The 115,343-nt window shown below is 62.9% G+C and carries 96 protein-coding genes and 1 tRNA gene (1 of these 97 running past the window's edge); 62 read left to right on the forward strand and 35 right to left on the reverse strand.

What is annotated here, in order from left to right:
• The coding region (locus tag BGRAMDRAFT_RS22760; protein WP_063825218.1) for an ImmA/IrrE family metallo-endopeptidase at positions 1-1,055 on the forward strand (1,055 nt) is incomplete at its 5' end.
• 84 nt (positions 1,056-1,139) lie between these two features.
• Positions 1,140-1,610 (forward strand): hypothetical protein, encoded by a 471-nt coding sequence (locus tag BGRAMDRAFT_RS22765; protein WP_044021721.1) that lies wholly within the window; start codon positions 1,140-1,142, stop codon positions 1,608-1,610.
• On the opposite strand, the gene BGRAMDRAFT_RS34635 is transcribed toward BGRAMDRAFT_RS22765, so the two are convergent.
• The 9 genes from BGRAMDRAFT_RS34635 to BGRAMDRAFT_RS22815 form a co-directional block, all read right to left on the reverse strand.
• On the reverse strand, positions 1,604-2,080 hold the full coding sequence (locus BGRAMDRAFT_RS34635; protein ID WP_006051194.1) for a hypothetical protein: 477 nt from the start codon (positions 2,078-2,080) through the stop codon (positions 1,604-1,606). The two genes, BGRAMDRAFT_RS22765 and BGRAMDRAFT_RS34635, sit on opposite strands and share 7 nt — an antisense overlap.
• A gap of 132 nt (positions 2,081-2,212) precedes the next feature.
• Positions 2,213-2,428: a hypothetical protein gene (locus tag BGRAMDRAFT_RS22775; protein WP_006051195.1), complete on the reverse strand. Its 216-nt coding sequence runs from the start codon at positions 2,426-2,428 to the stop codon at positions 2,213-2,215.
• Positions 2,425-2,922, reverse strand: a complete 498-nt coding sequence (locus BGRAMDRAFT_RS22780) for a RusA family crossover junction endodeoxyribonuclease (RefSeq protein ID WP_006051196.1) — start codon at positions 2,920-2,922, stop codon at positions 2,425-2,427. Before BGRAMDRAFT_RS22780 ends, BGRAMDRAFT_RS22775 begins: the two co-directional genes overlap by 4 nt.
• Before the next feature lie 11 nt (positions 2,923-2,933).
• Positions 2,934-3,266 carry a hypothetical protein gene (locus BGRAMDRAFT_RS22785; RefSeq protein ID WP_006051197.1) on the reverse strand — a complete coding sequence of 111 codons (333 nt, stop codon included), beginning with the start codon at positions 3,264-3,266 and terminating at the stop codon, positions 2,934-2,936.
• Positions 3,263-4,054: a hypothetical protein gene (locus BGRAMDRAFT_RS33280; RefSeq protein WP_006051198.1), complete on the reverse strand. Its 792-nt coding sequence runs from the start codon at positions 4,052-4,054 to the stop codon at positions 3,263-3,265. Before BGRAMDRAFT_RS33280 ends, BGRAMDRAFT_RS22785 begins: the two co-directional genes overlap by 4 nt.
• 3 nt (positions 4,055-4,057) lie before the next feature.
• Positions 4,058-4,996 carry a hypothetical protein gene (locus tag BGRAMDRAFT_RS33285; protein WP_052303211.1) on the reverse strand — a complete coding sequence of 313 codons (939 nt, stop codon included), beginning with the start codon at positions 4,994-4,996 and terminating at the stop codon, positions 4,058-4,060.
• Positions 4,997-5,009: 13 nt separating this feature from the next.
• The gene (locus tag BGRAMDRAFT_RS22800) at positions 5,010-5,240 is read right to left on the reverse strand and encodes a hypothetical protein (protein WP_006051200.1); all 231 of its coding nucleotides are present in this window, start codon (positions 5,238-5,240) and stop codon (positions 5,010-5,012) included.
• Positions 5,233-6,027 carry a hypothetical protein gene (locus BGRAMDRAFT_RS22805; RefSeq protein ID WP_006051201.1) on the reverse strand — a complete coding sequence of 265 codons (795 nt, stop codon included), beginning with the start codon at positions 6,025-6,027 and terminating at the stop codon, positions 5,233-5,235. The genes BGRAMDRAFT_RS22800 and BGRAMDRAFT_RS22805 overlap by 8 nt, the downstream gene beginning before the upstream one ends.
• 236 nt (positions 6,028-6,263) lie before the next feature.
• On the reverse strand, positions 6,264-6,572 hold the full coding sequence (locus tag BGRAMDRAFT_RS22815) for a YdaS family helix-turn-helix protein (RefSeq protein ID WP_006051202.1): 309 nt from the start codon (positions 6,570-6,572) through the stop codon (positions 6,264-6,266).
• Between the two features lie 508 nt (positions 6,573-7,080).
• Between BGRAMDRAFT_RS22815 and BGRAMDRAFT_RS22820 the strand changes: the two genes are divergently transcribed.
• The 8 genes from BGRAMDRAFT_RS22820 (at position 7,081) to BGRAMDRAFT_RS22850 (ending at position 11,256) form a co-directional block, all read left to right on the forward strand.
• On the forward strand, positions 7,081-7,308 hold the full coding sequence (locus BGRAMDRAFT_RS22820; protein ID WP_157140645.1) for a hypothetical protein: 228 nt from the start codon (positions 7,081-7,083) through the stop codon (positions 7,306-7,308).
• Complete coding sequence (locus BGRAMDRAFT_RS22825; protein ID WP_006051204.1) at positions 7,305-7,538, forward strand: DNA-directed RNA polymerase subunit alpha C-terminal domain-containing protein; 234 nt, start codon at positions 7,305-7,307, stop codon at positions 7,536-7,538. Before BGRAMDRAFT_RS22820 ends, BGRAMDRAFT_RS22825 begins: the two co-directional genes overlap by 4 nt.
• A gap of 102 nt (positions 7,539-7,640) precedes the next feature.
• Positions 7,641-8,627 (forward strand): YqaJ viral recombinase family nuclease, encoded by a 987-nt coding sequence (locus BGRAMDRAFT_RS22830; protein ID WP_232292339.1) that lies wholly within the window; start codon positions 7,641-7,643, stop codon positions 8,625-8,627.
• Positions 8,627-9,772, forward strand: coding sequence for a hypothetical protein (locus tag BGRAMDRAFT_RS22835; protein WP_006051207.1), 1,146 nt, complete (start codon positions 8,627-8,629; stop codon positions 9,770-9,772). The genes BGRAMDRAFT_RS22830 and BGRAMDRAFT_RS22835 overlap by 1 nt, the downstream gene beginning before the upstream one ends.
• Entirely contained in the window at positions 9,769-9,987 is a 219-nt protein-coding gene (locus BGRAMDRAFT_RS22840; RefSeq protein WP_006051208.1) for a hypothetical protein, read from the forward strand. The genes BGRAMDRAFT_RS22835 and BGRAMDRAFT_RS22840 overlap by 4 nt, the downstream gene beginning before the upstream one ends.
• A gap of 27 nt (positions 9,988-10,014) precedes the next feature.
• Positions 10,015-10,533 (forward strand): hypothetical protein, encoded by a 519-nt coding sequence (locus BGRAMDRAFT_RS22845; protein WP_006051209.1) that lies wholly within the window; start codon positions 10,015-10,017, stop codon positions 10,531-10,533.
• Complete coding sequence (locus BGRAMDRAFT_RS34645; RefSeq protein ID WP_006051210.1) at positions 10,526-10,693, forward strand: hypothetical protein; 168 nt, start codon at positions 10,526-10,528, stop codon at positions 10,691-10,693. The genes BGRAMDRAFT_RS22845 and BGRAMDRAFT_RS34645 overlap by 8 nt, the downstream gene beginning before the upstream one ends.
• Positions 10,694-10,749: 56 nt before the next feature.
• Positions 10,750-11,256: a hypothetical protein gene (locus BGRAMDRAFT_RS22850; RefSeq protein WP_157140646.1), complete on the forward strand. Its 507-nt coding sequence runs from the start codon at positions 10,750-10,752 to the stop codon at positions 11,254-11,256.
• 418 nt (positions 11,257-11,674) lie between these two features.
• Here the strand turns inward: BGRAMDRAFT_RS22850 and BGRAMDRAFT_RS22855 are convergent, their stop codons facing one another.
• The 3 genes from BGRAMDRAFT_RS22855 to BGRAMDRAFT_RS22865 form a co-directional block, all read right to left on the reverse strand.
• Positions 11,675-14,446 (reverse strand): DEAD/DEAH box helicase, encoded by a 2,772-nt coding sequence (locus BGRAMDRAFT_RS22855; RefSeq protein ID WP_006051212.1) that lies wholly within the window; start codon positions 14,444-14,446, stop codon positions 11,675-11,677.
• Complete coding sequence (locus tag BGRAMDRAFT_RS22860; RefSeq protein ID WP_006051213.1) at positions 14,443-16,428, reverse strand: site-specific DNA-methyltransferase; 1,986 nt, start codon at positions 16,426-16,428, stop codon at positions 14,443-14,445. The genes BGRAMDRAFT_RS22855 and BGRAMDRAFT_RS22860 overlap by 4 nt, the downstream gene beginning before the upstream one ends.
• A 461-nt stretch (positions 16,429-16,889) precedes the next feature.
• Entirely contained in the window at positions 16,890-17,930 is a 1,041-nt protein-coding gene (locus tag BGRAMDRAFT_RS22865; RefSeq protein ID WP_006051214.1) for an integrase, read from the reverse strand.
• A 438-nt stretch (positions 17,931-18,368) separates the two neighbouring features.
• On the opposite strand from BGRAMDRAFT_RS22865, the gene BGRAMDRAFT_RS22870 reads away from it, so the two are divergent.
• Together BGRAMDRAFT_RS22870 and BGRAMDRAFT_RS22875 are read left to right on the forward strand one after the other, a co-directional pair.
• On the forward strand, positions 18,369-19,061 hold the full coding sequence (locus BGRAMDRAFT_RS22870) for a class I SAM-dependent methyltransferase (RefSeq protein ID WP_232292340.1): 693 nt from the start codon (positions 18,369-18,371) through the stop codon (positions 19,059-19,061).
• Positions 19,062-19,400: 339 nt separating this feature from the next.
• The gene (locus tag BGRAMDRAFT_RS22875) at positions 19,401-19,808 is read left to right on the forward strand and encodes a cupin domain-containing protein (protein WP_006051216.1); all 408 of its coding nucleotides are present in this window, start codon (positions 19,401-19,403) and stop codon (positions 19,806-19,808) included.
• Positions 19,809-19,866: 58 nt separating this feature from the next.
• Here the strand turns inward: BGRAMDRAFT_RS22875 and BGRAMDRAFT_RS22880 are convergent, their stop codons facing one another.
• Positions 19,867-20,739 (reverse strand): hypothetical protein, encoded by an 873-nt coding sequence (locus tag BGRAMDRAFT_RS22880; RefSeq protein ID WP_006051217.1) that lies wholly within the window; start codon positions 20,737-20,739, stop codon positions 19,867-19,869.
• Positions 20,740-20,885: 146 nt separating this feature from the next.
• Positions 20,886-21,641, reverse strand: a complete 756-nt coding sequence (locus BGRAMDRAFT_RS22885) for an SDR family oxidoreductase (RefSeq protein WP_006051218.1) — start codon at positions 21,639-21,641, stop codon at positions 20,886-20,888.
• A gap of 502 nt (positions 21,642-22,143) precedes the next feature.
• On the opposite strand from BGRAMDRAFT_RS22885, the gene BGRAMDRAFT_RS22890 reads away from it, so the two are divergent.
• The 5 genes from BGRAMDRAFT_RS22890 to BGRAMDRAFT_RS22910 all read left to right on the forward strand — a co-directional run bounded on the left by BGRAMDRAFT_RS22890 (position 22,144) and on the right by BGRAMDRAFT_RS22910 (position 27,692).
• Entirely contained in the window at positions 22,144-23,655 is a 1,512-nt protein-coding gene (locus tag BGRAMDRAFT_RS22890) for a sugar ABC transporter ATP-binding protein (protein ID WP_006051219.1), read from the forward strand.
• 16 nt (positions 23,656-23,671) lie between these two features.
• Positions 23,672-24,697, forward strand: coding sequence for an ABC transporter permease (locus BGRAMDRAFT_RS22895; protein WP_006051220.1), 1,026 nt, complete (start codon positions 23,672-23,674; stop codon positions 24,695-24,697).
• 93 nt (positions 24,698-24,790) lie between these two features.
• On the forward strand, positions 24,791-25,732 hold the full coding sequence (locus BGRAMDRAFT_RS22900; RefSeq protein WP_006051221.1) for an ABC transporter substrate-binding protein: 942 nt from the start codon (positions 24,791-24,793) through the stop codon (positions 25,730-25,732).
• A gap of 54 nt (positions 25,733-25,786) precedes the next feature.
• Positions 25,787-27,085, forward strand: a complete 1,299-nt coding sequence (locus tag BGRAMDRAFT_RS22905) for an L-fuconate dehydratase (RefSeq protein WP_044021750.1) — start codon at positions 25,787-25,789, stop codon at positions 27,083-27,085.
• Between the two features lie 100 nt (positions 27,086-27,185).
• Positions 27,186-27,692 carry a YgjP-like metallopeptidase domain-containing protein gene (locus BGRAMDRAFT_RS22910; RefSeq protein WP_006051223.1) on the forward strand — a complete coding sequence of 169 codons (507 nt, stop codon included), beginning with the start codon at positions 27,186-27,188 and terminating at the stop codon, positions 27,690-27,692.
• A 4-nt stretch (positions 27,693-27,696) separates the two neighbouring features.
• Here the strand turns inward: BGRAMDRAFT_RS22910 and BGRAMDRAFT_RS22915 are convergent, their stop codons facing one another.
• A complete protein-coding gene (locus BGRAMDRAFT_RS22915; protein ID WP_044021751.1) occupies positions 27,697-30,045 on the reverse strand; it encodes an FdhF/YdeP family oxidoreductase in 2,349 nt (782 codons plus the stop codon).
• Positions 30,046-30,210: 165 nt separating this feature from the next.
• On the opposite strand from BGRAMDRAFT_RS22915, the gene BGRAMDRAFT_RS22920 reads away from it, so the two are divergent.
• Entirely contained in the window at positions 30,211-31,644 is a 1,434-nt protein-coding gene (locus tag BGRAMDRAFT_RS22920; protein WP_006051225.1) for an aminotransferase-like domain-containing protein, read from the forward strand.
• Between the two features lie 62 nt (positions 31,645-31,706).
• The gene (locus BGRAMDRAFT_RS22925) at positions 31,707-32,036 is read left to right on the forward strand and encodes a helix-turn-helix domain-containing protein (protein ID WP_006051226.1); all 330 of its coding nucleotides are present in this window, start codon (positions 31,707-31,709) and stop codon (positions 32,034-32,036) included.
• Positions 32,037-32,060: 24 nt separating this feature from the next.
• Here BGRAMDRAFT_RS22925 and BGRAMDRAFT_RS22930 read toward each other — a convergent pair whose 3' ends face one another.
• Positions 32,061-32,555, reverse strand: a complete 495-nt coding sequence (locus BGRAMDRAFT_RS22930; RefSeq protein WP_006051227.1) for a lysozyme inhibitor LprI family protein — start codon at positions 32,553-32,555, stop codon at positions 32,061-32,063.
• A gap of 250 nt (positions 32,556-32,805) precedes the next feature.
• Here BGRAMDRAFT_RS22930 and BGRAMDRAFT_RS22935 point away from each other — a divergent pair, with 250 nt between their 5' ends.
• The 5 genes from BGRAMDRAFT_RS22935 (at position 32,806) to BGRAMDRAFT_RS22955 (ending at position 38,727) form a co-directional block, all read left to right on the forward strand.
• Positions 32,806-35,103, forward strand: a complete 2,298-nt coding sequence (locus BGRAMDRAFT_RS22935; protein ID WP_006051228.1) for a putative bifunctional diguanylate cyclase/phosphodiesterase — start codon at positions 32,806-32,808, stop codon at positions 35,101-35,103.
• 97 nt (positions 35,104-35,200) lie between these two features.
• Positions 35,201-36,601 (forward strand): FAD-containing oxidoreductase, encoded by a 1,401-nt coding sequence (locus tag BGRAMDRAFT_RS22940; RefSeq protein ID WP_006051229.1) that lies wholly within the window; start codon positions 35,201-35,203, stop codon positions 36,599-36,601.
• Between the two features lie 183 nt (positions 36,602-36,784).
• The gene (locus BGRAMDRAFT_RS22945; RefSeq protein ID WP_006051230.1) at positions 36,785-37,360 is read left to right on the forward strand and encodes a TMEM175 family protein; all 576 of its coding nucleotides are present in this window, start codon (positions 36,785-36,787) and stop codon (positions 37,358-37,360) included.
• A gap of 2 nt (positions 37,361-37,362) precedes the next feature.
• Positions 37,363-38,154: a hypothetical protein gene (locus BGRAMDRAFT_RS22950; RefSeq protein ID WP_006051231.1), complete on the forward strand. Its 792-nt coding sequence runs from the start codon at positions 37,363-37,365 to the stop codon at positions 38,152-38,154.
• Between the two features lie 84 nt (positions 38,155-38,238).
• Positions 38,239-38,727, forward strand: coding sequence for a metallophosphoesterase family protein (locus tag BGRAMDRAFT_RS22955; RefSeq protein WP_006051232.1), 489 nt, complete (start codon positions 38,239-38,241; stop codon positions 38,725-38,727).
• A gap of 85 nt (positions 38,728-38,812) precedes the next feature.
• Here BGRAMDRAFT_RS22955 and proP read toward each other — a convergent pair whose 3' ends face one another.
• The 3 genes from proP to argA form a co-directional block, all read right to left on the reverse strand.
• Complete coding sequence (proP, locus tag BGRAMDRAFT_RS22960) at positions 38,813-40,315, reverse strand: glycine betaine/L-proline transporter ProP (RefSeq protein ID WP_006051233.1); 1,503 nt, start codon at positions 40,313-40,315, stop codon at positions 38,813-38,815.
• 790 nt (positions 40,316-41,105) lie between these two features.
• The gene (locus BGRAMDRAFT_RS22965; RefSeq protein ID WP_006051234.1) at positions 41,106-41,381 is read right to left on the reverse strand and encodes an oxidative damage protection protein; all 276 of its coding nucleotides are present in this window, start codon (positions 41,379-41,381) and stop codon (positions 41,106-41,108) included.
• A 110-nt stretch (positions 41,382-41,491) separates the two neighbouring features.
• Positions 41,492-42,880 (reverse strand): amino-acid N-acetyltransferase, encoded by a 1,389-nt coding sequence (gene argA / locus BGRAMDRAFT_RS22970; RefSeq protein ID WP_006051235.1) that lies wholly within the window; start codon positions 42,878-42,880, stop codon positions 41,492-41,494.
• Positions 42,881-42,903: 23 nt separating this feature from the next.
• Here argA and hrpA point away from each other — a divergent pair, with 23 nt between their 5' ends.
• On the forward strand, positions 42,904-47,280 hold the full coding sequence (gene hrpA / locus BGRAMDRAFT_RS22975; protein WP_006051236.1) for an ATP-dependent RNA helicase HrpA: 4,377 nt from the start codon (positions 42,904-42,906) through the stop codon (positions 47,278-47,280).
• Between the two features lie 375 nt (positions 47,281-47,655).
• Here hrpA and BGRAMDRAFT_RS22980 read toward each other — a convergent pair whose 3' ends face one another.
• Complete coding sequence (locus BGRAMDRAFT_RS22980; RefSeq protein WP_006051237.1) at positions 47,656-51,522, reverse strand: YadA-like family protein; 3,867 nt, start codon at positions 51,520-51,522, stop codon at positions 47,656-47,658.
• 498 nt (positions 51,523-52,020) lie between these two features.
• Between BGRAMDRAFT_RS22980 and BGRAMDRAFT_RS22985 the strand changes: the two genes are divergently transcribed.
• The 4 genes from BGRAMDRAFT_RS22985 to BGRAMDRAFT_RS23000 all read left to right on the forward strand — a co-directional run bounded on the left by BGRAMDRAFT_RS22985 (position 52,021) and on the right by BGRAMDRAFT_RS23000 (position 56,039).
• Positions 52,021-53,040, forward strand: coding sequence for a YVTN family beta-propeller repeat protein (locus BGRAMDRAFT_RS22985; protein ID WP_006051238.1), 1,020 nt, complete (start codon positions 52,021-52,023; stop codon positions 53,038-53,040).
• Positions 53,041-53,151: 111 nt separating this feature from the next.
• A complete protein-coding gene (locus BGRAMDRAFT_RS22990; protein ID WP_006051239.1) occupies positions 53,152-54,153 on the forward strand; it encodes a sterol desaturase family protein in 1,002 nt (333 codons plus the stop codon).
• A 194-nt stretch (positions 54,154-54,347) separates the two neighbouring features.
• Entirely contained in the window at positions 54,348-55,181 is an 834-nt protein-coding gene (locus tag BGRAMDRAFT_RS22995; RefSeq protein WP_006051240.1) for an EI24 domain-containing protein, read from the forward strand.
• Positions 55,182-55,211: 30 nt separating this feature from the next.
• Positions 55,212-56,039: a competence/damage-inducible protein A gene (locus BGRAMDRAFT_RS23000; RefSeq protein ID WP_006051241.1), complete on the forward strand. Its 828-nt coding sequence runs from the start codon at positions 55,212-55,214 to the stop codon at positions 56,037-56,039.
• 190 nt (positions 56,040-56,229) lie between these two features.
• Here BGRAMDRAFT_RS23000 and BGRAMDRAFT_RS23005 read toward each other — a convergent pair whose 3' ends face one another.
• Positions 56,230-56,694: a rhodanese-like domain-containing protein gene (locus tag BGRAMDRAFT_RS23005; RefSeq protein WP_006051242.1), complete on the reverse strand. Its 465-nt coding sequence runs from the start codon at positions 56,692-56,694 to the stop codon at positions 56,230-56,232.
• Positions 56,695-57,133: 439 nt separating this feature from the next.
• On the opposite strand from BGRAMDRAFT_RS23005, the gene glnA reads away from it, so the two are divergent.
• The 4 genes from glnA to BGRAMDRAFT_RS23025 all read left to right on the forward strand — a co-directional run bounded on the left by glnA (position 57,134) and on the right by BGRAMDRAFT_RS23025 (position 63,714).
• Positions 57,134-58,549, forward strand: coding sequence for a type I glutamate--ammonia ligase (gene glnA, locus BGRAMDRAFT_RS23010; RefSeq protein ID WP_006051243.1), 1,416 nt, complete (start codon positions 57,134-57,136; stop codon positions 58,547-58,549).
• 143 nt (positions 58,550-58,692) lie between these two features.
• On the forward strand, positions 58,693-59,835 hold the full coding sequence (gene glnL / locus BGRAMDRAFT_RS23015; protein WP_006051244.1) for a nitrogen regulation protein NR(II): 1,143 nt from the start codon (positions 58,693-58,695) through the stop codon (positions 59,833-59,835).
• 47 nt (positions 59,836-59,882) lie between these two features.
• Entirely contained in the window at positions 59,883-61,400 is a 1,518-nt protein-coding gene (gene ntrC / locus BGRAMDRAFT_RS23020; protein WP_006051245.1) for a nitrogen regulation protein NR(I), read from the forward strand.
• Positions 61,401-61,569: 169 nt separating this feature from the next.
• Positions 61,570-63,714 carry a prolyl oligopeptidase family serine peptidase gene (locus tag BGRAMDRAFT_RS23025; protein WP_006051246.1) on the forward strand — a complete coding sequence of 715 codons (2,145 nt, stop codon included), beginning with the start codon at positions 61,570-61,572 and terminating at the stop codon, positions 63,712-63,714.
• A gap of 37 nt (positions 63,715-63,751) precedes the next feature.
• Here BGRAMDRAFT_RS23025 and xth read toward each other — a convergent pair whose 3' ends face one another.
• A complete protein-coding gene (xth, locus tag BGRAMDRAFT_RS23030) occupies positions 63,752-64,528 on the reverse strand; it encodes an exodeoxyribonuclease III (protein WP_006051247.1) in 777 nt (258 codons plus the stop codon).
• A gap of 210 nt (positions 64,529-64,738) precedes the next feature.
• Between xth and BGRAMDRAFT_RS23035 the strand changes: the two genes are divergently transcribed.
• Both BGRAMDRAFT_RS23035 and BGRAMDRAFT_RS23040 read left to right on the forward strand, forming a co-directional pair.
• Positions 64,739-65,026 carry a hypothetical protein gene (locus BGRAMDRAFT_RS23035; protein ID WP_006051248.1) on the forward strand — a complete coding sequence of 96 codons (288 nt, stop codon included), beginning with the start codon at positions 64,739-64,741 and terminating at the stop codon, positions 65,024-65,026.
• A gap of 102 nt (positions 65,027-65,128) precedes the next feature.
• Positions 65,129-65,205: transfer RNA gene (locus BGRAMDRAFT_RS23040), tRNA-Met, on the forward strand.
• 69 nt (positions 65,206-65,274) lie between these two features.
• Here the strand turns inward: BGRAMDRAFT_RS23040 and BGRAMDRAFT_RS23045 are convergent.
• On the reverse strand, positions 65,275-65,973 hold the full coding sequence (locus tag BGRAMDRAFT_RS23045) for an aspartate/glutamate racemase family protein (RefSeq protein ID WP_006051249.1): 699 nt from the start codon (positions 65,971-65,973) through the stop codon (positions 65,275-65,277).
• A 201-nt stretch (positions 65,974-66,174) separates the two neighbouring features.
• On the opposite strand from BGRAMDRAFT_RS23045, the gene BGRAMDRAFT_RS23050 reads away from it, so the two are divergent.
• Positions 66,175-67,467: an amidohydrolase family protein gene (locus BGRAMDRAFT_RS23050; RefSeq protein WP_006051250.1), complete on the forward strand. Its 1,293-nt coding sequence runs from the start codon at positions 66,175-66,177 to the stop codon at positions 67,465-67,467.
• An 86-nt stretch (positions 67,468-67,553) separates the two neighbouring features.
• Here BGRAMDRAFT_RS23050 and BGRAMDRAFT_RS23055 read toward each other — a convergent pair whose 3' ends face one another.
• Complete coding sequence (locus BGRAMDRAFT_RS23055; protein ID WP_006051251.1) at positions 67,554-69,662, reverse strand: M3 family metallopeptidase; 2,109 nt, start codon at positions 69,660-69,662, stop codon at positions 67,554-67,556.
• Between the two features lie 278 nt (positions 69,663-69,940).
• On the opposite strand from BGRAMDRAFT_RS23055, the gene BGRAMDRAFT_RS23060 reads away from it, so the two are divergent.
• A complete protein-coding gene (locus BGRAMDRAFT_RS23060; RefSeq protein ID WP_006051252.1) occupies positions 69,941-71,095 on the forward strand; it encodes an acyltransferase family protein in 1,155 nt (384 codons plus the stop codon).
• Between the two features lie 208 nt (positions 71,096-71,303).
• Here the strand turns inward: BGRAMDRAFT_RS23060 and folD are convergent, their stop codons facing one another.
• From folD to fixL, 3 genes are all read right to left on the reverse strand, one after another.
• A complete protein-coding gene (gene folD, locus BGRAMDRAFT_RS23065; RefSeq protein ID WP_006051253.1) occupies positions 71,304-72,164 on the reverse strand; it encodes a bifunctional methylenetetrahydrofolate dehydrogenase/methenyltetrahydrofolate cyclohydrolase FolD in 861 nt (286 codons plus the stop codon).
• A 311-nt stretch (positions 72,165-72,475) separates the two neighbouring features.
• On the reverse strand, positions 72,476-73,120 hold the full coding sequence (gene fixJ / locus BGRAMDRAFT_RS23070) for an oxygen response regulator transcription factor FixJ (RefSeq protein ID WP_006051254.1): 645 nt from the start codon (positions 73,118-73,120) through the stop codon (positions 72,476-72,478).
• Positions 73,117-75,633 (reverse strand): oxygen sensor histidine kinase FixL, encoded by a 2,517-nt coding sequence (gene fixL, locus BGRAMDRAFT_RS23075; protein WP_006051255.1) that lies wholly within the window; start codon positions 75,631-75,633, stop codon positions 73,117-73,119. The genes fixJ and fixL overlap by 4 nt, the downstream gene beginning before the upstream one ends.
• A 275-nt stretch (positions 75,634-75,908) precedes the next feature.
• Here fixL and aceE point away from each other — a divergent pair, with 275 nt between their 5' ends.
• The 3 genes from aceE to lpdA all read left to right on the forward strand — a co-directional run bounded on the left by aceE (position 75,909) and on the right by lpdA (position 82,405).
• The gene (gene aceE, locus BGRAMDRAFT_RS23080) at positions 75,909-78,605 is read left to right on the forward strand and encodes a pyruvate dehydrogenase (acetyl-transferring), homodimeric type (RefSeq protein ID WP_006051256.1); all 2,697 of its coding nucleotides are present in this window, start codon (positions 75,909-75,911) and stop codon (positions 78,603-78,605) included.
• A gap of 95 nt (positions 78,606-78,700) precedes the next feature.
• A complete protein-coding gene (gene aceF, locus BGRAMDRAFT_RS23085) occupies positions 78,701-80,362 on the forward strand; it encodes a dihydrolipoyllysine-residue acetyltransferase (protein WP_006051257.1) in 1,662 nt (553 codons plus the stop codon).
• 252 nt (positions 80,363-80,614) lie between these two features.
• The gene (gene lpdA, locus BGRAMDRAFT_RS23090; protein WP_006051258.1) at positions 80,615-82,405 is read left to right on the forward strand and encodes a dihydrolipoyl dehydrogenase; all 1,791 of its coding nucleotides are present in this window, start codon (positions 80,615-80,617) and stop codon (positions 82,403-82,405) included.
• A gap of 357 nt (positions 82,406-82,762) precedes the next feature.
• Here the strand turns inward: lpdA and BGRAMDRAFT_RS23095 are convergent, their stop codons facing one another.
• Positions 82,763-83,335 carry a phasin family protein gene (locus tag BGRAMDRAFT_RS23095; protein ID WP_006051259.1) on the reverse strand — a complete coding sequence of 191 codons (573 nt, stop codon included), beginning with the start codon at positions 83,333-83,335 and terminating at the stop codon, positions 82,763-82,765.
• 769 nt (positions 83,336-84,104) lie between these two features.
• Between BGRAMDRAFT_RS23095 and pbpG the strand changes: the two genes are divergently transcribed.
• Positions 84,105-85,289: a D-alanyl-D-alanine endopeptidase gene (pbpG, locus tag BGRAMDRAFT_RS23100; protein WP_006051260.1), complete on the forward strand. Its 1,185-nt coding sequence runs from the start codon at positions 84,105-84,107 to the stop codon at positions 85,287-85,289.
• A 111-nt stretch (positions 85,290-85,400) separates the two neighbouring features.
• Here the strand turns inward: pbpG and BGRAMDRAFT_RS23105 are convergent, their stop codons facing one another.
• A complete protein-coding gene (locus tag BGRAMDRAFT_RS23105; protein ID WP_006051261.1) occupies positions 85,401-86,213 on the reverse strand; it encodes an IclR family transcriptional regulator in 813 nt (270 codons plus the stop codon).
• Between the two features lie 179 nt (positions 86,214-86,392).
• On the opposite strand from BGRAMDRAFT_RS23105, the gene BGRAMDRAFT_RS23110 reads away from it, so the two are divergent.
• Both BGRAMDRAFT_RS23110 and BGRAMDRAFT_RS23115 read left to right on the forward strand, forming a co-directional pair.
• Entirely contained in the window at positions 86,393-87,115 is a 723-nt protein-coding gene (locus BGRAMDRAFT_RS23110) for a (Fe-S)-binding protein (protein WP_006051262.1), read from the forward strand.
• Positions 87,116-87,133: 18 nt separating this feature from the next.
• Positions 87,134-88,549, forward strand: a complete 1,416-nt coding sequence (locus tag BGRAMDRAFT_RS23115; RefSeq protein WP_006051263.1) for a lactate utilization protein B — start codon at positions 87,134-87,136, stop codon at positions 88,547-88,549.
• 206 nt (positions 88,550-88,755) lie between these two features.
• On the opposite strand, the gene BGRAMDRAFT_RS23120 is transcribed toward BGRAMDRAFT_RS23115, so the two are convergent.
• Positions 88,756-89,280 carry a hypothetical protein gene (locus BGRAMDRAFT_RS23120; RefSeq protein WP_044021733.1) on the reverse strand — a complete coding sequence of 175 codons (525 nt, stop codon included), beginning with the start codon at positions 89,278-89,280 and terminating at the stop codon, positions 88,756-88,758.
• Between the two features lie 269 nt (positions 89,281-89,549).
• On the opposite strand from BGRAMDRAFT_RS23120, the gene BGRAMDRAFT_RS23125 reads away from it, so the two are divergent.
• From BGRAMDRAFT_RS23125 to iscX, 10 genes are all read left to right on the forward strand, one after another.
• A complete protein-coding gene (locus BGRAMDRAFT_RS23125; protein ID WP_006051265.1) occupies positions 89,550-89,789 on the forward strand; it encodes a hypothetical protein in 240 nt (79 codons plus the stop codon).
• A gap of 171 nt (positions 89,790-89,960) precedes the next feature.
• A complete protein-coding gene (locus tag BGRAMDRAFT_RS23130; protein WP_044021756.1) occupies positions 89,961-90,458 on the forward strand; it encodes a low molecular weight protein-tyrosine-phosphatase in 498 nt (165 codons plus the stop codon).
• A gap of 131 nt (positions 90,459-90,589) precedes the next feature.
• Entirely contained in the window at positions 90,590-91,120 is a 531-nt protein-coding gene (iscR, locus tag BGRAMDRAFT_RS23135) for a Fe-S cluster assembly transcriptional regulator IscR (protein ID WP_006051269.1), read from the forward strand.
• Between the two features lie 72 nt (positions 91,121-91,192).
• A complete protein-coding gene (locus tag BGRAMDRAFT_RS23140) occupies positions 91,193-92,416 on the forward strand; it encodes an IscS subfamily cysteine desulfurase (protein WP_006051270.1) in 1,224 nt (407 codons plus the stop codon).
• Positions 92,417-92,510: 94 nt separating this feature from the next.
• A complete protein-coding gene (gene iscU, locus BGRAMDRAFT_RS23145; protein WP_006051271.1) occupies positions 92,511-92,927 on the forward strand; it encodes a Fe-S cluster assembly scaffold IscU in 417 nt (138 codons plus the stop codon).
• A 144-nt stretch (positions 92,928-93,071) separates the two neighbouring features.
• Positions 93,072-93,395 (forward strand): iron-sulfur cluster assembly protein IscA, encoded by a 324-nt coding sequence (gene iscA, locus BGRAMDRAFT_RS23150; RefSeq protein WP_006051272.1) that lies wholly within the window; start codon positions 93,072-93,074, stop codon positions 93,393-93,395.
• Positions 93,396-93,535: 140 nt separating this feature from the next.
• On the forward strand, positions 93,536-94,063 hold the full coding sequence (hscB, locus tag BGRAMDRAFT_RS23155) for a Fe-S protein assembly co-chaperone HscB (protein ID WP_029967488.1): 528 nt from the start codon (positions 93,536-93,538) through the stop codon (positions 94,061-94,063).
• A gap of 123 nt (positions 94,064-94,186) precedes the next feature.
• Complete coding sequence (hscA, locus tag BGRAMDRAFT_RS23160) at positions 94,187-96,058, forward strand: Fe-S protein assembly chaperone HscA (RefSeq protein WP_006051274.1); 1,872 nt, start codon at positions 94,187-94,189, stop codon at positions 96,056-96,058.
• 155 nt (positions 96,059-96,213) lie between these two features.
• Positions 96,214-96,555 (forward strand): ISC system 2Fe-2S type ferredoxin, encoded by a 342-nt coding sequence (gene fdx / locus BGRAMDRAFT_RS23165; RefSeq protein WP_006051275.1) that lies wholly within the window; start codon positions 96,214-96,216, stop codon positions 96,553-96,555.
• Between the two features lie 15 nt (positions 96,556-96,570).
• Complete coding sequence (gene iscX, locus BGRAMDRAFT_RS23170; RefSeq protein WP_006051276.1) at positions 96,571-96,768, forward strand: Fe-S cluster assembly protein IscX; 198 nt, start codon at positions 96,571-96,573, stop codon at positions 96,766-96,768.
• A gap of 142 nt (positions 96,769-96,910) precedes the next feature.
• Here the strand turns inward: iscX and BGRAMDRAFT_RS23175 are convergent, their stop codons facing one another.
• The 5 genes from BGRAMDRAFT_RS23175 to BGRAMDRAFT_RS23200 form a co-directional block, all read right to left on the reverse strand.
• Positions 96,911-97,669 (reverse strand): glycine zipper 2TM domain-containing protein, encoded by a 759-nt coding sequence (locus BGRAMDRAFT_RS23175; RefSeq protein ID WP_006051277.1) that lies wholly within the window; start codon positions 97,667-97,669, stop codon positions 96,911-96,913.
• Positions 97,670-97,903: 234 nt separating this feature from the next.
• On the reverse strand, positions 97,904-99,430 hold the full coding sequence (gene lysS / locus BGRAMDRAFT_RS23180; RefSeq protein WP_006051278.1) for a lysine--tRNA ligase: 1,527 nt from the start codon (positions 99,428-99,430) through the stop codon (positions 97,904-97,906).
• A 117-nt stretch (positions 99,431-99,547) separates the two neighbouring features.
• Positions 99,548-100,652, reverse strand: a protein-coding gene (gene prfB / locus BGRAMDRAFT_RS23185) for a peptide chain release factor 2 (RefSeq protein WP_107706556.1) whose coding sequence is annotated in 2 segments (ribosomal slippage) — positions 99,548-100,570 and positions 100,572-100,652 — 1,104 coding nt in all. Because the reading frame shifts where the segments join, the coding sequence is not laid out codon by codon here.
• A gap of 185 nt (positions 100,653-100,837) precedes the next feature.
• The gene (recJ, locus tag BGRAMDRAFT_RS23195; RefSeq protein ID WP_006051280.1) at positions 100,838-102,544 is read right to left on the reverse strand and encodes a single-stranded-DNA-specific exonuclease RecJ; all 1,707 of its coding nucleotides are present in this window, start codon (positions 102,542-102,544) and stop codon (positions 100,838-100,840) included.
• A 61-nt stretch (positions 102,545-102,605) separates the two neighbouring features.
• Positions 102,606-103,784 (reverse strand): hypothetical protein, encoded by a 1,179-nt coding sequence (locus BGRAMDRAFT_RS23200; protein ID WP_006051281.1) that lies wholly within the window; start codon positions 103,782-103,784, stop codon positions 102,606-102,608.
• Between BGRAMDRAFT_RS23200 and BGRAMDRAFT_RS23205 the strand changes: the two genes are divergently transcribed.
• The 9 genes from BGRAMDRAFT_RS23205 to eno all read left to right on the forward strand — a co-directional run.
• Positions 103,771-104,112, forward strand: coding sequence for a hypothetical protein (locus tag BGRAMDRAFT_RS23205; protein ID WP_157140648.1), 342 nt, complete (start codon positions 103,771-103,773; stop codon positions 104,110-104,112). The genes BGRAMDRAFT_RS23200 and BGRAMDRAFT_RS23205 overlap by 14 nt on opposite strands.
• Positions 104,113-104,341: 229 nt before the next feature.
• Complete coding sequence (locus BGRAMDRAFT_RS23210) at positions 104,342-105,595, forward strand: lipoprotein-releasing ABC transporter permease subunit (protein WP_006051283.1); 1,254 nt, start codon at positions 104,342-104,344, stop codon at positions 105,593-105,595.
• Positions 105,588-106,331: a lipoprotein-releasing ABC transporter ATP-binding protein LolD gene (gene lolD / locus BGRAMDRAFT_RS23215; RefSeq protein ID WP_006051284.1), complete on the forward strand. Its 744-nt coding sequence runs from the start codon at positions 105,588-105,590 to the stop codon at positions 106,329-106,331. Before BGRAMDRAFT_RS23210 ends, lolD begins: the two co-directional genes overlap by 8 nt.
• A gap of 157 nt (positions 106,332-106,488) precedes the next feature.
• A complete protein-coding gene (locus BGRAMDRAFT_RS23220; RefSeq protein ID WP_006051285.1) occupies positions 106,489-107,277 on the forward strand; it encodes a TatD family hydrolase in 789 nt (262 codons plus the stop codon).
• Between the two features lie 135 nt (positions 107,278-107,412).
• Positions 107,413-110,460 carry a ComEC/Rec2 family competence protein gene (locus tag BGRAMDRAFT_RS23225; RefSeq protein WP_006051286.1) on the forward strand — a complete coding sequence of 1,016 codons (3,048 nt, stop codon included), beginning with the start codon at positions 107,413-107,415 and terminating at the stop codon, positions 110,458-110,460.
• Between the two features lie 251 nt (positions 110,461-110,711).
• Entirely contained in the window at positions 110,712-111,515 is an 804-nt protein-coding gene (locus tag BGRAMDRAFT_RS23230; RefSeq protein WP_006051287.1) for an alpha/beta fold hydrolase, read from the forward strand.
• Between the two features lie 121 nt (positions 111,516-111,636).
• Positions 111,637-113,310 carry a CTP synthase gene (locus BGRAMDRAFT_RS23235; RefSeq protein ID WP_006051288.1) on the forward strand — a complete coding sequence of 558 codons (1,674 nt, stop codon included), beginning with the start codon at positions 111,637-111,639 and terminating at the stop codon, positions 113,308-113,310.
• Complete coding sequence (kdsA, locus tag BGRAMDRAFT_RS23240; protein WP_006051289.1) at positions 113,307-114,161, forward strand: 3-deoxy-8-phosphooctulonate synthase; 855 nt, start codon at positions 113,307-113,309, stop codon at positions 114,159-114,161. The genes BGRAMDRAFT_RS23235 and kdsA overlap by 4 nt, the downstream gene beginning before the upstream one ends.
• Before the next feature lie 80 nt (positions 114,162-114,241).
• Positions 114,242-115,343, forward strand: partial view of a phosphopyruvate hydratase gene (eno, locus tag BGRAMDRAFT_RS23245; protein WP_006051290.1) — the 5' portion only. Its footprint extends 182 nt past the window's final position; only the first 1,102 of its 1,284 coding nucleotides appear in the window; it begins with the start codon at positions 114,242-114,244; its stop codon lies beyond the right edge, outside the window.

The raw sequence follows: 115,343 nt of genomic DNA on the forward strand, positions 1-115,343 counted from the left end.
CGCTCGCGGACGTGGGCGACGCGGTAGGAAAGTCCAAGCAATATATTCAGCGCCTCGAAGCCGGTAATGATGCGCCGACGCCTCAGCTGGAGGAGGCGCTGGCAAGTTTTCTTAATGTTGAGCCGCAATTTTTCAGTGTTGGCAGCAAACAGGCGTTGCCCGAGGATTCTTTCCATTTTCGGAAATTGATGGGCACTAAGCCTACCGACAAGCAAGCGGCTATGGCCACGGGCGAGCTTTTCCGGCGCGTTGTCGACTTCATCGACGGCGCACTCAAACTGCCTCAAGTAGATTTCCCTGAGCATGAGATCGATTCTGCAGAAGCAGCCGAGCGAGCAGCGGAAAAATGCCGAGCGCATTGGGGCCTGGGCGTCGGACCAATCGGTAATATGGTTCGTGTAGTTGAGAAAGCGGGGGCGGTTGTCACGACATTCGAAACTGCGGGACGAGGCATTGATGCCCTGTCGATCGCAGCACCAAGGCCGATTGTTGTCACAAATAACGCTTCTACGTCTGCGTGCCGGGTGAGATTCGACCACGCGCATGAGATTGGTCATTTTGTCGGTCACGTAGGACGACCGACCGGAGATAAGGCCACCGAGGCGGAAGCCAATCGCTTTGCTTCGGCGTTTTTGCTACCTCGTAGTTCGTTTGCGAAGGAGTTTCCGGCCCTGCGCGGTGGTACTCAGATCAATTGGATCGCACTTTCGGAAATGAAAATGCGGTGGCGAGTGAGCAAAGCAGCACTTCTCTATCGAGCAAGACAGTTGGGCATGCTTTCTGAAGATCTGTACAAACGTGCCTTGATAGGACATCTGTTCGCGAAAGGTGAGCGCTACGTCGAGCGTGAGGATGGACAAATCCCTCACGAGACCCCAGAGTTATTTGACAGCGCCTTAACGCTTCTGACAAATCGGCTCGGTATGTCACTCGATCAGATTGCTTCGTCGGTGAGACTGAAGAGAGCACTACTCGTGATGGTCGCGCCGCAGGCACAGACGCTCGACAAAGCGTCAGGTAGTAAAGTGCTGTCGCTACAACATTACAGAAGGTAAATTCGGTTGAGTAAGCAACGGCTGTCACGTTAAGGCAGCCCGAGCGATCCCGTTGGAAAGGCGGAACGCCACCAGAGATCTGGTATGAGAAGAACAGACATCCCCTCCGAACTTTCTGAATTGGCGTTTGAGTTCTTCTATTGGTTTTCTCGATTCGAATTTGCATTGAAGGAGTGCGGCTATCTGAAAACCAGAATAGCCGGTTCAAATGCGGAGCCTGGTTGGGCCAAATTTGTCGAGCAGTGGCAAAAGCAGTACGAAAGTTCAGATGAGGCGAGACGATTGCTCGCCAAGCCTCCTATGCGTCAAGTGGTAGGGCCCGGTGTTCAGCTTCAATGGAAGATGGTTGTACTGTCTGAGGATCTTTCGGAGCTTGACCGAGTTAGTCGGCTCTTACGGGTAGCGCGCAACAATCTTTTCCATGGCGGGAAGCACGGAAGTGAGCAATGGGACAGTCCCGAGCGCACAGAATCGTTGTTGCGGGACGGACGGGCGATTCTAAATCAGCTAGCAAACATGTCTGATCTTGGTCCAGACTATGAACGCTTCTATTGACCGCGCGACGTCAGCGCCGCAAGGTCTCCCCTAACAAGTAGTCCGTGAGATAGCAGCGGCGGTGCCAGCGTCGCTTTTGCGCGGGCGTAGTCGGCGTCCTGCGTGGCGGGCCATCGCGGATTGACCCACGCTGACGTGCCCGCGTAGAGGTTGCGCACGGCTGTTGAGACCGCAATGCGCAGCCGCACATCGAGTGCAATCACCAACGGATCGATGGCGCGCCCGACGTTTTCTCGCAGACGCATTTCGACTTCTTCGTTGAGGTCATCAATGTCCATCCATTGCCTGCTGCTCTGGAAGGCTTCACCGAATACGGCATCAGACGGATAACCACGCACAGGCTCATACCCGAGCTGCCACTCGTGCCAATCGAGTAGCAGCCGGTCAATTGCGTCCACGATCAATCTCCCTTGCGAATGTAACGGCAGCACGGTGGGCACGCAGGTAGCTGGCGGCGGGATGTGCATCATGGCTCATGCCTTGCCGGTACGCGCGCGCGATCCACGCGCGAAGGCTGTCGGGTAGCGCTCGCCAGTGCGCCTTGCAGCCCCACAGATCGTTGGCAACGACTGTGGTGCATCCCGGCCAGCGGCAGCGGTGGCTCATACCTCTGTCTCCACGTCGACGAAGTTGTCGGGCGGCGTCGATGTCGTGAGCGCGCCACGTGCGATGCGGGCGATGTTCGGCAGGCTGTTGGCCGTGGTGCTGCCGTGCGCGATATCGCTGATGAGAGCGAGTGCTTCCCGCAGGCGCTCGTTGTCGTGCGATAGACGCAGGCGTGCTGCGAGGGCGTGGTTGGTGAGGTGTTTTCGGTTCATGGTGCGAAGATCTCGAAAGGGTCGAGGGTGTTGTCGAGCGCCAGCGCCATCTGCTGCGCGTGAAACGGTTCGACGATGATGTGGGCGCGAGGGTTCGCGCGATCGATTGCGTGGACGATGATCTTGAGCCTGACCTGCCTGTCGTTGCGATAGATGCCCCGATGCGCAAGCTCCCGCACGTCGCCATGCTTCGACTTACGCGTGACGTAGCGATCCTGCATGCAGTCGAGGATCACGCTTTCGTCCAGATCGCTGCGCCCGTTCGCGTACCAGATGCGGATGCACACCCGCACCGGGCCTTCGAGACGCTGGCGGGCCTTTGGCGGGATCTGCTTGAGCATCGCGGTCTCGTAGTCCCGAGCCTTGTCGCTCTTGATGCTCATGGGTCGCGTGACCATCTCGCCAGTGCGCTTGCTGCGCACCTTGCGCGGAACGATCTCGCGGCTGTTCGCCTTCGAGGCCGGTTCACCGAGGATCGTGAATTCGATTCGCATGCCTTCGGTCCTCACAGCTCGACTTCATGCTCGGGACACGCATGGTCTGCATCGTCCGCAACCTCGATGTCCGGTCTAAGTGAGTACTGCTGGCCGAGCGCATGCGTGATCTCGATAAGGACATTCTCGGCATCGCGGATCGCGACATAGCCTGCTCGTGAGCGGCGTATGCCGTTTGCCGCGTCGACGAGTGCGTGCTGCCGGTGAAGCTCGGCTGTGATCGCATCGAACGAGGCGACAGGTTCACGCCAATGACAGGCGCAGTACCAGTGACCGGCCACTCCGATCGCGGCGATCATCGGGCAGCCGAAGGCCGCGCATAGCTCACCGGTAGCGGCGCTCACGCTGGCACCTCGTCATCGTCGCCGGGTTCGCGCTGGCGGATGCCGTGTGCGGCAGCGTATGCGTCGACCTGCTGCGCGATCTCACGCTTGCGATCGGCAGTGGCATCAGCTGCTCGCGGTGAAGCGTCCCGCTGCCCGACGAGACGGCGCTGCTGCGCGACGAGGATGCCGCCCACGAGTTCGCGCAAACGTTCGCGACTGCCCGTCTGCGCGGGACCAGGCGCATCGCGTGTTGCTTCCGGCGCTGGCAATGCTGGCACGGCAGCGCGCGCATCGTCGAGCGCAAGATAGCCCGCACGCACGGCAGCTTCAACGACCTCGATGCGCCGTTGCGGATCGTGACCGGGCGAAGCGCTCCAACGCACCGGGACATTGTGCGCACGAGCTTCGTCGACGAGGCGCATGTACGCGGCGCGAAACGCAAAGCGCGCGCCGGTCTCGTCGCTTGCAGCGAGCGCGCGAGAGATCTCCCACGCCTGCGCGATCTCGTCGGACCACACCACGGTCTCGCGTTCGTCGAGCGCTTTCAGCGCGATCGCCCATGCCTCGTCGGCCTGCGGGCGCAAGTCGCCACTCGGCTCCAGTCGCGCAAGCACGTCAGCGGGCACAGGAGCCTGACGGCTCGACCGCATGTGCGCATTGAGTGAAGCGCGCACCTGCTCGAGCGGATACGGCGCGAGAATCGCCTGCCAGAGGTCGATCGCTTCAGGCGCAGGCAGCGGGCGCAATGCGGTCGAATAGCAGACGGTGAGCAGCTTGACAAACTCGGCCTTGTCGGTCGGCTTCATGGCTCAGTGCTCCATATCGATGGTCATCGGATCGCCCGCCAGCGAGTTGCCGTCGCGTGCGAGATAGGCCGCAGCAGCAGCCTCGTTGTGGGCAGCGACACCGTTGACCAGCGTGTTGACCTTCGCGGGCGGGTTTTCATCGTTGCGGATGAAACGATCGATGTGGTCAGCGTCGCGCAGGATCAGGGCGATGCCGTTGTATGGCTGGTGCCGGTCGTTGTCGCCCATGTTGTGCGGCGTGCGGCTGCATCCACGTATGGCCTGACCAAGCTGGTGCGGTGTGTAGCCCATTGCGAGCGCGTCGCGGATCGCCTTCTCGCGTTTTTCGTCGAGCTTTGAGCGGGGTGAGTTCATGGTTTTTTGCCAGAAGGCGAAAACCCCTGCCACCACTTCGCGGTCGATGTTTGCGCGTTTTTTGCGCGAACTCGACGAAGGGGTTTTCCCCGCGAAGCGGGATCGGGATGAACCCGAAGAACCCGAGATCTCCGAAGAACCCGAGAACTCCGAGATCTCCGAAGAACCCGACTGTAATTGCTCGCCTTTGGCGAACCTTGGATTAGCCTTGGACGAACCAAGGTTCTCATTCCTTGTCTGACGGGCGTTTTCGGGAGGCTCGGGAAGATCGCTTTTCACCTCACGAGGATGCGGTCGCTGATGTTTGCGCCACTTCACGATCTGGATCAGCGGTTCGTCGTCGACCACATAACGCACGATCAGGTCGCAGCGGTCGAAAATTTCGAGGTAGCCGTTGACCTCTTCGTCGGTGAGAACCGTGTCGTACGGAAACAGGTCAACCTTGATTCGCCCGGGGCGATCCTGGAGACGACCTTCGCGATCCGCAAGCGTCCACAGACCGGCGAATGTCAGGCGAGCGATGGGAGGCAGATGGCCGAGCACCTCGTTGCGAAAGAACTCGGCCTTGATGATCCGGGCGCGTGGCATGGCAAGGTCACCCTCACTGGCGATCGCACGGCAGCGGGCGCACGACCAGCAGCCTGCGCGCCTGCGCATCGCGGTCCTCCACGACAAGATTCGCCAGCGCCTTGCGGATTGCGTCGGGATCGGCGGGGCGTGCTCCGACGAGGAACCGGCGACCACCTGCAGCGCGCAGCGCACGACACGCGGCGATCCATGCGTCGCTTTGGGGAGCCCTGATTGTGATCGTGACCTTCACGTTGTCATTCATTGCTGTCTCCGGTTGGTGGCTCTGCTGCGTCGGAGTTGTTCCGCGCGGCGGGCCACGGTTGCTGGGCTTCCGGGACCGTGTAGCGCGCGATTTCGTGAGCGGACGTCCACGCGAGCACGCGTTCGCCGCGAGCGTTATCGATCCCGGGAAGGTAAAGCTGCCGCCTGCGGCCCCTTGCACGACTGGTTGCGTGCTCAATGGAAACCTTCTGCCCTTCGCCGCGAGGTAGATTCAGCAGGCGGCGGCGGGTTGCTGCCGACAGATGCCACATACCGAGCGCGAGCCGGAGCGGCACACGCTGGTCGGCCACGGCCTGCAGCAAATCGTTGTCATGGATGCCCTGCACGCGTTGGTAGGTGCGCGTCGAGATGCCGCACGCGAGCAGCAGCGGCGCGCGTCCGCGCTGCGTGCGCAGACGATCCGCGAGTCCACGGTCGTAGCTGTCGAGCCACGCGGGCCTGCTCGTGATCAGGTTGACGAAGTGGGCCGCCATGACGGCACGCTGCGCGGTGGTCATCGGATGCTCGCGGGCCTCGTTAGTGACCAGCAACACCGGATGTTCATCGCGAACGGCGTCGAAGACGCGGCAGGGGCAGGCAAGATCGAGGCGCCTCGCCTCGCGAACGCGAGCGCGTCCGTCAAGGATCATGGCGTCGAGCAGCACGACCGGCTGCGCGATCGCATCACGCACGGCCACGCCCGCACTTGCGGGCACGAAAGCACAGAGAGGATGCTCCTTCAGCGATCCCAACTCAGTACCCTCGATAAAGAAGATATCGGAATCCACTTTCATGTCCTCATTAAACCGATTCTGATACCGGCTTCAAAGCATCTCCGGTTCCTTTCCCATACGATCGTGATATTTTTGGCCGTCCTCTTTACCGAGTAAATCGATTCTGCAAAGACCTGAAGGCACCAGAGTTAGCTCTTCGGTGCTTTTTTTCAGGATGAATGGACGCAAAAATCCCGCGCCTGTGCTAATCGCGGCAATCGAAACTTTCTAGTTAGTTTCAGGTAAAGCCTTTATGCGCTTTCCTGTTCCTGCGGCTCTCGATGCTCATTGAGGAGGAGCGCGCGCAGCACCCGCCAGCCTTCCGCGTACTCAGGGCATAACTCGTAGACCGAGACCTGCCCGTCGACCGCCGCCGCCACGAAAGGCACAGCGTCGATCGGCACCACCGTGTTACGGCTGAACCACATGTCGATCCGGCCCGAGGTGCAGGGACTGAAGAGCGAAATACGACGCGCAAGCTCCCGTCGCGATCCACAGATCTCGATCGCTTTCTGCAGCGCCAGAAGCTGCTGCGGTACGTTCACCGTCCTGCGCGCCATGTCGAAGCTCCATGCGGTCCTGCCCGACGTTCGATGAGTGTAGACCCGCCCCGATCCGATTGCCAACAGGCAACAGCGCGAGTCCTGGCGCGGCTCGGGCGCGGATTGGCCTCTTTGCCCGGCGCGACAAGGGTTTTGAACTGATCAAATTCCTGTGACAGAGGATCGGTTTGTCGCGCCAACGATTTTTAGGTGTTTTCCCGATTAGGGTTTGAGGCTTTTCGGGGCGCGGTCGGGGCGCGGTCGGGGCGCAGTTGGGGCGCAGTTGGGGCGCACCCCGGGCGCGCTTGGGGCGCGGATTGACCTCTATTCCATATCTAGCAAGGTTTTCGTGTTTCGGATTTTTGGATCACTCTCGAAGCAGTTTGGAAAACAAATTCCATTTTAAAAAATTATTAACTTCGCGGCCCGTGTCTTATCACCGTCTTGCGTCGCGAACCGGTATCGACAATTCTAAAAAAGCCAAATCCCGGTCAATCGCAAAATACAAATGAATATGGACGCGCAATTGTATTTTTCAAATATCACCGGTGCCACGTATATCGATGTGGTCACCGACGATAAGGGCGCGCCGTGCGTGATCGTGACCGGTCCAGACCACGACGCGGTGCTCGCGACCGCGCTCAACGTGAAGAACGTGCTGCCGGTCGAGCAATGCCCCGAGGTGGGCGAAGTGCTGCGCGATCTGGGCAACGGAAGCTGGTGCGCTCACGTGCGCACGCGGAGGCCGTTGTGAACGCTCCCGTCGCAGCGATCAAAAGTGACGCGCCGCTGGACCTGCTCGACCTGAACTTCCGCGTCACGAACCGTCTCGCCTCGGCGGGCATCTTCCGCGTCGGCGACCTGTGCGTGTGCAGCGCATCCGACCTCCTGAAGATGCCGGGGTTCGGAGTCAAGTCGTTGCAGGAGGTCGAGCGGTCGTTGCAGCGCGCTGGCCGCTCGTTGCGCAAGGAGGACCCGCAATGAGTTGCTATCGCTTTACAAGCCGTAGCCCGATGGCGTATCGCGCCGTGCTGCGCACGATCCCGAAAGGTCTGCGCCGTCAGTGGTGGTCGCAGCGCTGGCAGTTTGCCGAACCGCGCGTCGCAATCTCACGCCTTCACGGCGTGCGCATGGTCTGACATTGAACCCGTCAAGGAGGGCTGCAGAATGAATGCGCGTGAATCTTGGCTTGAAGAACGACGCAGAGGCGTTGGCGGCAGCGATGCGGCAGCGGCCCTCGGCCAGAGCCGTCGCAAAACGATGTTCGAGCTATTCCACGAGAAGGTCGGCAATGCAAACCTCGTGAATGCCGGTGGGCTGGACGGCATCGAGCGTATCGAGTTCGGCAAGGCGATGGAAGGCGTAATCGCAGCGATGTACTCGAAGCGCTACAGCGTGAAGCTGCGCAGACACAACCGCATCGCGCAGCACGCGACACATAAATTTATGTTGGCCTCCTATGACCGCACGATCGACGGAAAGCGAGAGGGCCTCGAGTGCAAGAACGTCGATGGCCTTGCATTCAAGTTTGGCGAATGGGGAGAAGAGCACTCCGATCAGGTGCCACTCGAGTACCTGATGCAGTGTCACCACTATCTCGCCGTGTCGGGCTATGGAGTGTGGCACCTCGCAGCCTGCGTCGGTGGGAACACGCTCAAGGTCTATCACGTCGAGCGCGACCCCGAGATGATCGACATGATCGTGGACGGCGAGGCCGAGTTCTGGAAGTTCGTCGAGCGCAACGAAGCGCCGCCGCTCGACTTCCAGCATCCGACCGCGATCGGCCTGCTGAAGAAACTATTCCCGGGCAGCGACGGCACCACCATCCATCTGCCAGCCGAGGCCGAAGCGATGCACTACGCGAAGCTCGACTTCGACGAGCAGGAAAAGCTCATGAAAGTTGGGTCCGATGCGGCGCGCGCACGCCTGCTGCACATGATGGGTCCGGCTTCGGTGGGTCTGCTGCCGAACGGCGGTGGCTATACCCGCAAGGTCATCGAGCGTAAGGCATACGAGGTCGAGGCCATGCGCTATCTCGACTTCCGGTTTTCAGCGAAGAAAGGAGCAGCGTAATGAATGAACTCGTCGAATCGCCGTTCGCGAATCGCAGCGCGGTCCCGGAGACGGCAGGCGCACGGCAGGACCAGAGTCGCGAACTCGCGGACCTTCAGGTTGTGTACACGATGGCCGAGCGCTTCCCGCGCGACGAGGTCAAGGCGATGGATCGCATCCTGCTCGCCTTCACGCGTCCGCTGCTCGCAGAAAAATCACAGTACGAGTACTCACGCGGCGGCACCGAGATTCGCGGCGCAAGCATCAAGTCGCTCGAAGCGATCGCCGCCGCGTGGGGCAACATCGATGCGGCGTGGCGCGAGCGTTCGCGCGGCGTCGATGCGCGGGGCATTCCTTACTCGGAGGTCGAGGCCGTCGCGGTCGATCTGCAGACCCGCACGCGCAAGCGCATCTCTTTCATCGTGCCGCACTGGCGCGATACCCGTCAGGGTGGCTATGTCCTCAAAGACGAAAGGGACTGCTACGAGCTATGCGCGAATCAGGCGCAGCGCCGCGTGCGTGCGTGTCTCGAAGCGGTCATTCCGAGCGACGTGGTCGAGGCCGCGATGCAGCAGGCCGATGTGACACTCAAGGCGAAGGCCGACACCAGCCCCGAGGCGATGGCAAAGATGGTGGAAGCGTTCGCACCGTTCGGCGTCACGAAGGAGCACATCGAGAAGCGCATCCAGAGGCGGCTGGACTCGATCACGCCGATGCAGGTCGTCACGTTGAAGCGCATCTACGCAAGCCTGCGCGACGAGATGAGCGAGCCGACCGAGTGGTTCGAGATGGGCGACGCGCCGTCCGCCGAGGCCGAGGGCGCACCTGCCGCCGAAGGCTCGCGCACCGCCAGCGTGAAGTCGCGCATGAAGGCCGGGACGAAAAAGAAGGACGCGCCGCCAGCCGGAGCGAAGGCGAAGCCCGGTGCCGGTGCCGCCACGGCAAGCGCCACAGCGGCCCCACGTGCCGCCGACGCCCCGACGAAAACTGACGCAGCCGTAGTCACCTATGCCGAGGTAGCCCAGGCGCTTAACGAGGCCACAAACCCTGACGACGCGAATGCCGCTGCTGACCTGATCCGGCACGTCAAGGACGCGCAGCAGCGCACCGAACTCGGTGCGCTCTATAGCTCACGTATGGCGGACCTCGACGAGGACGCGCCATGAAAACGATCGACGACCGCTGGCTCGACTTTCGCGCGGGTTGCATCGCGCCCGACTCTACGTCCACGCAGTTGCGCGAGATGCGCATCGCGTTCTACGCGGGCTTTAAGGCGATGCTCGATGCCAACATGGAACTCGCGATGCTGCCGGAGCTTGTGGCAGTCATGGTGCTGGAGCAGTTGCACATCGAGGCGCGCCAGTTCGGCGCGTCGCTCTGACCTTTGCCGTATCCACAGGAGAACCAGATGATTGCCCTCCAGAAGCACCCGGTGAAAATCCTGCACCTGAACGTGCGAAGCGAACTGCACGGCGACGAGGAAAAGACTGCCGTCGATATCAAGATCGGTTTTGATGTGCCGAACCACTATCTTGACTCGCTAGGCGACGGCCTGCGCGCAGCACTCTACGCTGCGCCCGAAGACCGCAACATGCCTGTGCCGGGTACCGATCAGGATCATCTGACGCACGTGCGTTATCCGCAACTCGGCACGCAGAAGTGGGCGGGGGAGTTCGCATCGGTCGGCCTGCACCTGCATCTGGGCAACGGGCGCGGCAAGGGTGACCTCGTGTTCAGCGAGACGAAGTTCGGCAAGCTCACGTTCGCCGCAAAGGAAGGCGGCACGTGCGCGTGCGTGGCGCGTGCGCAGGTGTTACCCACGCCCGACGAGACGGCAAAGCTCGTCGGCCTGCTCAAGCATGAGGTGCCCGCCACCGTCGACATGACGAACGCGGTCAACACCGACGAGGAAGAAGGCGATGAATGAGCCGCGCAAGCTCGGCCAGATGCCGCCGCTTGCGCGCGCGGTCGTAGGGCTTGTCGGGCTGGCGTCGGTCGGCGTGATCGTCCTCGTGATCCTCGGCTCGTTCGCCGGTATCGTTGCCATCGTGCGCTGGCTGTTTTCCATCTTTTCGGTCTGTTCGTAAGGAGTTCCATCATGCGAATCACCACAACAACGCTCGGCACACTTCGCAAGCAAGACGTGTTCGACGTCATCGGCTGGCACCTGCTGCGTCAGGGCACCCGCGCGACAGCTTTCGACGGCGTGAAGTGTCTGTACCGCGCAATGGACGGTAAGCGCTGCGCAATCGGCTGGATCATTCCCGATGAAGTCTACGAGAGGTCGCTGGAGTTCCTCGGCGTGCGCGACCTCGCAGCCCGCCTGATCGAGTCCGAGCACGCAGCATTCGCACGTGTTCTTTACCGGCACATGCCGCTGCTACGCGATCTGCAGGAGATGCACGACGCCCGTCATCCATTTGAGTGGCCCTTCGCATTGCGCGTGATCGCGCAGCGCCATCAACTGAACGTGAAGGTCGTTGCCCAGTGTGAGCGGAGTTTCGATCGCACGGGCATTGCACCGCACACGCCCATGCAGCTAGTTTCCCCCGTGGCCTTGCTCAGTCACCGCAAGGTAAAGCCCGCTTCGATCGCTGAAGACTTCAGAAACGAGGAACTCAACGAAACTCCCGAATTTTTCAGCGACTGAGGTTCACGCGAAAACTCGGCTAGCGACTAGGCACGCATGTGGAGGCCGTCATGAATGAAACAGGGGACGCAAATTCCTTGCAGCAAGTCGTTGATGCGATCGCGACGGCGGTGTGTGCGGGTATAAATCGCGCTGTCCCGCTAAACGTCAAGTTGTGGACCGTTGAACACATTGCGGAGTACCTAAATCGGACAGTCTCTCAAACACGGCAAGCGGTGATCTGTTTGCCGGATTTTCCTGCTCCTTATCGATTGCCTGTTGCAAATGGCACGAGGCGGGCGCATCCGCTTTACAGGGCGTCCGAGGTAATAGAGTGGGTCGAGAAATACCGTGACCGTGGCGCGCTACCTCGAACTCGATCTCGCAAGGGAACACAGTGCGATGGGTAGCGTCTGACGCCAATCATCACGTGCTCACACTATTCATGCATAGCTCTCCCAATCGGCCGGGTCGCAGCGAGTCTATGCAGTGCGCTTTGCATATCGTCAAAGTCCAAGACCTCACCCAAGCTGCCGTCATCGTTCACCCAACGCATGCGATCTCCGTCAGGTGTGAGAAACAGCACTTTTCCATAAAAATCCGGTGAATGTTGGGATTTGCGGGCGGCGTCTTTTGTATCGTCTTTGGTTTCCAGCAAGCGAGGCATCGGCCCATCGGCAGGATTATGTTTTACGCAGACGACAAAGTCTGGGTAGAAATAATTGTCGTGCTCGGCGCGAACTACCCGGACAGCGAACCGCTTGTTGCGCGGGTTGCGATGCCACCAAACGACATACTCCGCACTATCTAGGGCTCGCGAAAATGAATCCTCCAAGCTGTTTCCGAACCACGTGCCGTCAAAATGCCCTTGGCTAAATTCGCCGTCCGAGAGCGCATAGGTTTTATCAACCAACCATTGGCGGTCATCCATCAGCACCTCTCTCGGCACCCGCTCTCCGGCCTCCCGTGTCGGAGGTAAGACGCCGTAGATATTTTTTGCAGATAACTCCAGGCCGATGCTTTCAGGAAACAACATCACATCGGGCAATGGCTCGGCATCAATAAGCTTGGCGTGCTTCGCAATTTCACTAAACATGCCCTCCCGAAGTTCCTGCGCGCTTTTAAGAACGACCCAGTGCGCAGCATCACGCATTAGGCGAATACGCTCCGCCTCAGTTGGTTGCACGTCCAGATTTTCAACTTCATCATCAATTGCGATGCGTAACCGGCTGGCGATTGTCTCAACTATTAATACATAGTCTTCCTCCTCTGCTTGCGGTAACGCGCGCAGAGACGCCATTGCTGAGCGAGCCAATGCGCTGCGGTCGGTAAAAACTTGTATTTCCTCTGTATAGCCCTCGCCAGTCGTCAGCTCTGTATGCTTTTCGGTATCCTTGATACGATTGAATGCAGCTTTGACCGCCGTTGCACGCAGACCATCAGATATCAGGAGCCTTGATGCCACCGCGCGCGAAATTTCAGACATATCGCCTAGCTCGGGTTTCAGCTCTGTTTTCAGGCTCCGTCCTAGTTGGGACAGATTCTCCTTACGCGGATAGGCTCGTAATCCCCTCCTGCCGAACTCAGCGAAGAGATCTTCACGCGTCTTAATTTCCGTCGGACGGACACGCAGTGAGGAAGGCGGACCTGGTTGCGCAACGTCCAGAATTCCAATTGACCTATCCAACGAATTGTCTGAATCAATGTTGTTCCCGTGATGATCACCGTCACTACTGAATAGCGTCCCTTGCCCTCCCAAGCCGGCGAGAGCGGCCATCGCTAAATCTTGCGCGGTCACCTCCGGATATTCTGGAAGAGGCATATCAAATGCCACAGGCTCTTGGTCTGTAAGCCGATTGCTATACACGACCGCCCCGGAAATAGTCTGCCGAGTGGTTAGCTTTTCAGTCTGACCTTCTAACTGGCTCTTTACTTGGACGCTGGCTTTCACTGCCGACTCAAAACCGGCTTGCGCCTGCGCGTTGCCCAAATAAACAAAGGCGGTGTTGAGATCGGCTGGAATCTCCGCCGGTCTGCCGAACGCATCCCTAACTGGGCGCGCCACGCGCATCACCCGTCCGATAAACTGCATGGCGAAGTCAGCGTCGTTTACGGGCTTGGTGCTAGCCAGTACGAAGGCGCGAGGAGCATCAAAACCAGTGCCGGCAGATTGCTTGAAAATCAATACCTGTTTGCTGCTGTCGTTGGCGATCGCTGCCATCAATACGGGGTCTGGATCATCCGAAGAGTGTCGGCCAATCGCGCTGGGCGGAACACCGCAGAAACGCATAAGATCGTCCGCCGCGTCGTCCACGGTCTTGTCGCCGTTTGCAACCTGGACAAGCAGCAGGGGTGTAAGGTTGACGCCCGACGCAGCCAAAGTCTGCTTTATCTTGACGTTACGCCGCCAGCTTTGACGGAGAACGGTGCGTCGCAGATCGGTAATGTGAGCCATGGTGTTACCTAGGCTATAAACCACCGCCTCAATGTATTTCTTATTAAGCCGCGCTTGAACGACCTCGTCACGCCCCACGGCAAAACTTACCTGAGCGCTATAGCCCGCGTTAGTCAAAAATTCATTGAGGCGCTCATCTTTTGGTGTGGCCGTAGCCATCACAAGATAGTCGGCTTTGAGCCAGTGTGCGAACTTGCCGAACTCGGTGCCTTTGTCCAAGCCGATATGTGCTTCATCAACCACGAGACCAACTTGTAGCCCCTGAGCACGGGCACGCACTACAAATGCAGCAAGGGTACGGCTGTCGTCGTCTCCGTCCGCGTCGTAGCCTTTGGTACGCCACTGCGCCCGTGCCACTCCTTGTGCAGTAGATAACAGGACCATACCTCTATGAGCTTCTTGGTTGCGGCCGGCGTTTAGACTACACGGCGCCAGACTAGTAGCATTTGCAAGCAATGCATCCTCGGTCTGCTGTACCAGCGTAACAAATGGCACGAACCAGAACCACAACACGTCGCGCTCCTTGCTGACTCTTTCTAATACTTGGCTAATGACAAACGTTTTCCCAGAGCCGGTAGGTGCGCGCAGCAAACATGGCGGCGATGGCGTTCGCAACAAAGCGCGGGTCATGCCGTTGATCAATTCGCTTTGGAATCGCTCTGGCTCGACTGCAGCGCTTTGCGCCGGCATTTGGATGATCGCCATCGGCGCGACGGGCGGACGAATCATTGTCGTTGTGCTATCGATGATATTCATGCCGATGCCCCTTCTGGGACTATGTCCACTGCTTTGGTGTTGTTACTAACCTGACCTTCTAAAAGGGCGTCGGTAATGGAGTATGTATTAGCGTCGACGCCACGATCAGTCAGCAATCCCGCCAGCGCCTTGGGACGGGGGCAGTATACGGCAAGCCGAGTCACGCCGTAGGCGGACGGTAAAGCAGCAAGTGCATCGACGGTTTCGGGTTCAATTTGCGCACATAACACTGCGAGCCAGTCGCCACCTTTCGCTATCAAGTGAATTTCCGCGTCCTCTACGGAAATAGGCGCTATCGCCGCTTCACGCATACAAAGCAAGGAGACGGCGTGTTGTGCTTTGCCGTCAAAGGCAATATCCGCAGCCTCAATTTTGTCGAGTTGCAGATATGCGAATTCGCCGCCTTGGGCGACCGAGTAGCCCGGCTTGTCACGATAACCTATCATTACCCGGCGAAGACGTTCGGCACACACATCGCGGCACAAATTTTTGGCAGGTTCCTTCGTAGTCGCTTCGGTACTAGAGCACAGAATGAAACGACGTTGGCCACCGTCCTCAGCGTTGAGCTCCAGTACAGCTTGGCCGGTCGTGCCACTACCTGCGAAGAAGTCTAGGACTATGTCGCCAGGAGTTGTGGCTTGCGCTAACAAGCCTTTAATGAGCGATATCGGTTTCGGATAAGGGAACGCCTTGGACCCAAGAATATTTTTTACTTCGTCGGTGGCAACACCGCCCCGAGCGCTACGTAATACTACGGGTTCATCGTCCTCGTCTTCTTCCAATGCATCAACCTGTTCGTTCATGCCGGCGATCCAGCTACCTAGTGGGGCTAGGCGCTCCGACTCTGGTTTCGACGTCCAAAGTTCTTTGCGTGAAGGTCGGCCAGCGGCGATCGGCTTTCCAACCCAAAAGTCTAAATCGGGCAAATCTTCACGAAGTAAAGGGGTTTTTTTCTTGGGAAGAGTTGGGCCTTTTCCATTCGAGATCGCGTTTAGCAAATCTTGCTTGGTGTCGAATTGCATGACCTCGCTAGATGAGCAAGGTGGGAAATAGATTAATTTTTTTTCGATAAGTTGCTCTATGGTGTCGCTTCGCAACCCCCCGAGCGCGGCCTGTATAGCGACCTCCTCATTGTCTAGGCGTTTGCGGATCTCTTTCTCCGATGCAAACCGCCAAGTACTGTCTGGATCACAGGGATACCAGTAACCGGTTTCTGGATTCTGAATTGGATAATAGGTATTCGGACGCTCTACTAAAGTTTTGTTTGCAGTCAATGGCTGCGGCGACCAATCTCCGCGAGAATCTTTATCTGGATTTCGGAACTTATGCTTGCTCGTAGCGCGGCCGTTGAATTTAAAACCTGCGTTCGCATAGACAAGTACGTGTTCGTGCACGTGGCTGAAACGTTGGCTAAGGTCATTACCTGTATCTTTGGTCCGCCAGACCAAGCTTCCAGCTCTACGCCTCGGAAATACCTCGTCCATCAGCAGTTCCAGCCGTGAACGATTTTCGTCATTAATCGACACTAGAATTACACCATCACTGGTGAGCAGGTCGCGCGCCAGCGTCAGGCGTTGATACAAAAACTCTAACCATTGGCTGTGCCGCCAGCGGTCATTGGCACCGACAAATTTGTCGTTGTAGACCCAGTCTTTATTTCCTGTGTTGTAGGGCGGGTCGATGTAGATAACTCGAATCTTGCCCGCATGAGTAGCACGCAGCAAACGGAGGCTGTCAAAATTGTCGCCTTCGATAATTAAATTGCGGTGGTGATTGGTACCGGTAGGCGTGTGGCTAGCATCCGGAATTAATCGAGGCAGCACGACATCCGCATTAAGTGCTGCATCGCGCTCAATTGCATCAGACTCCCAATATAGTCCGAGTTTCTGCTTTGTCAGTTGTTCAATCAACAAGCGGCGTAATTGAGGGGCATTAAGGCTTTTAAGATTTTCGAGAAGATCACTCGTATTTTGCTTGGCCATTTTGATGTTTAAGGAAAACCGGTTTTAAGGCTATGCGAAGCCACAGACCATCATTGAGCGCGTTCAAATCCTGGCGAAACTCGCGGCACGACCGTGCATGCAGATTGAATTTGTGCCGCCCAAAGACAAATGCCATGTGAAACTCCCTTACAGCATCGAATGTGTTTGTATCATCAAATGATACCGGCCACAGCTGGCCACGTCTATTCTGCGTACGAACGTCCGCTGGCCAGGCGAAGAGGGCACGCCAACGGCTGTCGAACGACGGTAAGCATGTGGACTTTCGTCATCGTGGCCCCACCTCCGACGAAGCGCTTGCTATCCATGGCGCGATCGCAGTCGGATTTGATAAAGGCAGTGCGTCCAGTTTGCTTGCAGCTGCTTGTGCCAATGGCTCGGTAGGGTGGAAGAACTAGGCGAAAGACCCCCGCGAAGCGAGGGTTTGGGACGGTTACGCCGGATTACGCGCGTTTCGCTCGTAATTTGTCAGCAAGTTTTTGAACCTTCGGAGCGTAGTAAACGTTTTGAAGGATGTTGATGTCCTTGTGACCACTTACCTTGCTTAGTTCCATCACACTCAACACCTCAGACATGCGGGTCAGCGCCTCGCGGCGGGTGTCATGAAAATGTACGTCCTCGGCCCCGGCGCGAATCTTGGCCTTGCGGAAATTCCCATCAATCTGGTTCGCCGAGAGCCGGAACACCGAGTCATCAGGCTCGTCCTTGGCCTTCTCCATGGTGCGCAAGATTTCCTCCGCCCGCTCGGTGAGGGGCACGTCGCGCGGCGCACCATTTTTGGTCTTAGGGAGATGGACGTACTTCCCGTCAAAGTGGACGCAGGGCCACGCTAGGGTGCGGATCTCACCGGCGCGCATACCTGTCTCTAGCGCGAAGAGGAACGCGTACGCCACCCGTCGCGAGGTCGTGTCGGGCGGGTCACCTTCGACATGGCCCAAGGCGAGGAGCACGCGCTCGATGGCCTCCATGTCAACCCGTTGGGTGCGCGGCAGGGTGGCGGGTGGGCGTCGGACATCCGAAAGCGGGCTTTTCTCGATCCACTTCCACTCGCGACGCGCTGTGTGGAAAATGTTGGACAGCAGGTTCATCTCCCGCTCGACCGTGGAGTTGGATACGGGCGCAATCTTGCGCGCGGGGTCGCCCGAGAGGCGACGGTCGCGCCACAGACCCAGGTCGTTCGAGGTTAGGTCGACGAGCTTCTTGCGGGCGAGGTCCGGATTGTTTTCGAGAAAGAAAACGATGCGGCTCTGTTCCCATTTGACGCCGCCTTTCTTGTTCGATACGCGGACTGAATAGGTCTCGAAGGTCTCGCGCACCGTGTGCCAGTCTTCCATCCGGCCTGCTGTGGCGCCGTGAAGCTGGCGTTCGCGCTCGACGGCCCACTCCATCGCGAGCCGCTTCGTCGGGAAGGTCTTCTTCTGCCGCACGCCCTTATGCTTCACCTCGACGCGCCACTTGTTACCATGTTGTTCAAAACTTGCCATTGCAATCGCTCCAGAGTTCATGGGTCGATGCCGGGAAAGTGGGGTGAACAGCCCTGATTCGCGGACCAGATTTCGGCCCCCTGTGACTGACAGACTTGCCGGACGTTTGAAAAAATCCCAAACTGGTCCCCTTAAAGTGGTCCCCTGCCTTACCCAGTATAGGGCAGGCCATCCGGTCCCCGGCACCAGAGAACCAGGGCTTTCGGCTCGTGCGTCTGCGATTCAATTGACGCCGCCGCCACTTCAGCACTTCACCCATCTCCTCGCGGCGGATTCGCCCATACTCCTTACACAATCTTTCCTGTGTGGTAGAGTTTTCGCTGCGGTCGAAGCGATGCTCATCTGCAGCGAAGGCGATTAATTCATTAATTGAGAATCCGCGAGAGAGACTTATCGATCATGCATAACCTGAATTGGAAGAGCGAGACGGACTTCGAGATGGGTGGCTACATCTTGCGCATGAATTATGAGCACGGTGGCAGCAAATTGAAGTCGGAGCGAAATGAGTTCCTTCTCATGAAGGCAAAGAACTTCCTCGGGCACTACACATCGCTTCGTCCGGAAGAATGCCGAAAAGTGCTTGAATTAGGCGTTTATCAGGGCGGCTCCTTCGTCTTTCTGGATCAGCTTTTAAAGCCCGAAAAGATCTCGGCTCTCGAGTTATCGACTACTCCCATCCCCGCGCTCGATGAATACGTCGAGAAGAATGCCGGCCGCGCCAGGCTTTACTACGGGACGTCGCAAGACGACGTAGCTAAACTCCATCAAATCGTCGACGAAGATTTCGGCGGTGAACTGGACCTGGTGGTAGACGACGCTTCGCACTTTTACGAGCAGACGAAAACGTCGTTCAAGACGCTTTTCCCATTGGTTCGCCCTGGCGGTCTTTACATCATTGAAGATTGGAACTGGTCGTTTCAGGATGCATTTCAGGCATCCGATAATGGCTGGTTCCCCGTTCCGTCTCCGGCGAATCTGATGGTCGATCTGCTGGAAGACATGACCCGCAACCGCATGATTGCCGGGGTCGAAGTTCATCGCGAATTATGGAAGATTCGCAGATCAGACGTTAATACCGGCGAAGTCTTTGCATCGCAAGGACGCAGAGGGCGGTCGATAGGACTCTTGTGACAGCGATTCGCCGTGCCAACTGCTATTCGTTTGGCGCGGCTAAATCACAAACTCCGCACAAACCACCGCACAGAGCACCGCACAGAGCACCGCACTAACCGCCGATACGTTTCCCGCGTTGCCGGCGCCTGCTTGTGCCTGATTGGTGCCAGCCGGACAACACCGTGATCCCATCCGCGGGTCTACCGCGCCACACCACGTCGGCCTACGATGACTTCGTGGCGCTCATCGCCGCTCACGGCATCCGCCAGGCGCGAGCGTTCACCACAGCGTCCACTTCTTCCGTTCCTTGCCAACTTCGTCGCGCATGGGCAGGGCGCGCTATTTGAGAGGCACATCATGTTTTCACCAAAGAACACTGCAATCGCCATGCTCGTCGTCGCGGCTGCGCATGTCGGCGTGGCCGGTGCGGCGGCGCCCGAAGCCGTCGTGGCGCCGCTGATGGAAAAGGCGCTCGACGATTATCCCGGCAAGGAAGCGCTGATGATCACCGTGACCTATCCGCCGGGTTCCGTCGATCCCGTTCATCGGCATCATGCGCACGCCTTCGTCTATGTGCTGGAGGGATCGATTGTGATGCAGGTCAAGGGCGGCAAGGAAGTCACGCTCACGCCTGGGCAGACCTTCTACGAAGGGCCGAACGATGTCCATACCGTCGGGCGCAACGCGAGCCAGACGCAACCGGCGAAGTTCATCGTGCTTCTTCTGAAGGACAAGGGCGCGCCTGTTCTGGTGCCGGAGAAGTAAGCGCGTTCGTCATACGTCGATAGTCCAAATGTGCGAATCTGCGCAAACCGCTTCAGATTCACAGCGCACCAGCCAGCCACAGCGCGACGTTGACCGAATAGCGGTGAACGTCGCGCAACGCCTGCGGCTCGCTCTGCATCGTGTTTCCAGGAGGCTCGCTCACAAAGCTCGGGCAACCGAGTCGTGCATCCCAGTTGTAGTCCGCAAAATGATGAAAGGTACTTTGCGCGACTGCCGGACCTCCGCGGACCGAAGGTTCGAATGCGACTGCAAGATTGAAACTCTTGCCCGTTGCTTTGCTCTTGCCTCGTGCGATCACTCGGGCGGGTTCGTCCTCAGGAGCCTCGACGGCGCCTTCATGCGGATGTGCCGGCAGGAACCGGATTGCGCCGCCGGGAGAATCGGGGTCCGCCAACACGGGATGTGTGGGGCCCACGATCGTGATTTCCTGGAAGTCTCCGTTTCTGCCCGAGTGAAAATTGGGCCACGAGATGTGGGTCGAGAACGGGTCGTCGGCCACATGTCGCGATGGGTCGGGGTGCCGATTGCGCGTGTGAAAATGGTGCGCCTTGCCCACTCCGCCTAACGTGCACAGTGAACTGCCCACATCCATGTGATCCCTGGTGACCAGCAGGCCGCGGCCCGCGCGTCGGAATCGCGTGATTCCCTCGGAATCTTCCGAGGTTAGACCGTCGCCTTCGTCAACGGCAAACAACCACAACTCGTCGAACTCGCTCTCATCGAGACGCGAAAGAATCGGGTCCGGCTCCCCGAGCCGCTCGCGGTCGCGAGCAACGACATTGAAGGCCACGCGCCCTTCGGGATCTCGATACGTCCGCAGCAATTCCGCGAGGCGGCTGAATCGCGCAATCGACCAGTCGTTGCTGCTGGGCAGGATGGTCGTTTGAAGCAGGATCTGGATGGTACGCATGATGGTGAATGAGTATGTCGGGACGAGGCGACCAATCGTAGCGCGGAACTGGCCGCCAGGTAGGCGTTAGATGAAGGCGGCTCTGAAATGCGTGCGCCCGGGCGAGAGCCGCCCGGGCAGGATTCGACGCGCACGCCAGTAATGTTTCAGGCTCCGGCCTGCGAGTGACGCAGCCATTCGTCCAGGCCGATGCGGCCCAAGCGCGCGTCGCCCAACGGCACCAGCGACTGGTCGTCGACCAGGCCGCCGAAATATCGGGCCTCCGGGTCTCTCACGACCTCGCGCGGATCGCCGGCGGCCTTCAGATAGCGGGCGATGATTTCGTTGAACGGCGCTTTTTCCGGGCCGGCAATCTCGACGATGCCGTTGCGCGGCGCCGCAAGCGCCACGTCGGCCACGATCGCGGCAACGTCGTCAGCCGCGATGGGCTGAAACAGGCCGGGCGACACCCTGATGACGTTTCCATCCGCACCCGACTCGGCGATGCCGCCGAGGAACTCCAGGAACTGCGTCGAGCGGATCACGGTGTAGGGGATGCCGGATTTCACGATCAGCTTTTCCTGCGCGACCTTGGCGCGGAAATAGCCGTTCTCCGGCGTCCGCTCGATTCCGACGATGGAGAGCGCGACATGATGCTGGACGCCCGCCGCTGCCTCAGCCGCAAGAAGATTGCGGGTGGAAACCTCGAAGAACTCCAGCACGGCCTTGTCTTCGAACGACGGTGAATTGGCGAGGTCGATCACCACCTGCGCGCCGGCCACCGCTTCGTTGAGTCCGTCTCCGGTGATGCTGTTGATACCGCTTCTGGGCGACGCAGCGACGACCTCGTGGCCGTTCTCGCGCAGAATGGCGACAGCCTTCGAGCCGATCAGGCCGGTGCCTCCGATCACGACGATTTTCATGATTGCTGTCCTTTATCGATCACTCGACACCCCATTCGGGTTCGAATGCAGTTGAGGAAAGATCAGGGACGGTTCGCTGCCCTGAGCACGCGCTACGCTCGTTGAATCACACCACGATCATAGGCGGGCCCTGCCTGCTGCGGTAGGCATGCATGGAGACACATGGCGTTGCCGGCCGGGCACCAATCAGGGAACGGATCGGCATGGGATCACGACCGAACGAAACCTGTAGAAGCGGTGTTTGCGGAGGCAGGCTTGTCTGAAAATCCCAAACTCTGCACAAACGACCCCCGTAACCACTCCAGACACTCGGGAATGCCTGCACTTGAGCCGCTGCCTTCGCGCGTCGTAGAATCGTCGCACATCGGTTTGGGGGTCCAGCAATGTGCCTGGCTTCTCGTTGCGATTTAAGACGAACCACCGCGCGCCGTCCGGCGCTTTCGCGCTCCGCCTGCCGGGTTGAGGCGAGCGTTTGCCGTGCAGCCGTCGTCGGCGTCGCGCCATGACCCCGCTGATTTCCGTCAAAAAGCTCAGCAAGAGCTTTCCCGGCGTGCGGGCGCTTCACGACGTCCAGTTCGAACTGATGGCGGGCGAAGTCCACGCGCTGATGGGCGAGAACGGCGCCGGCAAATCGACGCTGATGAAAATCCTCGCCGGCGTGTACACGCGCGATTCCGGCGAAATCCTGGTTGGCGGCGAGCCGGCCGAATTCCTGAGCCCGCGCGACGCGCAAGCCGCGGGCGTCGGCATCATTCATCAGGAACTCCAACTGATGAATCACCTCACGGTCGCGCAGAACATCTTCATCGGCCGTGAGCCGCGCGGGCGGCTCGGCCTCTTTCTCGACGAAGACAAACTCAACATCGCGGCGCGCGAGATCCTGTCGCGCATGCATGTGAATCTCGATCCGCGCGCGATGGTCGGCGAGCTGACCGTGGCGAGCCAGCAGATGGTGGAGATCGCCAAGGCGTTGTCGTTCGACTCGCGCGTGCTCATCATGGACGAGCCCACGTCCGCGCTCAACGACGCCGAAATCGCCGAGCTGTTTCGCATCATCCGCGAACTGAAAGGGCGGGGCGTCGGCATCGTCTACATCTCGCACAAGATGGACGAACTGAAGCAGATCGCCGACCGCGTCACCGTGCTGCGCGACGGCGAATATGTGGCCACCGTCGACGCCACGAACACCACCGTCGAGGCGATCATCGGCATGATGGTCGGGCGCACCTTGAGCGCCGCAGCGCCCGCCGCGCGCGATGCGGCGCAAGGCGAGACCGCGCTCGAAGTCAGGCATCTGAATGCCGGGCCGCTCGTGCGCGATGTGAGCTTCACGTTGCGCCAGGGCGAGATACTCGGCTTTGCCGGTTTGATGGGCGCGGGCCGCACCGAGGTCGCGCGCGCGGTGTTCGGCGCGGACCCCGTCGAGTCCGGCGAAATCTTCGTGAAGGGCGCGAAAGCGTCGATTAAAAATCCAAGCGATGCGGTCGCGCACGGCATCGGCTATCTCTCCGAAGACCGCAAGCGCTTCGGGCTTGCAACGGGCATGGACGTCGAGTCGAACATCGTCATGTCGAACCTGCGCAATTTCCTGTCCCTCAACTTCTTTTTGCGCCGCGCGCGGATGCGCCGCCGCGCGAGTCATTTCATCAATCTGCTGGCGATCCGCACGCCCTCGGCGAGTCAGGAAGTGCGGCTCCTGTCCGGCGGCAACCAGCAGAAGATCGTCATCGCCAAGTGGCTGGAGCGCGACTGCGACGTGCTGTTCTTCGACGAACCCACGCGCGGCATCGATGTCGGCGCAAAAAGCGAGATCTACAAACTGCTGCGCAAGCTAGCGGACGAGGGCAAGGCGATCGTGATGATTTCGTCGGAGCTGCCGGAGATTCTGCGCATGAGCGACCGCATCGTCGTGATGTGCGAGGGCCGCATTACCGGCGAACTCAGCGCGAAAGAAGCGACGCAGGAGCGCATCATGCATCTGGCCACGCAGCGCCAAACCCTGAAAGCGGCGTGAGCCGCGAGAGGACGCTATGACAGTGCAATCCGATTCCTCCGCGCTCACCGGCGCGCGGCGCCTGAGCGGCCTGAAGGCCCGCATCTTCTCGCCGACGGCGTTGCAAAAGATGCTCGCCTTCGCGAGCCTCATTCTGCTGCTGGTGTTCTTCAGCTTCGCGTCGCCGGCATTCATGCAGATGGACAACATCCTCGGCATTCTGCAGGCGACGGCGGTCAACGGCGTGCTCGCCATTGCGTCGACCTTCGTCATCATCACGGGCGGCATCGATCTGTCGGTCGGCACGTTGATGACCTTCACGGCCGTAATTTGCGGCGTCTTTCTCACGTATTGGCATCTGCCGATGTGGCTCGGCGTGCTCGCGGCCATCGGCACGGGCGCGATCTGCGGGACGATCTCCGGCACGCTCACCGCGAAGATGAAAATCCCGCCGTTCATCGCGACGCTCGGCATGATGCTGCTGCTCAAGGGACTGTCGCTCGTGGTGTCGGCGGACAAGCCGATCTATTTCACCGACACCGAAAACTTCTACATGATTTCGCAGGACTCGCTGATCGGCTATTTCGTGCCGAGCCTGCCGATTCCGAACGCGGTGCTGATCCTCTTCTTCCTCGCGATCGCCAGCTCGATCACGCTCAATCGCACGGCGCTTGGCCGCTACACGTTCGCGCTCGGCAGCAACGAAGAGGCGGTGCGGCTGTCAGGCGTGAACGTCGACCGCTGGAAGATCGCCATTTATGGCCTTGGCGGCGCGATTTGCGGCATCGCGGGTCTGCTCATCGCGTCGCGTCTAAACTCGGCGCAGCCGGCGCTCGGCCAGGGCTACGAGCTCGAAGCGATCGCGGCGGTGGTGATCGGCGGCACGTCCCTGTCGGGCGGCTCGGGGACGATACTCGGCACCATCATCGGCGCATTCATCATGAGCGTGCTGACCAATGGCTTGCGCATCATGTCGGTCGCTCAGGAATGGCAGATCGTGGTGACGGGCCTCATCATCATTCTCGCGGTCTACGCCGACATCCTGCGGCGCAGAAAACGCTGAACTCGCGCCGGACAATATCAACAAGGGAGGCGCGATAACGCTTCCCCGACGACTGTAGAAGAAGAAGGTCCACACCTTAGGAGGAGAGAGTCCATGTTGAATCGGAAAGCATTCGGCGTCGTGGTCGGCTTGAGCGCGCTCATCGGCGGGGCGAATCTCGCTCATGCCGACGACGTTTATATCCCGCTCATTTCGAAGGGTTTCCAGCATCAGTTCTGGCAGGCCGTCAAAGCCGGCGCGGAGCAGGGCGCGAAGGAACACAAGGTCAGAATCACGTTCGAAGGCCCGGAAACCGAGGCGATGGTCGACAAGCAGATCGACATGCTGTCGGCCGCGCTCGCGAAAAAACCGCAAGCCATCGGCATTGCCGCGCTCGATAGCAAGGCGGCCATTCCGCTCCTGAGACGCGCGCAGTCGGCGAAGATTCCGGTGATCGCATTCGACTCCGGCGTGGACAGCGACATCCCGCTCACGACCTGCTCGACCGACAATCTCGCCGCCGCCGCGCTCGCCGCCGACAAGATGGCCGACGCCATCGGCAATGCGGGCGATGTCGGCGTGATCGTGCACGATCAGACGAGCCGCACGGGCATCGACCGGCGCGACGGCTTCGTGAACCAGATGAAGAGCAAGCATCCGAACGTGAAGATCGTGTCCGTGCAATACGGCGGCGGCGACCACCTGAAGTCCGCGGAAATCGCCAAGGCGATGATTCAGGCGAACCCGAACCTGAAGGGCATTTTCGGCGCGAACGAAGGCTCCGCGGAAGGCGCGGCAATCGGCGTCAAGGAGTCGGGCAAGAAGCTCGTGCTGATCGGCTACGACTCGGGCAAGGAGCAGAAGGACGACATCAACTCAGGGCTGATGGCGGGCGCGATCACGCAGAACCCGATCGGCATCGGCAAATGCGTGGTGGATTCCGCGGTCAAGGCGCTCAAAGGCGAAAAGCTGCCGAAGAAAGTCGACACCGGCTTTTACTGGTACGACAAGAGCAACATGAACGATCCAAAGATCGCGGCGGTGCTCTACGATTGATCGTCGCCCGAATGCAGCCGTCGAGGAGCGTGTGACATGACCACCAGCACCACGATCACTACCATCACCCGGCTGTCGGTGCGGGACATTCGCTTTCCGACCTCGCGCTCGCTCGACGGCTCCGACGCAATGAACGCCGCGCCCGATTATTCGGCCACTTACGTGACGCTCGAAACGGACGCGCCGCAAGCGCTCGTGGGTCATGGCCTGACGTTCACGATCGGGCGCGGCAATGAAATCTGCGTGAGGGCGGTGGAGGCGCTCGCGCCGCTCGTCGTCGGTAAAACGCTCGAGGACATTGCCGCGAACATGGGCGCGTTCTGGCGCGCACTGACGTCGGACAGCCAGTTGCGCTGGATCGGTCCGGACAAGGGCGCGATCCATCTGGCCACCGCGGCGGTCGTCAATGCCGTGTGGGACCTGTGGGCGAAAGCGGAAGGCAAGCCGGTGTGGAAGCTGCTCGTCGACATGAGCCCCGAAGAACTCGTGCGCTGTCTCGACTTTCGCTATGTGACCGACGTCATCACGCCGCACGAAGCGATCGCGATGCTGCATCGTCACGCGGCGACCAAGGCCGTGCGCGAGAAGGAAATGCTCGCGCAAGGCTACCCGGCTTACACGACCTCGGCGGGCTGGCTCGGCTACGACGACGACAAGATTCGCCGCCTCGCGCGCGAAGGCGTCGCGCAGGGCTGGACGCATTTCAAGCAGAAGGTCGGCGGCAATCTGGATGAAGACATGCGCCGCGCCCGCATTTTGCGCGAGGAAATCGGCCCCGGCCGCAAGCTGATGATGGACGCGAACCAGGTGTGGGACGTCGATGAAGCCATTGCCAACATGCGGCATCTCGCGCAATTCGATCCGTGGTGGATCGAGGAGCCGACGAGCCCCGACGACATTCTCGGTCACGCGGCGATTCGCGCGCGGCTCGCACCGATCGGCGTGGCGACCGGCGAGCACTGTCATAACCGCGTGATGTTCAAGCAGTTGCTGCAGGCGCATGCGATCGACTTTTGCCAGGTCGACAGTTGCCGGCTGGGCGGTCTGAACGAAGTGATCGTCGTGCTGCTGATGGCGGCGAAGTTCGGCGTGCCGGTGTGTCCGCACGCGGGCGGCGTCGGTTTATGCGAGTACGTCCAGCATATTTCGCTGTTCGACTATATTTGCGTGTCGGCGTCGCTGGAGAACCGCGTGCTCGAATACGTGGATCATTTGCACGAGCATTTCGTCGATCCTGTCGTGATCCGCAACGGCCGTTATATGCCGCCGCAGCGTCCGGGCTACAGCATCGAGATTCACGCGGACTCGCTCGATCAGCATGATTTTCCTGGCGGCGCCGCCTGGCGCATCTGATGCACGCGAGGCAAGCGAAGAGACGGCCGTGTAAACTCGCCGTTTAGCGACCTGCTTGCGAAGTATTCGACACGCAGGCCGCCCACGCCAGGCCACGACCATGCATCATCATTTGAAATACCTGAGCGGCTATCCGCCCGCGCTGCTCGACAAAGTCAACAAGCTCATCGCCGACGATCAACTGGGCGCATACCTCGCTGCCCGTTATCCGAACACGCACGACGTGCAAACCGACCGCGCGCTCTACACGTATTGCGCGGAATTGAAGCGCGAGCATCTGCGCAGCGCGGAGCAGATCGACAAGGTCACGTACGACAGCAAGCTCGACGTGATGCGCCACGCGTTGGGCCTGCACACGAGCATCTCGCGTGTGCAGGGCGGCAAGCTGAAGGCGAAGAAGGAAATCCGCATCGCGTCGTTATTCAAAAACGCGGCGCCGGAGTTTCTGAAGATGATCGTGGTGCACGAACTCGCGCATCTGAAGGAAAGCGATCACAACAAGGCGTTTTACCGCCTCTGCGAGTTCATGCAGCCGGGCTACCATCAGTTCGAATTCGATCTGCGGCTTCACCTCACGCATCGCGCGTTGGCGAAGGCGCAGACCTGATGCGTCAGGCCGCGACGGCCTCGAGCGCCGACGCCTTCAACAACACGGGAATCGACTTCGAAGTCGGCGTGCCCGCGCCGTCCGCAACCGACGACAGCGGCACGAGCGGATTCGTCTCCGGATAATAAGCGCCGAGGCAGCCGCGCGGAATGTCGTATTCGACCAGCAAAAAGCCATCCGCGTGACGCTCGATGCCGTCGGCCCACACGCTCGTGATGTCCACGCGCTGTCCGGCCGCGAAACCCAGCATCGCGATGTCGTCCTTGTTGGCGAACAGCACGCGCCGCTGTCCGTATACGCCGCGATAACGGTCGTCGAGCCCGTAAATCGTCGTGTTGTACTGATCGTGCGAACGCGTCGTCATCAGCGTCATCAGGCGCTCGCCATGCTGCTCGCGCGCGCGATGAATCGGCGTGTCGAGCGCGATGGCATGCACGAGGAACTGCGCCTTGCCGCTCGGCGTTTTCCAGATCCGTTCACGCGATGCGACGCCGAGATGGAAGCCGCCCGGACGCTTCAGACGCTCGTTGTAATCGTCAAAGCCGTCGATCACTTTCGCGATGCCGTCGCGAATCAGCGCGTAGTCCGCGGCATGCGCGAGCCAGTCGACCTTGTGGCTGCCGATCGTCGCGTGCGCCATGCGCGCGACGATCGCGATTTCGGAGAGCAGATTTTCTGAAGCCGGCTTATTCATGCCGTACGAGATGTGCACCATGCTCATCGAATCCTCGACGCTCACGCCTTGCGCGACGCCGTTCTGCAAGTCGATCTCGGTGCGGCCGAGCGTCGGCAGAATCAGCGCATCGCGGCCATGCACGAGATGGCTGCGGTTCAGCTTCGTCGTGATGTGCACGGTGAGATCGCACGAACGCATCGCTTCCCACGTGCGCGGCGTGTCCGGCGTCGCAATCGAGAAGTTGCCGCCGAGCCCGATAAACACCTTCACCTTGCGATCGAGCATCGCCTGAATCGTGTTCACGACGTCGAGCCCATGCTCGCGCGGCGGCTCGAAACCGTACACCTCGCCGAGCCGGTCGAGAAACGCCTGCGTGGGCTTTTCCTCGATGCCGACAGTGCGGTCGCCCTGCACGTTCGAATGGCCGCGCACCGGGCAGAGCCCCGCGCCGCGCCGGCCGATATTGCCGCGCATCATCATCAGGTTCGACAGCAGTTGCACTGTCGCCACCGAATTCTTGTGCTGCGTGAGACCCATGCCCCACGTCGAAATCACTGCGCGGCCTTTCGCATAGATGTCGGCGAGCTTCAGCACATCTTCGTAAGGCACGCCCGATTCGGCGACGATGGTGTCCCAGCGCTCGGCGCGCAGGTCTTGTGCGAACGCCTCGAAGCCGACCGTGTGTTCGGCGAGGAACGCAACGTCGAGCACGCGAGCCAGACCGGACGCCTGCGCTTCGTCATCGAGTTCGATCACGCGCTTGGCCACGCCCTTGATGAGCGCGAAGTCGCCGCCGACCTTCGGGCGGATAAACACCGAGCTGATTTTCGTGCTGCCCATCGTCAGCATTTCCACCGGATGCTGCGGGCTCGCGAAACGCTCCAGCCCGCGCTCCTTCAGCGGATTGATCGACACGATGGTCGCGCCGCGCTTTGCGCACTCGCGCAGTTCGCCGAGCATCCGCGGATGGTTGGTCGCCGGGTTCTGGCCGAAGATCAGCAGCGTGTCCGCGTGTTCGAAGTCGTCGAGCGTGACCGTGCCTTTGCCGATGCCGACCGTGTGCGGCAAGCCGCGGCTCGTCGCTTCGTGGCACATGTTCGAGCAGTCGGGGAAATTGTTGGTGCCGTACATGCGCACGAACAACTGGTAGAGAAACGCAGCTTCGTTGCTTGCGCGGCCCGACGTGTAGAACGCGGCCTGGTCCGGATCGTCAAGGCGCTTCAGATGGCTCGCGATCAGATCGAATGCTTCGTCCCAGCCGATCGGCACGTAGCGGTCGCTCATCGCGTCGTAGACGAGCGGGTCGGTCAGGCGGCCGTGCTGTTCGAGCTCGAAGTCGGACTGCGTCATGAGTTCGGCGACCGTATGCTCCGTGAAGAACGCGGGCGTCACGCGCTTGCTGGTCGCCTCGGCGGCGACCGCCTTCACGCCGTTCTCGCAGAACTCGAACGTGGACGCATGCTCGCGGTCGGGCCACGCGCAGCCGGGGCAGTCGAAGCCGTCCGGCTGATTCTGCTTGAGCAGCGTGCGGTAATTGCCGCCCGTGACCTTTTCCTTGATCAGGTTGATGGCGACGTACTTGAGCGCGCCCCAGCCGGCCGCCGGGTGCGTGTACGGCTCGATGCGGGCGCCGCTGGTGTCGGCGCCTGATTTATTGCGGATGTCGGTGTTCTTCATGATGTTGCCGCGCGTGGTCTTGTCATGGCTTTTCGGCCGATGTTCCAAGACTACTGTGTTCCAATCGCAGTGCAGCATACAGAAAAACAAAAAGGGAAGGGATACAGTTCTTGCGTTTTGTCATAGACTGGCGCGCGAGATATCCGTTTTCCTTGAGCCACGTCCTTGAAACTCTACGAAAAGCTCGCCGACGAAATCACCCAGTCCGTGCGCCGCGGCGTCTTCGCGGCGGGCGAGCGGATTCCGTCCGTGCGGCAGGCGAGCCAGCAGCATGGCGTGAGCATCAAGACGGTGCTGCATGCGTATGCGTTGCTGGAAAGCCGGGGCATCGTCGAAACGCGTCCGCAGTCCGGTTATTTCGTGCGCGAAGCGGCGCTGAATGCGTTCCGCCCCGAGACGCGGCGCGGGGACAGCAAAGCCGCGCCGCCCGTTGCCCCGGTTGCCGCCGAGGTCGACGTGAGCCGTCTCGTGCTCTCCACGCTGCGCAGCATCCGCGCGCACGACGCCGTGCCGTTCGGCTCACCATATCCCGACCCGTCGCTGTTTCCGTGGCGGCGCATCAATCAGTATGCGAACGCGATTGCGCGCCGTCAGGCGAGCTGGAATCTGATCGACGATCTGCCGCCCGGCAACCCCGAACTGATCCGGCAGATTGCGCGCCGTTATGCCGAGAACGGCATGCCCGTCGATCCCGGCGAGATCGTCATCACGCTCGGCGCCACCGAGGCAATCAACCTCAGCCTGCAGGCGATCGCCAAACCGGGCGACACGGTGGCCGTCGAATCGCCGACTTACTACGCGATGCTGCACGCCATCGAGCGGCTCGGCATGCGCGCGATCGAGGTGGCGACGCATCCCGTCGACGGCATCGACATCGACGCGCTCGCGCAGGTGATCGCAAGACAGAAGATCGCCGCCTGCATGGTGATGCCGAACTTCCAGAATCCGCTCGGTTTTCAGATGCCGGACGCGCGCAAGCGGCAACTCGTCGAACTGCTCGCCGCGCACCAGATTCCGGTCATCGAAAACGATGTGTATCAGGAGCTGTATTTCGGCGAGTCGCGGCCGTCCACATTGAAGAGCTTCGACACGCAGGGGCTCGTGCTGCATTGCGCGTCGTTCTCTAAAAGCCTGACGGCGTCGTACCGGATAGGCTGGGCGCTGCCGGGCCGTTATCGCGCGCAGGTCGAGAAGCTCAAGTTTCTGAATACGCTGACGACACCTTCGGTGCCGCAGGTCGCCGTCGCCGATTATTTGCGGCAGGACGGCTACGACCGGCATCTGCGGCATGTGCGCAAGGTTTATCGGCAGCAGGCGAGCATCATGAGCGCGATGGTGCAGCGGTTCTTTCCGGCGGGCACGCGCATCTCCGCGCCGCAAGGCGGCTATGTGCTGTGGGTGGAGTTGCCCGAGCGCGTCGATTCGATGAAGCTGTATCGGGCGGCGCTCGCGCGCGGCATCACGGTCGGGCCCGGCATGATGTTTTCGACGCGCAACGATTTTCGCCATTTCATCCGGCTCAACTACAGCTATCCGTGGACGGCTGACAGCGAGGCGGCGTTAAAGACACTCGGCGAACTGATCACGCAGATGACGTGAAGCGCCGGCATCGCTCGCACGAAAAGCAAGGCGGCCGGCGGATAAAACACAAGGAGACATGAATGGACGAAGAGGGAATCGATCCGGTGCTGCTCGCCGTGCTCGCGCAGCTTTGGCGCGCGCAAAGTGAACGGCCCGCGCGGCAGACGCCGGGCGGCTCGTGGTCGCTCGCGAGGCTGTCGAAGCAGGCGAACGTGCCGATGAGCGCGCTGCGGCGGCAGTTGACGGCGCTCGTTGACAGCGGCCTCGTGGAGACGATGTTCGATGAGGAGGGCGCCGGCACTGCGCGTCTTACGGAGACCGGCCGCGAGTTGTGCGCGGAGCTGTTCGGCGAGAGCGGAGCCGCGGAAGATGCCGCGCCTGATCCAGACACGCCGCCGAGCCTTCACTGAAGCGACGCACGGCGCAGCGCATGACTACGTTCGTCCCAACATCGCGACGCCGCAGAACCAGTCGCCGCCATGCGGCGTCTGGTGGTTCCACTGGCTGCCGTTCTGCTTGATGACGCTCGCGCACTGCTCGCCGATCACGATGCCGGGATGCGCGGCCGTGCATTGAAGCATCGTGGGATCGACGCTCGAAGCACCCATCCGCACACTCGCAATCACCTGCTCCAGTTCGCCGATACGCGCCGCGTACCACGTCCCCAAACACTCGGCGTCGCGGCAATTCGCCTCGCGCCACGCCCACTTGCTGTCGCTGTCGGCGATGAAGCCGCGCCGGTCGCTCACCGTGCGCCGCGCTTTCCAGTAGAGTCGGCCCAACGTATCGTCGAGGCGCGACAGCGCGGGATCGTTGCAGATGATCTTTTCGGCGAGCGAGCGTCCCTTGCTGCAATCGAAGCTCGCGGCTTGAGCGGACGGATGCGCGATCAGCAGCGCGGCGATCAGAAGAGGGCGGACGATTTTCATGACGGTTCACGCGATGCAGGGTTTCTCATGCAACGGATGATCGTCCGATCGCGCGTCATGCGGACGCCGGAAAAAGCAGCGGTTAGCGCAAGTGATTACCAGATATTGCCTTGCGCGACGCGTGCGGCGCCGCGATAGTGGAAGACACGGCAAATCGAAGCGCCACCTGCGGAAATCCTGTGCATTCGACGGGTATACCCTGGTGCGCTGCTTACACAATCTTGCCGATGTTGGGTAGGGGGGCGCATATATGAACCGCGAAGCGACATCACGCATGGAGGCAGGAGCGACGCCCGATAGTTGCCGATACCGGCCGGATCTGGCCGAAGAGGTGCTGGCGTCGGAGCGCAGCGTATTGCGGCTCATCACCCGCAATACGCCATTGCCGGAATTACTGGACGAGGTGTGTCACCGCGCGGAAGCGCTGCTCGGTTCGGGCGCGGCATGCTCGATCCTGTTGCTCGACGAAGACGGCCTGCATGTGCGGATGGGCGGCGCGCCGTCGCTGCCCGCGCACTTCAGCGCGGCAATCGACGGTGTCGCGATCGGCCCGTGCGCGGGCTCGTGCGGCACGGCCATGTACGAGCGGCGGCTCGTGGTCGTCGAGGACATTGAGACGGACCCGCTGTGGGCGGACTTCCGCGCGCTCGCGTTGCCGCTCGGCCTGCGTGCGTGCTGGTCGGTGCCGTTCGAAAACGACGCGGGCGCCGTGCTCGGCGCGTTCGCCGTCTATCATCGCGAGCCGCGCCGGCCGACCGCTCAGGAAGAGACGATGCTGCGCGACATCGGCCGCAGCGTCGGGCTCGCCGTGCATCAGGACGCGATGGCGCAACGTCTCGCGAACAGCGAGGAGCATCACCGGCTCGTCGTCGATCATCTGATCGAAGGCATCGTCGTGCAGTCGCGCGAGGGCGTCGTGCTCGCCTGCAATCCGAGCGCGCAGCGCATGCTGCGCACCGGGCCGCAAATCGTCGGGCGCAGCATTCGCACGGTGATGGTGCGCGGCTTTCACGAGGACGGCTCGCCCGTGAAGGAAGATGAGCGGCCCACCAGCCAGGTGCTCGCGACCGGCAAGCCGATGCTCGGCGTCACGCTCGCCGTCGAACTGGTGAGCGGCGAAGTCATCTGGATCACCGAGAACGTGGTGCCGATCCTGAAGCCGGGCCAAAGCAAGCCCGACTCCGTGCTGATTTCCTTCACCGATATTGGCCCCGTGCGCGAGGCGCAGCGCCAGCTCAAATTCCTCGCGACCCGCGATTCGCTCACCGGCCTCTACAACCGCGCGTATCTGACCGAGCGGATGAACAGCCTGTTCGCGCCTGGTGCGCCGAACGGCAGCGGCGAATTCGCGAACGTCGCGGTGCTGTTCGTCGATCTCGACGGTTTCAAGAAGGTCAACGACACGGCCGGTCACGAGGCCGGCGACGCGTTGCTGAAGAGCGTCGCGCAGCGGCTCGCCGGCTGCGTCGGCCCCGACGACACGCTCGCGCGCGTGGGCGGCGACGAGTTCGTGATCGTGGTCGGCGCGAGCGATTGCAGCGACCGGCTGATCGCGCTCGCCCGTCATATCCTCGACGAAATCGCGGTGCCGTTCGCGGTGGCGGACAACGAGTACTACCTGGGCGCGTCGATTGGCATCAGCCGCTTTCCCGAAGACGGCCAGGATGCGCCGACGCTGATGCGCAACGCCGACTCGGCCATGTATCACGCGAAGCAGCGCGGCCGCAACAATTTCCAGTTCTTCACCGCCGAGCTCAATCAGCAACTGCAGCGCCGCTTTGTGATCGAGCAGTCGCTGCGGCGCGCGCTCGCCGGCGGCGAACTGAGCCTCGTGTATCAGCCGATCGTCGATAGCCACGCGGGCCGCACCATCGGCGCCGAGGCGCTCCTGCGCTGGTACAACAGCGAGCTCGGCAACGTGTCGCCTGCCGAGTTCATTCCAGTCGCGGAAGACGCGGGCCTGATCGCCGAGATCGGCGAATGGGTGCTCGCGCACGCGTGCGAGCAGGCCGCGCGCTGGCGGCGCACGCTCGCGCCCGACCTGATCGTCGCGGTGAACCTGTCGCCGCGCCAGTTCAACGACGGCCTCGTCGAGCGGATCAGGCGCTGTCTCGACCAGTCCGGGCTCGACCCGGCGGCGCTCGAACTCGAAATCACCGAGCGGCTTCTGATGAGCGACAGCGACACCGTGCTGCCGATGTTGCAGACACTGAGCGCGACGGGCGTGCGTATTTCCGTCGACGATTTCGGCACCGGCTATTCGTCGCTGTCGTATCTGAAGCGCTTTCCGCTGCATAACCTGAAGATCGACCGGTCGTTCGTCGCGGGCTTGCCGGATCATCGCGATTCGATTGCGATCACGCAGGCGGTGGTGGCGATGGCGCATTCGCTCGGCATGAACGTCACCGCGGAAGGCGTGGAAACGCCCGAGCAGGCGGCGTTTCTGCGCTCGATCGATTGCGACAAGCAGCAGGGCTATCTGTACAGCCGGCCGGTCGGCGCGAGCGCTTATGCGCGGGCGTTGGCGGATGCGTATGCGGCGACGTGAGAGGTGACAAGCGCGGCGACATGAGCGGTGACATGAGCGCGGCGGCGACTGGGCGTAAGATGCAACGACCCGCACGCGAGCCGCAAGGAGAGTCGTCATGGCACAGCACTTCGACGCAGTTGTGATCGGCACCGGACAAGGCGGCCCGCCGCTTGCCGTGCGTCTTGCCGAAAGCGGCCGGCGCACGGCGGTTATCGAACGCGCGGCGTTCGGCGGGACGTGCGTGAACGTCGGCTGCACGCCGACCAAGGCTTATGTGGCGAGCGCGCGCGCGGCGCACGTCGCGCGCCACGCGGCTCGGCTCGGCGTGCTGGTGAGCGGTTCGGTCAACGTCGATCTGTCGGCGGTGAAGGCGCGCAAGGACAAGATCATCGGGCAGTCGCGCGACGGCGTCGAACAATGGCTGCGCGGCACCGAGAATGTGACGGTCTTCAACGGCCATGCGCGCTTCACGGGCGCGCATACGGTTTCCGTCAGCGGACCGGACGGCGCGCTGCTGCATGAAATCAGCGCCGACGAAATTTTCCTCAATACCGGCACGCGCGCGGTCGTGCCGCGGCTCGAAGGCATCGAGCGAATCCGCTATTACACCAACTCCAGTCTGCTCGAGCTTACCGAGCTGCCGAGCCGGCTCGTGATCGTCGGCGGCAGTTATATCGCGCTCGAATTCGCGCAGGTGTTTCGCCGCTTCGGCAGTGAAGTGATCGTGCTGGTGCGCGGCGAGCGCGTGCTCACGCGCGAGGACGCCGATCTTGCCGAGTCCGTGCAGCAGGTGCTGGCCCGCGAAGGCGTCGAGTTCCGCTTCGGCGTGCAGCCTTCGCGCGTCGAGCCGCATCCGCATCGCGAGAACGAAGTGTGCATCGGCTTCGAGCAGAACGTGCCGGCGCTTGAGGCGTCGCATCTGCTGTTCGCGACCGGCCGCGAACCGAATACCGACGACCTCGGGCTCGCCGCCGCCGGCATCGAGACCGACCGGCACGGCACGATTCCCGTCGACGGCCAACTGCGCACCAACGTGCCGGGTGTGTGGGCGATCGGCGACATCAACGGACGCGGCGCATTCACGCATACGTCCTACGACGATTACCAGATCGTCGCGGCCAATCTGCTCGACGGCGGCGCGCGCACGGTGGACACGCGCATCATGGCGTATGCGGTATTCGTCGATCCGCCGCTTGCGCGCGTCGGGCTTTCCGAGGACGACGTGCGCAAGAGCGGCCGCGACGCGCTGATCGCGACGATGCCGATGTCGCGCGTCGGCCGCGCGCGCGAACGCGGCGAAACCGACGGCTTCATGAAGGTGCTCGTCGACGCGCGCAGCAAGCAGATTCTCGGCGCGGCGATCCACGGCATAGAAGGCGACGAGGCGATCCATACGTTCATCGACATCATGACGGCGGGCGCGCCGTATCCGACCTTGCAATACGCGATGCATATCCATCCGACCATCAGCGAATTGATCCCTACGCTGCTCGACGGTCTGAAGCCTTTGAAATAGCTCGGCTCGAAAGAGGCGGATTGCAAGAGGCGGATCGCAAGACGTGGATCGACAACGCGTTGCGGCATCGCGGATAATCGCGAGCGGCGCGGGCCGTGCGTGCGATGTATGCGCGGTCCGCATTCAGCCTGCATTGAACCCGCATTCAACCGCATTCAACCGCATTCACTCGAGGAACCGCCGATGGGCAAGGGACGCGTCGAAGCCTTCAGCGATGGCGTGATCGCCATCATCATCACGATCATGGTGCTGGAAATCAAAGTACCGGAAGGCTTCGACCTCGCCGCGCTGCGGCCGCTCCTGCCGGTGTTCTGCGCCTATGTGCTGAGCTTCATTTACGTCGGCATCTACTGGAACAATCATCACCATCTGTTCCATGCCGTGACGAAGGTCAGCGGCGGCGTGCTGTGGGCCAATCTGCATCTGCTGTTCTGGCTGTCGCTGCTGCCCGCGGTCACGCATTGGGTCGGCGAGAACCATCTCGCTTCGTGGCCGACCGCGCTATACGGCGTTGTGCTGTTCATGTCGGCGATCGCCTATTTCATTCTGACGCGCTTGCTCATCCGTCAGCACGGCCTCGACTCGGCGCTTGCGAAGGCGGTCGGCAACGACTTCAAGGGCAGGGTGTCGGTCGCGATCTATCTGGCGGGCATCGTGACGGCGTTCGTTGAGCCGTTGATTTCGGCGGCGCTTTATACGCTCGCTGCCGCGTGGTGGCTCGTGCCGGATCGGCGGATTGAACACGTTCTGGAAGGGTGAGGGTGCTGGCGCTCAAGCTTGCGCTCGTGCCGGCGTTCCTCGCCGCGCTGACGATGGCGGCGCGCTTGTGGGGGCCGTCGGTGGCGGGCTGGCTCGCGGGCCTGCCGGTCGTCGCCGGACCGATCGTGCTGCTGCTTGCGCTCGCGCGAGGGCAGGCGTCGGTGGCGTCGATTGCGGCGATCGCCGCGTCGGAAGCCTTCAACTTTGCGTATGCGTGGAGTTGCCGCCGTTTCTCGTGGCCGCTTGCGTTGGTCGCGGGCATGAGCGGGTGGTTCGTGGCGGCGTTGTTGTTGACGCGACTGCCCGCGTCGCTCGCGTGGGCTGTCGCCGTGGCTTGCGTGGCGGTCGCGGTTTCGCAATGCGGCTTGCCGCGCGCGACGGGGCAGGTGCCGGCCACGCGCGCCGGCTTCGGCGAGCTCGTACTGCGCATGGTCGCGGGCGCGCTGTTGACGCTTGCGGTGACGAGCCTTGCAGCGTCGATGGGCGCGACGTGGAGCGGCTTGCTTTCCGTGTTTCCGTTGCTTGGGATGGTGCTCGCCGTGTCGGCGCAGCGCGAGCATGGACCTGATTTTGTCGCGTTGCTGATGCGCGGCATGGTGGTCGGGCGCGGCTCGTTCGCCGCATTCTTCGCTGTGACCGCGGTGCTGCTGCCGCGCTATGGCGTGTGGTTGAGCTTCGCGTGTGCGTCGGCGGTGTGCATCGTCGTGCACGGCGCGACGCGGCGCATGCTGGATGCGAGGCGGCCCGCGCAAGAGGTGTCGCGTGAAGCTTCGTTGCGGCAGCCAGTGGATTGATTGCGCGCGCGCCGGCGAGTTACCGTCTGCGCGCGCATCGTTTGCGGTTTGCGAACCAGCCCGGGCTTCACGGATACTGTCGTCATGACTTCAGCCACACCCCATCCACCGCCAGCCCGCATCGGCCTCATCTCCGACACGCATAACCTCGTGCGGCCCGAGGCGCTCGCGTATCTCGCGGGTTGCGACGCGATCATCCACGCCGGCGACATCTGCAACGAAGCGGTGCTCGACGCGCTCGCGCAAATCGCACCGCTCACCGTGGTGCGCGGCAATAACGACGTCGGCGAGTGGGCCGCATCGCTGCCGACGCATGCGACGCTCGCCGTGCAGCAGGTCACGATCCTCGTCGTGCACGATATCGCCGACGTGCCGGCCGATCCGCGTAAAGAAGCTATCGGCGTGGTCGTGACCGGACACTCTCATAAGCCGTCGATCAGCGAGCGCGACGGGGTGCTGTTCGTCAATCCCGGCAGCGCAGGCCCGCGGCGATTCAAGCTGCCGGTGTCGGCCGGCATCCTCACAATCGAAGGCGCGCGGGCCGAGGCACGTGTGGATCCGCTGCTGAAATGAAAACGGGCCGGCAAAATGCCGGCCCGTCCTGTACTACTTGCACTACTTGCGATGCTCTCAACAAGCGCCGCAGTTCGCCCTTAAATCACGCACGCGCCGTAGCGGTCGCGGCGTAGCCTTCGTCCATCTCTTCCGCTTCGCGTTCGCCGCGCAGCACGGCGTGCGCTTCCGCGCGCGTCGCCACGCACGGGCCCGAGCCGAGCAGCGGCTTGCGTGCCGTTTCGCGCAGCGCGACAACCGACACGATGCCGATCAGCGACGCGCCCATCAGGTAGTACGCGGGCATCATCAGATTGCCGGTGCGGTCGACGAGCCATGCGGTCACGAGCGGCGTCGTACCGCCGAACAGCGACACCGAGACATTGAAGCCGATGGCGAGCGCGCCATAACGGATCTTCGTCGGGAACAGCGCCGGCAGCGCCGACGGCATCACGCCCGTAAAGCACGACAGCAGCACACCGAGAATCATCAGCCCGCTGAACACCGGCAGCAGCGTGCCCATGCGGATCAGGAGCAGCGCCGGAATCGACAGCGCGAAGAGACCCACGCAGCCGAACAGCATGACCGGCTTGCGGCCGATCGCATCCGACAGACGGCCGGCAGCGAGCGTCGCCGGCATCATCAGCACCATCACGAGCAGCACGATGAAGAGACCATGCGACTCATTGAAGTGCAGCGTGGCCGACAGATAGCTCGGCAGATACGAGAGCGCCATGTAGTCGGTGACGTTGAAGATCAGCACGAGGCCGACGCACAACAGCAGCGGCTTCCATTGCTGCACGAGCAGATTGCCCAGCGACTGCTTTGGCAGCGCCTTGTCTTCGGCTTCGCGTTGCTCGGCCTGCTTCTTGAACGCGGGCGTTTCCTCGAGCTTCATGCGGATGTAAAGACCCACGAGCCCGAGCGGACCGGCGATCAGGAACGCCACACGCCAGCCCCACGACAGCAGCGCCTCGTTCGACAGCGTCGCGGTCAGCACGGCGACCGTGCCCGCGCCGAGCACGTAGCCGATCAGCGTGCCGAACTCGAGGAAGCTGCCCATGAAGCCGCGGCGCTTGTCCGTCGAAAATTCGGCGATGAAGGTCGCCGCGCCGCCGTATTCGCCGCCCGTCGAAAAGCCTTGCACGAGACGCGCGACGAGCAGCAAGGCCGGCGCGAGAATGCCGATCGACCCGTAGCTCGGAATCAGCCCGATCGCGAAGGTGCCGAGCGCCATCATGATCATGGTCATTGCCAACACGCGTTGACGGCCGATGCGGTCGCCGAGCGGACCGAACACCATGCCGCCGACGGGCCGCACGAGAAACGCCGCGGCAAACGTGCCGAAGGTCGCGATCAACTGGGCGGACGGGCTCGACGACGGGAAGAACACTTTGCCGAGCGTCACAGCGATGTAGCTGTAGACGCCGAAATCGAACCATTCCATTGCGTTGCCGAGCGCCATGGCGCCGACGGCACGCTTGAGGAGAGACTTGTCGACGACGGTGATGTCGTCGAGAGAGAGGCGTTGTTCTTGTTTGTGGTGTCGCCAGAAGCCGTTGCTGGAAGCGGTCAAGGTAAAAACTCCGATGACTGCGACGAAACTCATGATGCGTTCCGCCACGGTTGCTGGAAAGTGCAGTTTCGCAAACGGGGCAAGGCCTCTTCGCCGCGACGGCGAAAGAGCGGGCGCGCGTAAAAAGAAACGCGACGCGCAGCCAGGGCCGCAAAAGCAGCAAACGCCCGTGCCTCGCGAGCCTGGTCGCGAAAAAACACTCGTCTAGATTGTGCTGACTATTGCGCCTGCCTGGCCGTGAAGGGGGCAAGCGCATGAGGACGCGGGTGGCTGAAGCCGGACCGCACGCCACTGGAAGGCTTGAAACGAAAAAGGCCGGTGCTTTATTCGCCGCCTGGTTTGCCTCTGGGGATGACCTCAGAGCAGCTTCAGGGCAATCTCAAACGACGATACGACCGACAAGCCTTCTTGTATAAAAACTGTTCCATCGCGATGGACACGCGCAGTGCAAGCACTTGGTGTCGCAAGGTCAGAGAACGCGAATGAAGGTGAATTGCTGTTGGAACGATGCACATGTTAGCACGATGACAGAGGATCGTGCAAACCCGGTTTTGGCCGGGAGCCTTGGCGCAGGCGCGCAATCCCTTGCCCGGTGGGGATTCCGGCGATCGCAGCGGTCTCCAGAAGGGGCTTAAAACGGCTCGAAAATGTACCGTTTGGGGAGTTTTGGGGGTGGCGCGCCGATGGTTTCGGCGCGAGTTCCAATGCGAAAAAAATCCGCGCACGATGGCGCGGATTTCGTCGCTGCGGTTACCGCTGCGAGAGGACCCTGATGCTGATAGAGAAACTCAGCGCTCAGCGTTCACCCGCGCTCAACCCGCGTTCACTCGCTCGCCGGCGGCACATAACCCTGCGCCGTATCCGCGCCTTCGCCGAAGAAGAACTTCTCGGTTTGCTTCATCAGATACTGGCGCGCGCGCGGATCGGCCATATTCAGACGATTCTCGTTGATCAGCATGGTTTGCTGCTTCAACCAGGCTTGCCACGCCTCCTTCGAAATGCTTTCGTAGATCCGCTTGCCGAGTTCGCCCGGCAGCGGCGGGAAATCGAGGCCTTCGGCTTCCTTGCCGAGCTTCGCGCATTGAACCATACGAGTCATGCTGTGCTTCTCCTGTGTCGACGGGAGTCGGGTGCTTGAGCCCTTACTCCGGTCCCATGAAAAAGGGGTTAGTGAATTCGATTGAACGGGCAGTCGCTGCTGGCGACCGCTCAGAGCTGTTTCATCAGCACGAGCGATTTGCGCTGCCAGTTGTACAGCCGGCGACGGTCTTCGGGCAGGTCGTCGACCGTGACCTTGACGAAGCCGCGCTTGAGGAACCAGTGTTCGGTGCGCGTGGTGAGCACGAAGATGCGCGTGAGGCCGCGCGCCCGCGCGCGCTGCTCGATACGCTTGAGCAGGCGCTCGCCGTCGCCGGTGCCTTGCGCTTCGGGCGCCACCGTCAGACACGCCATTTCGCCGATGCGTTCCTGCGTGTACGGATACAGCGCCGCGCAGCCGAACAGCACGCCGTCGTGCTCGATGACCGAGAAATGGTCGATGTCGCGTTCGATCTGATGCCGCCCGCGCCGCACCAGCGTGCCGTCCGATTCGAGCGGCTCGATCAGCGCGAGAATGCCGCCGACGTCGTCCGGTGTCGCTTCGCGCAGGCTTTCGAGATTCTCGTACGAGATCATTGTGCCGACGCCGTCGTGCAGGAACAGTTCGAGCAGCAGGCTGCCGTCGAGCGCGTAAGGGATGATGTGCGCCCGCGCCACGCCGCCGCGGCATGCACGGATCGAGTGCTTCAGATAGAAGCCCGCGTCGCCGGTGACTTCGCCGCTTTCGTGCAGCTTGTAGGCGTCGTCGAGCGACAGTTCGCGGATCAGTTCGGTGCCGTCTTCGCCCGCTTGCATGAGGCCGGGCGTTTCGGTGAGGAACACGATCTTGTCCGCGCGCAACGCGATGGCGGCGGCCGAGGCGACGTCTTCCATGGCGAGATTGAAGGCCTCGCCGGTCGGCGAAAAACCGAGCGGCGACAGCAGCACGAGCTTGCGGCTCGCGAGCGAATGGCGGATTGAATCGGCGTCGATCTTGCGCACCACGCCGGTGTGCGCGAAGTCCACGCCGTCCAGAATGCCGACCGGCCGCGCGGTCACGAAGTTGCCCGACACGACGCTGATGTGCGCATGCGCCATCGGCGTATTCGGCAAGCCCTGGCTGATGGCCGCCTCGATGTCCAGACGCACTTCGCCGGCGGCTTCTTTCGCGGATTCGAGCGCGCGCGCGTCGGTAATGCGCATGCCGTGCGAAAACTCCGACTCGACGCCGTGCAGGCTCATCTGCTCCTCGACTTGCGGACGCGAGCCGTGCACCAGAACGATCTGGATGCCCATGGCCTGCAACAGCGCGATGTCCGACACGAGCGCATTCAGGAGCCCCTGATGCACCACTTCGCCGCCGAAACCGACGACGAACGTCTTGTTCCGGAACGCGTGGATATAAGGGGCGACTGAGCGCATCCAGTCGACGAATTGCGCGTGCTGTGCAAGCTGTTCCGTTGCTCCGTCGGGGGCCGGAACGCTCGCGGGCGCGGGGACGAGGTCGGTTTGGGAATTCATGCCCGGGATTATAATGCGCCCCCATGTCGAATGTACCCAAAAGTCCCGCCGCGGCGAACGAGAATGCGGCGCCGGCCGCCGATCAAACGAAGGCCGGCGACGCGAAGCGCCGCGCCGACCAGGACGCGAACCGCGGCAAGCCGGACGTGCCCCGCAAGGCGCGCGAGCCGAATCGTGCCGTGGCTGGCGGCGAGGCGTCCGCGAAGGAAAAAAGTCGCGCCGAGCAAGCGGAGCATGCTGAGTCTCGCGGATCGCGTGGGTCTGGCGAAGCAGGCGAGCCGCGTGAAGCACGTGAACCGCGTGCGCCACGCCAGCCGCAAGAACCGCGTGGGCCGCGCCCGCCACGTGAGCCGCAGCAGCAGCGCGCGCCACGTCAGCCGCAGGAAGCCCGTCCGCCGCGTCCGCCACGCGAGCCGCGTGTCGTCCAGCCGAACCCGATTCCGCCGATCACCTTCCCCGAAGCGCTGCCGGTATCCGCCCGCCGCGATGAAATCGCGAAGGCCATCGCCGAAAACCAGGTGGTGATCGTGTCCGGCGAGACCGGGTCGGGCAAGACCACGCAGTTGCCGAAAATCTGCCTCGCGCTCGGGCGCGGTCTCGGCGCGGGCGGCGCCGGTCTGATCGGCCACACGCAGCCGCGCCGCATCGCCGCTTCGGCGACGGGCCGGCGCATCGCCGAGGAACTCGGCACGCCGTTCGGCGAAGTGGTCGGCTACAAGGTGCGCTTCACCGACAATCTGTCGCCGGGTGCATCCGTCAAGCTGATGACGGACGGCATTCTGCTCGCCGAGACGCAGACCGATCCGCTGCTGAAGGCGTACGACACGCTGATCATCGACGAGGCGCACGAGCGCAGCCTGAACATCGATTTCCTGCTCGGCTACCTGAAGGAAATTCTGGCGAAGCGTGCCGATCTGAAGCTGATCGTGACGTCGGCGACGATCGATGCCGACCGCTTCGCGCGCCACTTCGGCAGCGAAGAGAAGCCCGCGCCGGTGATCGAAGTGAGCGGGCGGCTGTATCCGGTCGAAGTGCGCTACCGTCCGGTCGCGGAAGAAAGCCCGGCGATCAAGGCGGCGCAGGGCACGTCGGGCTCGTCCGGTTCGTCTGGTTCGTCTGGTGCGTCGCGCGGCGACCGTCCGAAAAGCCCGCGCGAATCCGGCAAGGAGCGCGACCGCGATCTGATGGAAGCGATCGTCGATGCCGTCGACGAACTGTGCCGCGAAGGCCCTGGCGACGTGCTCGTCTTCCTGCCGGGCGAGCGCGAAATTCGCGATGCCGCCGAGGCGCTGCGCAAGCACCATCCGCCGCATACGGAAATCCTGCCGCTGTTCGCGCGCCTTTCCGCCGCCGAGCAGGAGCGCGTGTTCCGCACCTCGAACGCGCGCCGCATCGTGCTCGCGACGAACGTCGCGGAAACCTCGCTGACGGTGCCGGGCATTCGCTACGTGGTCGACACGGGCCTCGCGCGCGTGAAGCGCTATTCGTATCGGAACAAGGTCGAGCAGTTGCAGGTCGAGGCGATCTCGCAGGCCGCCGCGAATCAGCGGGCGGGGCGTTGCGGGCGGGTGGCCGACGGCATCTGCATTCGTCTTTACGACGAGAGCGATTATCAGAGCCGCGTGCGCTTTACCGATCCGGAGATTTTGCGCTCGTCGCTGGCGTCGGTGATTCTGCGCATGAAGTCGCTGCATCTGACCGCGATCGAGACGTTTCCGTTTATCGAGCCGCCGCCTGGCCGCGCGATCGCCGACGGCTATCAACTGCTGAACGAACTCGGGGCCGTCGACGACGACAATCAGCTCACGCCGCTCGGCCGCGAACTCGCGCGTCTGCCGCTGGACCCGCGCGTCGGCCGGATGATTCTCGCCGCGCGCGATCAGCAGTCGCTCAAGGAAGTGCTGATCATTGCAAGCGCCTTGTCGGTGCAGGACCCGCGCGACCGTCCGATCGAGGCGCAGGAGCAGGCCGACCAGGCGCATCGCCGTTTTGCCGACGAGCGCTCGGAATTCCTGCAGTGGCTGAAAATCTGGAACTGGTTCGACGAAGCCATCGCGCACAAGAAGTCGAACAAGCAGTTGCACGAGGAATGCCGGAAGAACTTTCTGTCGCAATTGCGTCTGCGGGAATGGCGCGACGTGCATTCTCAATTGCTGACGGTCGTGCGCGAACACGGCTGGCGTCTGAACGAAGCCGAGGCGACGTTCGAGCAGATCCATCTTGCGCTGTTGACGGGTCTGCTCGGCAACATCGGTCTGAAAGCCGACGACGAGCCGTATTACCTCGGCGCGCGCGGCATCAAGTTTTATCTGTGGCCGGGCTCGGCGCTCGTGAAGAAGGCGGGCAAGTGGGTGATGGCCGCGGAACTGGTCGAGACGAGCCGTCTGTACGCGCGCTGCATCGCGAGGATCGAGCCCGAGTGGATCGAGAAAATTGGCGCGCATCTGCTGAAGAAATCGCTGTCCGAGCCGCATTGGGAGAAGCGCGCGGCGCAGGTGTCGGCCTTCGAGCGCGCGGTTTTGTACGGGCTGCCGATCTATCACCGGCGCCGCGTGAGCTTCGGCAAGCAGGACCCCGCGCGGGCGCGCGAGCTGTTTATCCGCGGCGCGCTTGTCGAAGGCGAATTCGACACGAAGCTCGGATTTTTCGCGCACAACCGTAAGCTGCTCGCCGACATCGAACAACTGGAACACAAGTCGCGTCGCCAGGACGTGCTCGTCGACGATGAGCTGATTTTCGCGTTCTACGATGAGGCGCTGCCGAAGGGCATTTACACGGGCGCGGCGTTCGAGCGCTGGTATCGCGACGAGGTGAAAAAGAGCGGCCAGGCGGAGGACAAGCTGCGTCTGCTGTATCTGTCGCGCGACGATCTGATGCGCCACGAAGCCGCGGGCGTGACGACCGATCTGTTCCCGAAACGGATGACGATGGCTGGCGTCGACATGGCGCTCAGCTATCACTTCGAGCCGGGTTCGCCGCGCGACGGCGTCACGCTCGCCGTGCCGCTTTTCGCGCTGAATCAGGTCGACGCGCGGCGCTGCGAGTGGCTCGTGCCCGGCATGCTGAAGGAGAAGACGCATCTTCTGCTGAAGTCATTGCCGCAGAAGTTGCGGCGCCACTGCGTGCCGCTGCCGGAATACGCGGCTGGTTTCGTCGAGCGGCACGCCGCGCCGCGTTTTGCCGCGGGCGGCTTGCTCGAAGCGCTGATCGCCGATGTGCGCGAGCAAAAGCAGGTCGCGCTGAAGCAGGCGGATTTCAAGCTCGAAACCTTGCCGCCGCATCTGTTCATGAACTTCAAGGTTGTCGACGAGCACGGGCGGCAACTCGCGATGGGCCGCAACCTGTCGCAATTGCGCGCGGAACTGGGCGGGCAGGCGCAGCAGCATTTCCAGAAGATTGCGTCGAGCGCGGCGGGCGCAGCGCTCGCGGATGTTGCGGGCACGCGCGGCCAGGCGGCGGCACCTGCACCGGCCGGTGCGGCGTCGCGCAGCAAGGGCACGGCGGCGCCGGGGCCGCAGACTGCGACGCAAGGCGCCGGCGGCACGGCGTTGTACGAAAACCTGACGACGTGGAATTTCGGCAAGCTGCCCGAGTTGCTCGAAATTCGCCGCGGCGGACAGACGCTTTTCGGCTATCCGGCTTTAGTGGATCGCGGTACGCATTGTGATGTCGAAGTGTTCGATTCCCCCGATGAGGCGGCGCGGATTCATCGCGCGGGTCTGCGTCGGCTATTCGCTTTGCAGTTGAAGGAACCGATCAAGTATCTCGAGAAAAATCTGCCGGGCTTGCGCGAAATGGCGATGCAGTTCATGACGCGCGGCACGCAGGAAGAGCTGCGCGATCAGTTGATCGACACCGCGCTCGATCGTGCGTGCCTGCAAGATCCGTTGCCGGACGACGACGTCAGCTTCCATACGCGCCGCGATGAAGGGCGTAGCCGGCTCACGTTGCTGGCTCAGGAGATCGCGCGGCTGGTCGGGCAGATTCTCGGCGAATACGCGAGCGTGCTGAAAAAGCTCGTGCAGGCGAAGTCGTTCACGGCGGCGTACGCCGATATGCAGCATCAGCTGGACGCGCTGATCGGCAAGCGGTTCGTGGTGGATACGCCGTATTCGCAATTGACGCATTTCCCGCGCTATTTGAAGGGCATTGCGCTGCGAATCGACAAGCTGAAAGCGGACCCCGCGCGCGATGCACGGCAGTTCGCCGAATTCCAGCCGTTGTTGCAGAACTATCAGCGCGCGGTCGCGCAGCGCGGCGGCGTGCTGGATGCGCGTCTTGCCGAATTCCGCTGGCTGCTGGAGGAATTGCGCGTTTCGCTGTTCGCGCAGGAGTTGCGCACGCCGATGCCTGTGTCGGTCAAGCGGCTTTATAAGGTTTGGGATTCGATGCAGCGGTGAGGTGGGGCGGCGGTTCTTGAGTTTCCGGAGCGCGATGATTTTCCGGGGCGCGAGGTTTGTGCCGTCGTTCGCATGAGCCGTGAGTGGCTGTGAGCAGGCGTCTTCTTGTAGTGCGATAGTGCGAGCGTTTGGCTCGCCACTGCGTTTTTGCCTCGTTCTTGTGTGCGGGGTGACGGGCCGCTGCAACGCGAACTCTCTCGCTTTCACGTCTTCTTCGATGCCGAAAAAGGCGCGTGATGCTTTCCTTGTAGGAGCGCATCACGCGCAAACGTGCCCAAGCCGGAGCTGGGCTTGGGGCTACCTGCACACTACGTTTGCTTCACCAGGCGTCGTGGGTTTCGGACGGCCGTGCTCCGGTTCCACGACGCCCGTTTTTCACCAGTGCATGCCTGCACCCAGCGACGCGCCGAACTGCCCGCGCGAGTCCGTACTGCCTTGCAGCTTGTAGACCCACTTGCCGGTCTCGGACAACTGCGACACGCCGATGGCCAGCGCCGACTGGCCGCCATACGTGCCACCGGCCATCGCGACCATGCCGTGGCCAGGCAGCACAGCCTGGGGCAAACCGGCCATTGCCAGCGCCGATGCCGTGCCGCCATACGAATCGCGTCGGGCCGAGCGGATCTGGTCGTCGGTGTAGTTGTGCGCCTCGCCGACCGCGCCGCTCACGCTTTGCTGCAACTGGTTGACGTTGACCGCGTCCGTACCTTGCACGCCGGCTGCGACATTGGTGATCTGCCGCTCCTGACCGCCCGCGCCGACCGATACCGTATTCGCCCGATTGGCGACCGAGCCTTGGCCCAGCGCGACCGAGTTGTCCGCCTTTGCTGCGGCGGCCGCACCGAGTGCCGTCGAGTTGTTGCCGCTCGCGACCGAGTTCGCGCCGATTGCACTCGCGTTGTTGCCGCTTGCCACCGAATTCGCGCCGATTGCGCTCGCGTTCGTGCCAGTGGCCTGTGCGTTGGCGCCGCCTGCGACCGAATGCACGCCCGATGAAATGGCGCCCTCGGTGTCGCGATTGCCTTCGCCGCTGAAGAACGGGTTCGCCGCATTGACGACGGCGTTGTTGACGGCACCGCTGATCGCTGCATCGAGTTGCCCGACATTCACGGCGTCGGAAGCGGCGACGCCATCGGCCACGTTGTGGACGATCGTGCCGCCGCTCGCGGACTCGCCGCCGAGCGTGACGCTGCTTTTGTTCACGCTGCCGTCGGCGTTGCGGTCGTACGTCACGGCGCCGTCCAGCTTCGCGGCGGTCGCGGCACCCTGGTCGCTCACGGCTTTCAACTGCGCGACGTTGACGGCGTCGGTGTCCGCGCTGCCGGCCGCGACGTTCGTAAGCTGGCGTTCGTTGCCCGCAGAGCCAACGGAGACGGTGTTGGCGCGATCGGCGAGCGAGCCTTGGCCCAATGCGACCGAGTTCGGTGCGAGCGCGCGTGCCTGATAACCGATGGCCGTGGCGTTGTCGCTTGCCGCGTTTGCCTGGTAGCCGAGGGCAGTGGAGCCGTCGTTGGTCGCGCTGGCGAAGCCGCCGACGGCGGTACTGAATTTGCCCTGGGCCTGGGCGCTCGTGCCGGCGGCGAAGCTTGCTTCGCCGGTTGCCAGCGCGGAGCTGCCGATCGCGACAGCGTTCGCGCCGGTAGCCGATGCGTCGTCTAAGCCATCGTTAAGGCCGTTGCCGTTGGCCTTGAAGTAGCGTGAGGCGCTTGCACTGACGGCTTGCAACTGGCTCACGTTGACGGCGTCGGTTGCCTCGGTTCCGGCGGCGACGTTGGTGACCTGGCGTTCGTTGCCCGCAGAGCCCACGGATACCGTGTTGGCGCGATCGGCGAGCGAGCCCTGGCCGAGTGCCACCGAGTTCGTCGCGAGTGCGCTTGCCTGATAACCGACGGCCGTGGCGTTGTCGCTTGCCGCGTTGGCCTGGTAGCCGAGGGCAGTGGAGCCGTCGTTGGTCGCGCTGGCGAAGCCGCCGACGGCGGTACTGAATTTGCCCTGGGCCTGGGCGCTCGTGCCGGCGGCGAAGCTTGCTTCTCCCGCGGCCAGCGCCGAGCTGCCGATCGCGACAGCGTTCGCGCCGGTAGCCGAGGCGTCGTCTAAGCCATCGTTAAGGCCGTTGCCGTTGGCCTTGAAGTAGCGCGAGGCGCTTGCACTGACGGCTTGCAGCTGGCTCAGGTTGACTGCATCGGTCGGGTCCGCACCAGCCGCGACGTGAGTCAGGCGGCGCTCGTTATCTTGAGAGCCAACCGATACCTCGCCTTTTGCACTCATACCAGCGATCGTTGCCGGATCGGCGCCTGCGGGGACATAGCCGGGCTTCGTGAGATCCGCGCCCGTCGTTGACTGAGCTCCCAGCGCAACGCTGTTGTCGGTCGAAGCAGTAGCGCCATAGCCAATCGCGACCGAATTCAAGCCCGTTGTCGAGGCGGCGTAGCCGAGGGCTGCCGAGTTGTCGCCTGCTGCGATTGCTGACGGACCGCCGGCAAACGCGTTGTTGCTTGACGCGGTCGCTGCGTAGCCGAGCGCAACCGAATTCAGAGCGCTGGTGCTTGCCGCATAGCCCAAGGCCGTGGAGTTGTCGCCCGCTGCGATTGCTGACGGACCGCCGGCAAACGCGTTGTTACTGGTCGCCGTGGCTGCATAGCCGAGCGCAACGGAATTCGAGGCGCTCGTGCTTGCCGCATAGCCGAGGGCCGTCGAGTTATCGCCGGTAGCCATTGCCGAGGCGCCGCCAGCAAACGCGTTGTTGCTTGACGCAGTCGCTGCATAGCCAAGTGCAACAGAATTCAAGGCGCTGGTGCTTGCGGCATAGCCCAAGGCCGTGGAGTTGTCGCCCGCTGCGATTGCTGACGGACCGCCGGCGAACGCGTTGTTACTGGTCGCCGTGGCTGCATAGCCGAGCGCAACAGAATTCGAGGCGCTGGTGCTTGCCGCATAGCCGAGTGCCGTGGAGTTATCGCCCGTTGCGATTGCTGACGGTCCGCCAGCAAACGCGTTGTTACTTGTCGCGGTCGCTGCATAACCGAGCGCAACGGAATTCGAAGCGCTCGTGCTTGCTGCATAGCCGAGCGCAACGGAATTCGGGGCGCTGCTGCTCGCCGCATAGCCAAGCGCCGTTGAGTTATCGCCCGTTGCGATTGCTGACGGGCCGCCTGCGAACGCGTTGTTATTCGACGCAGTCGCTGCATAACCGAGCGCAACCGAATTCAGAGCACTGGCGCTTGCCGCATAGCCAAGGGCCGTCGAGTTATCGCCGGTAGCCATTGCTGAGGCACCGCCTGCAAACGCGTTGTTATTCGACGCCGTGGCTGCATAACCGAGCGCAACCGAATTCAATGCGCTGCTGCTTGCCGCATAGCCAAGCGCCGTTGAGTTATCTCCCGCTGCGATTGCTGACGCACCGCCTGCAAACGCGTTGTTCTTCGATGCCGTGGCTGCATAGCCGAGCGCAACCGAATTCAGAGCGCTGGTGCTTGCCGCGTAGCCGAGGGCCGTGGAGTTATCGCCCCCAGCCGTTGCTAACGGACCGCCGGCAAACGCATTGTTCCCAGACGCCCTGGCAGCCACGCCCAGCGCGACAGCGCCGGCCGCCCCAGCGGTTGCGCCGTAGCCAACCGCGGTCGACACTGTCGCATTTGCCTGCGCAGCGCTGCCTAGAGCGGTACTGCCATCTTTGTCCGCGACGGCTCCAGTACCGGCTGCAACCGAGTCCCTGCCGTTGGCTTGCGAATAAAACCCGGTCGCCACCGAGCGCACACCTGCAGCCACTGAAGCCGTTCCTACGGCCGTGGAGCCGTCGCCGGATGCCGTGGCGACAAGGCCCATCGCGATCGAGAGGTCGCCGCTTGCCATAGCGCCCATGCCGAGAGCCATGGAGTTCCCGCCAGAAGCGATTGCATTTGCACCCACGGCAATAGCATTGACCTGCAAGGCTTTCGCATTTACACCAACTGCGACCGAGCCGTCTCCCGCTGCATTAGCGCCAACTCCCGCCTCGATCGCATTGACGCCCGCCGCCATGGCATTCGCCGCACCCAACACCGCAGCCGCCGCCAGCACTGCCTGCACGACGACTTTCCTGCGCGACGAACCGCGCTTCGTCTTCGCCTTCGACGTCTCGGGCGCCGCTACCCACGTTGCCGTCGTTTCACACCAGATTGATTGATAGCTTTTATTCACTTGGAAAAACTCCGCGCTGTTATTTTCGTGGACGGAGTGGGTGCGATAATCGGAAATGGGTCTCATCGCCCATTATGAGGCGCACAAAAGCCGGCTATGGATAGCCGGATTTATATTGGTTGCCGTTCATCAAGGTCGCTATTTTAAGTTGATTATCAACGACCGACCATCCGCGCTCACTCTTGCGTCCTTTGGAATGGCTTGGACGATGAGCCTGCGGGATTCTCCGGCTGTGCGTGATCGGCGCAAATAAGCAAAATCCGAATTACGCGGAATTAATTTTCACGCTCTTAGTTTGCGTCTTTATCTCGCTGGCTATTTAATCGACAACGAGATATTTCTCTATTGGTATTAAATTGTTTCGTGATTATTGAGTGTATTCTCACGACAACATTTTCTAATTAGGACGACACCTTTCGATCTTGCAGATCATGTTTATCGGCGATGCGCTTCTGGCGCGCTCATCCGGCCCTCGATTTTCCCCGCTCTGCAACCCCGATCTGCGTCAACCGCAGGCCACGGCAAACGTTCTACAATGATGGTCGTTCTCCGAAGTGAGTTTTCATGCGTAAATTTTTTCTTCCTGGCGTGACAGCCACGTTCGCCGCAGGCTTCGCTCTCGCCGCCGCGGCAGGCTTTTTTTCTCCCGCAGCCCGCGCCAACAACGTCATCGTGCTGAATTCCGCCGAAGCCACGCTGAGCCTCATCGACGAGACTACCCGCCAGGTTATCGGCACCGTGCCCACGGGCAAGGAACCGCATCATCTGATGGTGACGCCGGATAATTCCTCGCTGATCGTCGCCAATTCGGTATCGAACAATCTGATGTTCGTCGACCCGAAGACAGGGCAGGTCCAGCGCTGGGTCGAAAATATCGAAGATCCGTATCAGATCGGCTTCTCGCCTGACCGCAAATGGCTCGTCACGACGGGGCTGCGTCTCGACCGTCTCGACATCTATCACTACGACGGTCAGAAGAACCAGATGGCGCTCGCGTCGCGTCTGCCGCTCGCGGTCATGCCGAGCCACATGGCGTTCACGAACGACAGCAAGACGGTCTTCGTCACGCTGCAGGTGTCCGGCGAACTCGCCGCCATCGACCTGGCCACGCAAACGGTCAAGTGGAAGATGAAAGTCGGCAAGGTGCCGGCGGGCCTGTGGATGACGCCGGGCGAAAAGTATCTGCTGGTCGGCATGACCGGCGCGGATTACGTGGCCGTGGTCGACTGGCACACGCAGAAGATCGTCAAGACGATCCATACCGGCAACGGCGCGCACAACTTCCGCTCGCTGGCGGACGGCAAGCACGTCGCGGTGTCGAACCGCGTCGCGAGCACGATCAGCATCATCGACGAAGACTCGCTCACCAACGTCGGCGACATCACCGGTCTGATGCCCGGGCCCGACGACATGGAACTTTCCGCCGACAAGCGCTATCTCTGGGTAACGTTCCGCTTCGCGAAGCACGTCGGCATCATCGATCTGAGCACGCGCAAGCTGATCCAGACGATCGCCGTCGGCCGCTCGCCGCACGGCATCTATTTCTTTAATCGCGCGCCGGTCACAGCGCCCAACGGCGCGTGATAATGGAGCGAGCCATGCCGCGCCACGCCGCACGCGAGGCACGATACGCCCAGTACGCAGCGCAATACCCACGATAGCGAGCGGCAAACACAGAAGTAACCGACCAGCACCATGTTCCATCTGATCTTCTCTTCGCTCGACAACTTCGTCTCCGCCGCGCAGACGTTGCTGTACGTCAACGTGGTGCAGCCGCTGCTGTTCCACTTCGATCTGATGGACTACGACGAAGACACCTACGACAGCCTTTACTGGGTGATCGTGGGCGTCCTCGAGGTGCTGGCCATGTATGCGATCCTGCGGCCGCTCGAGGCGCTGCGTCCGGTCGAGCAGTGGGACAACCGCAAGGCAGTGCGCGTCGACGTGATCTACACGTGGATCGCGAAGCTCGGCATCCTGAACCTGTTTTTCTTCTTCGCGCTGCAGCCGTTTTTCGACAATGTGCAGGCGTGGCTGCGCCTGCATAACATCTCCAATATCGAGTTCGACAACCTGTGGCCGGGCGTGACGACGCAGCCGCTCGTCACGTTCGTGATGTACCTGCTCGCGCTCGATTTCGCCGGTTACTGGTATCACCGCTGGCAACATCGCATCGGCGTGTGGTGGGAGCTGCACGCGGTGCACCACAGCCAGCAGCAAATGTCGCTGTGGGCCGACGACCGCAACCATCTGCTCGACGACCTGCTGCAAGCATCGTTCTTCGCGGTCATCGCGCTCGTGATCGGCGTGCCGCCGTCGCAGTTCGTCGTGCTGGTCGCGATTACCAATCTTGCGCAGAGCGTGCAGCACGCGAATATCCGCCTGCATTTCGGCTGGCTGGGCGAGCGGCTGCTGGTGAGCCCGACGTTTCATCGGCGCCATCATGCGATCGGTTACGGTCACGAGGGCCTGAAGTACGGCTGCAACTTCGGCGTGCTGTTTCCGTGGTGGGACATGCTGTTTCGTAGCGTGTCGTGGAGCCGCGAGATGGAGCCGACCGGCATCAGCGACCAGTTGCAGGGTCGCGCGTACGGCGAAGGCTTCTGGGCGCAGCACTGGCTCGCTTTCGTGCGCATCGGCCGGCGTCTGAGCGCACGGCGCGGCAATCGGGACGAGGGCGGCGCCACCGCGGTCTGAGCCTGACTGACTTCGTTCTTCAATCGTCCTCCATTCGTTCTTCAATCGTCCTCCATTCGTTGTCCATCCACCGCCGGTCTCCCCGGCGGCCCGTCGCGTGGTTTATGCTGTCCACGTTTGCGCGCACGGTCTACGTTCAGTGACCGCCGCGCCGCTCCATCATTTCACCGTTGCACTCACCGGCACTGGCTCGCATGAATGACCTTTTGCGCTCGTTCGGGCGCGCGCTCGCAAGCGCGCTCCACCCGCGCATGCTCTGGCTGACCTTCATGCCGTTCGTCGCGGCGACGGTCGGCTGGGGCGTGATCCTGTGGTTTAGCTGGCAGACGCTGATCGGCGCGACCCGCGGCTGGCTCGAAGGCTGGTCGTTCACCGTCACGCTTTACCATCTGTTCGACTCGCTCGGCTTTTCCGGGCTGCACGCGGCCATCGCGCCGTTCCTGGTTGTAGCGATGACGATCCCGCTCATCGTCGTCACCGTACTGCTGCTGATCGCCACGCTGTCGATGCCGGCCGTCATCCGCTTCCTGTCGACGCGCCAGTTTCCCGGCCTGGAAATGCGCCGCGGCGGAACGTGGTACGGCAGCCTTGGCCAGGCGCTCTGGACGACGCTGGTATGTCTCGTGCTGCTGATCGTGACGCTGCCGCTGTGGCTCGTGCCGCCGTTTTTCGCGCTGATTCCGCCGCTGCTGTGGGGCTGGCTGACCTACCGCGTGATGACGTACGACGCGCTCGCACTGCACGCCACGCGCGATGAGCGGCGTGCGCTCGTGCGGCGTTTCCGCTTGCCGCTGCTTTTGATCGGCGTTGCGAGCGGTCTGATGGGGTCGCTGCCGACGCTGCTGTGGGCGTCGTCCGTGTGGCTTCTGGTGCTGTTTCCGGTCATCACCGCGGTGACGATCTGGATTTACGCGTTCATCCTCGTGTTTTCGGCGCTGTGGTTCGGCTACTACTGTCTGCGGGCGCTGCAACGCATGCGCGCGGACGAGGCCGGCGGCGTGCGGCACGCGGCCCCGGTTCCTTATTGATCAACGAACGAGATAACCAAAGAGGCGGCAATGGCATTTGGCGTCATCATCATCGGCGATGAAATCCTGTCGGGCAGACGCGTCGACAAGCATTTGCCGAAAGTCATCGAACTGCTCGGCGCGCGCGGCTTGTCGCTTGGCTGGGCGGAGTACATCGGCGACGACCCGCAGCGCATCACGGCCACGCTGCGGCGTACTTTCGACTCGGGCGACATCGTGTTTTCGACGGGCGGCATCGGCGCGACGCCGGACGATCACACGCGTCAATGCGCGGCGGCCGCGCTCGGCGTGCCGCTGCAACTGCATCCGGAAGCGCAGAAGCTGATTCAGGAGCGCATCCGCGACATGTACCCGGCAACGGCCGCGACGCCGCTCGACCTGAACTCGCCGGAGAATCTGCATCGGCTGAATATGGGCACGTATCCGCAAGGCGCGGCGATCATTCCGAACGGCTACAACAAGATTCCGGGCTTCTCGATCCGCGAGCACTACTTCGTGCCGGGCTTTCCGGTCATGGCCTGGCCGATGATCGAATGGGTGTTGGACACGCACTACGCGCATCTGCATCACGCGATGCCGCACGCGGAAAAATCGCTGCTCGTGTTCGAGTTGCCCGAGTCGCGTTTAACGCCGCTGATGGAGAAGATCGAGCGCGATTTCCCCGGCGTGCGCGTGTTCAGTCTGCCGAGCGTGGGCGACGCCGAGCGTGGCGGCGTCTATGCGCGCCATCACATCGATCTCGGCGTGAAGGGCGAGCCGGAAGCGGTGGCGGCGGCGTTCGTCAAGCTACGCGAGGGCGTGCATCTGCTTGGCGGCGATATTGTCGAGCACGAGGCGGCGGGAAAGCCTCGTGCGTGATGTCTGCCTTGTTGACGCGCGATTCAACGGTGAGGCGTGCGCGAGTGGCCGGCTAATAGCGGCGATAGTAGCGGGCTAGCGGTCGGTTCGCGACCGGCTGGCTCCCGACCGGCGGTTCACAGGCCCGCAGCTCTGTACCGGACGCTTTACTCCCCGCTTCAATACGCCGCCCCAGCGCCCTCACGCACCCTCACGCGCCAATCCACGGCAAGCCGCGGAAGCACCAGCCCGACACCGTCTTGCGATGTCCCTGGCCGTCCTTGTCGCCTTCGAAGCCTTCCAGCAGGTCATAAGCCTTCGTGAAGCCCGCCTGCGCCGCGGCGATCGCCGCGAGCTTGGAGCGCGCGGCGCTGCGGCACAAAAACAGCACCGGCGTATCGGGCGACGCCACGTCGCTCAATTGATGCAGGAATTCCTGATTCGGCACGGCGCCCGGATAGCGCGTCCATTCGACGTGCGCATACTGTCCGTCGCCGATCACGGGCCGGCCGACCCAGTCGAGTTCGGCGCGCGTGCGCACATCGACGAGACGCGCGCCCGTGTCGAGCTGCAGCAGTTCGAACGCCTCGGCCGGCGACAGCGCGCCGGCGTAAGGCAACTGGCTTTCGGTGCGGCGTTTGTCCGCCTGCGCATACAACTGTTCGAGGGTAGTCATGCGTTGGTCTCCTTGATCAAGTGACCATTCTAGCGCGGCGCTTTGGGCCCGCGCGGGCGCTGGACGACCTGCAATCCGAGGCGACGCGCACGCTGCAACCGCTCGCCCTTAAATGGTGCAAAATGCCGCATATGCACCAAACTCGTTCCGCGACAGCGGCCACTCCGCACCCGCGCCTCATTTTGGTGCTAACGAAAACCATCGAATTTTAGGGCTGCATATCCCCCGGTGCGCGAATTCCCCGCCGACGCGCGCACTGTCAGCACGCGCGCCGTCTTGGCGCATACATGGCACAGTTGCTGCTTTAGTCAGGCCGATCGATCAGCAACGGCTAATTTTCACATTCGCTCTTCACAATTGAGGGTGGACGCGCCGGGACGGGTCAGCTAGATTGGGCGGCGGCTGAAATCCGCCGAATTCGTTAATCAGGAGATAGGTTATGAGTAAATCCGTGGCCGACGTCGTTCAACTCGTCAAAGACGAAGACGTCAAGTTTGTCGACTTCCGTTTCACCGACACGCGCGGCAAAGAGCAACACGTTTCGGTGCCGGTGTCGGCATTCGATGAAGACAAGTTCGAAAGCGGCCATGCGTTTGACGGTTCGTCGATTGCCGGTTGGAAGGGCATCGAAGCATCGGACATGTTGCTGGTCCCGGACGCAAACACCGCCTTCATCGACCCGTTCTATGAAGAGTCCACGCTCGTTCTGACTTGCGACGTCGTCGAACCGGCTGACGGCAAGGGCTACGAACGCGACCCGCGTTCGCTGGCAAAGCGCGCCGAAGCCTATCTGAAGAGCTCGGGTCTCGGCGACACGGCATTCTTCGGTCCGGAACCGGAATTCTTCATTTTCGACTCGGTCCGGTGGAACACGGACCAGTCGGGCTGCTTCGTCAAGATCGGTTCGGAAGAAGCACCGTGGTCGTCGTCGAAGGAATTCGAAGGCGGCAACACCGGCCACCGTCCGGGCACGAAGGGCGGCTATTTCCCGGTCGCTCCGGTCGACACGTTCCAGGACATCCGCTCGGAAATGTGTCTGCTGCTCGAACAGATCGGCATTCCGGTCGAAGTGCACCACCACGAAGTCGCGGGCCAGGGCCAGAATGAAATCGGCACCAAGTTCTCGACGCTCGTGCAACGCGCCGACTGGCTGCAGCAGATGAAGTACATCATCCAGAACGTCGCGCACACGTACGGCAAGACGGCTACGTTCATGCCGAAGCCGATCGTCGGCGATAACGGTTCGGGCATGCACGTTCACCAGTCGATCTGGAAGGACGGCCAGAACCTGTTCGCGGGCAACGGCTACGCAGGTCTGTCGGAATTCGCGCTGTTCTACATCGGCGGCATCATCAAGCATGCTCGCGCGCTGAACGCGATCACGAACCCGTCGACGAACTCGTACAAGCGTCTCGTGCCGCACTTCGAAGCACCGGTCAAGCTGGCTTACTCGGCGCGCAACCGTTCGGCATCGATCCGTATTCCGCACGTGTCGAACCCGAAGGGCCGCCGTATCGAAACGCGTTTCCCGGACCCGATGGCGAATCCGTACCTGTGCTTCTCCGCGCTGATGATGGCGGGTCTGGACGGCGTGCAGAACAAGATTCATCCGGGCGAAGCCGCCGACAAGAACCTGTACGACCTGCCGCCGGAAGAGGATGCAAAGATCCCGACCGTGTGTGCCGGCCTCGACCAGGCTCTGGACGCGCTCGACGGCGACCGCGAGTTCCTGACGCGCGGCGGCGTGTTCACGGATTCGATGCTCGACGCGTACATCGAACTGAAGACGAACGAGTTGCAACGTTATCGTCAGTCGGTGCACCCGATCGAATTCGAAATGTACTACTCGCTGTAAGCGGCAATGGCGCTTCGCCCGTCGAATGGCGAAGCGCTTTGTCCGACGCTCGCGATCGGTCACGAAGGGACGGCGGCGCCGTCCCTTTTTCATTCGACCGGACGCAGCGGTTTGCCACCATCTCCTATCGGCCAGACTGCAAGATGGTTCTAAAGAATCTGATCAAGGCGAGAAAAGGGCACGTCGACACGCTGTCCGACGACGCACAGCTCGTCGCGTCCGGACTGTTGCCGGGCTTCGAGGCGTTGCCCACCGTCGTGCTGATACTCGAGAAGCGCACGCTGCGTGTCGCGTTTGCGAACCCGTCGGCGGAGTCGATGCTCGAGCTTTCGCGCCGGCAACTCACGCAGATGGCGTGGCCGGACATCTTCTCGAATGCCGACGAACTCGTCGCCACCATCACGTCGATCGCCGCTCACCGTTTTCACGCGACGCATCTCGATGCCGTGCTCGAGCGGCCCGCTCACGAGCCGCTGCATGTCCACGCGATCGTCGGCTTTCTGGAAAGCGCGCAAGACTACGTGCTGCTCGAACTGTTCGAGAACGAGCGGCATTTGCGCAGCGACCGCGAGGAGCGCATCAACGACCTCACGGCCGTCAACAAACAGTTGATCCGCAATCTCGCGCACGAAATCAAGAATCCGCTCGGCGGGATTCGCGGCGCGGCGCAACTGCTCGAATTCGAACTGGGCGAGCGTCAGCGCGACGAGTTGCGCGAGTACACGCAGGTCATCATCAAGGAATCGGACCGGCTGCAAACGCTGGTCGACCGCTTGCTCGAGCCGCACCGGCATCCGCATATTGTCGGCGACGTGAATATTCACGAAGTGTGCGAGCGCGTGCGTCAGGTGATTCTCGCGGAGTTTCCGCGCGGCCTCACGATCGAGCGCGATTACGACGTCAGCGTGCCGGACCTGCGCGGCGACAAGGAGCAACTGATCCAGGCGCTTCTGAACATCGTGCGCAATGCGGCAGAGGCATTGCGCGAACGCATCTCGCAAGGCGACGCGCGCATCGAATTGCGCACGCGCATTGCACGCAAGATCACGGTGTCGAAACGCTTATGTAAGCTGGCACTGGACTTGCATATCATCGACAACGGCCCCGGCATTCCCGAGGACATTCGTGACCGCATCTTCTATCCGCTCGTATCGGGGCGCGAGGACGGCAGCGGTCTCGGTCTGACGCTCGCGCAGACGTTCGTGCAACAACACGACGGTCTGATCGAAGTGGAAAGCCGGCCCGGCCACACCGAGTTTCAGATTCTGCTGCCGCTCGACTACTGACACGCCTTCGCACATCGCAGGCATCTCAAGACTTCTGACAGACCTATATGAAGCCGATCTGGATAGTAGACGACGATCAATCGATTCGCTGGGTGCTTGAAAAAGCGCTCGCTCGCGAAAACTTCGCGACGCGCAGCTTCGCGAACGTGCGCGAGGCGTCGGCGGCGCTCGATCACGAAAGCCCGCAGGTGCTGGTGTCCGACATCCGGATGCCGGGCGGCTCGGGCCTCGAATTGCTGCAAACCGTGCGTGACAAGGTGCCGGGCTTGCCGGTCATCATCATGACGGCGTTCTCCGATCTGGACAGCGCGGTCGCCGCGTTCCAGGGCGGCGCGTTCGAATATCTCGCGAAGCCGTTCGACATCGACAAAGCGGTCGAGCTGATCCGCCGCGCGGTGGACGAGAGCATGCGCGGCGAACAGACGTGGGACGACCGCGTTGCCGATGCACCCGAAATGCTCGGCCAGGCGCCCGCGATGCAGGACATGTTTCGCGCGATCGGCCGTTTGTCCCATTCGGCGGCAACCGTGCTCATTACCGGCGAATCGGGCACCGGAAAGGAACTGGTCGCGCGTGCGTTGCACCGGCATAGCCCACGCGCGAACGGTCCCTTCATTGCGCTGAACACCGCGGCGATTCCAAAAGATCTATTGGAATCCGAACTATTCGGCCATGAGCGCGGCGCCTTCACTGGCGCGCAGGCAATGCGCCAGGGCCGCTTCGAGCAGGCGGAAAACGGCACGCTGTTTCTCGATGAAATCGGCGATATGCCGTTCGATTTGCAGACGCGTCTGTTGCGTGTGCTCTCCGATGGCCAGTTCTATCGGGTCGGCGGCCACAATCCGCTGCGCGCCAACGTGCGCGTGATCGCGGCGACGCACCAGAATCTGGAATCGCGCGTACGTCAGGGGCTTTTCCGCGAGGACTTGTATCACCGGCTCAACGTGATTCGCCTGCGTTTGCCCGCGTTGCGCGAGCGCAGCGAAGACATTCCGCTGCTCACCCGGCATTTTCTGCAGAAGAGCGCGCGCGATCTGGGCGTCGAGCCGAAGCGCGTATCGGAAGAGGCGCTCGCTTATCTGGCTTCGCTGCCGTTTCCGGGCAATGTGCGGCAGTTGGAGAATCTCGCTAACTGGCTCACGGTGATGGCGCCCGCGCAGACCATCGAGATCAAGGACTTGCCGCCGGATCTCGGTCCCGCGCAGGCCGGCGCGACGGATCTTACGACGGGCGGGGGCGGCAGTCCGATCGGTAGCGCGGACGCGAGCCTCGCGGCCACGGCGCCGATCAATGGCGGAAGCGTGGCGGCGCATGCGGGCATGCCGGGCGGCCTGCCGGTTGCCACGGTCAGCGCATGGGAAGGCGGCTTGCGCACGGAAGTCGCGCGCTTGCTGCGCGAGAATTCCGCGGACGTGATGGACGAACTCGCACGCCGTTTCGAAGCGGCGGTGATTCGCGAGGCGCTCGACTTCACGCGCGGTCGCAAGGTCGAGGCGGCGGAGCGTCTCGGTATCGGACGCAATACGATTACGCGCAAGATTCAGGAGCTCAATCTCGAGCCTTGATTCGATGACCGCACGGCATGTGTGAAGGCGGCGGGCGGCGGCATGGATATCGCGTCCGGCCGCCGCTTGCGCCTTTATCCGAACATCCAGACATTGAACCGCCGCGCAAACACCGCCGCTTCTCGCGCGGCAAGGCATAATCAACGCTGTTTTTATCCGACAGCTCACGATGCCTCCTGCCTCTTCCGCTAGTTCTCCCTGGCCGTTTTCCACCGATCCGTTCCTGTGGCTCGAAGCGCTCGACGACCCCGAAGCACTCGCGTGGGTCGACGAGCAGAACGCCCGCACCCGCGCCGCGTGGTGCAGCGGTGAGCGACTCGACACGCTCACACAATGGCTCGCCGATGCGTATCTGCCGCGCGAACGCCCCGTCATTCCCACTCGATGGAAAGAGTGGGCGTACGACCTGTGGCAGGACGACCGCAATCCCAAAGGGCTGTGGCGGCGCACCACGTGGGCGGCGTGGCGCGGCGGTAAGCCTGAGTGGCAGAACCTGATCGACTTCGACGCGCTAGGCGAAGCCGAAGGCACGCCGTGGGTCTGCGTCGAGTTCGACATTCTTTACCCGGATGGCGATCGCGCGTTGATCACCATGTCGCCAGGCGGGTCGGACGCGGTCGTGGTGCGCGAGTTCGACATCGACGCGCGACGCCTGGTCGACGACGGTTTTGTGATCGCGAAGGCGGGCAAGCATGCGGCGTCGTGGATCGACCGCGATACGCTTTACGTCGGCTGGGACAATGGGAGCGAGAGCCTGACGCGCTCCGGCTATCCGCGCGAAGCGCGGCGCTGGACGCGTGGCACGGCGCTCGCCGACGCGCCCGTGGTGTTCGAGGGCGCGTATGACGACATCGGCGTGCAAGCGCACTACGATCCGGTGGAAAAGCGTCACACGGTCGTGAGCAGCGTCGATTTCTTCGACTCGCACAGGTACTACCTCGACGCGGCGAACGGCGTCCCGCTTGCCGCCGATGCGTGGCGTCGTTACGACGTGCCCTCGCATGTCGCGGTGGGCGGCTGGAACGGCTGGCTGCTGCTCGAGCCGCGCCTCGACTGGCATTACGATGAGGTGATGTATCCGGGCGGCGCGCTGCTGGCGATCCGTGAAGACGCGTTCCTGCGCGGCGAGCGCGAGGTCACGCCGTTGTTCATCCCGACTTCGCAGACGTCCGCCTGCGAATGGACGCACACGCGCAACCAGCTCATCGTGTCGTATCTGGAAGACGTGCAGAACAAGACCTTGCTGTTCACGCCGATGCAATCCGCCGATCACACATGGCAGTGGCAACAGCGTGTCTTCCCGTCGCACGGCGAGGGGCAAGCCGACGTCTCGCCGGTGGAGTCGACGTTGAACGACGAAGTGTTCGTCGATACCGACGACTATCTGCAGCCGCCCGCGTACTGGCTCGCCGATCTTGCGCGCGACGATCTCACCGCGTGGGAGTTGGTCCACCGCTGGCCGACGCAGTTCGACGCGACGCGCTATGTGGTGACGCGCGGCGACGCCGTTTCCGCGGACGGCACGCGCGTGCCGTACACGGTGATCGGACCGCGCGACGTGCAAGCTGCCGCCGAGCGCATGGATCATGCGGATCACGCGGAACAGCATGCCACGCGGCCGTGTCTGCTCACCGGCTATGGCGGCTTCGCGATTCCGTTATTGCCGAGCTATCTCGCGGGGCAGGGCATCGGTTGGCTCGAGCGCGGCGGCGTGTACGTGGTCGCGCACATTCGCGGCGGCGGCGAGTTCGGCACGCCCTGGCACACGGCGGCGCAGACCGAGCATCGGCAACGCGCTTTCGACGATTTCATCGCGGTGGCCGAAGCGCTCGTCGCAAGCGGCGTGACGAGCGCCGCGCAACTCGGCATCCAGGGCGGCAGCAACGGCGGCCTGCTGGTCGCGGCGTGCATGGTGCAGCGCCCGGAACTGTTCGGCGCTGTGGTCTGCGAAGTGCCGCTGCTCGACATGAGCCGCTATCACCTGCTGCATGCCGGCGCGTCGTGGATCGACGAATACGGCGATCCCGACGATCCCGCCGATGCGCGCGTGCTCGCCGCCTACTCGCCGTATCACCGCGTGACGGCGGGCGTGAAGTATCCGCCGGTGATGTTCACGACGTCGACCGCCGACGACCGCGTGCATCCCGGCCATGCCCGCAAGATGGCGGCGCGCATGCAGGCGCTTGGTGTGGATAACGTGTGGTATCGCGAGAATACGGAGGGCGGTCACGGCGGCTCCGACGAACTGGAGCAGGCCGAGCACGACGCGATGGTGTTCGAGTTTTTGTGGGGAACGCTGGGGGTTTCGGCTTGAGCGTGTGTGCGAATGCGAATGCGTCGGGGCGCCTCTGTCAACCTAGTTGCGCAACGACCGGCGCGTGGTCCGACGGCTGGTCCCATTTGCGCGGCACCTTGTCGACCTCGCACGAAGCGCACGTTTCGGCCAGCGCCTTCGACAGCAGAATATGGTCGATGCGCAGACCCGCGTTGCGGCGGAAAGCCATCATCCGGTAGTCCCACCACGAATAGATTTTTTCCGGCTGCTCGAACTGACGGAATGCATCGACGAGACCGAGTTCGATCAGCCGTACGAACTCCGCGCGTTCTTCCGGCGACACCAGGTTTTGACCTTCCCAAGCCTTCGGATCGTGCACGTCGCGGTCGTCGGGTGCGATGTTGTAATCGCCGAGCAGCGCGAGCTTCGGATACAGCGCCATCTCGCTTTTGACCCAGTCGTGCAGCGCGGCAAGCCAGCGCAGCTTGTACGCGAACTTGTCGGTACCGGGCGCCTGGCCGTTCGGAAAATAGGCGGAAATAATGCGCACGCCCTCGACGGTCGCCGCGACCACGCGCTGCTGCAAGTCATCAAAGCCCGGAATGTTTCGCACGACGCTCGCTTCGTCGACGTTGAGCCCCGCGCGCACCAGAATGCCGACGCCGTTGTACGTCTTCTGGCCCGCGAACCAGCTCCGGTAGCCTTTCTCTTCGAGTTCCGCGCGCGGAAACTTTTCGTCGGGCAGCTTCAGTTCCTGAAGGCACAGTACGTCGGTGCCGCTGGTTTCGAGCCAGTCGATCACGTGCTGCTGGCGGACTTTGAGTGAGTTGACGTTCCAGGTGGCGATTTTCACGGGAGATTCTCAAGCTGAATGGCGCAGGAGCCGTAGCTTACCAGCGCCCGCGCGAAGGCGACGATTTTCGCGGCGCTCGCACCCGTACTCACGCCCACACCGCGCGGCGCGCGTCGAAAATAAAAAGCCGATGCGTGCCGTGCGCAGCGTATAGTGGGGTGATATTCACAATTCGACTCACTCAGGCACCGGCGTGCACCGGAGGGCATCATGGCTCAGGCTTATCCAGATCTTTATAAGGACTTCGAAGTGCATCCGCTGGTTTTCTCGCGGGCGTTCGACAAATTCGACGGTCACAAGCGGCATGCGGAAGGCTACGACGTCGCGGTGCGCGTCTGCCGTCCGGGTGCCATTAGCGGTTCGAAGGCGAGCCGTGTGTTTCGTCTCGTGCTGCCCGCCACGTTCTCCGACTTCGGCGTCGCAAAACGCAGCGCGAGTCAGTACGGCGCGGATATTATCGACGGCAAGATCGAGGGCGCGACGGTTCAGGATCTGTGATTCGCGCTGCGGATTTTTGCGCGTCGAATTGCATGCCGACACCGTTAGTCGAAGCAATAGTTTGACGTTTTGCCGACGCCCCTATATACTCTTTTTCTCTGACGCGGGGTGGAGCAGTCTGGCAGCTCGTCGGGCTCATAACCCGAAGGTCGTAGGTTCAAATCCTACCCCCGCAACCAGGCATATGAAGCCCGCTGGCGCAAGCCACGCGGGCTTTTTCATTTGCTGTCAGTCATCCGCAATCGCCTTCATTCGCCCCCAATCGCCCACTCCACCGCCGCTTGCGCATGCAACGCCGTCGTATCGAACACGGGCAGCACGGAATCTTCCGCCTTGATCAGCAACGTGATCTCGGTGCAGCCGAGAATCACCGCCTGCGCGCCGCGCGCGGCCAGCGATTCGATCACACCTTGATATATCGCGCGCGACTCGCTCTTCACGTTGCCGTGACACAGCTCGTCGTAGATGATGCGGTGCACGTCCGCGCGTTGCGCTTCTTCCGGCACCAGCGTTTCAAGGCCGTAGCGCTCGCGCAGCCGTCCCGTGTAAAAGGCCTGCTCCATCGTATAGCGCGTGCCGAGTAAACCGACTCGTTCGACGCCCGCCGCGCGCAGTGCGTTGCCGGTCGGATCGGCGATATGCAGGAACGGCACATGAATGGCGCGCTCGATCGACTCATACACGCGATGCATCGTGTTGGTCGCAAGCATCACGAGCCCGGCGCCGCCGCGTTCGAGTTGACGCGCCGCATCGGCCATCTGTTCGCCGAGCGCGTGCCAGTCGCCCGCGCGCTGATTCGCTTCGATGGGCGCGAAGTCCACTGTCAGCATCAGGCTGCGCGCGTTGTGATGACCGCCGAGGCGCGCCTTCGCGTGACGGTTGAGCAGCCTGTAATACTCGGCGGAAGATTCCCAACTCATGCCGCCGATCACACCTATCGTCTTCATCCGCACGCTCCTCAATGAACAACGCCATAACGTGAACCGAGTATAGGTGCGCCGTGCCGCGGGTTGCCGGTACGGATTGCTCGCCGTCGGCCGGTACGGGGATCCCAATTTAAGCGCGTACAAAACCGGCGCGGCCTTTCTGACGCCGATAGAATCGTCATGAATCACGACGCGAACGCCGACACAAAAAAGGAGCGAGATATGGACCTGATCATCCGCCGCGCGATGCTGCCGCCACGCGTCGCGCCGCAAGCGAAGCACGCGGTCGACATCGGCATCGAAGCGGGGCGCATCGTCGCGGTCGAAGCGAATCTGGCCGCCGTCGCGCGCGACGAAATCGACGCGGCCGGCTCGCTCGTCACGCCGCCTTTCGTCGATCCGCATTTCCATATGGACGCAACGCTGTCCTATGGTTTGCCGCGCGTGAACGCGTCGGGCACGCTGCTCGAAGGCATCGCGCTGTGGGGCGAACTCAAGCCGCATCTCATGCAGGAGGCGCTGATCGAACGCGCGATGCAGTACTGCGACTGGGCGGTCGCGCGCGGGCTGCTGGCGATCCGCAGTCACGTCGATGTGTGCGATCCGCGCCTGCTCGCCGTCGAGGCGCTCGTCGAAGTAAAGCGCCGTGTCGCGCCGTATCTGGACCTGCAACTCGTGGCGTTTCCGCAAGACGGCGTGCTGCGGAGTGCCGGCGCTTTCGAAAACCTCAAGCGGTCGATTGCAATGGGCGTCGACGTGGTCGGCGGCATTCCGCATTTCGAACGCACGATGGCCGACGGCGCGCAATCCGTGCGCATGTTGTGCGAGTACGCGGCCAAGCAGGGCTTGCGAGTGGACATGCACTGCGACGAATCGGACGATCCGATGTCGCGCCACATCGAAACGCTCGCCGCCGAAACGCAGCGCCTCGGCTTGCATGGGCGCGTCACCGGTTCGCATCTCACGTCGATGCATTCGATGGACAACTACTACGTGAGCAAGCTGTTGCCGCTGATGCGCGAGTCGGGTGTATCGGCGATTGCCAATCCGCTCATCAACATCACGTTGCAGGGACGCAGCGACACGTACCCGAAGCGGCGCGGCATGACGCGCGTGCCGGAGATGATGGCGGCGGGCATCAACGTCGCGTTCGGGCACGATTGCGTGATGGACCCGTGGTATAGCCTCGGCTCGGGCGACATGCTCGAAGTCGCGCACATGGGCTTGCACGTCGCGCAGATGACGGGCGTCGAAGGCATGCACGCGTGCTTCGACGCGGTCACGGTGAACGGCGCGCGCATTCTCGGTCTGGAAGACTACGGTGTCGCGCCGGGCTGCGCCGCCAACCTCGTGCTGCTCGACGCGCGCGATCCGGTGGAAGCGATCCGCCTGCGCGCGGCGCGGCTGGCGGTGATCAGCCGCGGCAAGGTGGTGAGCCGCGCACCGGCGGCGCGCGCGGCGCTGTCGCTCGAAGGACGGCCTTCGGAAGTGGATTTCAAGCTGCATCGCGACTGACCTGACCGCCGTACGCAGCCAGCAAAAAAGCCGGTGTCCGCATTGTGCGGAACACCGGCTTCTCATCGCATCACGACACCATCCATTCAGTGCGCGGCGGCAGGCGTCATGCCGTTATGCCGCAGCAGCGCGTCGATGTTCGGCTCGCGTCCGCGGAACGCCTTGAACGACTCCATCGCCGGGCGGCTGCCGCCCACTTCGAGAATCTCCTTGCGATAGCGCATGCCGGTTGCCTGATCGAGCACACTGCCGCTCGCCGATTGCGCGGCTTCCTCGAATGCCGCATACGCGTCGGCGGACAGCACCTCGGCCCACTTGTAGCTGTAGTAGCCCGCCGCATAACCGCCCGCGAATACGTGGCTGAACGTGTTCGGCCAACGCGAGAAGGGCGCTTGCGGCACGACATGAAAACGCTCGTTGATCTCGCTCGCGAGTTGCGTCGCGTTCTTCGTGCCGGTTGCGTCGAAGCCGGTATGCAACTGCATATCGAACATCGAGAACACGATCTGCCGCAACGTGCCGAGCCCGCTCTGGAAATTCTTCGCGGCAAGCATCTTGTCGAACAGTTCGCGCGGCAGCGGCTGCGCCGTTTCGACGTGCGAGGTCATGTCGGAGAGCACGTCCCACTCCCAGCAGAAGTTCTCCATGAATTGCGACGGCAGTTCGACCGCATCCCACTCGACGCCGTTGATGCCGGACACGCCGAGTTCATCGACGCGCGTCAGCATGTGATGCAGCCCATGCCCGAACTCGTGGAAGAGCGTGATGACTTCGTCGTGCGTGAAGCATGCAGGCTTGCCGCCGACCGGCGCCGAAAAGTTGCAGGTCAGATACGCGACCGGCGTTTGCACGCCGCCGTGCGTATGCTTGTGACGGCCGCGCGCGTCGTCCATCCAGGCGCCGCCGCGTTTGCCTTCGCGTGCGTACAGGTCGAGGTAGAACTGCGCGACGAGGCCGCCGTCCTGGTTCTCGACGCGGAAAAAACGCACGTCCGGATGCCACACAGCGGCTTCGTCGCGGCGGATACGCACGCCGAACAAAGTCTCGGTGACTTTAAAAAGGCCCTTGAAAACAGCGTCTTCCGGGAAATACTGCTTCACTTCGTTCTCAGAAAACGAATAGCGCTTCTGACGCAGGCGCTCGGCGGCAAACGTCATGTCCCACGGTTGCAGGTCGCTCAGGCCGAGTTCATTCGCCGCGAATTCGCGCAGTTCCTTCCAGTCCTGCTCCGCATGCGGACGCGCGCGCGTGGCGAGGTCCTCGAGGAAAGTCATGACCTGTTCCGGCGATTCCGCCATTTTCGGCGCGAGCGAGACCTCGGCGAAATTGTTGTAGCCGAGCATGTGCGCTTCTTCCGCGCGCAGTTTCAACTGCTCGGCGAGCACCGACGTGTTGTCCCACTCGGGCTTGCCGTTGCCGTATTGCGGACCGAGTTCGGACGCGCGCGTCACATACGCGCGGTACATCGCCTCGCGCATCGGACGGTTTTCCGAGTACTGCATGACCGGGAAGTACGACGGGAAATGCAGCGTGAATTTGTAGCCGGTCTTGCCGTCGCGCTCAGCCGCTTCTTTCGCGGCTTCGATCACGTCTTCGGGCAGACCGGCGAGTGCCGCTTCGTTGCCGGCTTCGACGACATACGCATAAGCGTTCGTGGCATCGAGCACATGATCGGAAAACGCCTTCGAGAGCGCCGCCTGCTTCTCCTGCAATTCGGCGAAATGCGGCTTCTGGTCCTCGGGCAATTCGGCGCCGGACAGACGGAAATCGCGCAGCGCGTTGCTGAGAATCTTCTGGCGCTCACTGCTGAGCGCGGCGAATTCGTCGCTTGCGTTCAGCGTCTTGTACTTCTCGTACAGCGCAAGATTCTGCCCGACGCTCGACCAGAACTCGGTCACGCGCGGCAGGTTTTCGCCATACACGGCACGCAGTTCGGGCGTATCGGCAACAGCGTTCAGATGACCGACGACGCTCCATGCGCGCGACAGCGGTTCGGTCGCGCGCTCGACGGGCTCGACGACATCGGCCCACGAAGCGGGTGTAACCGGCAAAGCGGCGCGCTCGACTGCGGCCGCTGCATCGGCGAGCAGCACATCGAGCGCGGGCGTGACGTGTTCGGGGCGGATTTCGCCAAAGCGCGGCAGGTCGGAGAAATCGAGGAGCGGGTTGTCGTGATTCGAGACGGTAGTGGACATGAGGCTTCCTGTCTGACGCGGGTGAACGGTTGATGACTAACGGTTACTTTAACCGGTGCTGGGCGGCGTGCGCGCGGCGGCGCCCCATCGCACCTGACATCCATAGTATTGGGGCAGGCATACAAATTACCAGATGTCGCGGCGCGCGGCGCTTCTGTGCGAAAGCGAACTGTGTCAAACGGCGCCGCGCCGCATGCTGATGCGTCCGTCGCTTGACTGCGGAGTGGCGGCTCAGCACTTCAGTTGACGCTTTCCGACGCTTTCCCCAAGAGGTATCGATGCACCCGCTTTCGCACGCTCTATCGCGCAACGGCAACAATTTCGACCTGGTGCGGCTTGTCGCCGCCGTGGCCGTCGTGTATGGCCATTCGTATCTGCTGCAGGCGCCGGACGGCTCGAGCGACTGGGTCCACAACGCGCTCGGTTTCGACGGCTTCGGCGCGCTCGGCGTCTATGCGTTCTTCCTGTTGAGCGGCATGCTCGTGACCGCGAGCTTCGACCGTCAACGCTCGGTGCCGCGCTTTGCGGTGCTGCGCATCGCGCGGCTGTGGCCGGCAGTGGCGCTCGGCTCGCTGGTGACGGTGTTCATCGTCGGGCCGTTGTTCACGACGCTGCCGCTGCGCGAGTATTTCAGCTCCGGCATGACGTGGGCGAACCTCGACAACTTTTCCACCATCGTGATGAACACCGGCTGGGCGCTGCCCGGCGTGTTCGAACACAACCGCTTTCCCGTCGACGTCAGCAGTCCGCTATGGACGCTTCCGCTGCAAGTGCGCTGCTATCTGATCGTGCTCGCGGCGGGCATGCTCGGTCTGCTGTCGAGCCCGCGCGGCGCATTGCTCGCGGCGGCGCTCGGCATTGCCGCCTTCGTGCTGCGCGTGCATTTGCCGCCGCATCTGACGCCGCATTCGCTGCCGCTCGTGCAGATCGGCTTGCGCGACTTCAGCGACACGCCCGGCGGCTATTCGTTCTGGCCGGAGCCGTTCTTCATGCTCGGCGTGCTGCTGTATGGCTTGCGCGAGCGGATCGACATTCACGGTCTGATGACGCTCGCGTTGACGATGGTTTTTCTGGTGTTTCGCGATACGGCGGGCGCGCAGCCGTTGTTCTATCTGGCTTTTGTGTATGGCGTGCTGTGGGTCGGCACGACGCCGCTGTTGCGGCGCTTCGTGCCGCGCCATGACTACTCGTACGGCATCTATCTGTATGGCTTCATGGTGCAGCAATGCGTGGCGAATATCGCGCCGCAATTGAGTCATGTGACGGCGGTGCTGATCGCCGCGCCGTTTATCGTGCTGTGCGCCGCGCTGTCGTGGCACTGCGTCGAGAGGCCGGTGCTGATGTGGTGCCGCGCTCGCCTCGCGCGCCCGCGTGCGGTGGGTGCCGACGCGCGGCCGGCGAGCGAGCGGGGCGCGCGCGAAACCGTGCGCTGACGGTCATGCAGCAAGCGTTGGATTCGAAGGGTGATGGAGTGAGACTGAGGTGCGAGGAGAAGCAGGGCGGGGACGCAGACGAGCGTGAGTCATAACGAGTCGGACAAAACCTCGACTCACGCCGATATGAAAGCAGCAGTCAAACCGGGGTTGCGTAGCGAGTTGAAAGCGCGGGGCTGGCAGTTGCCCAGCGCTTTCCTTTTTACCTTCAGGCCTTCTTCGCTGCCTCGCGCTCCGCGGCTTCAATCGTATTCACGAGCAGCATCGTGATGGTCATCGGACCGACGCCGCCCGGCACCGGCGTGATGTAGCCGGCCACTTCCTTGACGCCCGCGAAATCGACGTCGCCGCACAGCTTGCCGGCCTCGTCGCGATTCATGCCGACGTCGATCACCGCCGCGCCCGGCTTCACCATGTCGGCGGTAACGAGGTTGCGCAGGCCGGTGGCCGCGACCACGATGTCGGCGTTGCGCGTGTGCGCGGCGAGATCGCGCGTCTTGCTGTGGCAGATCGTGACCGTCGCGCCCGCTTCGAGCAGCAGCAGCGCCATCGGCTTGCCGACGATGTTCGAGCGGCCGATCACCACCGCGTTCGCGCCTTGCAGCGGAATCTCATAGGCGGCGAGCATCTTCATCACGCCGTACGGCGTGCACGGACGGAACAACGGCTTGCCGGTCAGCAACGCGCCCGCGTTGGCGACGTGAAAGCCGTCCACGTCCTTCTCCGGCGCGATCGCCTCGATCACCTTGTGGCTGTCGATATGCGGCGGCAGCGGCAGTTGCACGAGAATGCCGTGGATCAGCGGGTCGCGATTGAGTTCGTCGATACGCTCGAGCAGTTCGGCTTCCGACAGATCCGCCGGATAACGGTCGAGCGACGAGCCCAGACCATTGTCGTGGCACGCCTTCACCTTGTTGCGCACGTAGACTTCGCTGGCCGGATTGTCGCCGACGAGCACGACAGCGAGCCCCGGCTGATGGCCGCGGGCGGTCAGCGCGGCGGCGCGTGCGGCGACGTCGGCGCGCAGTGTCTTGGAGAGGGCGAGGCCGTCGATCAGTTTGGCAGTCATGGTCGGTCGAGAGGGGCAGTATGGAAAGCGGAGCAGCGCGTGCCGCGCGCGATGGCGTTTTTCAGCAGCAACGGGTCGGCACATGAAAAGCGCGCGAGGCTAATCGGAGATAGGCGTCGCTGCAAAGTCCGTCATTATACCGGCGTGCGCGCGGGCAAGCCGACGACGTCCGCGTTGCCGGACGGCTCGCGCCGAGGCGAGCAGACAGAAGAGATAGCGGGGAGGAGCCGGACTGGACAGTCCGGCTGATGACGAAGGCCACACGGCGCGCCGCGGCAACTGCCGGACGCGCCGCGGGTGCTTGCCAGTATTTATTGCGCCGGTTGCGGTTTGTTCGACAGCGCGAGTCGCAGCAGATCGGCGACCGTGTTGACGTTGAGCTTTTCCATGATGTTCGCGCGATGCGCTTCGACCGTCTTGATGCTGATGCCGAGGTCGTCGGCGATCTGCTTGTTCAGGCGGCCCGCGATGATGCGCTCCAGCACCTGATGCTCGCGCGCGGTCAGTTTGCCGAGCCGCTCGGCGGCCGCGCGCTGCTGCTGCACGCTGGTGCTTTCGCTGCGCGCCTTGTCGAGCATGCGCTCGACCAGCTTGCGCAGCTCGGCTTCGTCGAACGGCTTTTCGATGAAGTCCATCGCGCCTTTTTTCATCGTGGACACGGCCATCGGCACATCGCCATGGCCCGTCACGAAGATGATCGGCAGCGACGCGTTGTCGGCGATCAGGCGTTCCTGCAGTTCCAGTCCGCTCATGCCGGACATCCGCACATCGAGAATCAGGCAGGCAATCTGGCCCGGATGCTGATGCGGCTGCCATGCGTCGATAAACTGCTCGGCGCTGGAGAAGCACTGCACGCGGTAGCCGTTCGCCTCCAGCAGCCAGCGCAGCGAATCTCGCACGGCCTCGTCGTCGTCGACGACAAAGACAGTTTCCTGTGTGGTGACTGGGCTGTTCATAGCTCTCCCGTAACGGTTTGTGGTGTCGGCGCCTCTGACCCGCCGTTGCTCGGGCCGTCAGGCTCTCCAATAGGCAGACTGCAATGGAACGTGGCGCCTGTGATGTGGCCGTCTGACTCGACGTTGTTGACCACCCACAGACGACCGCGGTGCGATTCGATAATCGAACGGCAAATGTTCAGCCCCATGCCCATGCCGTCGGACTTGGTGCTGTAAAACGGTTCGAACAGCCGCTCGGCGGTTGCTTCGTCGACGCCCGGGCCCTGATCGACGACGCTGATGTTGACAAAGCCGCCCTCCAGCCGCACGACGACGCGGATCACCGGATCGACCGCGTTGGGCCGCGCTTCCGCCATCGCCTCGGCGCCGTTCTTCAGCAGGTTGACCAGCACCTGCTCGATCAGCACGGGGTCGACGTAAATGACGGGCAGCCGCGAGCGCATGTCGGTGACGATGCGAATGCGCCGCTTGCGCACTTCGATTTCGGCGAGACCCACGGCGTCCGCGACGATGTCCGCGACGCGCGTCGCCTGGCGCTTCGGCTCGCTGCGTTTCACGAACTCGCGAATGCGCTTGATGATCATGCCGGCGCGCACTGCCTGCTGTGCGGTTTTTTCGAGCACGGGCAGCAGATTGTCAGGCGTCGTCCGACCGGATTTAACCAGCGCAACGGTTCCGGAGCAATAGTTATTGATGGCGGCGAGCGGCTGATTCAGTTCGTGTGCGAGCGACGACGCCATTTCGCCCATCGTCATCAGACGGCTCGTGAACTGCAGCTTTTCGTCCTGCTGGCGCGACAGTTCCTGCGCCTGCTTGCGCGTGGTGATGTCGGTTGCGATCTGCATCTGCGCGAGGTGGCCGTCCACCCACTGGATGTACTGACGGCGCACTTCGAACCACTTCTGGATGCTTTGCACGTAGATTTCCTGCGCGTCGGCCGTGCTTTCGGTCAACGCCGCGGCGGGCAGTCCCGCGTATGTGTCCACCATATCGATCGAATCCGACGACGCCTGTGCGCTATCGAACCCGCCGCCCGCCAATTCCAGATGACCGTCCGGGCGGATGCCGAACAGATGCCGGTAGTAGCGGTTGGCGAACAGCAGTTCGGCTTCGTCGGCGGCGAGCACGGACACGGCCGCGTCGAGACTTTCGAGCACGGTGGTGAAGCGCTCATGCGCGGCGGCGAGTTCCTCGCGCGCGCGCTTCGGCTCGGTGATGTCGGTCATCGACGACATCCAGCCGGTCTGGCGGCCCGAGCTGTCGATCAGCGGTGATACATACAGACGCGCGTGGAACGTGGAGCCGTCCTTGCGGCGCACCCGCAATTCGAATCCCGACGACGGCGCCTTGCCGCGCAGCGTCATGTCGAGCTGGCGCTGCATTTCCGGATAGGCGTCGCGCGGCCAGTAGGCGAACGGCGCCGTCTTGCCGACGAGGTCGCTTTCGTCCCAGCCGGTCATGCGGCAAAACGCGGGATTAACGTGCGTGATGCGGCCGTGCATGTCGAGCACGCGCATGCCGATGAGCACGGAGTTTTCCATCGCGCGGCGGAAGAACGCTTCGGCGTAGAGCGCCTGCTGCGCCTCGAAGCGCTGCCGCGTGTGCTTCCACAAGCTCCACAAACTCCACAACACGAAGCACGACAAACCGGCCACCAGCCACACGAGCGTGTTGTTGGTGAAGTTCGTCATCTGCGGGAACGCGTACACGCGCACCGAGACGCCCTGGCCCGGCGGATCGAGCGGCAGATCGTAGAACATGTCGCGCGGCAAACGCGGACGCGTGGACGTGGTGGTCAGCTCGCGGTTGTTCGCGTCGACGATCGAAATCTTGTACTTCGCCGACAGCTCGGGCGGAATATCGTGCTTAAGAATGCCTTCGACCGAAAACACCGCGGCGATCGAGCCGAGAAATTCGCGGTCGCGAAAGACCGGCGTTTGCAGTGTGATGTAGCCGTTGCCGAGGTCGTCGTAGATGAGCGGCGAATACACCTGGCGGCGCGTGCTGCGCGCCTCGGCGAACGCGGCTTTGACCGCTTCGTCCATTTGCGTGTCGTTCGGCTTGGCGAGACGCTGGCCGAACACGGGCAGCGCGGTATTGGGCCAGCGCGGCTGCTGCTGGCTCGTGTACCAGTTCATGTAGAGGATTTCGGGATGCCCCTGCATGATGTCCGTGGTAGACACCTGGAACGACTGGGGATCGGCGTGGCCCGCGGCGAGGTCGCGCGCGAGCGCCTGGATCTGTTCCTGCGCGCCGGTCATGGACAGGCGAATCTGCTGCTGGGCCCACGCGACGTTGCGGTAAAGCGTGTCTTCCTGCTGCTGCTGCTCGCGCCGGTTCAGGCTCCACAGAATCAGGCTCATGACGACCAGGAACACCAGGATCGACAGGAGCGGCGTCAGCAAATAGGAATTGGACCACCAGGGCCCATGGTGCCAGCGGGAGGACGGCGACGAATCCGCCGGCGAACCAGCGTTGCGCGCCGATCGAGCGAAAAGCCGTTCGGTCAACATGCGTGGCATTGTAGCGCAGCGCGTAGCTAGCAAATCACGCAAAAAATCACTGAAAGTGCCGTTATTCGGCGCACACTAGCCGACGTATCCGGGGAAAGGCAGTCAAATCAGGTTGCGCTGCAACAATTTTCCGCATTATGAGAGCCGATCTCGTAATTCGAAAATTTTGTTGCGTGGACGTCGGGACCCTTATTACAATCGGCCGAAGCTGCCGCGGCCGTGCTTCGTCCGCGTCGTCTGTTCAAAGAGCGTTCCTCTATATCCAGGAGACGAGCATGTCCGCTGTACCCGACGAAGTCATGAAATATGTCGCCGCTGAAAAAGACGACGATCCCCAGGAAACCGGCGAATGGCTGGAAGCGCTGGATGGCGTGATTTCTGCTGTTGGCCCCGACCGTGCGCACTACCTGATCGAGAAACAGATCGAATTCGCCCGCGTGCATGGCGAACATCTGCCGTTCTCCGCTAACACCCCGTACATCAACACGATTCCCGTCGCGCGCCAGGCGAAGATTCCCGGCGACCAGGACATCGAACACCGCATCCGCTCGTACACGCGCTGGAACGCCATCGCGATGGTGCTGCGCGCGGGCAAGGACACCAACGTCGGCGGCCATATCGCGTCGTTCGCGTCGGCGGCCACGCTGTATGACGTCGGCTTCAACCACTTCTGGCACGCGCCGTCGCCCGAACATGGTGGCGACCTCGTATTCGTGCAGGGTCACTCGTCGCCGGGTGTTTACTCGCGCGCGTTCCTGCTTGGCCGCCTGACCGAGCAGCAGCTCGACAACTTCCGCCAGGAAGTGGGCGGCGAGGGCATCTCGTCATATCCGCATCCGTGGCTGATGCCGGATTTCTGGCAATTCCCGACCGTCTCGATGGGCCTCGGCCCGATCATGGCGATCTATCAGGCGCGCTTCATGAAGTACATGCAGGCGCGCGGCATCGCGAAGACCGACGGCCGCAAGGTCTGGGCTTTCCTCGGCGACGGCGAAACGGACGAGCCGGAATCGCTCGGCGCGATCGGCATGGCCGGCCGCGAGCGGCTCGACAACCTCGTGTTCGTGATCAACTGCAACCTGCAGCGCCTCGACGGTCCGGTGCGCGGCAACGGCAAGATCATCCAGGAACTGGAAAGCGAATTCCGCGGCGCGGGCTGGAACGTCATCAAGGTCGTGTGGGGCAGCCGCTGGGATGCGCTGTTCCAGCGCGACAAGTCGGGCGCGCTGATGCGCCGCATGATGGAAGTCGTCGACGGCGAATATCAGACGTACAAGTCGGAGTCGGGCGCGTTCGTTCGCGAGCACTTCTTCAATACGCCGGAACTGAAGGCGCTGGTCGCCGACTGGTCGGATGAAGACGTGTGGAACCTGAACCGCGGCGGCCACGATCCGCACAAGATCTACGCCGCGTTCCACGAAGCCACGCAGACCAAGGGCCAGCCGACCGTCATCCTCGCGAAGACGATCAAGGGCTACGGCATGGGCGAAGCCGGCCAGGCGATGAACATCACCCACCAGCAGAAGAAGATGCAGGTGGAGCAGCTGAAGAAATTCCGCGACCAGTTCCGTCTGCCGATCTCCGACGAAGACCTCGTCAACGTGCCGTACCTCAAGTTCGAAGAAGGTTCGAAGGAACTCGAGTACATGCGCGCTCGCCGCCAGGAACTCGGCGGCTATCTGCCGGCGCGCCGTCAGAAGGCCGAGTCGCTGCCGGTGCCGGAACTTGCGGCATTCGAGCCGCTCCTGAAGGGCACGGGCGAAGGCCGCGAAATTTCCACGACGATGGCGTTCGTGCGGATTCTCAACATCCTGCTGAAGGACAAGGCGCTCGGCAAACGCATCGTGCCGATCGTCCCGGACGAGTCGCGTACGTTCGGCATGGAAGGTCTGTTCCGTCAGATCGGCATCTGGAATCAGGACGGCCAGAAGTACATTCCGGAAGATTCCGACCAGCTCATGTTCTACCGCGAGTCGGAAACCGGTCAGATCCTGCAGGAAGGCATCAACGAAGCCGGCGGCATGTCCGACTGGATCGCAGCCGCGACGTCGTACTCGACGCACGGCGAGATCATGATCCCGTTCTACATCTTCTACTCGATGTTCGGCTTCCAGCGCATCGGCGATCTGGCATGGGCCGCGGGCGACATGCGCTCGCGCGGCTTCCTGCTGGGCGGCACGGCGGGCCGCACGACGCTGAACGGCGAAGGTCTGCAACACGAAGACGGCCACTCGCTGCTGTGGGCCGCGTCGGTGCCGAACTGCATCAGCTATGACCCGACGTTCGGTTACGAACTCGCGGTCATCATGCAGGACGGCCTGCGCCGCATGGTCGCGGAGCAGGAAGACGTGTACTACTACATCACGGTGATGAACGAGAACTACGAGCACCCGGCGATTCCGCAGGGCGAGCATGTAGCGGCCGACATCATCAAGGGCATGTACGCGTTCCGCAAAGCCGACGCTGACAAGAAAGCGCCGCGTGTTCAACTGATGGGCGCGGGCACGATCTTCAACGAAGTGATCGCCGCCGCCGACCTGCTGAAGAACGACTGGGGCGTCGCCGCCGATCTGTGGAGCGTGCCGAGCTTCACGGAACTCGCTCGCGAAGGTCACGAAGTGCAGCGCTGGAACATGCTGCATCCGACGGAAGAAAAGAAGCTCTCGCACGTCGAGAAGCTGCTGAAGGGCGCGCCTGGTCCGGTCATTGCCTCGACCGATTACGTTCGCGCGCTGACCGAGCAGATTCGCGCGTTCGTGCCGCAGAAGTTCGTCGTGCTGGGCACGGACGGCTATGGCCGTTCGGACACGCGCGAGAAGCTGCGCCACTTCTTCGAAGTCGACCGCTACTGGGTCACGGTTGCCGCGTTGAATGCACTGGCAGACGAGGGCACGATCGAACGCAAGGTCGTCGCCGAGGCGCTCAAGAAGTACAACCTTGATCCCGCCAAACCCAACCCGATGACCGTCTAAGGCATCATTCCCCGTGTGCCACGGCGTGCGCGCCCGCCACTGACCGGTTCCGACCGGCAGCGGCAGTCGCGTGCGCGGCCCAGGAGACACTAACAATGAGTCAAGCGATCGAAGTCAAGGTGCCGGACATCGGCGATTACAAGGACATTCCTGTGATCGAGGTGCTGGTCAAGGCGGGTGATACCGTCGAGAAAGAGCAATCGCTCGTTACGCTGGAGTCCGACAAGGCGACGATGGATGTGCCGAGTTCGGCGGCCGGCGTCGTCAAGGAAGTGAAGGTCAAGGTCGGCGACAACGTGTCGGAAGGTTCGCTGATCGTAGTGCTGGATGGCGCTGAAGGCGGCGCGGCTGCGGCTGCTCCGGCGGCTGCGCCTGCACCCGCACCTGCGGCTACTCCCGCGCCTGCACCGGCTGCGGCTCCGGCCGCTGCACCGGCTGCAAGCGGCGGCGGTCTGCAGGAAGTCAAAGTGCCGGATATCGGCGACTACAAAGACATTCCCGTGATCGAAGTCGCGGTGAAGGTCGGCGATCGCGTCGAGAAAGAGCAGTCGCTGGTCACGCTGGAATCCGACAAGGCGACGATGGACGTGCCGAGTTCCGCGGCCGGCGTCGTCAAGGAAGTGAAGGTCAAGGTCGGCGATACCGTGTCGGAAGGCTCGGTGATCGTCGTCGTGGAAGCCGAAGGCGGCGCTGCGGCGCCCGCGCCGGCTCCTGCGGCCAAGCCGCAAGCCGAGAAGCCGTCGGATGCGCCTGCCGCGCCGTCGCCCGCACCGGCCGCTCCGTCCGCACTCGCACAAGCGCCTTCGATCCCGGCCGGCGAGGGCGGTTCGCGCCGCGCGAGCCACGCTTCGCCGTCGGTGCGCAAGTTCGCGCGCGAACTCGGCGTCGACGTGACGCAGGTTCAGGGCACAGGTCCGAAGGGCCGCATTACGCAAGCCGACGTCACCGCGTTCATCAAGGGCGTGATGACGGGCCAGCGTGCGGCGCCGGCCGGCGCAGCCGCGCCCGCAGCCGGCGGCGGCGAGCTGAATCTGCTGCCGTGGCCGAAGGTCGACTTCTCGAAGTTCGGCCCGTTCGAAGCGAAGCCGCTGTCGCGCATCAAGAAGATTTCGGGCGCGAACCTGCATCGCAACTGGGTCATGATTCCGCACGTCACGAACAACGACGAAGCGGACATCACCGAACTCGAAGCGCTGCGCGTGCAGTTGAACAAGGAAAACGAAAAGGCCGGCGTGAAGATCACGATGCTGGCGTTCGTCATCAAGGCCGTTGTGTCGGCGTTGAAGAAATTCCCGACGTTCAACGCGAGCCTCGACGGCGACAACCTCGTGTTCAAGCAGTACTACCACGTGGGTTTTGCCGCCGATACGCCGAACGGTCTCGTCGTTCCGGTGATTCGCGATGCGGACAAGAAGGGTCTCGTCGAGATCGCGAAGGAAATGACCGATCTTTCCAAGGCCGCGCGTGAAGGCAAGCTCAAGCCGGATCAGATGCAAGGCGGTTGCTTCTCGATTTCGTCGCTGGGCGGGATCGGCGGCACTAACTTCACGCCGATTATCAATGCGCCTGAAGTCGCTATTCTTGGGCTGTCGCGTGGCGCGATGAAGCCGGTGTGGGACGGCAAGCAGTTTGTGCCGCGTCTCATGCTGCCGCTGTCGTTGTCTTATGACCATCGGGTGATCGACGGGGCTGAGGCTGCGCGCTTCAATGCGTATCTTGGGGCGATTCTTGCCGATTTTCGGCGTGTGATTCTTTGATGTGGTGTTGCGCGGGGCGCTGGTTTTTTCTGTGATCTCCGCGTTTTTTGTAGAACCTGTTTTCTTAGTGGTCTATTGGCGCTGCCCCTGTGCGGGGCGGCACCTACTTTTCTTTGTCTTCCAAAGAAAAGTAGGCAAAAGAAAGGCGCGTCCTTCGGCGGACTGCAAAGGGTGATTCTGTTTGGCGCGCTGCCAGTTTTTTGGCCCTGGGGCTGGTTCTTCTCATCACCATCAACAAGACTAGGGGACACTATGAGTCTCGTCGAAGTAAAAGTGCCGGATATCGGTGACTTCAAGGACGTCGATGTCATCGAAGTCAATATCAAACCGGGCGATGCGATCGAAAAAGAACAGTCGCTGCTGACGCTCGAGTCCGATAAGGCATCCATGGAAGTGCCGAGCGATACCGCCGGCATCGTCAAGGAAATCCGTATCAAAGCCGGCGATAAAGTCTCGCAAGGCACCGTCATCGCGCTCGTCGAAACGTCCGGCGAAGCAGCGCCCGCTAAAGAAACACCGAAGGCCGCGGAAAAAGCGCCTGCACCCGCACCGGCTCCCGCCGCCGCGCCGCGCGCCGCTGCGCCGGGCGCCGCCGCGCCCGCGCCGCAAGCGGGCAGCTTCTCGGGCAACGCGGATATCGAGTGCGACATGCTCGTGCTCGGTTCGGGCCCTGGCGGCTATTCGGCTGCATTCCGGTCCGCCGATCTCGGTATGAAGACGGTGCTCGTCGAGCGTTATTCGACGCTCGGCGGCGTGTGCCTGAACGTCGGCTGTATCCCGTCGAAAGCGCTGCTGCACACGGCGCTCGTCATCGACGAAGCCGAAGCGCTCGGCGCGCACGGCATCACGTTTTCCAAACCGCAGATCGATCTGGACAAGCTGCGCGACTTCAAGTCGGGCGTCGTCAAGAAGCTGACCGGCGGTCTCGCCGGCATGGCGAAGATGCGCAAGGTCGAAGTGGTCACGGGCACCGGCGCGTTCGTCGATCCGAACCACATGGAAGTACAAACCGAGGGCGGCAAAAAGGTCGTCCGGTTCAAGCAGGCGATCATCGCCGCGGGCTCTGAAGCGGTGAAGCTGCCGTTCATTCCGGAAGATCCGCGTGTGGTCGATTCGACCGGCGCGCTCGAACTGCGTCAGATTCCGCAGCGCATGCTGGTGATCGGCGGCGGCATCATCGGGCTCGAAATGGCGACGGTCTACGCCACGCTCGGCGCGAAGATCGACGTCGTCGAAATGCTCGACGGTCTGATGGCTGGCGCGGATCGCGATCTGGTCAAGGTCTGGGAAAAGTACAACAGCAAGCGTTTCGCCAACGTCATGCTGAAGACCAAAACCACCGCGGCCGAAGCGAAAGAGGACGGCATCTACGTGTCGTTCGAAGGCGAGAAGGCTCCGGCGGAAGCGCAGCGTTATGACCTCGTGCTGGTCGCGGTCGGACGCTCGCCGAACGGCAAGAAGATCGGCGCGGACAAGGCCGGCGTGGCGGTCACGGATCGCGGCTTTATCGACGTCGACAAACAGATGCGCACCAACGTGCCGCACATCTTCGCGATCGGCGATATCGTCGGTCAGCCGATGCTCGCGCACAAAGCCGTCCACGAAGGACACGTTGCCGCCGAAGCCGCTCACGGCGAGAAGGCGTACTTCGACGCGCTGCAGATTCCGTCGGTGGCTTACACCGATCCCGAAGTGGCGTGGGCCGGCAAGACCGAAGACCAGTTGAAGGCCGAAGGCGTCAAGTACGGCAAGGCGGTGTTCCCGTGGGCCGCATCGGGCCGCGCGATTGCCAACGGCCGCGACGAGGGCTTCACGAAGCTGCTGTTCGACGAGGAAACGCATCGCGTGATCGGCGGCGGTATCGTCGGTCTGAATGCGGGTGACCTGATCAGCGAAGTGTGCCTCGCGATCGAAATGGGCGCGGACGCGGAAGACATCGGCAAGACGATTCATCCGCACCCGACGCTCGGCGAATCGATCGGCATGGCCGCCGAACTGTACGAAGGCGTCTGTACCGATTTGCCGCCGCAGAAAAAGAAGTAATGCGTTTGGCTCATCCGCATGCGTGCGGATGGCGCTCAAAAAGAAACGGCGCGCCCTTTGCGGGGCGCGCCGTTTTTCATCTGAAGCTCAATCGCATTCGAGCCGCGGCCCGAAACGAAGCAACGCCGCGAACGCCGCGCAAAAAAATCCCGGCGCTTCGCCGGGCAAACGATACGTCATTCAACGTATCGGAGCGTTCGGCCAATTGAAACCGTGTGAGCGGCAACGGCACGACGCTGTTGCTTACAGCAACGCCGGCGCAGCGATGAAGCTGGGCCGGCGCAAACGATGCCCGAAGCAAGGCCTCGGGTCAGTCGACCCAGGCTCCGATAGCGAGCCTGGAAGCAGACCGGAAACTTAGACCGGCTTCTTGGCCGAGCGCGAAGCTTGCGCAGCGGCTTGCGATGCAGCCTTCGAAGCGGCCGTGGCGGCTGCGTTGAAGTTGCTTTCCGCGATTTCGACAGCTTGCTTCGTGGCCTTGTGGACCGTTTCGTACGTGGTGTTGGCGGCAGTGATGGCCGACTTGATCACGGCGACAGCGGTTTCCGAACCGGCCGGTGCATTCTTCGCGACGTTTTCGACGAGCGACTGAACCTTGCGGTTCTGCTCTTCGAACTGCGCTTCCGCTACGCGGGCGAACTCGCCTTGCGTTGCCGAAACGATTTCGTACACGTGACGCCCATACGACAGCGCCTTTTCAGCGACCGGCTGCGCGAGGCTCGCTTGCAGTGCCAGCAGTTCCTGCGCGTCTTTCACCGACAGCGCGCGCTGGGCATTTTCCTGGCTTTCCGCGAGCGTGGATTTCACGACTTGCAGGTTCAGTTCGACCAGCTTTTCGACGCCTTCGAATGCCTTGGTGGTGAGGCCGAACAGCGTTTCGAAGTTGGCTTTCTGGGCTGCAGCGAATTGCTCGGGGGTCAGCAAAGTCATGGTTTACGCTCCTGGATCGCGGCCGAACTCTGCGACCGCATTGGGTGGTGGCGAGACGCACAAATTCGTCTGCCCGGACCGCGATGTATTGTGCATCGCAGCAATGAGTTCTATTTTAAGATGGCGCCAAGGAATGTCAAGTGGTTTTTGTGCATTGCACAATCTTAAGAAACCACTTAGGAAACAATAGCTTATGCGCTCTGAATGACAGCCGCATGACGCGGAACGATTGACCGTTCTTGCCGGTGGAAAGTCCGAAAACGGTATTTTGTTCCGGCTCCAACAGCCTCTCCGAGGCGCTTTTGCGTGCGCCGCGGAAAAAACCGTGAGGGGTCTATTTAACAAAAGCTCGGCGCGGATGCGAATTGATGTAAACCATAAACTGTCACGGAACGTTAATCGTTGATGCCGGTCGAACGCGCGTCTGCGATTTGCAGCGGGCATTTAAGACAACGTCCGCTGCGCGTGTTGTCTCGCTGGCGTCCGCAGCGCGAGACCTCGTTGGCCGCGACAGCCGTGTTTCCCCTCATCAAGGTTGTCTCGAAATTGCCGTTATGCTGAAAGGACCACACCCTTTTTCAGGGTGACGGTGGTGGCGAGGCGCGGCGCTCCGATCGTTTTTATCGATCGAAGCGCGGCACTTATTTGCGTTTTTGCGATCGGAGCTTATAAGCTGGTTTAAGGAGCGCAGATAAGTGCTTCAAATTGCTAATTTTTCGTTGTTTTACTACACTTGCGGAACCCTCTCGCCGCTCCCTACAGAACACCCATGAAAACCGACATGTTTTCGTCGCTAAAAGTGATCCACGGCGCGGCGCGCAGCACCGCTTTGTCGGTGGCCGCCTCCATGGTCCTCGCGGCGGCGCTTGGCACGCCCGTGAGCACTTTTGCCGCGACGCCCGCTGCATCCGCAAAAACTTCGAAGCACGCGAAGGCCGGCAAGAAGCCCGCCGCCGCAACCAAGGTCTCCGGCAAAGCTGTAAAAGCCGGCAGCAAAGGCGCGGTCGCAAAGGCCGCCGCCGCTGATGACGACGCGCCGCGCGCGAGCGTCAAGCGCAAGCGCGTGACCTATACGTCGAACGGCCGTCACCACTCGGTGGTGCGGCGCGTTGCCTATGAGCCGCGCCAGCCGACCGTCGGCCAGGCATTCGGCCTGCACGAGACGCCGGACGCACTGATGCTGCGCTCGAGCGTCGCGTACGTGGTCGACCAGAACACCGGCGAGTCGCTCTTCGATAAAAACTCGCGCGCCGTGGTGCCGATCGCGTCCATCACGAAGCTGATGACCGCGATGGTCGTACTGGATTCGAAAGAGCCGATGACCGATCAGCTCGAAGTCACGGACGAAGACCGCGACTACGAAAAGAACACCGGCTCGCGCCTGTCCGTCGGCTCGGTGCTGTCGCGCGAAGACATGCTGCATATCGCGCTGATGGCGTCGGAAAACCGCGCCGCCGCGGCGCTGTCGCGCTACTACCCGGGCGGCCGGCCGGCGTTCCTTGCCGCCATGAACGCGAAGGCGCGGCAACTCGGCATGACCGACACGCACTTCGAGAATCCCACCGGCTTGACGAGCCAGAACGTGTCGAGCGCGCGCGATCTCGTGAAGATGGTCAATGCGGCGTATCAATATCCGCTGATCCGCCGGTTCTCGACGGACCGCAGCTACGAGGTGTACACGGGCAAGCGCACGCTCGCGTACAACAGCACGAATGCGCTCGTGCGTAACCCGACGTGGGAGATCGGTCTGCAAAAGACCGGCTTCATCAACGAAGCGGGCGAGTGCCTCGTGATGCAAGCCAATATTCATGGCCGTCCGATGGTGCTCGTGCTGCTCGACTCGTCGGGCAAGTACTCGCGTTTCGCCGACGCCACGCGGCTGCGTACGTGGCTCGACAACGGCGGCGATCAGGCGCGTATCACGAGCGCGGACGCCGGCGGACCAGGCACCTGAGCGCGCTGTGTTTCTGGGTTTGCGGTCGGTTGAAGAATCGGTCGCCACAATCGAAAAGCCCCGCATTTGCGGGGCTTTTTCGTTGCACGCTGCGATTCGCGGACTCACGACTTATGCATGCGAGCCCGGATGATGCCCATGATCCTGCGAAGCTTGCGGCCGATACCCCAGCGCCTCGGAAATCACAAGCGCCGTCTGGCTGAGCTGACCTAGCCAGGAATCCTGCAGGCGGTCGGCCGGCGCCGAAAGCGACAGACCCGCGACGAGTTTGCCCGTGTCGTCGTAGATGCCCGCGGCGATGCAGCGCACGCCGAGCTCCAGTTCTTCGTTGTCGCGCGCGCACGCTTGCTGGCGCACATGCGACAGTTCGCGCTCGAGCTTGGCTAAGTCGGTGATGCTGTTTTGCGTGTGGCCCGACAGGCCCGTGCGGGTCGCGTAGGCGCGCACGCGCGTCGATTCGTCGGCGGCGAGGAAGAGTTTGCCGACCGACGTCAGATGCAGCGGCGCGCGTCCGCCGATGGCGCGCACGACCTGCATGCCCGAACGCTCGGAATAAGCGCGCTCGATGTACACGATCTCGTCGCCCTGACGCACCGACAGGTTCACGGTCTGGCCCGTCTGCCGATGCAGCTCGCGCATCGGCGTGAGCGCCGCGTCGCGCACGGACAGCCGCGCCTTCACGAGATTGCCGAGTTCGAGCAAGCGCATGCCGAGCCGGTACGTGCCGGGATCGGACCGGTCGACGAGCCGGCACATCACCATGTCGTTCAGGATGCGGTGCGCGGTGGACGGATGCAGTTCCGTGCGGATGGCGAGTTCTTTCAGGCTGACCGGGTCGCTATGCGCGGCGAGTGCGTCGAGCAGGCGCATCATGCGTTCGATCACCTGGATCGAAGTTTTGGGATCCGGGTTCGTGTCGCTCATAAGAAGAATCGGTTGACGCGTCAAACAGCGGAAACTGATTGTATCTCGTATCGTGAAAAAAGCGAACGCACTTGGAAGCGGCCTTCGAATTCGGCGAGGCGTTCGTCCTATGCCTTCCGGGCGTTGGTATTGTGCGCCAAACAGCGGATAATCAGGGACGTTTTCCCGGAGGATGGCTCATGCGAGTCGGATTGTTCGTCACCTGCCTGATCGACCTGATGCGGCCCGAAATCGGTTTTTCGGTGATCAAGCTGCTCGAAGGCGCCGGTTTTGAAGTGGTGGTGCCGCCGGCGCAAACGTGCTGTGGCCAGCCCGCGTACAACTCGGGCGAGCGGCGCATCGCCCGCGACCTCGCCGAGAAAACCTTGCGCGAATTCGAGCAGTTCGACTACGTGGTGGTGCCGTCAGGCTCGTGCGGCGGCATGATCCGCGCGCATTACGGCGACCTGTTCGCCGACGACCCCGAACTGATGAATCGCTTCGGCCGCCTGCGCGCCAGGGTGTTCGAGCTGACCGACTTCCTCGTCAACGTCGCGAAAGTGCGGTTGCAGCCAGGCGAATTCGCCGGACAGGTCACCTATCACGATTCGTGTTCCGGTCTGCGCGAACTCGGCGTCAAGGCGCAGCCGCGCGAACTGCTCGCCCAGGTGGGCGTCGCGGTGACCGAAATGAAGGGCTGCGAGCACTGCTGCGGCTTCGGCGGCACGTTTGCGGTGAAGTACGGCGACATCTCCACGGCGATCGTCGACGAAAAATGCGCGAATATCCGCGACAGCGGCGCGGGCGCGGTGGTGCTCGGCGACCTCGGCTGCATGCTCAATATCGAAGGGCGCCTGAGGCGCACCGGCGATACCGCGACGCGCGTGCTGCACATCGCGCAGGTACTGGCCGGCGACGTGTAACGGGGTAAGGGGACCGCCATGCAAATCCAATCGATGCAATTCAAGGCGCGCGCCGGTCAGAAGCTTGCGGACCAGCGGCTGCAGCAGAACCTGACCAAACTGTCCACCAAGTTCGTCTCCGCGCGCGCCGCGGCGCTGACCGCGATCGACTTTCCCGCCACGCGGGACGCACTGAAGGAGCGCCGCAACCGGGCGCTCGAAAATCTGGACGTGTGGCTCGAGACGTTCGAACGCGAGGCGGCCCGGCGTGGCGTCACGGTGCTCTTTGCCGAGACCACGCAGGAGGCCGCGCGGCTCGTCGGCGAAATTGCACGCCGGCACGATGTGAAGAAGGTGATCAAGACCAAGTCGATGGTCACCGAGGAAATGCGCCTGAACGAAGTGCTCGGACAGATGGGCGTGCAATCCATCGAGACCGATCTCGGCGAATACATTCTGCAGATCAACGACAACGAGCCGCCTAGCCACATCATCGCGCCCGTCGTCCACAAGGATAAGGACGAGATCGCCGACCTGTTCGCCAAAACGCACGGCCGGCCGCGGCTCACCGAAATTCCGGATATGACGCTGGAAGCCCGACAGGTGCTTCGCCCGCACTTCATGAGCGCGGACATGGGTGTGACCGGCGGCAACTTCGTGATCGCGGAAACCGGCTCCGTGGTGCTCGTCACCAATGAGGGCAACGAAGGCATGTGTACGGTGATGCCGCGCGTGCATGTCGCCGTCACCGGCATCGAAAAGGTGCTGCCCACGCTCGAAGACCTCGCGACGGCCATGCGCTTGCTGCCGCGCTCGGCGACGGGCCAGACTACGTCCAACTATTTCTCGGTGCTGACCGGGCCGCGAGGCGAGGGCGATCAGGACGGGCCCGAGCATATGTATGTGGTGCTCGTCGACGGCGGGCGCACGGGGCTGATCGGCGGCGATTTTCAGGAGATGCTCCGCTGCATTCGTTGCGGCGCGTGCATGAATCATTGCCCGGTGTATCAGAAAGTCGGCGGCCATGCCTACGGCTGGGTGTATCCCGGCCCGATGGGTTCTGTGCTGACGCCGAGCTACGTCGGCCTCGATAAGGCGCTCGATCTGCCGCAAGCAGCCACGCTGTGCGGCGAGTGCAATAGCGTATGTCCGGTCGGCATTCCGTTGTCCGATCTGCTGCGCAAACTGCGCGAGAAGCAGGTTGAACGGCGCCTGCGTCCGTGGAAGGAGCGCGCGGGTCTCGCAGTGTGGGGTTTTCTGGCGATGCATCCGGACGCTTACGCGCTCGTCACGAAACTCGCTGTGCGCGTGCTCGAACGCATGGGCGGGCGCAATCGGTCGATTGCGAAGCTGCCTTTGGGCGGCGCCGGCTGGACGAATACGCGGGATATGCCCGCGCCGGTTGGACGCACGTTCCGGGAGTTGTACGCCGCGCAACGCAGTCATATCGGCTGAAGAAGGTTGGGGCGGCGCTCTGCCGTCGCGCGAGTGCTACTGCTACTGCTAGTGAGTTGTGCAACGTGCCGGTAGAAGTTTTCGCGAGAGCCAACCGCTGTTGTGACGGCGCCGGTGCCATACGCCAAGGCTGGCCCGCGTGGCAAGTCGCTTGACACGCCGCGGCGTGCCCGCGGCGTCCCGTTCACCGCCGCTAAAGCGCTGCTCTAATGCGTCGTCATGCCCCGAGCCGGATTGCCTCTCAACACGGGTGCGCCGGCATCGCCGCGACCGCCCGCCTGCGGTGCTGGCGCCGGCGCGGGCGGCGGCGGGGGCGGCGGCGCGACGCCGGGCCGCGGCGCATTCGAGCCGCTCGGACCGCGCGGACCCGCGACCGCTCCCTGCGGAGGCGGTCCGCCGTTGGGCTGGCCGCGAGGTCCACCGTTGGGTTGGCCATGCGGCCCACCGTTTCCGCCCCGATTGCCGTGGTCTCCGTCGTAGTACGGCCGCCCTCGGTATCCGCCGTATCCTGGACCGTAATAGCGCCCCGGACCGCCGTAATAGCCCGGACCGTAATAATTGCTGTAGCCCATGTAGACGTTCGTCTGCGGGACGGGCGCGCCGTACGCGTCGTAGTAGCCGTCATAGGTGCTGTAGCCGTTGCTGTACATCGGCGTGCCGTCCGGATAGACGGCGCAGCCGCCGAGCAGGGCGGCGACGGCGACAGCGGCAAAGGGTGCGAAGCGTTTCATTTCAAGCCCGAGACAGTAGGTTTCGTAGTAATGAGACCGCAATTATGCGCATCCGTGGCGGTAGCTTTGTATGCTTTTGTAAGGACTTATTTTTCGTGCCAGGCGTGAGCCGATCGCGCCTGATCGTGTCCGCATCAAATCACTGTTCCATTTCCGACAACGCTGTATCGCGCCTGAGCCGGTTTTTCCCGATTGGCTATTCCTATAGGATTCGTCATGGGCATAGTAAGCGATGAGCTTACCTACCCCTCCTCTGGAAGAACGACATCATGAAAAAGACAATAGCGGTGTACTGGCCTCTCGCACTGGTCGTCGGATTGGCGGCCGTGGCGTATCTGCACATTTGCGGCGACCTGGCCGCGCGCGGCTCGCAGGCGCCGCTGGCGGCAGACCAACTGACCGCGGAACTGGCGCGGGCGGCGTCCTACGGCATGATCGACGACGCGTCGTCGGCGCCGGTCAAGCCGTTGCGCAACGTGACCGCGCTGCCTCTGGCGCAGGCGTCCTGAACTTGAACTTGAACCTGAGCCCGCGAGCGGCCGAAGCAATGCCGGGCGGCGTCCGCGGCGCGATTTCGTGCGCCTTTGTATAATCGCGGCACCGCGCGGCGGGCGTCGCGTCGCGGCTTGTTTGCCGCCATTCGCACCTCACCGCGCCGAAAAGCGCAAAAGAAGCCTCCGATGAAAACTGTGTCCATCTGCTTTGTCTGCCTCGGGAACATCTGTCGTTCGCCGACCGCGGAAGCCGTGATGCGCCGTCTCGTCGACGAGGCGAGGCTCGGTGGGCGCATTCTGATCGACTCCGCCGGCACGGGAGACTGGCACATCGGCCAGCCGCCGGACGAGCGCGCGCAGCAGGCCGCGCGCGGCCGCGGCTACGATCTCGCGGCACTGCGTGGGCGGCAGATAGCCGACATCGACTTCGACCGCTTCGACCTGCTGATCGCAATGGACGACAAGAACGTCGCCGCGCTGCGCCAGGTGTGTCCGCCGGACCAGCAGGACAAGATTCGCCTGCTGATGGAGTTCGTGCCCGAAAGCGACGCTCGCTGGAGCGGCTCGCGCGAAGTCGTCGATCCGTATTTCGGCGGCGCGGAAGGTTTCGAGCAGGTGCTGGATCAATGCGAGGCGGCTTGCCGCGGGCTCATCGCCGCATTGCGCCCCCAATTGATCGACTAGGTCGCGGCGTCGCTGGGAAAAAGCGCGCGAGCAATTAAGTAATGACCCACATCCCAGGAGGGATACTTGACTAAATCGGTCATGTATTTATACTTGACAAAACTTGTCGAGAATAGCGGTTCCCCATACATATGAGACTCACCACGAAAGGCCGTTTCGCCGTCACGGCGATGATCGACCTGGCATTGCGCCAGGAGCAGGGCCCGGTGACGCTTGCAGGTATCAGCCAGCGCCAGCATATCTCCCTGTCGTACCTCGAGCAGCTGTTTGGCAAGCTGCGTCGTCATGAAATCGTCGAGTCCGTGCGCGGGCCGGGCGGCGGCTACAATCTCGCGCGCCGCGCCGAAGACGTGACGGTGGCCGACATCATCATCGCGGTGGACGAGCCGCTCGACGCCACCCAATGCGGCGGCAAGGGCTCGTGCGAGGGCACGAAGCAGCACGACGGCCATTGCATGACGCATGAGCTGTGGTCCACGCTGAACCAGAAAATGGTCGAGTACCTGGATTCGGTCTCGCTGAAAGATCTGGTCGACCAGCAACGTTCGCGCGAAGGCGCGCCGGCCGTTCTGCGCGACAGGCGCAGTGAGGCGCCGGCGGTCGAGCCGGTTCGCGTGGCGCCCAAAGGTCCTAATTCCGTTTTCAACATGGCCGGTTCGTAAGACGCGGCGCGGCATACCGCAGCGCGATCACGAATTCAGAAGCCAGAGCACACGACGTCCCCGGAGCGATACATGAACAACGAGATTCCCCACCTGCCCATTTACATGGACTACAGCGCCACGACCCCGGTCGATCCGCGCGTGGTGGACAAGATGATTCCGTATCTGCGCGAGCAGTTCGGCAACCCCGCGTCGCGCAGTCATTCGTATGGCTGGACGGCGGAGCGCGCGGTCGAAGAAGCGCGCGAAAACGTCGCCGCGCTCGTCAATGCCGATCCGCGCGAAATCATCTGGACCTCGGGCGCAACCGAGTCGGACAACCTCGCGATCAAGGGCGCCGCGCACTTCTACAAGAGCAAGGGCAAGCACATCATCACGGTGAAGACCGAGCACAAGGCCGTGCTGGACACCTGCCGCGAGCTGGAGCGCGAAGGCTTCGAAGTCACGTATCTGGATGTGCAGGACGACGGTCTGATCGACCTCGAGAAGTTCAAGGCCGCGCTTCGCCCGGACACGATTCTCGTGTCGGTGATGTCGGTGAACAACGAGATCGGCGTGATTCAGGACATCGAGGCAATCGGCGAAATCACCCGTGAAAAAGGCATTATTTTTCACGTGGACGCCGCGCAAGCCACCGGCAAGATCGATATCGATTTGCAAAAGCTGAAGGTCGACCTCATGTCCTTCTCGGCGCACAAGACGTATGGTCCGAAGGGCATCGGCGCGCTGTACGTGCGCCGCAAGCCGCGCGTGCGTATCGAGGCGCAGATGCACGGCGGCGGTCACGAGCGCGGCATGCGTTCGGGCACGCTGGCTACGCATCAGATCGTCGGCATGGGCGAGGCGTTCCGCATCGCGCGCGAGGAAATGGCAACGGAAAACGAGCGCATTCGCATGCTGCGCGACCGGTTGCTGCGTGGGCTGTCGGAGATCGACGAAGTCTATGTGAACGGCGACATGGAAAAGCGTGTGCCGCACAACCTGAACATCAGCTTTAATTTCGTCGAAGGCGAATCGCTGATCATGGCGGTGAAAGACGTGGCGGTGTCGTCGGGTTCGGCGTGCACGTCGGCTTCGCTGGAACCGTCGTATGTCTTGCGCGCGCTTGGCCGTAACGACGAACTCGCGCACAGCTCGATCCGCTTCACGGTGGGCCGCTTCACGACCGAGCAGGACGTGGACTACGTGATCAATCTGCTGAAGACGAAAATTGCGAAGCTGCGCGATCTGTCGCCGCTGTGGGAAATGCACCAGGACGGCATTGATATTTCGACGATTCAGTGGGCAGCGCACTGACGCGCCGGCTAGTCGAAACGATCGCGCAATTTACCGCGCAGTTCACCGCGCAATTTACGAATACGCAGATTGAAACGAATCAAGGAGTGTAATCATGGCTTATAGCGACAAGGTTCTGGACCACTACGAAAACCCGCGCAACGTCGGCTCGTTCTCGAAGGACGACGACGCGGTCGGCACCGGCATGGTCGGCGCACCCGCATGCGGCGACGTGATGAAGCTGCAGATCCGCGTGGGCGCGGACGGCATCATCGAAGACGCGAAGTTCAAGACGTACGGCTGCGGTTCGGCGATCGCGTCGAGCTCGCTCGTCACCGAGTGGGTGAAGGGCAAGACGCTCGATCAGGCTATGTCGATCAAGAACACGCAGATCGCCGAAGAACTCGCGTTGCCGCCGGTGAAAATCCACTGCTCGATTCTCGCGGAAGACGCGATCAAGGCAGCGGTCGCCGACTACAAGCAACGTCACGGCGAAGCAGCAGTAGTGGAAGGCGACCAGCAGCACGCCTGAAGCCACGAGTTCGAAAGCGATCGGGCGAGTTGAAGCGAACGGCGGAAGCGAACGGCGCGGTGGGTTCGCGCCGTCACGCATGAGCGATATTTGATGCAGGCAGGGCAGCGGGGCGTCGGCACGCACCGCGCAATGAGAAACGCTATGGCAATTACGTTGACCGAAAAGGCAGCACAGCACGTGCAGAAGTATCTGATCCGTCGTGGTAAAGGCGTGGGCCTGCGTCTGGGCGTGCGCACCACCGGCTGCTCCGGCTTGGCCTACAAGCTCGAGTATGTGGACGAACTCGCGCCCGAAGACGAGGTATTCGAATGCAACGGCGTGAAGGTCATTGTCGACCCGAAGAGCCTCGCTTATATCGACGGAACCGAGCTCGATTTCGCGCGCGAGGGCCTGAATGAAGGCTTCAAGTTCAACAATCCGAACGTGAAGGACGAGTGCGGTTGCGGCGAGTCGTTCCGCGTATAACCGGAACTTCCGCGTGGAGCGGACCAAAGGCGGCGCGGGCCGCCTTTTTAGTTTGCTTCGCAAGATCGCAAGATCGCACGATCGCACCGCGGGACTGCGCTTTGCATGCGCTCCTTTGAATGAACGGAAACTTCTATCCGATGGCCTCGCTGAACGATAGCCACTTCGACCTCTTTGGTCTTCCGGCGCAATTTGCGCTCGATCCCGCCGCGCTCGATCACGCGTATCGCACGGTGCAGGCGCAAGTGCATCCGGACCGCTTCGCGGCCGCCGGCGACGCGCAAAAGCGCATCGCGATGCAATGGGCGACGCGCGCGAACGAGGCGTATCAGACGCTGCGCGATCCGCTCAAGCGCGCGACGTATCTGCTGCATCTGCGCGGCATCGACATCGGCGCGCACGACAACACGGCGATGGAGCCGGCGTTTCTGATGCAGCAGATGGAATGGCGCGAAGCGATCGAAGACGCCGCCGCGGCGAAGAACGTCGACGCGCTCGATGCGTTGCTCGGCGAATTGCGCGACGAAGAGCGCGTGCGTTTCGACAAGCTCGGCGCATTGCTCGACAGCGGCGCGGACCAGGCGGCGGGCGAGGCGGTGCGGCAGTTGATGTTCATCGAACGGGTGGCGTCGGAAACCGGCTCGCAGATCGAGCGGCTCGAGAGCTAGCCTCGTTCAGCGCATCGCATACCGGCGCATCGCGTCGCATCGCATCGGCGCTGACGCGGCTTTGGCACTACATCCAGCAACGCAAAATTCAGGACGGGGCTTCGCGGCTCCGAGAAGATCCAGATGGCCTTACTGCAAATCTCCGAACCCGGCATGGCACCGGCGCCCCATCAGCGGCGTCTGGCGGTCGGTATCGATCTCGGCACGACCAATTCTCTCGTCGCCGCCGTGCGCAGCGGTGTGCCCGACGTGCTGCCTGACGAAGATGGCCACGTGTTGCTGCCCTCTGTCGTGCGCTACCTGGAAAAGGGCGGCCGGCGTATCGGCCGCGCGGCCAAGGCCGAGGCGGCGACCGATCCGCGCAACACGATCGTCTCCGTCAAGCGCTTCATGGGCCGCGGCAAGGCGGAAGTCGAGGGCGCCGAAAACGCACCGTACGACTTCATCGACGCGCCCGGCATGGTGCAGATCCGCACCGTCGACGGCGTGAAGAGTCCGGTCGAAGTGTCGGCGGAAATTCTCGCGACGCTGCGCCAGCGTGCGGAAGACACGCTCGGCGACGAACTGGTCGGCGCGGTCATCACGGTGCCGGCCTATTTCGACGAGGCGCAGCGCCAGGCCACGAAAGACGCCGCGCGCCTCGCCGGCCTGAACGTGCTGCGCCTGCTGAACGAACCGACGGCGGCCGCAATCGCCTACGGCCTCGACAACGGCTCCGAAGGCCTGTACGCGGTCTACGACCTCGGCGGCGGCACCTTCGACCTGTCGATTCTGAAGCTCACGAAAGGCGTGTTCGAAGTGCTGGCGGCGGGCGGCGACTCCGCGCTCGGCGGCGACGATTTCGACCACGCGCTCTATCGCCACGTGCTGCAGCAGGCCGGCATCGCGCCCCAGTCGCTCGCGCCGGAAGATGTGCGGCTGCTGCTCGACAGCGTGCGCACGACCAAGGAGGCGTTGTCGGACGCGCCTGAGGCAACCCTCGCCGCGACGCTTTCGAACGGCACCAGGATCGATCTGACGATCGCCGAGGCTACTTTCGAGGCCATCACACAGTCGCTCGTGCAACGCACGCTCGGCCCGACGAAGAAAGCGCTGCGTGACGCAAAAGTCGCGACGAAGGACATCAAGGGCGTCGTGCTGGTGGGCGGCGCGACCCGCATGCCGGTGATTCGCCGCGCGGTCGAAGCGTTCTTCGGCCAGCCGCCGCTGACCAATCTCAACCCTGACCAGGTCGTCGCGCTCGGCGCGGCGATCCAGGCCGATCTGCTCGCGGGCAACCGGGGCGCGGACGGCGACGACTGGCTGCTGCTCGACGTGATTCCGCTGTCGCTCGGCGTCGAGACGATGGGCGGGCTGACCGAGAAGATCATCCCGCGCAATTCGACCATTCCGGTCGCGCGCGCGCAGGATTTCACGACCTTCAAGGACGGCCAGACCGCGATGGCGATCCACGTCGTGCAAGGCGAGCGCGAACTCGTCAGCGACTGCCGCTCGCTCGCGCGTTTCGAGCTGCGCGGCATTCCGCCGATGGCGGCGGGCGCCGCGCGCATCCGCGTGACGTATCAGGTGGATGCGGACGGCCTCTTGTCCGTGTTCGCGCGCGAGCTGGGCTCGGGCGTGGAAGCGTCGGTGGTCGTGAAGCCGTCGTACGGTCTCGCCGACGACGACATCGCGCGCATGCTGGAAGACAGCTTCTCGACCGCCGAAGTCGACATGCGCGCCCGCGCGCTGCGCGAGGCGCAAGTCGAGGCGCGGCGTCTGATCGAAGCAACCGGCGCGGCGCTCGCCGCCGACGCCGAACTGCTCGACGACAGCGAACGCGCGGAACTCGACGCGCTGCTGAACGGCTTGCGCGACGTGGCGCAGAGCGACGACGTCGACGCAATCGAAGCGGCGACGAAAAAGCTCGCCGAAGGCACCGACGAATTCGCCGCCCGCCGCATGAACAAAGGCATTCGCCGCGCGCTCGCCGGCCGCAAGCTCGACGAGATCTGACGCTTGCTGCGCTCACGTGGCCAGCCGCGGTTCGCCGCTGCAAACCCATGAGCGCGATGGACTTAAAGACACGCGGACTTAAAAACTCCGCGCGTCGCCAGTAAAATGGTGCGAAGCCTGTTTGAGGCCGCGCCTCAGACCCAAACGGAAAATGTATGCCTCAAATCGTTGTGCTGCCTCACGTCGAACTGTGCCCGGAAGGCGCGGTGATCGAAGCCGTGCCCGGCAAGAGCATTTGCGACAACCTGCTCGATAACGGCATCGAAATCGAGCATGCCTGCGAGAAGTCGTGCGCGTGCACGACCTGTCACGTGATCGTGCGTGAGGGTTTCGCCGCCTTGACGCCGTCCGAGGAAGACGAGGACGATCTGTTGGACAAGGCGTGGGGGCTCGAGCCGGCTTCGCGTCTGTCGTGCCAGGCGATCGTGCCGGCCGAGCAGGACCTGGTCGTTGAAATCCCGCGTTACTCGATCAATCACGCGAAGGAAAACCACTAACAGGAGGACGCAGCCATGAAGTGGACCGATACGCAAGACATCGCGATGGCCCTGACCGACAAGCATCAGAACGTCGATCCGCAGCAGGTGCGCTTCACCGACCTGCATCGCTGGGTCACGGAGCTGGAAGGATTCGACGACGACCCCAACCGGTCGAACGAAAAAATTCTCGAGGCGATTCAGGCTGCATGGATTGAAGACGCGGATTACTGAGGTTGCGAAGCGGTTTCGGCGGATGCCGAGGCTGCAAGGAAAAAGGCGATTCCATCATTGGAATCGCCTTTTTTATGCGCGCTGACTTCGTGTGCGTGTGAGGTTTAAGCGCCGCGGCGTTTAGTCCGCGTTTAGTCCGCGTTTAGTCCGCGACGAGCGTGCCGTTTTGCACGCGAACGCGCTGACCTTGCTGGAAGGGCGGCGCTTCGTGATATGTGAAGTAGCGCGTCTTGCCGTTTTCCATCCGTACCCGCACCGAATACGACGTCGTGCTGCGGATATGTTTTTCGACCGAGTTGCCGGCGAGCCCGCCGCCGAGTGCGCCGAGCAGCGTCATCGCGGTGCGGCCGTTGCCGCTGCCGAACTGGTTGCCGACCACGCCGCCGGCCACCGCGCCGCCGACCGCACCGATGCCGGTGCCGTGCCCTTCCTGACGCGCCGCGGAAATCGCGACCACCGTGCCGCACGTCGAGCAATGCGCCTGCTGTACAGGCTGCTGTGGCTGAGCGTATTGAGGCGCGGGCTCGGCCTGTGGTTGCGGCGCGGGTTGCTGTTGGGCGTATTGCTGCTGCGCGGGTGCGGGTGCGCGTTGCGGCTCCGCGGGCTGTGCGGCGGCTGTCTGCGCTGGCTGCTGCGCAGCCGGATTCGCCGGCGCCGCCGAATCGACCACGGGTTGCTGTTGCTGCGCGCTTTGCGGCACAACCTGCGCCGCTTGCGTCTGATTCGTCGGCTCGCCGTTGCTCGACGCCTTCGGGAACATGCCGGTGACGGCCGCCGTGGCGACGAGGCTCGCGATGATCACCGCGCCCGCAGCAGTCGCGACGAGCGGATGAAGCCGCCGCTGAGTCGGCGGCGTCGGCGGGGCAGCTTGTGTGGCGGGTTGCGTGTTGGGCTTGTCCATCTTGACCTCCGTCTTCGGCAGAGTGACTTCTAGTGAGACCCAGTCTCGCGGAATTCGATCCCCGAGGCGTTTCGAATTGTAACGATTTGCCGAAAAGCCGTCGTGCGGAGGCTGTGGGCAGCGGGCCTTTTACCTATCGTTACAAACAGCGGCTCATGCAGCGTGCGCAAAATAAAACGCCCGACATCCAGCCGGGCGTTTCCACAAATCAACCGCAAGCAAAAACCGCGGTCCTCAGTCCTCGCGACGCAGATGCGGGAACAGAATCACGTCGCGGATGCTCGGGCTGTCGGTCAGCATCATCACCAGACGGTCGATGCCGATGCCGCAGCCGCCCGCCGGCGGCATGCCGTATTCGAGCGCGCGGATATAGTCCGCGTCGTAGAACATCGCTTCTTCGTCGCCGGCGTCTTTCTGGTCGACCTGCTTCCTGAAGCGCGCGGCCTGGTCTTCCGGATCGTTCAGCTCCGAGAAGCCATTGGCGATCTCGCGGCCGGTAATGAAGAGCTCGAAGCGCTCCGTAATGCCCTCGACCTTGTCCGACGCGCGCGCGAGCGGCGACACTTCGAGCGGATAGTCGATGATGTACGTCGGCTCCCACAACTGCGACTCGGCGGTTTCCTCGAAGAGCGCGAGTTGCAGCGAACCCACGCCCGCGTTCAGGAACTGCGGCTGCGACGCATCCACGCCGAACTTCTTCAACTCGGTGCGCAAAAACGCGCTGTCGGCGAGCTGCTCGTTCGTGTATTGCGGCGCGTATTTCTGGATGGCCTGCGTGATCGTCAAACGGTGGAACGGCTTCGCCAGATCCAGCTCGCGCCCCTGGTACGTGATGGTGGCTGTACCCAATGCGTCGATGGCGGCCTGGCGGATCAACTGCTCGGTGAAATCCATCACCCACTTGTAGTCGGTGTAGGCCGCGTAGAACTCGATCATCGTGAATTCCGGATTGTGGCGCACGGAGACGCCCTCGTTACGGAAATTCCGGTTGACCTCGAACACGCGCTCGAAGCCGCCGACCACGAGACGCTTCAGATACAGCTCGGGTGCGATGCGCAGGAACATCTGCATGTCGAGCGCGTTGTGATGCGTGGTGAACGGCTTGGCCGCCGCGCCGCCGGGAATAGGGTGCAGCATCGGCGTTTCGACTTCCATGAAGCCGGCATCCGCCATGAATTTGCGGATCGACGAAATCGCCCTGGTTCGCGCGACGAATGTCTTGCGCGTTTCCGGCGTGACGATCAGATCGACATAGCGTTGCCGATACTTCATTTCCTGGTCCGACAGGCCATGAAACTTGTCGGGCAGCGGACGCAGCGACTTCGACAGCAAACGCAGTTCGGTACAGCGCACCGACAGCTCGCCCTTGTTGGTGCGGAACAGGACGCCGCGCGCCGCGACGATGTCGCCCATGTCCCACTTCTTGAAGGCGTCGTACGTTTCCTGGCCGACGTCGGCCGGCGTGATGAAGAACTGGATCTGACCCGAGCCGTCGCGCACGGTCGCAAAGCTCGCCTTGCCCATCACGCGCTTGAGCATCATGCGGCCGGCGATCGCGACTTCGAGCGGATTCGCTTCGAGTGCTTCCTTGTCGGTGTGCTCGAACTGCGCCTGCAGATCTTCGGCGTGATGCGTGGGACGGAAATCGTTCGGATAGGCGACGCCTTGCTCGCGCAATTCGCGCAGCTTTTCGCGGCGCTCCGCGATGATCTTGTTGTCGTCCACCTCGGGCACGAGGTTCGGTTGGATCGGTTCGTTCATGATGGTCTTGGTGTTCGTGGTCCGCGTGGGTCGAGCCGCTTGCGAACAGCCAGTCGGTGAAAAACCTCAGGCAATAAAAAGAGGCGGCGCGGCTGTGCGTGCCGCGCCGGTTGTCGCTTAGACGCCTTGCTTCAGGCTTGCGCTGATAAACGGATCGAGATCGCCGTCGAGCACGCTCTTCGTATTGCTGATTTCGACGTTGGTGCGCAGATCCTTGATGCGGCTGTTGTCCAGCACATACGAGCGGATCTGATGACCCCAGCCCACATCGGTCTTGCCGGCTTCGAGCTTGTCCTGCTCGGCCTGACGCTTGCGGATTTCCGCTTCGTACAGGCGCGATTTCAGCATGGCCATGGCTTCCGCGCGGTTGCGGTGCTGCGAGCGGTCGTTCTGGCATTGCACGACGATGCCCGACGGCATGTGCGTGATACGCACCGCGGAATCGGTCTTGTTGATGTGCTGACCGCCCGCGCCCGACGCGCGGTACGTGTCGATACGCAGATCGGCCGGGTTGATGTCCACTTCGATCGAATCGTCGACTTCCGGGTATACGAACACCGACGAGAACGACGTATGACGCCCGCCCGAAGAATCGAACGGCGATTTACGCACGAGGCGGTGCACGCCGGTTTCGGTGCGCAAAAAGCCGTACGCGTATTCGCCTTCGATCTTGATGGTGGCGTTCTTGATGCCCGCGACGTCGCCGTCGGTCTGCTCGAGCACTTCCGTCTTGAAGCCCTTGCGTTCGCAATAACGCAGGTACTGGCGCAGCAGCATGGCGGCCCAGTCGCACGCCTCGGTGCCGCCCGCGCCGGCCTGGATGTCCAGGAACGCGTTGTTCGGGTCGGCGGGGTTCGCGAACATGCGGCGAAATTCCATGTCGGCCACGCGCTGCTCGAGCGCTTGCGCGTCCGCTTCGCAGGCGACGAGCGTTTCGTCGTCGCCTTCTTCACGCGCCATCTCGAACAGGTCTTGCGCGTCGCGCAAGTCGTTGTGCAGCGAGGTGAGTTTGCCGACCGTGTCGTCGAGCAGCTTCTTTTCCCGGCCGAGCGCCTGGGCGTGTTTCGAGTCGTTCCAGACGTCCGGGTCTTCGAGTTCCCGGTTGACTTCGATCAGACGACGAGATTTGTCGTCGTAGTCAAAGATACCCCCGTAGGTCGGCCGCGCGCGTGCGCAGGTCCGCCAGAGAGGCTTCGATCGCGTTGAGACGTTCCGCTTCCATGTCGATCTTTGTGGCTTCGTAAAAAGGGGAAATTATAGCCGATCGGCGTGCCGCGCCGGAGGCCTCGTGGCGATCCGGCGCGTGTTTGCGGTTGATTTTGCGGAGATTTTCGACGCGGTGCGCGCTGTGTGAGAGTTGGGCGCGAGTTGGGCGTGCACTGCCGCGGCAGTTCGTTGACGAGCGTGCTAGCTCACCGCATGCTCGACGATCAACTGCACGCGCGACACGCCGTTCCACGTATCGCTCGCGAGCCGGTACGCGACCGTGGTGCGCGCGGGCAGCGTGTCCGTGTGGTTGAACCAGATCGCGTTGAAGCGCTGGCGGCCGCGCATCAGTTGCAGCTTGAGGTGCTTGTCCTTCACGAGCGCCTGTGAGGCAACGTCGAATTCGCCCGAGAACACCGGCGCCGGAAAGCCCTGGCCCCACACGGCGGCGTCGAGCATGTCGACGAATTGCGGCGTGAAATACGCGTCCTCGAGTTCGCCGTCGGTTTCGACGGTGCGCGACAGCGCGTCGTCGCTCAGCCATTCGCGGCCGACCGCTTCGAACGCGGCCGTGAAGCGCGGCACGTCGGCGGTCGCGAGCGTGAGGCCCGCGGCCATCGCGTGGCCGCCGAACTTGACGATCATGCCGGGCTCGCGCTTCGAGATCAGATCGAGTGCATCCCGCAGATGAAAGCCCGCGATAGAACGCCCCGAGCCTTTGACGAGCTGGCCGCTGTCGTCGGCAAGCGCGAACGTGAACGCGGGCCGGTGAAACTTCTCCTTCAGCCGTCCCGCGACGATGCCGATCACGCCCTGATGCCACGCCGGATTGAACAGCGTGATGGTGGTCGCGCCGTCGGGGTCGATCGACGAGAGGTCGTCGAGCGCCTGCTGCTGCATGCCGGCTTCGATCTCGCGCCGCTCGCGGTTCATCGTGTCGAGTTGCTGCGCGAGTTCCCATGCGCGGCCGATGTCGTCGGTCGTCAGGCATTCGATCCCGAGCGACATATCGGACAGCCGTCCGGCCGCGTTCAGGCGCGGGCCGAGCGCGAAGCCGAGGTCGAAGCCCGACGCGTTGCGCGCATCGCGCGCGGCCGCGCGAAAGAGGGCGGCGATGCCCGGCTGCATCTTGCCTTTGCGGATGCGCTGCAAACCTTGCGCGACGAGCACGCGGTTATTGCCGTCGAGCTTCACGACATCGGCGACGGTGCCGAGCGCGACCAGATCGAGCAGGCCGTCCAGACGCGGCTCGGGAAAGTCGTCGCCGAACGCGCCGCGCCGGCGCAATTCCGCGCGCAACGCGAGCAGCACGTAAAACATCACGCCGACGCCCGCAATGCACTTGCTCGGGAACTCGCAGCCCGGCTGATTCGGATTGACGATGGCGCGCGCGGCCGGCAACTGGTCGCCGGGCAGATGGTGATCGGTGACGAGCACGTCGATGCCGAGCGCGTTCGCCGCTTCCACGCCGTCCACGCTCGCGATGCCGTTATCGACGGTGATCAGCAGTTCCGGCTTGCCCGACGCGCTTTGCGCGGCCAGCGCGACGATCTCGGGCGTGAGCCCATAGCCGTATTCAAAGCGGTTCGGCACGAGGTAATCGATCTTGCCGCCGAACATGCGCAGCCCGCGCACCGCGACTGCGCAGGCGGTGGCGCCGTCGCAATCGTAATCGGCGACGACCAGCATGCGGCGCTTCTGCTGGATGGCGTCGGCGAGCAGCGCGGCGGCCTCGTCGCAACCCTTCAGCGCGGCGGGCGGCACGAGGCGCGCGAGGCCGGTTTCGAGCTCGTCGGGCAGGCACACGCCGCGCGCCGCATAGAGGCGCGCGAGCACCGGATGCAGGCCGTGGCGCACGAGGATTTCGGCGTCGACGGGAGAACAGGCGCGCGTAACGATTCGGGTCATTGTGAAGGGGCGTCGGTTGGTGCGTCGATAGGGGCGTGGGTACGTTAGGTCGTGCGGTCGATCATTCGATGAACAGCGACGCGAGCACGCGCCGCCGCCAGAACTTGCGCAGATCGCCGCGTGTGATGCCGAGCGTCACCGAGCCAGTGTCGCCGCATAGCGTCAGGCCGAGTTGCGCGAGCGCGCCCGACTCGAGCGCTGCGAGCGCCGGTTCGATCCAGTCGCCCTGCAACGCCGCGAAGGCCGCGTTCCAGCGGGCCCAGTCCTGTTCGATGTAAGGCGCCGAGAACGGATCGAGCTCGACGAGCGTCGCGTTGTTGTCGCTGCCCGCGTCTTTAGCCAACGGCGACGACGCCGACGACGCCAGCGCCGCGAACGACGCCGGCGGTGCCGCGACCGGCGCGCCGGCCGTCATCGCGAGGCCACGCGTGGCGGCGGCGTCGGAGAAAACTTGCGTGAACGGGCTTTGCACAGGACGCGCCGCGCCTTGCGCATGAAACCAGATGGAGTTGACGGCGGGCAGGCCGCGCGCTTCACGCGCCTCGTTGACGGGATGCTCGAACCAGGCCATCTGCACTTCGTTCTGCAGCTTCATCCACGCGCGCGAGCGCTCGCCGGAATGCGCTTCGTGCGGCAACCAGATTTCGATGTTGCGGCCGCTCGCGCGCAGCGGCGACGCGCCGGCGAGCGTGCCGAAGCCGTCGCCGGACAGATACCAGCGCGTGGGATTCGGCGCCTCGATTCGCACGCCGAGTTCTTCGATGAGCGGCCGCGCCACCGCGAGTAGCGCGCTGGCTTCTTCGTCCGAGAGTTCGAGCGACGCCGGATCGATCAGCACCAGATGGTCATGCGCGATGCGCACGTGCACCGGCTGCACGCAGGCCCAGGTGGCGTCGCCGGGATCGCCGCCGTCGGCGCGCAGCATGTACGGGGCGAGCGGGGCTTCGTCGGCGGCTGGGCTTGCATTGGTGGCGTCGGCGGGGCGGGTCGTGCTGGTCGCGTCGGTCGCGCCCGTCGCGCCGGTCGATAAAGCGCCGAACTGGCGAGCGATCCACCGTTCATGCGGCAGCGTGCGCTGGAAATCCTCGCCGATCACGCGTTCCACGAGCGTCGCGCGCGCGATCAGCCGGTCGAGGGCGGGGCTGCGGATGTCGTGGAGGGCAGTGGCGGCATCGGCTGCGGCAGGCAGCGCGAAAGGAAGCAGAAGATGGAGGCGGTTGGCGTGCATGATGCTGCGCATTGTAGGGCAAAGCGTGCGGCGATTTCGATTGGCGCGGCGGATGGCGGGCGCGGGCATTGGCGTCGCGGAGGGCGTGAAGCGGCTGGCGGACGGCGGGAGCATTTGCGCCGCGGTGGGCTCGCGAGGGATCGCCGCAGGGCGCTTTGCGGCGAAGGCGGTGAACGCGCAAGCCGGCGCACCGCGGGAACGCGTCAACTCCGACAACGCGTCCACGCAGCGACACGTCAACTGCGGCAACCGGTCAACCGCGCGGACCTCACCGAACCGTCGCTCGTCACCCGTCCCTTTACGCGGCGGCGCGGCATTGTATGGCAAACTTCGCGCTTGATTGACGGTGGCGGCATCGGCGATATGGGGTGGAGTCTGGCGCGGAGTTGCGCCGCCAGACCAGACTGGAACCATCCGCATTGCCGCGACACCAATGATCAGGACACTCGGGCCACGCAACCATGCGCAACCGCGGGCAATCGCAAGCAACCGCAGCCGCACGGCAGCGGCTGCCCCGGCGGCAAGAGTGGCCGAAGAACGGTGGCCGAAGAACGCAGAAAAGGACTCGCTTGAAATTTCCCTATGAATGGCAGATCGGCTGGCGCTACACGCGCGCCGGCAAACGCACGACCGGCAACGGTTTTATCTCCTTTATCGCGCTGGTGTCGATGTCGGGCATCGCGCTCGGCGTGGCCGCGCTGATCGTCGTGCTGTCCGTGATGAACGGCTTCCAGAAAGAAGTGCGCGACCGGATGCTGTCGGTGCTCGCGCACGTCGAAATTTTCTCGCCGACCGGGTCGATGCCCAACTGGCAACTCACCGCTCAGGAAGCGCGCCAGAACAAGGAAGTGATCGGCGCCGCGCCCTATGTCGAAGCGCAGGCGCTGCTCACACGCCAGGACGCCGTGAGCGGTGTCGCGCTGCGCGGCATCGAACCGGCGCTCGAGCCGCAGGTCTCGGACATCGGCAAGGAAATGAAAGGCGGCAAGCTGACGGACCTCGTGCCGGGCGAATTCGGCATCGTGCTGGGCGCGGATCTCGCGACCAACCTGGGCGTCGCCGTCAACGACAAGATCACGCTCGTCGCGCCCGAAGGCACCATCACGCCGGCCGGCATGCTGCCGCGCCTGAAGCAGTTCACGGTGGTGGGCATCTTCGAGTCCGGGCATTACGAGTACGACAGCACGCTCGCGCTCATCAACATCAAGGACGCGCAGGCGCTGTTCCGGCTGCCCGCGCCGACCGGCGTGCGGCTGCGCCTCGCCGACATGCAGCGGGCGCCCGAAGTCGCGCATCAACTCGCGCGCAGTCTCTCCGGCGACCTGTATATCCGCGACTGGACCCAGCAGAACAAGACCTGGTTCTCGGCGGTGCAGATCGAAAAACGCATGATGTTCATCATCCTCACGCTGATCATTGCGGTGGCGGCATTCAATCTGGTGTCGTCGCTGGTGATGACGGTGACCAACAAGCAGGCCGACATCGCAATCTTGCGAACGCTCGGCGCGCAGCCGCGTTCGATCATGAAGATTTTTGTCGTGCAGGGCGTCACGATCGGCTTTATCGGCACGGCGACCGGCGTTGCGCTCGGTTGCCTGATCGCGTGGAGCATTCCGTGGCTCGTGCCGATGATCGAGCATGCGTTCGGCGTGCAGTTCCTGCCGCCGTCGGTGTATTTCATCAGCGAGTTGCCGTCCGAGCTGATTCCCGCCGACGTCGCGCGCATCGGCATCATTGCATTCCTGATGTCGGCCGTGGCCACGCTTTACCCGAGCTGGCGCGGCGCCAAAGTCCGTCCCGCGGAGGCGCTGCGTTATGAATGACCGTTCCGCAACTTTACCCATGACCGCTCAGGAAATGACGCCGCATCCCTACGTGCTGGAAGCGACCGGCATTTCGAAGTCGTTCGTGCAGGGCGGTCTGAATGTCCAGGTGCTGAACAACACGCAGTTGAGCGTGCGGCGCGGCGAGAAACTCGCGATCGTCGGCGCGTCCGGTTCGGGCAAGAGCACGCTGCTGCATGTGCTCGGCGGTCTCGACGATCCGAGCGCGGGCCACGTCTCGGTGATGGGCAAGCCGTTCACGAAACTCTCCGAGCGCGAGCGCAACGACCTGCGCAATCGCGCGCTCGGCTTCGTGTATCAGTTTCATCATTTGCTGCCGGAATTTTCGGCGCTCGACAACGTCGCGATGCCGCTGCGAATTCGCCGCATGACAACCGAAGCGTCGCGCCGCGAGGCGCTCGCGGTGCTGGAGCGCGTCGGCATGGCGCATCGCGCGAAACATCGGCCGGGCGAACTGTCGGGCGGCGAGCGTCAGCGCGTGGCCATCGCGCGGGCGCTGGTCACGAAACCGGCGTGCGTTCTCGCCGATGAACCGACGGGCAACCTCGACGGCGGCACCGCGGATACCGTCTTCAACCTGATGCTGGAACTGTCGCGAACGCTCGAAACGAGCTTCGTGATCGTCACGCACGATCCGGAACTCGCGGGCCGGTGCGACCGCATCATGCGGCTGCGCGACGGCGTTCTATACGAAGAGCCGCCCGTGCCGGTGTGACGGGGAGGCGGTGCGGTGCGGTGCGGTGCGGAGTTGGGTTGTGGCGGACGGGTTTGCCAGGTTCGCTTAGTTCCAGTCAGCGCCGCGTTCCGTTTAAAGCGTTCTGTTGCTCTGCGGCTCATTTGCTCACTCAGTTGCTCAGCTAGCGAGGCAAGTCATGTGGATCGATACGCACTGCCATCTCGACGCTTCCGAATTCGACGCCGATCGCGAGCACGTCGCGACGGCGGCGCGAGGCGCGGGCGTCGGGCGTATCGTGATTCCCGCAATCGGCCGGCAGAACTTCGCGACCGTGCGCGAACTGGCGCATCGCTTCGAAGGCGGCGCATACGCGCTCGGGATTCATCCGCTCTTCACGCCCTCCGCGCAGGACGGCGACCTCGAACTGCTGCGCGCGGAAATCGAGGCGAGTCTCGACGATCCGCGCTTTGTCGGCATCGGCGAAATCGGTCTGGACTATTTCATCGACGGCCTCGACGACGCCCGGCAGCAATTCTTCTACAACGGCCAGCTTGAGATCGCGCGGGAATTCGATCTGCCGGTGATCTGCCATGTGCGCAAATCGCAGGACCAGGTCATCAAGGGACTGCGCCGGCATCAGATTCATCGCGGCATCGCGCATGCGTTCAACGGCAGCTTCCAGCAGGCGCAGGCCTACATCGATCAGGGGATGCATCTCGGCTTCGGCGGCAATCTGACGTTCGAGCGCGCGCGACAGATTCGGCGCCTCGCCGAACAGTTGCCGTTTGACGCGCTCGTGGTCGAGACCGACGCGCCCGACATTCCACCCTCCTGGATCTACAAACAGCGCAACTCGCCCGAGCAGATTCCAGGCATCGGCGCGGGGCTCGCGCAATTGCGCGGCATGGCCGTCGACGAGACCGCCCTAGGCACAACGGCTAACGCGCTCGCCGCGCTGCCGCGGCTCGCACTTTCCTCTGCATAATCGAAGCCATTGATTTTTAGTGGTTCGTGAGTGGTTCGCGCCGGGCGAGACACACGTCCCGGCATGCCTGTGCGTTGCGCGGCGCGTTGAGCGGGTGTTCGTTGTTTCGTCCGGTGGATGGCGGGCGGAGGGCGGATGCGTGCATGGTGGTGTGGGTTTGCGTTGGGTGTGATCTGGCTGCAGCAGCAGGCTGAGTTGCCGGGTTGGAGAGGCGGGTGCTTGTTGGTGTCGTTGGCCTGTGCGGCGTCGGCTGTTGCGATTTGGGGGTTGCGTCGGCGGGCCGAGATTCAGTCGGACGGGCACGGCGCGGTCGCACACTGGACGTTGCGGCGTTGGCGTTCTTTCGCCGGTTGGTGCGCGGTCTGTTGTGTGGCCTGGTGCGCGGGCTTCGGCTATGCGGCGTGGCGTGCCGACGTGCGGCTCGCGGCAAGCTTGCCGCTCGCGTGGGAAGGCCGCGACATCGACGTGACCGGCAGCATCAAAGGCTTGCCTGCGCGCGACGATAACGGCGCGCGTTTTCTGTTCGATGTCGAGTCGGTGGACTCACACGAAGCGGGACCGCCGCCGCCGACGCCGGTCATCTTTCCTCGCGTCATTCAACTTGCATGGATCGCGGACGAAGCGCCGCCGCCGCTTCAGCCCGGCGCGCGCTGGCGTTTGCGCGTGCGTCTGAAACGGCCGCACGGCAATGCGAACTTCGGTCTGCGCGACGCGGAAGCTGCGCTGCTCGCGCGCAATGTGCGCGCCACCGGCTACGTCAGCGCGGCGGCGCAGGCGGTGCGGTTGCGGCCAGACGCGCGCGGTGTCGGCGTGACCGTGGACCGCTGGCGCGCGGCGCTGCGGGCACGAATCGACGCGGTGCTTGGCAGCGCGCCGCATCGCGGCATCGTCGTCGCGCTGGCGATCGGCGCACAGGACGAGATCAGCGACGCCGATTGGCAACTGATGCGCGCCACCGGCACAAGTCATCTCGTGGCGATTTCGGGCTTGCATATCGGCTTTGCCGCGGGGATCGCCGCCTGGCTCGCGGGCGCTTTCTGGCGGCGCTCGGGATGGATCGGCCGCAACTGGCCGTTGTGGCTGCCAGCGCAAATCGTCGCGGTGACGGGCGGCGCGCTGTTTGCCGCGCTGCACGCGGCGCTGGCCGGTTTCAACGTGCCCGTGCAACGCGCGTTGTGGATGGCAAGCGTCGTCGCGCTCGCCTACGTAAGCGGGCGCAATGTGCCGCGCTCGGCCGTGCTCGCGTGGGCCCTCGGACTCGTGGTGCTGATCGATCCGTGGGCGGTGGTGTCGGCGGGATTCTGGCTGTCGTTCTGCGCGGTGGCGGCGATTCTTTTTGCGACGTCGGGGCGGTCGCGGGTGTGGGACCGTGAGCAGCATTTTGATGAGATCGACGACGATGGCGTTGGGGCGGGAGGGGTGTTGGCGGCGTCGTCGGGGCCAACTGGCTTGTGGCGGTCGTTGCGTTTGTCCCGCGTGCCGCGGTTGTTGGGCTTACTGAGCGTGTTTGGGTCGTTGGGCTTGTCGCGGTTGTTCCACCTATCGCGCGCGTCCCGGTTGGCGGACTTATCGCGCTTATCGCCCTCGTTGCCCTTGTGCCGCTTTCGCATTGCCGCCGCACGGCGCATTCGTGCGTTCGGCGAGCGGCTCCATGGCGCCGCCCATGTCCAGTTCGCTGTCACACTCGCGCTCGCGCCGTTGACGGTCTACTGGTTCGCCCAGATTCCGCTGATCGGGCCACTCGCGAATGCGTTCGCGATTCCGTGGGTGAGCGTGTTGGTCACGCCGTCGGTGCTGGCCGGCGTCGTGTTGCCCGCGCCGCTCGATGCCTACGCGTGGCGCATCGCGCACGCGTTGCTCGACGTGATGATCGCGGGATTGCAACGGCTGTCCGGGCCGCGTTGGGTGCTCTGGTGGCTGCCGCAGCCGAGTGGATGGACGCTCGCCGCCGCCGCGGCCGGCGTGCTCTGGTGTCTTGCGCCGCGCGGCTGGCCGTTGCGCTGGGCCGCGCCGCTGACATGGTTGCCGCTCGTCGTGCCCGCGCCGTCCGGGCCGCCGCACGGCAGCTTCCGGCTGACCGCGCTTGATGTGGGGCAGGGCACCTCGGTGCTGGTCGAGACCGCGCATCACGCGCTGCTGTTCGATGCCGGACCAGGGCCCGAATCGACGCATGCTGGCGAGCGAGTAGTGGTGCCGTATTTGCGAGCGCATGGCGTGAATGCGCTCGATACATTGATCATCAGCCATGCCGATTCCGATCATTCGGGCGGCGCGCCGGCCGTGCTGGATGCCATCGAGGTTCGTCAGATGGTCGCCGCGCTCGCGCCTGCCAACGCGCTATGGACGAACGCGCGGCAACGCGGCGCAGACACATGGCCGTGCGCGGCGGGTCAGCGCTGGCAGTGGGATGGCGTCGAGTTCGCGATGCTCTGGCCCGACCCAAGGCCGCTGCAAGGCAAGCCGAACGCGCATTGCTGCGTGCTGCGCGTGAGCACGTTGCCACTGGCGGTTGCGTCTGAATTGGGTGGTGCCGTGCGCAGCGGTGCGGAGAGTGCGGGCGTGGATGGCACGGGTGATACGGATAGCTCAGTGCGCAGCGCACCGACTAGCGCATCAAACACAGCACCGAGCAGCGTACCAACAAGCGCACCAACAGGCGCACCAACAGGCGCACCAACAGGCGCACCAACAGGCGCACCGACCAATGCGCCCACTAACGCACCGACCAGCGCATCGAACAGCGCACCGACCGGCGCACCGACCGCGGGACCAACCCCCCAACCCCAAGCCACGCCCCTCGCCGCGCTCCTAACCGCAGACATCGAGGCCCCGTCCGAACGCGTGCTGCTTTCGCGCGATCGCGACATGCTTCGCGCTCAGGTGCTCGTGGTCCCGCATCATGGCAGCAAGACCTCATCCACTGAACCGTTCCTCGATTCTATCGACCCGCTCGTCGCGCTATTTCAGGTAGGCTATCGCAACCGGTTTCATCATCCCAGTGCGGGCGTGCTGGCGCGCTATTCGGCGCGGCACATCGAGTTGGGCAGGAGCGATTCGGACGGCGCGGTGCGCGTCCTCGTCGATCCGTATTTCGCCGCGCGCGAGGCCCCACATGCGCCAGACGCCGCGCTCACGGTCGAGCGTTATCGCGACACGCAGCGGCGCTACTGGATGGATCGATGAATGCTCGCTCAACGTTCGCTCGACGTTCGCAGATCGTGACAGCGGACATCGGCGCATCGCAAAAGGAGAGGCTGAAAATGGCCAGTGCCGCCAGACAGCCAGACAGCCAGACAGCCAGACAGCCAGACAGCCAGACGGCCAGACAACAAGCGCCGCCACGAGCGCACCCGCGAACACTGCGGCATACCTTCCAGATGCCGCACCGCTTCACCCGCCGCGCGAAAACGAAAACAGAACGGAGATAACCGCAGTTGAAAAACATCATTCATTTTTCGCACGCGAACGGCTTTCCGGCCTCGACTTACCGGACGATTTTCGCCGAACTCTCCGACGACTACGACGTGCGCTACATCGAACGCATCGCACACGATCCGCGCTTTCCGGTGACGCAGGATTGGCCGCATCTCGTCGAGCAATTGATCGACGACATCGGCCGCACGTATGAGCAGCCGGTGTGGCTCGTCGGCCATTCGCTGGGCGGTTATCTGTCGCTCATGGCCGCGCTGAAAAAGCCGCAGTGGGTGAGGGGCGTCGTGATGCTCGATTCGCCGGTGGTCGCCGGCTGGCGCAGCAGCATCCTGCGCGTGTCGCAATTCACCGGGCTCGACGAGCGGCTGTCGCCCGCGGCCGCGACCCGCACGCGCCGAACGCACTGGGCGAGCCGCGACGAGGCATGGCGGCATTTTCATTCGAAGCCCGCGTTCGCGCGTTGGGACGAGCGCATGCTGTCCGACTACATCGAGTTCGGCATTCCGCAGGTCTCGCACGACGGCTCGCGCAGTCTCGCGTTCGATCGGCGCATCGAATATCAGATCTACCGGACCTTGCCGCACACGCTCGGTGCGCGGCTCGCGCGCGGCGCGCCGGTGCCGGTGGGTTTCATCGGCGGCACGCGCTCGAAGGAAGTTCGCCAGGTCGGCTTGAGCGCGACGCGCCGGGCGACGGGCGGGCATATCGAATGGATCGAGGGCAGTCATCTGTTTCCGATGGAAAAGCCGATCGAAACCGCGCGTGCCGTGCAGCGGATGTTGCGCGAACTGAGCGAGCGCGGCTGAGGCGGCGCGCGTCGATCGCCGTGGCTCGCGCGGCGCATCGGCTTGCCGCGGGCGCTCGCATTTTGCTGGGGTTGAGACCCTGCTTTACGGTATAATCCGTTTTTCCCGCGAGCATCCAGCGATGACCAAATATGTTTTCGTCACCGGCGGCGTAGTATCTTCCCTCGGCAAGGGTATTGCCGCCGCTTCCCTCGCCGCGATCCTCGAATCGCGCGGTCTCAAAGTCACTCTTCTCAAGCTCGATCCCTACATCAACGTCGACCCCGGCACGATGAGCCCGTTTCAACACGGCGAAGTGTTCGTGACGGAAGACGGAGCGGAAACCGACCTCGACCTCGGCCACTATGAGCGCTTCATCAGCACGAAGATGCGCAAGGCCAATAACTTCACCACGGGCCAGATTTACGAATCGGTGATCCGCAAGGAACGCCGCGGCGATTATCTCGGCAAGACGGTGCAGGTCATTCCGCACATCACGAATGAAATCCAGGCGTTCATCGAGCGTGGGGCAGCTTCCGCTACCTGCGGCGAGCCGGACGTCGCGATCGTCGAAGTCGGCGGCACGGTGGGCGATATCGAATCGCTGCCGTTCCTCGAAGCCGCGCGTCAGATGAGTCTGCGCATGGGCCGCAACAGCGCGTGCTTCGTGCACCTCACGCTAGTGCCCTGGGTCGCCACCGCCGGCGAACTGAAGACCAAGCCCACGCAACACAGCGTGCAGAAGCTGCGCGAAATCGGTATCTCGCCGCACGTGCTGCTGTGCCGCGCCGACCGCCGCATTCCGGACGACGAGCGCGCGAAAATCTCCATGTTCTCGAACGTGCCGGAAGACGCCGTTATTTCGGTGTGGGACGCGGACAGCATCTACAAGATTCCGCAGATGCTGCACGATCAGGGTCTCGACGCGATCATCTGCGAAGAGTTGAAGCTCACGCCGAAGCCCGCCGATCTGTCGATGTGGGCCGAACTCGTCGAGAAGCTGCAGAATCCGAAGCACGAAGTCACGATCGGCATGGTCGGCAAGTATGTCGATCTGACGGAGTCGTACAAGTCGCTGATCGAAGCGCTGCGTCATGCATCCATGCATACGTCCACGCGCGTGAACATCGAGTACATCGATTCGGAAGAGATCGAGACGCAGGGCGTCGAAAGTCTCAAGCATCTGGACGCCGTGCTCGTGCCTGGCGGCTTCGGCCGTCGCGGCACCGAAGGCAAGATCGCCGCGATCCGCTATGCGCGTGAAGCGAAGGTGCCGTATCTCGGCATCTGTCTCGGCATGCAACTGGCCGTGATCGAATTCGCACGCGACGTGGTCGCGCTGAAAGACGCGAACAGCACCGAGTTCGATCAGGAAACGCCGAACCGCGTGGTCGCGCTGATCACCGAGTGGTACGACCGCGAAGGCCGCGTCGAAAAGCGCACGGAAGAATCCGACCTCGGCGGCACGATGCGCCTCGGTTCGCAACGCTGCCCGATCAAGCCCGGCACGATGGCCGAAGAGATCTACGGCAAGGACGTGAACGAGCGTCATCGTCACCGTTATGAAGTCAATAACCGCTTCGTGCCCCAGCTCGAAGCCGGTGGTCTTATCATCAGCGCCCGTACCCCGAGTGAAGATCTGCCGGAAATGATGGAACTGCCGCGCAGCATGCACCCGTGGTTCGTCGGCGTGCAGTTCCACCCGGAATTCACGTCCACGCCGCGCGACGGCCATCCGCTGTTCAAGTCGTTCGTCGAAGCCGCGCTCGCGCATCAGCAGTCGCGCGTCGCGAGCGAAGTCGGGGAGAAAGCATGAAACTGGGCGATTTCGAAATCGGGCTCGACAAGCCGTTTTTCCTGATCGCGGGCACGTGTGTCGTCGAATCGGAGCAAATGACGATCGACACCGCGGGCCGCCTGAAGGAAATCTGCGCGAAGCTGAACATTCCGTTCATCTACAAATCGTCGTACGACAAGGCCAATCGCAGCAGCGGCAAGTCGTTTCGCGGTCTCGGCATGGACGAAGGTTTGCGCATCCTGTCGGAAGTGAAGCGTCAACTCGGTTTGCCGGTGCTGACGGACGTTCACGCCGAGCACGAGATCGAGCAGGTCGCATCAGTGGTAGACGTGCTGCAAACGCCGGCTTTCCTGTGCCGTCAAACCGACTTCATTCACGCGTGCGCGCGTTCGGGCAAACCGGTCAACATCAAGAAAGGCCAGTTTCTCGCGCCGCACGACATGAAGAACGTGATCGACAAGGCGCGCGACGCGGCGCGTGAGGCGGGTCTTTCCGAAGACCGCTTCATGGCATGCGAGCGCGGCGTGTCGTTCGGTTATAACAACCTCGTGTCGGACATGCGGTCGCTCGCGATCATGCGCGAAACCAACGCGCCGATCGTGTTCGACGCCACGCATTCGGTGCAGTTGCCGGGCGGCCAGGGCACGAGCTCGGGCGGTCAGCGCGAATTCGTGCCGGTGCTCGCGCGTGCGGCCGTGGCGGTCGGCGTCGCCGGTCTCTTCATGGAAACGCACCCGAATCCGGCAGAAGCGAAGTCGGATGGTCCGAACGCGGTGTCGCTCCATCGCATGGCCGATCTGCTCGAGACGCTCGTCACGCTCGATCAGGCCGTCAAGCGCACGCCGTTCCTCGAAAGCGATTTCAACTGATTCACGCGTTCGCCGCGTGCCGGCTTGCATATCGACACCGTGTCGCTGTAAAGAATTCATCGTCATTTCTTGAGGAAACCATGAGTGCTATCGTAGATATCATCGGTCGAGAGATTCTCGATTCGCGAGGCAACCCCACCGTCGAATGCGACGTACTGCTCGAGTCGGGCACGATGGGCCGCGCCGCGGTGCCGTCGGGCGCGTCCACCGGTTCGCGCGAAGCAATCGAGTTGCGCGACGGCGAAACCGGCCGCTACGGCGGCAAGGGTGTGCTGAAGGCTGTCGAGCACATCAACACCGAAATCTCCGAAGCGATCATGGGCCTCGACGCTTCCGAGCAGGCTTTCCTCGACAAGACGCTGCTGGAACTCGACGGCACGGACAACAAGTCGCGCCTCGGCGCGAACGCGATGCTGGCTGTTTCGATGGCCGTCGCGAAGGCTGCTGCTGAAGAAGCCGGCCTGCCGCTCTACCGCTACTTCGGCGGCTCGGGCGCGATGCAACTGCCGGTGCCGATGATGAACATCGTCAACGGCGGCGCGCACGCGAACAACAGCCTGGACATCCAGGAATTCATGATCGTGCCGGTCAGCCAGCCGACCTTCCGCGAAGCACTGCGCTGCGGCGCCGAAGTGTTCCACGCGCTGAAGAAGATTCTGTCGGACCGCGGCATGAGCACGGCAGTGGGCGACGAAGGCGGCTTCGCGCCGAACTTCGGCAGCAACGACGAGTGCCTGTCGACCATCCTGCAAGCTATCGAGAAAGCCGGCTACCGCGCCGGTGAAGACGTGCTGCTCGCGCTCGACTGCGCGGCGAGCGAGTTCTACCACGACGGCAAGTACCAGTTGGCGGGCGAAGGCCTGCAACTGTCGTCGGCGGAATTTGCGGACTATCTCGCGACGCTGGCCGACAAGTTCCCGATCGTGTCGATTGAAGACGGCATGCACGAAGGCGATTGGGAAGGCTGGAAGCTGCTGACCGAAAAGCTCGGCAAGAGGATTCAGCTCGTCGGCGACGATCTGTTCGTCACCAACACGCGCATCCTGAAGGAAGGCATCGAGAAGGGCATCGCGAACTCGATCCTCATCAAGATCAACCAGATCGGCACGCTGACCGAAACGTTCGCCGCAATCGAAATGGCGAAGCGCGCGGGCTATACGGCTGTCATCTCGCATCGCTCGG

This window comes from Paraburkholderia graminis C4D1M, from assembly GCF_000172415.1.
GTDB classification, from domain to species: Bacteria; Pseudomonadota; Gammaproteobacteria; order Burkholderiales; family Burkholderiaceae; genus Paraburkholderia; species Paraburkholderia graminis.

Excerpts from the sequence above, each read along its gene's own strand:
- BGRAMDRAFT_RS22940 (WP_006051229.1), top strand. The coding sequence starts at position 35,201 with ATGGCACAGCACTTCGACGCAGTTGTGATCGGCACCGGACAAGGCGGC.
- fdx (WP_006051275.1), top strand. The coding sequence starts at position 96,214 with ATGCCTCAAATCGTTGTGCTGCCTCACGTCGAACTGTGCCCGGAAGGC.
- aceF (WP_006051257.1), top strand. The coding sequence starts at position 78,701 with ATGAGTCAAGCGATCGAAGTCAAGGTGCCGGACATCGGCGATTACAAG.
- BGRAMDRAFT_RS22765 (WP_044021721.1), top strand. The coding sequence starts at position 1,140 with ATGAGAAGAACAGACATCCCCTCCGAACTTTCTGAATTGGCGTTTGAG.
- BGRAMDRAFT_RS23035 (WP_006051248.1), top strand. The coding sequence starts at position 64,739 with ATGGCTCAGGCTTATCCAGATCTTTATAAGGACTTCGAAGTGCATCCG.
- aceE (WP_006051256.1), top strand. The coding sequence starts at position 75,909 with ATGTCCGCTGTACCCGACGAAGTCATGAAATATGTCGCCGCTGAAAAA.
- BGRAMDRAFT_RS22955 (WP_006051232.1), top strand. The coding sequence starts at position 38,239 with ATGACTTCAGCCACACCCCATCCACCGCCAGCCCGCATCGGCCTCATC.
- BGRAMDRAFT_RS23055 (WP_006051251.1), bottom strand. The coding sequence starts at position 69,662 with ATGTCCACTACCGTCTCGAATCACGACAACCCGCTCCTCGATTTCTCC.
- BGRAMDRAFT_RS22840 (WP_006051208.1), top strand. The coding sequence starts at position 9,769 with ATGAAAACGATCGACGACCGCTGGCTCGACTTTCGCGCGGGTTGCATC.
- kdsA (WP_006051289.1), top strand. The coding sequence starts at position 113,307 with ATGAAACTGGGCGATTTCGAAATCGGGCTCGACAAGCCGTTTTTCCTG.
- BGRAMDRAFT_RS23110 (WP_006051262.1), top strand. The coding sequence starts at position 86,393 with ATGCGAGTCGGATTGTTCGTCACCTGCCTGATCGACCTGATGCGGCCC.
- BGRAMDRAFT_RS23115 (WP_006051263.1), top strand. The coding sequence starts at position 87,134 with ATGCAAATCCAATCGATGCAATTCAAGGCGCGCGCCGGTCAGAAGCTT.
- BGRAMDRAFT_RS22910 (WP_006051223.1), top strand. The coding sequence starts at position 27,186 with ATGCATCATCATTTGAAATACCTGAGCGGCTATCCGCCCGCGCTGCTC.
- BGRAMDRAFT_RS22945 (WP_006051230.1), top strand. The coding sequence starts at position 36,785 with ATGGGCAAGGGACGCGTCGAAGCCTTCAGCGATGGCGTGATCGCCATC.
- iscA (WP_006051272.1), top strand. The coding sequence starts at position 93,072 with ATGGCAATTACGTTGACCGAAAAGGCAGCACAGCACGTGCAGAAGTAT.
- lpdA (WP_006051258.1), top strand. The coding sequence starts at position 80,615 with ATGAGTCTCGTCGAAGTAAAAGTGCCGGATATCGGTGACTTCAAGGAC.
- BGRAMDRAFT_RS22775 (WP_006051195.1), bottom strand. The coding sequence starts at position 2,428 with ATGAACCGAAAACACCTCACCAACCACGCCCTCGCAGCACGCCTGCGT.
- BGRAMDRAFT_RS23220 (WP_006051285.1), top strand. The coding sequence starts at position 106,489 with ATGTGGATCGATACGCACTGCCATCTCGACGCTTCCGAATTCGACGCC.
- hscA (WP_006051274.1), top strand. The coding sequence starts at position 94,187 with ATGGCCTTACTGCAAATCTCCGAACCCGGCATGGCACCGGCGCCCCAT.
- BGRAMDRAFT_RS22865 (WP_006051214.1), bottom strand. The coding sequence starts at position 17,930 with ATGGCAAGTTTTGAACAACATGGTAACAAGTGGCGCGTCGAGGTGAAG.
- BGRAMDRAFT_RS23025 (WP_006051246.1), top strand. The coding sequence starts at position 61,570 with ATGCCTCCTGCCTCTTCCGCTAGTTCTCCCTGGCCGTTTTCCACCGAT.
- BGRAMDRAFT_RS33280 (WP_006051198.1), bottom strand. The coding sequence starts at position 4,054 with ATGAAGCCGACCGACAAGGCCGAGTTTGTCAAGCTGCTCACCGTCTGC.
- BGRAMDRAFT_RS23005 (WP_006051242.1), bottom strand. The coding sequence starts at position 56,694 with ATGACTACCCTCGAACAGTTGTATGCGCAGGCGGACAAACGCCGCACC.
- BGRAMDRAFT_RS22990 (WP_006051239.1), top strand. The coding sequence starts at position 53,152 with ATGTTCCATCTGATCTTCTCTTCGCTCGACAACTTCGTCTCCGCCGCG.
- BGRAMDRAFT_RS22875 (WP_006051216.1), top strand. The coding sequence starts at position 19,401 with ATGTTTTCACCAAAGAACACTGCAATCGCCATGCTCGTCGTCGCGGCT.
- BGRAMDRAFT_RS34645 (WP_006051210.1), top strand. The coding sequence starts at position 10,526 with ATGAATGAGCCGCGCAAGCTCGGCCAGATGCCGCCGCTTGCGCGCGCG.
- BGRAMDRAFT_RS22985 (WP_006051238.1), top strand. The coding sequence starts at position 52,021 with ATGCGTAAATTTTTTCTTCCTGGCGTGACAGCCACGTTCGCCGCAGGC.
- BGRAMDRAFT_RS22880 (WP_006051217.1), bottom strand. The coding sequence starts at position 20,739 with ATGCGTACCATCCAGATCCTGCTTCAAACGACCATCCTGCCCAGCAGC.
- iscX (WP_006051276.1), top strand. The coding sequence starts at position 96,571 with ATGAAGTGGACCGATACGCAAGACATCGCGATGGCCCTGACCGACAAG.
- BGRAMDRAFT_RS22835 (WP_006051207.1), top strand. The coding sequence starts at position 8,627 with ATGAATGAACTCGTCGAATCGCCGTTCGCGAATCGCAGCGCGGTCCCG.
- hrpA (WP_006051236.1), top strand. The coding sequence starts at position 42,904 with ATGTCGAATGTACCCAAAAGTCCCGCCGCGGCGAACGAGAATGCGGCG.
- BGRAMDRAFT_RS22995 (WP_006051240.1), top strand. The coding sequence starts at position 54,348 with ATGAATGACCTTTTGCGCTCGTTCGGGCGCGCGCTCGCAAGCGCGCTC.
- BGRAMDRAFT_RS23225 (WP_006051286.1), top strand. The coding sequence starts at position 107,413 with ATGCGTGCATGGTGGTGTGGGTTTGCGTTGGGTGTGATCTGGCTGCAG.
- BGRAMDRAFT_RS22980 (WP_006051237.1), bottom strand. The coding sequence starts at position 51,522 with ATGAGACCCATTTCCGATTATCGCACCCACTCCGTCCACGAAAATAAC.
- BGRAMDRAFT_RS22930 (WP_006051227.1), bottom strand. The coding sequence starts at position 32,555 with ATGAAAATCGTCCGCCCTCTTCTGATCGCCGCGCTGCTGATCGCGCAT.
- BGRAMDRAFT_RS23045 (WP_006051249.1), bottom strand. The coding sequence starts at position 65,973 with ATGAAGACGATAGGTGTGATCGGCGGCATGAGTTGGGAATCTTCCGCC.
- iscU (WP_006051271.1), top strand. The coding sequence starts at position 92,511 with ATGGCTTATAGCGACAAGGTTCTGGACCACTACGAAAACCCGCGCAAC.
- lolD (WP_006051284.1), top strand. The coding sequence starts at position 105,588 with ATGAATGACCGTTCCGCAACTTTACCCATGACCGCTCAGGAAATGACG.
- BGRAMDRAFT_RS22870 (WP_232292340.1), top strand. The coding sequence starts at position 18,369 with ATGGGTGGCTACATCTTGCGCATGAATTATGAGCACGGTGGCAGCAAA.
- argA (WP_006051235.1), bottom strand. The coding sequence starts at position 42,880 with ATGAATTCCCAAACCGACCTCGTCCCCGCGCCCGCGAGCGTTCCGGCC.
- BGRAMDRAFT_RS23120 (WP_044021733.1), bottom strand. The coding sequence starts at position 89,280 with ATGAAACGCTTCGCACCCTTTGCCGCTGTCGCCGTCGCCGCCCTGCTC.
- BGRAMDRAFT_RS22860 (WP_006051213.1), bottom strand. The coding sequence starts at position 16,428 with ATGGCCAAGCAAAATACGAGTGATCTTCTCGAAAATCTTAAAAGCCTT.
- BGRAMDRAFT_RS33285 (WP_052303211.1), bottom strand. The coding sequence starts at position 4,996 with ATGCCACGCGCCCGGATCATCAAGGCCGAGTTCTTTCGCAACGAGGTG.
- BGRAMDRAFT_RS22890 (WP_006051219.1), top strand. The coding sequence starts at position 22,144 with ATGACCCCGCTGATTTCCGTCAAAAAGCTCAGCAAGAGCTTTCCCGGC.
- BGRAMDRAFT_RS22885 (WP_006051218.1), bottom strand. The coding sequence starts at position 21,641 with ATGAAAATCGTCGTGATCGGAGGCACCGGCCTGATCGGCTCGAAGGCT.
- proP (WP_006051233.1), bottom strand. The coding sequence starts at position 40,315 with ATGAGTTTCGTCGCAGTCATCGGAGTTTTTACCTTGACCGCTTCCAGC.
- BGRAMDRAFT_RS23095 (WP_006051259.1), bottom strand. The coding sequence starts at position 83,335 with ATGACTTTGCTGACCCCCGAGCAATTCGCTGCAGCCCAGAAAGCCAAC.
- BGRAMDRAFT_RS22900 (WP_006051221.1), top strand. The coding sequence starts at position 24,791 with ATGTTGAATCGGAAAGCATTCGGCGTCGTGGTCGGCTTGAGCGCGCTC.
- BGRAMDRAFT_RS23105 (WP_006051261.1), bottom strand. The coding sequence starts at position 86,213 with ATGAGCGACACGAACCCGGATCCCAAAACTTCGATCCAGGTGATCGAA.
- BGRAMDRAFT_RS23125 (WP_006051265.1), top strand. The coding sequence starts at position 89,550 with ATGAAAAAGACAATAGCGGTGTACTGGCCTCTCGCACTGGTCGTCGGA.
- recJ (WP_006051280.1), bottom strand. The coding sequence starts at position 102,544 with ATGACCCGAATCGTTACGCGCGCCTGTTCTCCCGTCGACGCCGAAATC.
- BGRAMDRAFT_RS23140 (WP_006051270.1), top strand. The coding sequence starts at position 91,193 with ATGAACAACGAGATTCCCCACCTGCCCATTTACATGGACTACAGCGCC.
- pbpG (WP_006051260.1), top strand. The coding sequence starts at position 84,105 with ATGAAAACCGACATGTTTTCGTCGCTAAAAGTGATCCACGGCGCGGCG.
- BGRAMDRAFT_RS23060 (WP_006051252.1), top strand. The coding sequence starts at position 69,941 with ATGCACCCGCTTTCGCACGCTCTATCGCGCAACGGCAACAATTTCGAC.
- BGRAMDRAFT_RS22855 (WP_006051212.1), bottom strand. The coding sequence starts at position 14,446 with ATGAATATCATCGATAGCACAACGACAATGATTCGTCCGCCCGTCGCG.
- fixL (WP_006051255.1), bottom strand. The coding sequence starts at position 75,633 with ATGTTGACCGAACGGCTTTTCGCTCGATCGGCGCGCAACGCTGGTTCG.
- BGRAMDRAFT_RS22925 (WP_006051226.1), top strand. The coding sequence starts at position 31,707 with ATGGACGAAGAGGGAATCGATCCGGTGCTGCTCGCCGTGCTCGCGCAG.
- BGRAMDRAFT_RS22800 (WP_006051200.1), bottom strand. The coding sequence starts at position 5,240 with ATGAATGACAACGTGAAGGTCACGATCACAATCAGGGCTCCCCAAAGC.
- BGRAMDRAFT_RS22915 (WP_044021751.1), bottom strand. The coding sequence starts at position 30,045 with ATGAAGAACACCGACATCCGCAATAAATCAGGCGCCGACACCAGCGGC.
- BGRAMDRAFT_RS34635 (WP_006051194.1), bottom strand. The coding sequence starts at position 2,080 with ATGATGCACATCCCGCCGCCAGCTACCTGCGTGCCCACCGTGCTGCCG.
- BGRAMDRAFT_RS23175 (WP_006051277.1), bottom strand. The coding sequence starts at position 97,669 with ATGGACAAGCCCAACACGCAACCCGCCACACAAGCTGCCCCGCCGACG.
- hscB (WP_029967488.1), top strand. The coding sequence starts at position 93,536 with ATGGCCTCGCTGAACGATAGCCACTTCGACCTCTTTGGTCTTCCGGCG.
- ntrC (WP_006051245.1), top strand. The coding sequence starts at position 59,883 with ATGAAGCCGATCTGGATAGTAGACGACGATCAATCGATTCGCTGGGTG.
- iscR (WP_006051269.1), top strand. The coding sequence starts at position 90,590 with ATGAGACTCACCACGAAAGGCCGTTTCGCCGTCACGGCGATGATCGAC.
- BGRAMDRAFT_RS22895 (WP_006051220.1), top strand. The coding sequence starts at position 23,672 with ATGACAGTGCAATCCGATTCCTCCGCGCTCACCGGCGCGCGGCGCCTG.
- BGRAMDRAFT_RS22935 (WP_006051228.1), top strand. The coding sequence starts at position 32,806 with ATGAACCGCGAAGCGACATCACGCATGGAGGCAGGAGCGACGCCCGAT.
- glnA (WP_006051243.1), top strand. The coding sequence starts at position 57,134 with ATGAGTAAATCCGTGGCCGACGTCGTTCAACTCGTCAAAGACGAAGAC.
- BGRAMDRAFT_RS22965 (WP_006051234.1), bottom strand. The coding sequence starts at position 41,381 with ATGACTCGTATGGTTCAATGCGCGAAGCTCGGCAAGGAAGCCGAAGGC.
- BGRAMDRAFT_RS23235 (WP_006051288.1), top strand. The coding sequence starts at position 111,637 with ATGACCAAATATGTTTTCGTCACCGGCGGCGTAGTATCTTCCCTCGGC.
- BGRAMDRAFT_RS22780 (WP_006051196.1), bottom strand. The coding sequence starts at position 2,922 with ATGCGAATCGAATTCACGATCCTCGGTGAACCGGCCTCGAAGGCGAAC.
- BGRAMDRAFT_RS23000 (WP_006051241.1), top strand. The coding sequence starts at position 55,212 with ATGGCATTTGGCGTCATCATCATCGGCGATGAAATCCTGTCGGGCAGA.
- BGRAMDRAFT_RS22845 (WP_006051209.1), top strand. The coding sequence starts at position 10,015 with ATGATTGCCCTCCAGAAGCACCCGGTGAAAATCCTGCACCTGAACGTG.
- BGRAMDRAFT_RS23050 (WP_006051250.1), top strand. The coding sequence starts at position 66,175 with ATGGACCTGATCATCCGCCGCGCGATGCTGCCGCCACGCGTCGCGCCG.
- BGRAMDRAFT_RS22815 (WP_006051202.1), bottom strand. The coding sequence starts at position 6,572 with ATGGCGCGCAGGACGGTGAACGTACCGCAGCAGCTTCTGGCGCTGCAG.
- folD (WP_006051253.1), bottom strand. The coding sequence starts at position 72,164 with ATGACTGCCAAACTGATCGACGGCCTCGCCCTCTCCAAGACACTGCGC.
- lysS (WP_006051278.1), bottom strand. The coding sequence starts at position 99,430 with ATGAACGAACCGATCCAACCGAACCTCGTGCCCGAGGTGGACGACAAC.
- fixJ (WP_006051254.1), bottom strand. The coding sequence starts at position 73,120 with ATGAACAGCCCAGTCACCACACAGGAAACTGTCTTTGTCGTCGACGAC.
- BGRAMDRAFT_RS23200 (WP_006051281.1), bottom strand. The coding sequence starts at position 103,784 with ATGCGCAGCATCATGCACGCCAACCGCCTCCATCTTCTGCTTCCTTTC.
- glnL (WP_006051244.1), top strand. The coding sequence starts at position 58,693 with ATGGTTCTAAAGAATCTGATCAAGGCGAGAAAAGGGCACGTCGACACG.
- BGRAMDRAFT_RS23130 (WP_044021756.1), top strand. The coding sequence starts at position 89,961 with ATGAAAACTGTGTCCATCTGCTTTGTCTGCCTCGGGAACATCTGTCGT.
- BGRAMDRAFT_RS23205 (WP_157140648.1), top strand. The coding sequence starts at position 103,771 with ATGATGCTGCGCATTGTAGGGCAAAGCGTGCGGCGATTTCGATTGGCG.